This window comes from Thioalkalivibrio sp. ALJ7 (assembly GCF_000376865.1).
GTDB lineage: Bacteria > Pseudomonadota > Gammaproteobacteria > Ectothiorhodospirales > Ectothiorhodospiraceae > Thioalkalivibrio.
Map to the genome: position 1 here is coordinate 113,764 of NZ_AQXQ01000010.1, position 112,015 is coordinate 225,778.

Genomic DNA, 112,015 nt, shown 5'->3' on the forward strand with positions numbered 1-112,015 from the left:
CAAGAACAGCAGTATTAAGGTCTGGTCGTCGGGGTGCTCCAGTGGCCAGGAGGCCTACAGCATCTCCATGGTGGTCTCGGAGTGGGAGGAGTCCCGTCCAAGCCGCAAGGTGCCTGTTTCGATTCTGGGCACTGATCTTTCCGAGAAGATTGTGGAAGACGCTAGGCGCGCCATCTATGACGGTCTGAGCATTGTGCGTGGCTTGAGTGAGAGTCGTCGAGCCCGCTTTTTCGAAACGGTTGCGGACGGGCACAAGGTCATCCCGGAGGTCCAGCGCCGTTGTCGCTTCCAGAAGCTCAACCTGATCGATAGCTATGCGGCGCTAGGCAAGTTCGACCTGGTGTTCTGTCGGAACGTGCTGATCTACTTCTCCGGCGAGACCAAGCGACAGGTTCTTGACGGTATTGCCCGGCAGATGAACCCAGGTGGCTACCTGTTTCTTGGCGCTTCCGAGACGGCAGGCCCCTACACGCAGTCCTTCGAGACGGTGCGGACCGAGTATGGCTCGGTCCTGCGGGTGAAGTCCTGATCGATCTCTGATATCGGGCTGCTGTGCCCAAAAGGCCCGTGCAATGCGGGCTCCGGGTGGGGCCTGAACGGCTGGCCCTCTCCGCCTCCTCCTCGTACCTGACGTTTGTTCCCCTCCGATGGCATAGGCCTTGCATCTGCCTCCATACAAGGGAGCGCAATGGTTGCGTCTCCGTTTCGATGCGAGGGCCGCCAACGGCGGGCAGGACGGAAGCAGATGAGTCTCTCACTGGACAAGGCGATGGGGATTTTGCCGCAGGCGATCAACGTGCGTGCGCAACGCATGGAATTGCTCGCTTCCAACATCGCCAATGCGGACACCCCTAACTACAAGGCGCGGGATATCGACTTTCGCTCGGTGCTGGAGTCCGCGGCCGGGGGCGGCAACGCCTTGCCTATGGCTCGCAGCCAGGCGGCACATCTCGACCCCAATGCCGGCGCCATGAACGGACAGGCCGAGGCGCTATACCGAGTGCCTTCGCAGGCATCCCTGGACGGCAACACCGTGGACCCGCAGATGGAGCGGGCCGCCTTTGCGGAGAACGCCGTGCAGTACCAAAGCAGTCTGGAATTCCTTAATCGCCGGGTCTCTGGCATCCGCGAAGCCCTGCGGGGCGATCGCTAACGTCGACCGGATCGGGAGATCGATGTCGTGAGCAACCTCTTTAGCCTTTTCAATACCTCGGCCTCGGCGTTGTCGGCGCAATCCGTGCGCCTCAACACCGTGGCCTCGAACCTGGCCAACGCCAACACGGCGGCCACGAATCCGGACGAGGCCTACCGCGCCAAGCAGGTGTTGTTTCAAAGCGTGATGGATCAGGCCAACCCGAACGGTTCTGCGACCTCGGTGCGTGTCGCCGGTGTTACCGAATCGCAGGCGGCCCCGCATGCCCACTACGAGCCGCACCACCCGCAGGCGAACGAGGAGGGCTACATCTTCCGCCCGGCGATCAGCGTGGTGGAGGAGATGGCCAACATGATGTCCGCCTCGCGCAACTACGAGGCGAACGTCGAGGTGATGGAAACCTCGCGTCAGCTGCTCCAGCGAACATTGCAGATCGGTCAAGGCTAGAGGAACTCCACATGACACAGATATCCCCTGAACTTCTGGATCGTCTTGGCCTGTCGCGCCCTGACAAGAAGCCGGAAGGCGAGATGGACCGTTTGGGCCAATCGGACTTCCTCAAGCTGATGACCACTCAGCTTGAGAACCAGGATCCGATGGACCCGATGGACAACGGTGACTTTCTTGGCCAGATGGCCCAGTTCTCGACGGTGACCGGTATTGAGCAGTTGTCGAAGTCCTTTGAAAAGCTGGCGCAGTCGCTGGGGCAGAACCAGACGTTGCAGGCGGCTTCGCTGGTGGGTAAGGACGTGCTGGTTCCGGTGGAGTTCGGCGAGCTGGGCCCGGACGGGATGATCAATGGCGCAGTAGACCTCGAGCGCTCAACGGATGAGTTGCAAATCGATGTGTACAGCCCGAACGGCGAGCGCATACGCCGGATGAACCTGGGTGCTGCGGGTAGTGGCCTTCGGGAGTTTAGCTGGGACGGGATGCGCGACGACGGCACGTTCGCCCCACCCGGCGTGTACGAATTCAAGGCCTCGGCTCGTTCCGGCACTCAGACCGAATCCGTGGATACCTTTCTGGATGCTCGGGTGGAAAGCGTCGCGGTAGGTGGCGATTCGGGGCTTGCACTGACCGTGCAGGGCCTTGGCGAAATCAGTTTTTCGGATGTACGGCGGATTGGCGGCTGACGCCGGGCCCGCGACGAGCGAACCCTAACGGAGGAAACACCCTATGCCTTTCAATATCGGATTGAGCGGTCTTAACGCGGCCCAGGCCGACCTGCAGACCACCGGTAATAACGTCTCCAACTCTGGAACTACGGGCTTTAAGCGTTCGCGTGCGGAGTTCGGTGATGTGTTTGCCCAGAGCTTCGGTGGCATCAGCCAGACGGCCATCGGTTCCGGTACGCGCCTGCACGCCGTGACCCAGCAGTTCTCTCAGGGTCGGACCGAGTTCACCGAGAACGGCCTGGATCTGGCGATCCAAGGCGAAGGATTCTTCGTCCTTAACGATCAGGGCACCAGGGCCTATACCCGGGCGGGCGCATTCCAAGTCAGCCGTGATGGGTTCCTGGAGAATAGTCAGGGCCAGCAGCTGCAGGGTTACCCACCGCAGGATGCCAATTCTTCCGATCCGAATTTCAACACCGGTCAGCTGGAGGATATTCGGCTGCAAACGGGGGCGGCGCCTCCGAGGGCGACGACGTCGGTTGAGGCCCTTCTTAACCTGCGATCCGATGCGGAGGAGCCGCCCGTCGCGCCGTTCGACCTGGGTGATCCGGACACGTACAACTTCTCGACGTCGTTGACGGTGTATGACTCCCTGGGCACGTCCCGCGACGCTAGCATCTATTTCGTGAAGGGTGCGAATGAGCTCGAATGGACCGCTCATGTGGCTGTCGACGGTGAGGCCTATGACTCCTTCGACCTGACATTCGATGGCAGTGGCGCGCTCGATACGGTTCTTCCAGATCCCGCAGAGGTGACCGTCCCGGCGGGGACCTTTGGCAATGGTGCGGAAGAGTTGGTCTTCGAGATGGACTTTGCCGGAACGACCCAGTACGGCGGCGATTTTGCCGTCAATGACCTCGGTCAGGACGGCTTTGCTTCCGGGCGCCTGACTGGTGTGGATATCGATGACTCCGGCGTCGTATTTGCCCGCTTCACCAACGGGCAGTCGACCGTCCTGGGGCAGGTCGCGATGGCCAATTTCACCAATCCACAGGGCCTGGAACAGCTTGGGGACAACAATTGGGCTGAAACCTTTGCGGCCGGGGAGCCGGTGTTCGCGGCCCCCGGCACCGGGAACCTCGGGACCATCCAGGCGGGTGCGCTGGAAGCCTCGAATGTGGATATCGCCCAGGAGCTGGTGAAGCTGATCACCGCGCAGCGCAACTTCCAGGCGAATGCGCAGACGATCTCCACGGCCGATCAGGTCACCCAGACGATCATCAACATTCGTTAAGTAGCGGATGAGACGCTGAAGAGGGCTTGAGCATGGATCGGTTCCTGTACATCGCGATGTCCGGTGCGAAAGAGACGATGCACGCACAGGCCATCAACAACCACAATCTGGCGAACGCCAATACCGACGGCTTTCGCCAAGCCCTGGCCACGGCGGACACCGTACCGGTACGTGGTCCCGGATATGCCTCGCGTGACTACACCCAGGTTGGCAATGAAGGCGTGGACTTCAGTAAAGGCAAGATGCAGAGCACCGGACGTGATCTGGACATCGCCATCGAGGGCGAGGGCTTTATCGCGGTGCAGGGTCCGGACGGGGAAGAAGGCTACACCCGTGCCGGCTCCCTGCACGTGGATGCCTTCGGTCTGTTGCGCACTGCACAGGGCCACCAGGTGCTGGGCGATGGCGGTCCGATCGCGATCCCGCCGGCGGAGCAGATCGAGATTGGTACCGACGGGACCATCAGCGTGCGGCCGCTGGGCGTGGGGCCGGAGGCGCTGGCCGCGGTGGAACGCATTCGGTTGGTGAACCCGGACACCGACGCGCTGCAACGAGGTGATGACGGATTGTTTCGTCTCGCGGAAGGCGGGGAGGCCCCGGCGGATGCCGAGGTGCGCCTGGTCTCCGGGATGCTGGAGGGTAGCAACGTCAACACCGTCGAGGCCCTGACCCGAATGATCGAGCTGTCCCGTCACTTCGAGATGCAGGTGAAGATGATGGACAGCGCCAACACGCTGGAACAAAGCAGCAACCGCTTGCTCGGCCTCGGCTAGCAGCGGTCACTTTGCAGGACTGACAGGAGAACACCATGAACCAGGCACTGTGGATCGCCAAGACCGGCCTCGACGCGCAGCACACGCGCATGTCGACGGTCTCGAACAACCTGGCCAACGTCAATACCACCGGCTTCAAGAAGGACCGGGCGGTATTCGAGGACCTGATCTATCAAACCGTGCGCCAGCCCGGCGCCCAGGCCACCCAGGATCAGCAGCTGCCCTCGGGCCTGCAGATCGGGACCGGGGTGCGCGCCGTGTCCACCGAGAAGATGTTCCAGCAGGGCAATCTGCAGCAGACGGACAACTCGCTGGATGTCGCCATTGAAGGTCGCGGGTTCTTTCAGATCCTGCTACCGGACGGGAACGTTGGCTACACCCGTGACGGCAGCTTCCAGCTGAATTCCGATGGCCAGGTCGTGATGTCCAATGGCTATCCGTTGCAGCCGGGCCTGTTCGTGCCGGAGGACACTCAGTCCCTGGCGATTGGCAAGGACGGCACGGTGAGCGCGCAGATTCCGGGTCAGGCCGCGCCGGTGGAGCTGGGCAATATCCAGCTGGCCGATTTCGTGAACCCGGCCGGTCTGCAGGCGGTGGGCGAGAACCTCTTCCGTGAGACTGCGGCGTCGGGTGTGGCGCAGCAATCCCTGCCGGGGCTGAATGGCACCGGCACGGTGGTACAGGGCTCGCTGGAGACCTCGAACGTGAACATCGCCGAGGAACTGGTGAACATGATCGAGACCCAGCGCGCCTACGAGGTCAACTCCAAGGCGATTTCGGCGGCTGACCAGTCGTTGCAGTTCGTCAATCAGACGATTGGGTGATGCCATGACCCGCCTCGGACACTTTCTTCGCCCCGGTCTGGCCGTTGCCGCCACGCTCCTGTTGTCGGCCTGTGCGGCGACGCATACGACCAAGCCGGACGACAACCCGGATTATCAGCCGGTGATGCCGGCGCAGCCAGTGCCGCAGTCGCAGAACAATGGCGGCATCTATCAGGCGGCGCATTCCCAGGGACTGTTCGAGGACTACAAGGCTCGCAACGTGGGGGACATCCTCACGGTGATCCTGGCCGAGAGCACCAATGCCCAGAAGTCGGCGTCTACGTCCACCAGCAAGGATTCGAACCTCGACGTTGGCAATCTCTCCGCCTTCGGGCGCGATGCCACCTTCCAGGGGCGCCCGCTGTTCGGCGCCAGCAATTCCAGCTCGCGGGACTTCGACGGGTCTGGGGATTCCTCGCAGAGCAACCAGCTCGATGGCGAGATCACCGTGACCGTTGCCGAGGTATTGGCGAACGGGAATCTGGTGGTCCAGGGCGAAAAGTGGTTGGGCATCAACCAGGGCGAGGAATATGTGCGCTTTCGCGGCATCGTGCGCCCGGTAGACGTGACGACCAATAACACCGTCCTTTCGACCCAGGTGGCCAATGCACGTGTGTACTACGGCGGCTCCGGTGTCCTGGCGGACAGCAACACGCCCGGCTGGATCACTCGGTTCTTCAACAGCCCGATCTGGCCCTTCTGACCCGGTATGACCGCGGTGAGGTACGACATGGACACGACACCCATGAAACAAAGCGCCCCCGGCAGTCGGATGACACCCTTTGGCGACTGGCTGCGGCTGGGATTGCTGCTCACCGTGACATTGGTAGTCGCGGGGTTGGGAAGCGCCGGTGTCTCCGCCCAGACCGCGATCCAGCAGCAGGCGGCCATGCAGGAACGCAGCTACATGGAGCGGGTCAAGGACGTGGCCAGCGTGTCTGGTGTCCGCGATAACCAGCTAATCGGGTATGGCCTGGTCGTGGGCCTCGATGGCACGGGTGACCAGACCACCCAGACGCCGTTCACGATCCAGAGTCTGAACAATATGCTGGGCCAGTTGGGCTTGACGCCGGATGCGGGCAACCCGCAGCTACGCAATGTTGGGGCGGTCATGGTGACCGCAGAACTGCCTCCGTTTGCCAAGCCCGGCCAGCGGATCGACGTGACCGTTTCGTCCATGGGTAACGCGACCAGCCTGCGCGGCGGGACGCTGCTGATGACGCCTCTGAAGGGCGCGGATGGGCAGACCTACAGCATCGCTCAGGGCAACCTTGTGGTCGGTGGTTTCGGTGCCGAGGGCACGGATGGTTCTCGCATCACGGTCAATGTCCCCAGTGTGGGCCGAATCCCCAATGGCGCGACCGTAGAACGTGAAGTGCCAACGGCCTTCGCCCAAGGCGATCACGTCACGTTGAATTTGAATCGTCCGGATTTCACCACGGCCAATCGGTTGGTGCAGACGGTCAATGACACCTTTGGCCATGGTGTGGCACACGCCCTGGATGGCTCTTCGGTTCAGGTGCGCGCCCCGTCCAACCCTGACCATCGGGTTGGTTTTGTGGCGGAGCTTGAGAATCTGCCCATTGAGCGCGGTACTCCACCTGCCCGTGTGATCGTGAACTCGCGCACGGGCACGGTCGTGATTGGTTCCAGCGTGCAGGTCACACCCGCGGCGGTGTCGCACGGGAGCTTGACAGTCACGATCAGCGAGGCGCCTCAGGTGGTGCAGCCCGCGCCCTTTGGAGAGGGCGAAACGGCCATCCAGCCGGATACCGATATTGCGATCGAGGAGAGTGACAACACCATGTTCCTGTTCGACCCCGGTACCTCCCTGGATGAGATCGTACGTGCCGTCAACAATGTGGGCGCAGCCCCCGGCGATCTGGTGGCAATCCTGGAGGCCTTGCGCGAGGCGGGGGCCCTGCGGGCAGAGTTGGTGGTCATCTAATGATTAGCTCGGGCGTCGACACCCAGATGCAGGCCCGCGCGGCCATGGCCTCCGACCCCAGTGGCCTGCACGACCTGGCCCGGGGTGCCCGTTCAGGCGACCAAAAGGGCCTCGAGGCGGTTGCACGCGAGTTCGAGGCGATGCTGATCGGACAGATGCTCAAGCAGATGCGCGAGGCGTCTCTGGGTGACGGCCTGTTCGACAATGACCAAAGCAATATGTACCTGGAAATGCAGGATCAGGAATTCGCCAAGTCCATGAGCCAGGGGGACGGGATTGGGTTGCGCGAGGTCCTGATGCGCCAGCTTTCCGCCCAGCAGCCGGTCGATGCCGAGACGCTCAACGATCCGGATCGCCAGGCAGCCCTCGAGTTGCCGAGGCGGCGTTCGGAGCTGGATACCTTGCGGGCTTTGCAGGGCGAAGCTGAAACCGAGCTGCGTCCGGTGGGGTCTCAACGACCGGATGCGGTGTCGACAGAGGCAGCGCGCAAGGCGGCGCCGCTATCGACGTCGATCACTTGGCCCCCGCGCGATGCCGCCGACTTCGTGCAAACGCTGGAGCCCCTGGCGCGCGATGCGGCGGAAGAGCTGGGGGTCAACCCGGGCATTCTGTTGGCGCAAAGCGCCTTGGAAACGGGTTGGGGCCAGCACGTGCCGACACGGGCCGATGGGCAGCCGAGTTTCAATCTGTTCGGTATCAAGGCCGACAGTCGCTGGGATGGGGATCGCGTATCGGTGGGGACGCTGGAGTTCCGTGAGGGCGTGGCCCAGCGGGAACAAGCACGCTTCCGCGCCTATTCCGACCCGGCCGAGTCGTTTTCCGACTACGTGGACTTCATCCGCAACAACCCGCGTTACCACCGCGCCCTGCAGGCCGGAGATGACGCGCAGTACATTCGCGAGCTGCAGGACGCCGGTTATGCGACCGACCCCGCCTACGCGGACAAGGTCCTGCGGGTGCGGGATCAGTTGGCAGCCCACCAGGGCGCTGGATCGACTCAAGTCGCGGCCGAGGCGGCCGTTACCCGGAACGAGGGGTAGAGCATGAAGCAGAAATGGCCCAATCCGTTGACTGAGCCGGTCCTCCATGGGGAGGAGCGGCTATGAGCACGTCCGGTATTGGTACTTCGGCGTTGCTGGCTTTCCAGCGCGCGATCGGGACCACCAGCAACAACATCGCGAACTCGGCGACCGAAGGCTACAGCCGTCAGCGCACCGAATTCTCCAATCAGACCCCTCAGTTTCTGGGTGGCAGCTTCCAGGGGCAGGGCGTACAGGTCGATACGATCCGTCGTATCTCCGACGACTTTGTAAATACTCAGCTGCGCAACTCCATTTCCGAGCAGTCGAACGCGGAACTGAAGGCCTCTCTCGCTGGGCGCATCGATGACCTCCTTGGCAGCTCGAGTTCCGGTTTGACCCCTGTGCTGCAGGATTTCTTCGATGCGGCGCAGGACCTGGCGAACGATCCGACTTCCAATGCCGCGCGGACCGTTTTCCTGACTGAAGCGGAGTCGCTCGCGGAGCGATTCGGTTCCATCGACCGGCGCCTGGAGGAGCAGCGCGAGATCATTAACGGTCAGATCCGTACCAACGTCGACGAGATCAATTCCTTGACGGAGGCGGTGGCCGGGCTCAATCGCGAGATCGTATCCAAATCCACTCAAGGGACGCCCAACGATCTTCTGGATCAAAGGGACCGGGTGCTCAACCAGCTGGCCGAGAAGGTCAACGTGCGCGTTACCGAACAGGACGACGGTGCGGTCAACGTGTTCGTGGGTAATGGTCAGGCGCTGGTGCTTGGCGGAAACAATCGTGAACTGGTGGCCGAGTCACTTACTGGGGACCCGCGGGCGCCGGATATTGGGCTCGTCGGCTCGGGGGGTACAGTCAACGTTTCACGTTTCATCGATGGCGGTGAATTGGGTGGATTGCTGGAGACTCGTTCGGGGATTATCGACGACGCGCAGAACACCTTGGGCCAGCTCGCCATCAGTATTGGTAGCGAATACAACCAGCAGAACAACCTCGGGCTGGATCTGAATGATCAACTGGGCGCCGATATCTTTGATGTCGGCAGCCCGGGGGTCCGAGGCTTCCCAGGCAATAGCAGCAACGGGACGCCCGCTGTGGATTTTGGTGATACCCGAGAACTCACGGCGTCGGATTACCGGCTGGATTTCGACGGGACGGACTACCAGCTGACACGTCTGTCCGATGGCGAGACCACGACGCTGGTGCTGGATGGCGATAACGTCGCGGAGCCGGTGGATGGGCTGGTGATTGATATTGATGGTCTCGGCGCGGCGGACGGCGATCAGTGGCTGATTCAGCCAACCCGCAATGGCGCGCGGGACCTTTCGGTGGACATGACGAACCCTTCCGGTATCGCGGCGGCTGCGGCCGTGCGGGCGGATCGTGGAGCTGGCAATAGCGGTGATGCGACGATTGCTTCGGTGCAGGCCGTGGATGCGGATGACCCAGATTTGCTGGCGGACGCGGTGGTCACCTTCGACGGCGCGACGCAGGAATTCTCAGTCGGAGGGGAGACATTTGCCCTTGATCCGGACGGTGTCACCACCATTAGCGTGAATGGCTGGGAGATGGAGATCCGCGGAACCCCGGCGGATGGGGACACATTCGAGGTTGGCAGCAATGCCGGGTACCCGGGCGATAACCGCAACATGCTGGCGATGAACGACTTGTCAGACGAGCGCCTTGTGGGCGGTGATCGCACCTTCGGGGATGGGTACAACAGTCTGCTTGCCAATGTCGGTACACGCACGCGCCAGGCCCAGGTCGCCCAGCAATCAGCCGATGCCCAACTGGAGCAGGCGCGCGCCCAACGCGAGGCGGTGTCCGGGGTTAACCTCGACGAAGAGGCGGCGGACCTGATTCGCTATCAGCAGGCCTATCAGGCGGCGGCACAGGTCATCTCGGTCAGCAACTCGCTGTTTGATTCGCTGCTGGGCGCGGTCCGCCGCTAGCGGCCATCGGAGACACAAGACTATGCGCATCTCGAGCACCCAAATCTTCCAGACTGGGATCGATCAGATCCAGCGTGGTCAGGTGGAATTGAACCGGACCTCGCTACAGATGGGCCGAGGGGAACGCATTTTGAGTCCCTCTGACGACCCGAGTGGCGCGACCCAGGTCAACCAGTTCGAGCGCATCATCCAGGCCACCAAGCAGTTCCAGCGCAATATCGACAATACCCAGCCGCGCCTGCAGCAGGAGGAATCCGCTCTGCAGAGTGGGACGGACCTGCTACAGCGGGCTCGCGAGCTGGTGGTTGCGGGTAACAACGACAGCCAGACCAATGAAACGCGTGAGTACCTTGCCGGTGAATTGCGCCAACTGCGGGATGGTCTGTTCGATATCGCGAACACCAAGGACCCGAACGGAGAGTACCTGTTTGCGGGTACCAAATCGTTGCAGCAGCCCTTCCAGCAGGATGGCTCGGGTGCGGTGCGCTACGAAGGGGCCGATGGTACGGGGAGTATCCGCGAGGTTGCGATCTCGGCCAACCGAAAGATACCAATCGGAGACACCGGCGCCCGGGTGTTCATGGACATTCCGGAGAATGATGGACGTGTTGGTGCCGAAGTGATCAACCGCGAGCCGGGTAGCCGCCTGGTGATCGATCAGACCGGCGTTAATGACTCGGCGAGCCTGACCGCAGACACCTACACCATCACCTTTGAGGATCTGGGCGGTGGCGAGATCGGGTATGTAGTCGAGGATGGGGGTGGTAACACGGTCGCCAATGGTCCGTATGTGCCGGGCGAGGCGATCACATTCCAGGGACGCTCGATTACCCTCAGCGGTACGCCCGAACTCGGGGATGAAGTGGAATCTCGGCCGGCGCAGAACAAAAGCGTCTTCGAAAGCCTGGATGCGATTATTGCTGCCCTGGAAGAGGGGGGCGCCAGCGGAAGCAGTCGCGCTAACCTGGCCACTGCCAGCAACACTGCACTGGCGGATCTTGATGCCGTGTTGGGTAACTTCAGTGACATCCGCGCCGAAGTGGGGTCGCGCCTGAAGAGCTTCGATCAGCAAAAGGACCTGAATGAGGACCGCCTGGTGGATTTGAACAGCGCGGTCTCCGAGATCCGCGACCTGGACTACGCCGAAGCGATCAGCCGGTTCAACCAGCAGCAGGTAGCCCTGCAGGCGGCCCAGCAGACCTATACCCAGGTGAATCGCTTGTCGTTGTTCGATTTCCTCTGATCGGATGATTCCGCGTACGTCCTGGGCGCGCCTTTATGCGACCATGAGGCCGTTTCGATCTACGAGAGTCCGGCATGGCCAAGAAGCAAGAACCCTCCGCGCCCATTCAGTACCGATCCACTGGGCGGCCCCCGCGTTATCTGATTGTGCTGTTGATCCTGGCTGCTTTGTGGGCTGGATTCTGGGGCATTATCCACCTGCAGTCGGGCGAGCCGGAGTCGGTCACCCTGGACGTTCAGGAACAAGCCGAGCTGGAGGCCAAACTCCAGGCGCTGGGCCAGCGCGATGGTGAGCCTCGCCCGGATTCGGCGCCCAGCGATCCCATCATTGATCTCGACGCCGAGGCCGAGCCCCTGGTGCCGGAGCTCTACGAAGAACGGGCCGAGGCGCGCGAGGTGCGCTTCAGCGAGCGCGAGCTGAATGCCATGATTGCGCAGGATCTGGACCTGGCGGGTCGGGTCGCCATCCGGCTGACGCCGGGGCAGGTCAGCACTCGGGTGCGGATCGACGTACCGGCGGACATCCCCTTGCTGGGCGGTCGCGTACTCAATGTGCGCTCGGGCGTGCGCTTCGGAACGGAAGAGGGGCAGGTATACGCCCATCTCGTGGGCGTCAGCGTGGCCGGGATCCCGTTGCCAGATGCCTGGCTGGGCGGCCTGAAGGACGAGGACCTCCTGGCGCTGGAACCGTTTCAGCAACTCCGTGCCGGGGTCGAATCCATCGAGGTCCGCGACGGCGAGTTGGCCCTGCAGCTGGCCCGCTGAAGCGAATGCCCGGATCGGGCACATACGGTTTCCTTCAAAGGGCAGGGATTCTTCGTCTTGCATTACCTCGAAGAGATCGCCACCCCTGAAACCGGCCCCTTCACCCCCGCCAGTCCGCAAGCCGCGCAGCAGTGATTCAGGGCCTCCCGGGGCATTCGTGGCAGGGCCAGGAGATCTCGGCTCTACGCTCCGCTCCGGCCGGGATGACCCGCACGCCCTACCCAAGGTACGCCATCCAGACCCTTCACAAGCCTCCCTGCCTTCCTGTGAATCGCCCTTGACCCAGCCCTGCTTCTGGTCTTTGCGCGCTTCGTGGTGAACCTGCCCTTGACCTCGCTTTCCGCCTCGCTGCTGTCGGGAGGATCGCGCCCTAACGGGGTTCTACGTCAAGGGTTGCGGCGCCTAGCGCTTGGAGCGTTCCTCTGACTCGAAGGCTGAGTGTGGAATGCCCGGCCTCCAGGGCCGGCTGGCTTGCGGACTCGTCCATTGCGCGCATGGCCATCATTGGTTGTGGACGGTCGTAATGGTCGTCCAGGAGTTCTATTTCCTCGGTGCGAAGCTGGCGGGCCCCCAGCGACCGGGCCATTACGCGGGCCTGTGCTTGGAGGTCGGCCATCGCGGTCTCGATCATGTCTTCGCGATGCGCCTGGCGCGCCTCGCGGCTCAAGGAAAAGCGGATCTGGCTGATGGTGAGTTTACCCTGTTGCAGGGCCCCGGCCAGTTCGGTCAATGCCTCGAAGTCGCCGCTGGTCAGTTCCAGGTTCTGCTCCACCTGCCAGGCCTGGATGTGGCTGCGGTCGTCGGGGTCATGAATGGCGCGAGTGGAATAACCGATGGTGCGCGCCTCAATCGCTTCGTAATTTGCGGCTTGCTCCAGGGCGGCTTCCATGTTGCGGTTCACGGTGGCCGCGGCGCTGGCCGCCTCCGGCGCCCGTGCCCCTGCGGTCATCAGTACGGTCATCTCGTCATTCGCTACCTGGCGTTCGGCTTGTCCTGTCAGGGTCAGTTTGGCGGTCTCATCGCTCGCCAGAGCGATTCCCGGCAGTGCCAGAAAGATGCTGGCCAGGACGGCAAGATGCCAGCCGCGGAGGTGGATGGGGCGGGTTCTATGGCGTGATGACATCATGGATCTCCGGAATCACAAGCTGCGTGCGAGCCGGAACCCGGAGAACACGTGGCGCTTGTCTGGGGTGAAGAAGTTTCTCATTGTAGGGCGTTTGAGAAGGGGATCGCTCCACGCGCTGCCTCCACGCAGCACATAGTGTGCTCCGTCAAACCAGGGGGCCGAATATTCGTCATAGGGAAAGGGTCGAAAACAGGGATAGGGTTGAAAGGTGTTAGCACACCATTCCCAGACGTGGCCTGTGTCCCGAAGGATGCCGGAACGGGCCGCATGTTCCCATTCGTGTTCATGCGGGAGGCGGGCATTGGCCCAGCGGGCGTAGGCATTCGCTTCGAACCACGACAGCCCGACAGCCGGGGCTTCTGGCTCCAGTGTGTGGGTCCCGTCCGGCAGGGTCTGGACGCGGGTGCCATCGCGCAGGCGCCACCAGCCGAGAGGGGCGCTGACACCGGTGCGTTCTAGCCAGGCTTCGCCGTCCGGGCCCCAGTGCTCCTCGGGTGCGTAACCACCGGATTCCACGAATGCGATGATTTCGGCGTTCGAAACTGGATGGGAACGAATGGCGTAGGGTTCCAGTGTTACGGGATGCGGCGAGCGCTCGTTATCGAAGGTGATCACGGCATCGGACCCGACGCTGGCCTCGCCGCCCGGAATCCAGGCCCAGTCGGTGGTCGGCCACGTGGTTGTCCTTGGTCGAGTGGGGACGGGGACCGGCGGGGTGGGGCGCGTCAGCTGTGCCCACCAGCGGACCTGTTCCAGGCTCTCCAGATGCATCGCGTGATGCTGGGCCAGAAAACCGACCAGATAGTCCTGTTCCAGCAGGGGGTGTTGGCGAACCTGCGGGTCCTCTCGTAGCAAGCGGCGATGGCGTTCCTGGCACTCCCGTCCCCATGTCAGTAGGCGTTCGGCCGATGGAAGCCGACCGCCGCGGCGCCATTTCGGACTGAGTTCGGGGAAGTAGAGCGTATGCCAGTCATGCTGCTGGCACGGTGCGTTTCCCAAGATGCGTTCTTGCAGCCATACCGCCTCGATGAAGTGGCAATGGGCGTAATGCCAGCCCATCGGGCTGAGGTCCGGGTGGTATTGGTTGCGCCACTCCTGGCGGGGTGTCGCTTCGAGCGCGGCGTTCAGGCGCTGGTGCTGCGTGTGCAGGGCGTCCAGAAGGTCGGGTTCCGGCGTGCTGGATAACGGATGGACGGCATTCATATCCGATGGAGCCCGCTACAACGCCAGGAGTTCCGGAGGCTCATCCGGATCAAGGATCAGGAGGTGTCCAGGGGGCACGGGGCGCCAGCGTTCCCGGTCGGTCAATGGTTCAGAGGCCACGACCACACTGTCGTCGGGGAAGGTTTCATCATCCGTGGTGTAGTAAAGGCTGGGGCAAGGGGCATTGACCGCGTGGCGACTGGCGATGATCCGACGCCCGTCCGAGAGAATGACGTTCAGCAGCGCCGTGTCTGCGCCCAGCCAGGTCTCCACGGTTGAAAAAGCCTCACCCAGCGCACCTTCCAGCGTCGCGTTTTCGTCGTCTGCCAGGTACTGCTGCACTAGCGCGAACAGGTATTCGGAATCGGTAGTGCCCTGGATGCTGGCCTCGACCTCGGTACTCAGAATGTTCTGGATCTGGCGCCGGATGCCGGGTCGAAAGCCGCTGATCAGGCCGTTATGGCTGTAGAGCAGACCTTCGCGGGCAAATGGCTGGGCGTTCACGGTATCGCCGCCGAACCCGGGTGTGGCGCTGCGGATCGCGGCGACCCACAGCGGTTGCGAGAGTTCGCTGGCCAAATCTTCCAGATTGGGGTCTTGCCACAAAGGATCGGCACGACGGTAATTTCGGGCGATGTCCCCCGCGCCGAACCAGCCGAATCCGAAGCCATCGGCGTTCACCCGCGCATACACCAGCTCCTGGGGCGCGATCGCCTGTTCGATCAGGTTGTGTGGTGGGTCCAGGATCAGGCTGCGCAGCGTGATCGGTGGGCCCAGATAAGCGAGATGTCGGCACATTGATCCGGGCTTCCCTGGGGACAGTTGGGACGTCGGTGGTTTCATGCTAGCGTGCCGCAAACCCTCTTGATACGGAAGCCCGCATGTCCGCCGACGCCTGCGCTGTACCCGTTTCCTCCCGTTACAGCCGCCGGGTGGTGGAAGAACGCGACGCCCACGCCGAGTTACTGGCCGATTTTCGCGCGGGGATGCTCGAGCCGCCGCGATCCCTGCCGCCGAAGTACTTCTACGATGCACGGGGTTCGCAGCTGTTCGATGCGATTTGCGACACGCCGGAATACTACCCGACCCGCCTGGAGGCCGAGCTCCTGGAGCGTCATGCCGATGCGATCGTGGAGGCATCGGGCGCCCGGACGCTATTCGAGCTGGGCAGCGGGACCTCGCGCAAGACCGAATACCTGCTGGCCGCCCTGGAGCGGCGCGTGGCGGCGCCCCATTACGTCGCCAATGACGTGTGTGGCGAGATCCTGGACGAGGCGGGCGAGCGGCTCTTGCAGCGCTTCGATCAACTGCGGGTGGACAGTCTGTGCGGCGACTATGCGGCGGCCCTGGGCCACCTGGGCGAGGTCGCCGGCGCGCGTGGCGACGGTCCCCGACTGTTCGCCTTTCTCGGCAGCAGTCTGGGGAATTTCGAGGACCCAGAGGCCGCCGCCCTGCTGACCCGGATCCGCGCGACCATGAATGCGGAGGATCGCCTGTTGCTGGGGCTGGACCGGGTCAAGCCGCGTCCGGTGCTGGAGGCGGCCTACAACGATGCGGCGGGGGTCACCGCGGCGTTTAATCTGAATCTGCTGTCAGTGCTGAATACGGAGCTGGGGGCGGATTTCGACCCCGAGGGTTTCGATCACCGCGCGCCCTTCGTGCAAGAATATTCGCGGATCGAGATGCACCTGGTGGCGCGTCGCGACCAGGTCGTGCAGGTCTCGGAGCCCGAGGCTCGCCTGGAGATCGCGGCAGGCGAGATCATCCGCACCGAGATCTCGCGCAAGTTCAGCCGCGAGGCGGTCGATGGTCTGCTGGCGGCGGCGGGGCTGGAACACGAGGCCGAGTGGTCGGCGCCCGAGGCGTGGTACTCCCTGTTCCTGCTGCGGCCCGGGGCGGCCTGAGCGGCATGCGGGAACCGCGGCTGGTGCTGGTGCGGCATGCCCAGGCCGGTAATCCCGGCGACTGGGACGGGGCCGATCGTGACCGGCCGCTGACCGCAAAGGGGCAGGTCAGCGCGGTGCGCATGGCCCAGGCGCTGGGCGATCTGCTACCGGCTTCCGTGGAGCTCCTGTGCAGCCCCTATCTGCGCGCCCGACAGACGGCGATCCCCCTTTCCCAGGCGCTGGATGTACCGGTGCGACAGAAGAAATGGCTGGCTCCGGGACAACCCGCCGGGCTGGAGGTCGAGGCCCTGGCCCGGAACCAGACGAAGAATGACGGGTTGGTACTGGTGGGCCACGAGCCCGACCTGTCGCTCCTGGCCAGCTGCCTGCTGGGCGCGCCCGGGGGGCGGAGTCTGGTGCATATGGGCAAGGGCGATGCCTGCGGGCTGGCGGGTTCGGTGCCGGGGCCGATGCGCCTTGTCTGGCACCTCCCGCGGCGGGTCCTCGAACGGCTGGCCGATGGGGAGGCGCATTAGGCATGCAGGAGGCTCACCATACGGAGACGGTTGCGGCCGTCGATTTGGGATCCAACAGCTTTCACATGATCGTGGCTCGGCGCCAGGATGGCGAGGTCCTGAAGGTGGACCGGCTCAAGGAGATGGTGCGGCTTGCCAGCGGCCTCGACGATCAGGGACAGCTGGATCCGGAGGTCGCCCAGCGGGCTTTGGACTGCCTGGATCGTTTCGGCCAGCGGCTGCGTCAGCTGCCGCGCGGTCATGTGCGGGTCGTTGGGACCAACACGCTGCGCCAGATGCATGACAGCCGGGCCTTTCTGCGGTCGGCGGAGCAGGCCCTCGGACATCCGGTGGAGATCATCGCCGGGCGCGAGGAGGCACGGCTGATCTACCTCGGCGTGGCCCACACGCTGGCGGATGACAGTGGCCGGCGCCTGGTGATGGATATCGGCGGCGGCAGCACCGAGTTCATTATCGGGGAACGCTTCGAGCCGGTCCTGGCCGAGAGCCTCGAGATGGGGTGTGTGACCTTTACCCGGCGCTTCTTCGCCGACGGCAAGCTGAGTCGCAAGGCGTTCGATGCCGCCCGGCTGCGAGCGGAGCAGGAACTGCAGCCGATTGCCAGCTCCTACCGGGCCGAGGGATGGGATCAGGCACTCGGGGCCTCGGGCACGATCCTCGCGCTGGATCGCATGGTGCAGGAGTCGGGCCTAGACTCGGCGCCGGGCATGGACCGGCAGGCCCTCGAGCGTCTGCGGGACGCACTGATCGAGCAGGGCTCGATCGACGGGCTGGAGTTCCCCGGCCTGGCGGCAGAGCGGGCGCCGGTCATCGCCGGCGGACTGGCGGTCCTGCTGGGCGCGTTCGAGGCGCTGGGCATCGAGCGCCTGCATCCCTCCGACGGGGCGCTGCGCGAGGGAGTGGTGCATGACCTGCTGGGTCGCTTCCGGCACGAGGACGTGCGCGGGCGCACCATTCATCATCTGCGCCGGCGCTTTGCGGTGGACCCGGCCCAGGCCGAGCGTGTACAGGCCACGCTGGCACGCCTAGTGACGTCGGTACGCGCCGCCTGGGGGCTGGACGAGGACGACGCCGCGCGCCTGGACTGGGCCGCCGAGCTGCACGAGATCGGCCTCGCCCTGGCCCACAGCAAGCACCACAAGCACGGCGAATACATCCTCACGTGGGCCGACCTGCCCGGGTTTTCGCAGCCGGAGCAGGCGGAGCTTGCGCTGCTGGTGCGGCTGCACCGGCGGAGCCTGAAACCCAAGCTGCTGGGTGGTGTGCGGGAGGATCGTGCGGGAGCCTTTCGGTATATGGCGGTCCTGTTGCGCCTGGCCGTGCTGTTGCATCGCTCGCGGGCGCCGGATCCGGTGCCGTTGGAGCGTATCGAGGCGACCGCGGAAGGGCTCGCGCTGCGCTTCGCGACGGGGTGGCTGGATGCCCATCCCCTGACACGGGCCGACCTCGACGCCGAGTGTGAGGAGTGGACCCGCCACGCACTGCAACTCGAGTTCGCCTGACGGCGGATACGGAATATCGCTTGGGCTGAGGTGTTTGTCCCCGGACCCGTTCGGGCCGGGCAGGTTTCCAGTAAGCCTCTCTTGCGCAGTAATAAGCGGGGAAGGTTCCGGAGCGCCTTAATCCCGGGAGGATCGACCAGACACGCGTGGCCGTGTGGACGGTACGAGTCGCGCGGCCGGGTCCCTGTCTTCAGTCACGTCCGGGGGTTGTACTCCAGATTCACTGACCCGGCGTTGCGCCCCGAGTCCTGCAAGGAAGGAGGTAGAGGCGCTACTCGCTGTGGGAAACGTCCTGCCCCGGATACCCGGGGTGCCAGGCGCGCGCGCGTTCACTAACTAGCGTTTCCCTGGGGCGGGACCTGTTGGCCGGGCGTCTCGCCAGTCGTGTCGTAGTCCGACAGACCAAGGCGCCTCAGCAGTTTCTGGCATTCGGCGGAGTCCGCCGCCCCATTGGTCAGCAAGAAGGCGGTGCGCATGATGGGGAGATGAATGTGGCCGCTGCCCAGACCGAAGCCGTGGGCGGCCCCAATCATCTGCTTTAAAGGGAGAGAAAGGCGCAGACGCGATTTCAGCGCTACGGCCATTCGAGCGGGCCAGTCCCCCGCAAGCGCCGTATCCAGGGCGGCTGGGTCGAGGGTGCAGCCCTGAAGGACGCAGCGCTGTGCCGTGGCGATGACCGCAAGCTCGCCCAGGCGATGCATCAGTCCGGCGGTAAAGCAAAGGCTGGCGTCCGCCCGCAGGCTGCGACCCAGGGCCGCGGCCTGGTGGGCCATGCGCTCGCTCTGTTCCTGGTAATGCCGGGCGCGGGTCTGGAGGTTGGGGTCCTGAAGTGTGGTGGTGAGATCGAGGGCCATGGCCATTGCCAGATTCAGGGCGGTGGGGATGCCCAGAACCTGCAGGGCGTCGCGTAGCGAGGCATTGGGGGTGTCGGTGCGCCTCAGAGCAGTGCCGTTGGATGCATCGATCAGGCGCGTGACCAGGGATGGAATGTCCTGCCAGGCCTTCTCCAGTTCGGACAGCGAGAGTGTGTCGGCCCGCGCCCTCAATTCCCGCAGTGCGTCAAGATCGATCGGTGTAGGCAGTCTCAGCTCACCGGATTCGGCCTGTTGCAGGGCGTTTTCCAGGGCGGGCGCCTCCGGCTTGCCCTCGGCTTCTTCGCGGGACTCGGCGGTAGTCGCTCCCGTAGCCAGTATCGCTTGCAGACGGTCATGCACCAGTTCCGCCTCAAAGGGCTTGGAAATAAAACCCCGGACGCCGTAGCGAGCGGCGCGCTGGACACTCTTACGGTCCGGGTTCGCGGTGATGATGACGATGGGCGTGACGCGGCCATCGATGGCCGCCCGTCGCAGGAAGTCCAGCCCGTTCCCGTCGGGCAGCGACAGGTCCGACAGCACGAGGTCGTGGTGTGTCTCGCGCCAACGTCGCAGGGCCTCGGTAATGGAGCGCGCGTGGAAGATGTCGGAATCGGGATAAAGGCCGCGAACGAGCGTCTTCAGGAGATCCGCCATGAGATCTTCGTCTTCCAGTATCAGGATCTTCATAGGGGGTCCGGATGCTCGCGCCCACAGGGAGGTTGTGACCTTCAGGTTCGGTTGTCCGAAGGATGGGGTCAAGCGGGGACCGGCGAAGTCCCACGACCGGGTGCCCCGCGCCGGCCATGGGTGTCGCGTCAGCCGACGGTAGACCCCGCCAGCCGGGCCGCCAGGACCTCCTGTGCGGAGTAGGGGGCCTGGTCGTCGGCGGGCCGAATGCGGGTGTAGCTGCCGTCCGGTTGCAGGGACCAGGCGGTGGCGGTGTCGCGCAGATAGTTGAACAGTGATTCTTCGGCCACGCGGTCGCGAAGAGCCGCGTCGCGCACGGGGAAGGCCACCTCGACGCGGCGGAAGAAGTTGCGCGGCATCCAGTCGGCGCTGGACAGAAAGACTTCGGGGTCACCGTCGTTCTCGAAGTAGAACACCCGGGAGTGTTCCAGGAAACGCCCCAGCACCGAGCGAACCTCGATGTGGTCGGAGACCCCGGGCACACCGGGACGCAGGCTGCATATGCCGCGTACGATCAGCTGGATCTGCACCCCGGCCTGGGATGCCTCGTAGAGCGCCTGGATGATCTTTGTTTCGTTGAGCGAGTTCATGCGCGCGACGATGCGCGCGGTCTTGCCGGAGCGGGCATTCTTGGCCTCGCGTTCGATCTTCTCCAGCATTGCGTCGTGCAGGCGGAATGGCGCCTGGATGAGCTGGCGCAGCTTGGTGACCTTACCCAGTCCGGTGAGCTGCAGGAAGATGCGGTGGACGTCCTCGGTCAGCACGGGGTCCGCGGTGAGTAGGCCCAGATCGGTGTACGCCTTGGCCGTCCCGGAGTGGTAGTTGCCGGTGCCCAGGTGGGCGTAACGGGTGATGCGGTCGCCGTCGCGGCGAACGACCAGGGCCAGTTTGGCATGTGTCTTGTAGCCGACCACGCCATAGGTCACGTGGACCCCGGCATCCTGCATGCGGTTGGCCAGTTCGATGTTGTCCGCTTCGTCGAAGCGCGCGCGCAGCTCGATGACGACGGTGACTTCCTTGCCAGCCTGGGCGGCCTCGATCAGGGTTTCCACCAGGGGCGAGCGGGTGCCCGTGCGATAAAGTGTCTGCTTGATCGCGAGGACCCGTGGATCGGCCGCCGCCTGGCGCAGGAATTCCACCACCGGCATGAAGGACTGGTAGGGGTGGTGCAGCAGGAGCTCCTGCTCGCGGATGGCGGCAAAGATGCCACTGCCGGTGGCATCGCCGCGTGGCAGGGCTGGCACCATTGGCGGGAACTTGAGGTCCGGCCGGTCCACCAGCTCGTATACGGCCATCAGCCGGTTCAGATTGACCAGGCCGGTGACCTGGTAGAGGTCCTCCGGGTCCAGGTGGAATTGCTGCAGCAGGAAATCCGCCGCCTCTTGTGGGCAGTTGTCCGCGACCTCCAGGCGTACCCCAGCCCCGTAGTTGCGCTGCGGGAGTTCCCCTTCCAGCGCATTCAGGAGGTCGTCGATTTCTTCTTCCTGTACGAACAGGTCGGAGTTGCGGGTCAGGCGGAACTGGTAGCACCCAGTCACCTTCATGCCCTGAAAGAGCTCGTCCACGTGGGAATGCAGAATGGAGGACAACAGCACGAAGTCGTTGCCCCCATTACTCACTTCCGGCGGCAGGCGCACCAGACGAGGAAGCGAGCGCGGGGCCTGGACGACCGCGCGGCCGGATTCACGTCCGAAGGCATCCTTGCCTTTCAGCGTGACAATGAAGTTCAGGCTCTTGTTCAGGATGCGCGGGAAAGGGTGGGCGGGGTCCAGCCCGATCGGACTCAGCACCGGTTGCAGCTGTTCGCGGAAATACTGGCGCACCCAGTCCTGCTGTGCGGAATCCCAGTGGGTGCGGCGCAAAAAGTGGATATTCTCGGCGGCGAGGGCTGGAATCAGTTCGTCGTTGAGGGTGCGGTATTGCGCCTCCACCAACTCGTGGGCGCGTGGCGCGATCTGCCGAAGCTGCTCGGCGGCCGACAGGCCGTCCGGCCCCGGCGCCTGGACATTCAGCTCGACCTGCTGGCGCAGGGAGCCCACTCGCACCTCGAAGAATTCGTCCAGATTGGTGGAGGAAATGCTGAGATAGCGCAAGCGTTCCAGCAGCGGGAACGCCGGGTCCTGGGCCAGTGCGAGCACCCGCCGGTTGAATTCCAGCAGGGATAGCTCGCGGTTCAGGAAAAGCTCGGGTTCGGTCACGTCGTTATCCAGCATGCGTGACTCGCAGAAGAAGTGGGTCCGCAAGTCTATGACGACATTATGTCAGTTCGATGACTAGGTTTGCCGCAAGGCTGTGGCGAAGGCCCCGGGCCGCGTGCCTGAACTGCGGTGTACGAGGCCCGGCGGCTATAATTGGCGGATCAACCATGCAGAGGGCATCCCCCTGCCGTAAGGAGAAGTCCCTTGCCCGAATTTATCTTGACATTGCACGCCCGCGACGAAGCACAGCCGGAACTGCGCAAGGTCTCGGTGACGGCCGAAGGCGAACTGCCCGAATACGGGCAGGTGTGGGTCTGGGACATCCTCTATGCCCAGCAGTTGTTTGCCCTGGGCGAAGTGCAGGCGTCCCAGGATCTAAAGGAGACCCTGGAGCTGTGGGCGGTGAACATGTCCAGCAAGGTCTTCCAGCCGCACGGTCATATCCTCGCCAAGGGCTATCTGGACCTGTCCGAGGAGCTGGAGGTCGTCAGCGGTGATGCGGTGCCGAGCCCGGCGGACGGTGATCGTCAGGTGGTCGTGTCGGTCGATGGGCAGGCCGGCCAGTTGCCGGATGTCCGTGTTTCCCCGGAAAGCCTGGCGGCCGACGAGCGCCAGGCACTGGTGCTGGGTCTGGGGCAGTACTTCAACTTCGAGAACCCGATGTTCGCCCGTGAACTTCCGATTCACGTGCTGGCCATGCGCAAGTACCACGCGGACATCAATCTGCCGCATACCCAGGCCGCACTGGAGGAGGCACCCTTCTTCGCCATCCAGAAGGCGATGGAGTACTTCCAGGCCGCCAACCAGGGCACGGTCCAGTAGTCCTGCGGTCACTGCGTCTGGCCGTGAGCGCGTGCTACGGTTTCCCGCATGAGGACTGTCTACTCCGCTGCTGACCCGGTGATGGCCGGGTTCATCGAGAACCTGCTGCAGGAGGCCGGGATTCCGGCCTACGTGAACCAGGCGGGGCTGTACAGCGCCGCCGGTGAAGTCCCGCCCACCGAGACCTGGGCGCGGATCATGGTGGTGCACGAAGAGCAGGCCGAAGAGGCTCGCGCCATCATCCTGGAGTATTTCGAGGGCGAGCCGCAGCATGACGGTGAGAATTGGAAGTGCTCGCGCTGTGGTGAGGTGATTGAACCCCAGTTCACCCAGTGCTGGAACTGCGGCCGCGAAAAGCCCAAAAGCTGAACCGCCACGTTTTGAGGCCGCAGGGTCAAGGTCGTCCCGCGCGCCCGTTGCCGCCGTACTGGCTGCGAATCCGCTGGATGTAGTTCTGTGTTTCCGCGAACGGCGGCACGCCTCCATGGCGTTCAACCGCGCCCGGCCCGGCATTGTAGGCGGCCAGGGCGAGATCCAGGTTGCCCTCGAAGCGATCCAGCATAGCCGCCAGGTAGCGCGTGCCGCCGTCGATGTTTTGCGCCGGGTCAAAGCGGTCGCGGACTCCGAGCTCCGCGGCAGTCGCGGGCATGAGTTGCATCAGACCATGGGCCCCGACGCGCGAAACCGCCTGTGGATCGAAGCAGGACTCTACATGAATGACGGCCTGCACCAGCGCGGGGTCTACACCCTGGCGTGCGGCGGCGCTGCGAATGAGATCCGCGAACGCGCCCCCGCCCGTGGCGAGGGCATGCCGCGCGTGCTCGCCGCAGCGGGCGTGAGCGGTGGGGCGGCCATAGGTGGCGATGAGCTCCATGCCGCTGTCCTGCTGGCGCTGATTGGTGATCAGGCGCTCGCCTCCGGGGCCCTGAAACACAAAGACCTGACTGGGGGACCAGTCGCCGCCGCCCGTTGTCCCGGTGACCCTGCCCGAACCGCTCGGTGAGCGGATCGTCTCGTAGCTGCCGTGCTGGGGGCGTTCGTCGGTGAGGACGCGGGCACCCGAGGCGTCGCGATAGGTGAAAAACTCGGCCATGGCGGGGGCGGCCAGGACGATCCCCGCGAGTAGCGCCGTGAAGCGCAGCACGCCGTGTCCGGAATGCTTACCATGTGGCCTTGTTTGCAAGCCCTGTTCCCCCTGGCCCGGATGCCGAGCCGAGTACGGATCCCGATGACCGAGAACCCTGTCACAGTCTGCATTATGGCCCGTGAAAGCGCACGCCTTAAAGTGCGTGTTGAATGCCTGTTGTCGGGGACGGGTGTCGCGATGCCCGTGATCGAAGTATTGGAGTCGGTGGGTTCGACCAATCAGCACCTGTTGCAGGCGTCGGATCAGCGGGAACAGGCACCCCGAGCCTGTCTGGCAATGTCGCAGACGGCGGGTCGCGGCCGGCGCGGCCGCATGTGGCACACGGCGCCAGGAAAGAACCTGGCGCTCTCTCTGGCATGGCCTCTATCCAGGTCGCTTGTGCCTCCGGCCTATCCGGTGGGCGCGGGAACTGGGGTGGTTCGTGCGCTGGAGGAGTTCGGCCTCAGTCATGTCCGGCTGAAATGGCCCAATGACCTGATGGTGGGCGATGCAAAGTTGGGCGGGATTCTAGTGGAGCAACGCTTGGGAAGCGCTTCGGTTCCGGGGCGGCTAGTGGTTGGCATTGGAATTAATCTTGCGTCCGTTGAAACGCTGGATCTGGGGCGACCGGTGATCGACCTGGCGGCGCTCGGGGTCGATGTGGATCTCCTGGAGCTTGCCAGTCACGTGATCGCCCAGCAGTGCCGCCTGCATTCCGTGCTGATGAAGGAAGGCCTTGCCTCGTTAGCGCCGGAATTGGAGCGAATGGATATGCTGCGTGATCAGCCTATTGAGGTGCTCGATTCCGGTGCTCGCGGCAGGGCGCTTGGGATCGACCCGGAAAGCGGATGCCTGAAGGTCCGCTTCGAGGATGGGGTGACCCGTACGTTGCACTCGGGCGAGGTCTCGGTTCGGAGGTGTGAACATGTCTGATATCGCGCTGGTGGATATCGGCAGTACCCGAGTGAAGTGGCAGGTGCGCAGCGTCGAAGGCGGGGTGCTGGGCTCCGGTGCCAACCGTGAGCCCTCGGGTTGTGCGCGTGCCCTGGCGTCCATGGTGCGCGAGGCACCGATTGGCGCGATATGGCTTTCGCGAGTAGGGCCGTGCGAGCGTGAAGAGGCGTTCGCCAAGGCGTTGGCCGCAGTCGGCGTTAATGCCCCTGTGCATGCCGTGACCGTGACCTCAGATGGGCCGAATGGGCTGCACATCGACTACGCTCCGGGACAGCTTGGGGTCGATCGCTACTGCGCCCTGGCCGCTGCAAGGGCACGCTGTACCGCACCTGTGATCCTGGTGGATGCCGGCACGGGGGTCACGGTCGATGTGCTTGACGCGAACGGGTGCCATGCCGGGGGGTATCTGCTGCCGGGGCGCCAGCTCGGCTGGGAGGCGCTTCAGGCGCGTCTGGCCGATCGCATTGCTCCACGCGAGGCCACACAGTGGCCGGACGATCTCGAGACAAGCCCAGGGCTCAATAGCACCGAGGCCCTGGAACGAGGTTGGGGGTTGGGTCTGGCCGCTGCGCTGGACGGACTGGTTGCGCGCCTACGAACCGGGGATAGGGCCGACGCAGCCTGTTGGCTGACCGGGGGGGATGCCTATTGGCTGGCCCCATTGATGCGTGAAGAGGCCCGTATCGTCCCGAACCTGGTATTGGACGGCCTTTGGGAGTTATCTCGCTGGGACGCGACCGCATGCGCTGGCTGATCCTGTTTTTCGTTCTGCTCAACGTGGGCTACCTCACCTGGGCCTGGCATGACGGACGCCTGAACCCTGATCCCTACGGGGATGTTCCGGCCCTGGAACGTAATGGCGGCGAGCTTGAGCTGCTGGATGCCTGGCTGGAAACCCGCGTCAACGGTGATGCCGGGGCGGATCAGTAACGCGGGGAGCACGCCCTGGCCGGCGTGAGGAAGACGTGGGATCAGGCGGCTCCAAGGCGGATGGCGTTCTCGGTGTTCCAGCCGACATAAACGGCACCCTCGAATTCGATGACTGGGCGCTTGATCAACGCCGGGTGTTCCCCCATCAACGCGATCGCCCGTTCCGCGTCCAACCCCGCGCGCTGATCCTCCGGGAGCTGGCGCCAGGTGGTCCCCCTCCGGTTCACCAGGGTCTCCCAGCCCAGCCTGTCGACCCAGCCACGCAGTTGAGCTTCCTCGATCCCGTCTTTGCGAACGTCGACAAACCGATAGGACACGCCGGCCGCATCGAGCGCCCGGCGTGCCTTGCGCACGGTATCGCAGTTGGGAATGCCGTAGAGCGCGAGCTCAGACATCACGCAGCAGGGCGTTCAGGCCGACCTTGGCCTTGGTCTTCTCGTCCACGCGCTTCACGATGACCGCGCAGTACAGCGAGTACTTGCCATCCTTCGAGGGCAGGTTACCTGACACCACCACCGCACCGGCCGGCACACGGCCGTACAGGATCTCGTCGTTCTCGCGGTCGTAGATGCGTGTCGACTGGCCGAGGTACACGCCCATGGAGATCACCGCGCCTTCCTCGACGATCACGCCTTCGACCACCTCGGAACGCGCGCCGATAAAGCAGTTGTCCTCGATGATGGTCGGCGCGGCCTGCAGCGGCTCCAGCACGCCACCGATACCGACGCCGCCGGACAGATGGACGTTCTTGCCGATCTGGGCGCAGGAGCCGACGGTGGCCCAGGTGTCCACCATGGTCCCTTCGTCGACGTAGGCGCCGATGTTCACGTAGGAGGGCATCAGCACCACGTTCGGGGCGATGTAGCTGCCGCGCCGGGCGGTCGCCGGCGGGACCACGCGCACACCACCCTCGCGGAAGTCGCGGCTGGAGGTGTCGGCGTACTTGGACGGCACCTTGTCGTAGTAGTTGGTGAAGCCGCCTTTGATGAACTCGTTCTCGGCGATCCGGAACGAGAGCAGCACGGCCTTCTTCAGCCATTCGTTGACGACCCACTCGCCGCCTTTCTTTTCGGCGACGCGGGCCTGACCGCTGTCCAGCATGTCCATGGCCTCGTTCACCGCGTCACGCACGTTGGTCTCGACGTTGCGCGGGTTGATCTCGGCGCGGCTTTCGAAGGCGGTCTCGATGATGTTCTGGATATCCGACATTAGGTAATCCTTGTAACAAATTGAATGGAAATAGTTATTGGTAGAGCGAAGCGATTCGTTCTGCAGCCTCGATACAGGCTGAGGGTTCGGCGACCAGCGCCATGCGCACGTGTCCGGCCCCGGGATTGTGCCCGGTCTCGGGGTTGCTACGGGAGAGGTAGCGTCCGGCCAGCACCGTGACGCCGGCTTCGGCATACAGGCGACGGGCGAAGGCCTCGTCGTCGCCATCCGGTACCCGCGGCCACAGGTAAAAGCCCGCGCTCGGCGATTCCACGTCCATGACCTCCTGCAGGATTGGCACGACCGCGGCGAATTTTTCGGCGTACAGCGCTCGATTATCGGCGACATGGGTCTCGTCCGCCCAGGCCGCACGGCTGACGGCCTGCGTGGGTGGGGGCAGGGTGCAGCCGTGATAGGTGCGGTACAGCGCGAAGCGGTCGAGCAGGTCGGCATCGCCGGCGACAAACCCCGAGCGCAGGCCCGGCAGGTTGGAGCGTTTTGACAGGCTGTGGAACACGACGCAGCGCTCGAAGCCTGCACGACCCATGCGCGCAGCCGCCCCAAGCAGGCCGGCCGGTGGTTCCGCATCCGGGTGGTAGATCTCGGAGTAGCACTCGTCCGCCGCGATTACGAAGTCGTGCCGGTCGGCGAGGCCGATCAGCTCCTGCATCGCGGATTCGGACATACAGGCCCCGGCCGGGTTGCCGGGGTTGCAGATGTAGACCAGTTGCACCGCATCCCAGGTCGCGGCGTCGACTGCGGAGAAGTCGGGGAGGTAGCCGTTCTCCGGCGCCAGGTCGTAGAAAGCCGGTTCCGCCCCGGCCAGCAGGGCCGCGCCTTCGTAGATCTGATAGAAGGGGTTCGGCATCAGCACCCGTGCCCTGGGCTTCTGTGCGACGACGGCCTGCGCGATCGCGAACAGGGCCTCGCGCGTGCCGCTGACGGGCAGGACCTGCCGGTTGGCGTCCACCCCGTCCAGCTGGAAGCGCCGCTGCAGCCACGCGGCGATGGTCTCCCGCAGGTCGGGTTCGCCGCGGGTGGTGGGGTAGTGGTTGTAGCCCTGGAGCGCGTCGCGCAGTGCCGGTTCGACAAACCCCGGCAGCGCATGGCGCGGCTCGCCGATCGACAGGGCGATCGGCTCCCGGTCAGCGGGTTGTTCCAGGTCCGCGAACAGCCGGCGCAGGCGTTCAAACGGATAGGGCTGTAGCCGGTCCAGGCGCGGGTTCATGGCGGCTCGGGCGTCGTATTCGAGGGAAACGAAAGACCGCGCAGTATACCGGAGCCAAACACCAATGGGAGATCCACTCGCTTCCTGTGCGGCCAGTGTGGATGCACTGGTTTTGCTCTCGCGCTTGCCATGCGGCAGGCTTGGGCGTTTCCGATCGGGAGCGATGCATGGCGTGCAGCCACGACCACACGGCGCAGGGGAAGCGGGGGCTGGGTTCCTACCATAAGGGACTGCATGACCTGGGGAACGGCGCCTGGGCCTATCTGCAACCCGATGGTGGCTGGGGCTGGAGCAATGCCGGGTTGATCCGCGATGGCGAAGAGGCCTTGCTGGTCGACACTCTGTTCGACGAGCGCCTGACGGCCGAGATGCTCGCACAAATGGATGCCGCGACCGGGATCGGCGCGGGGGATATTAATCTCCTGGTCAATACGCACGCCAATGGCGACCACACCTTTGGCAACCGCCTGGTGCACCAGGCCGAGATCATTGCTTCACAGGCGAGTGCCGACGAGATGCCGGAGCTGCCGCCGGCGATGCTGGCCGGCCTGATGGCGCAAAGCGATGCGATGGGCGAGGTCGGGCAATACCTGCAGCGCTCCTTTGGTGCGTTCGATTTCGGTGGGGTGGAGTTGACCCTCCCGACGCGCACCTTCACCGGGCGGCTGGATCTTACGGTGGGCGACAAGGCCGTGGAGCTGATCGAGGTGGGTCCCGCTCACACCCAGGGGGATGTGCTGGTCCATGTGCCAGCTGACCGGGTCGTATACACCGGCGACATCCTGTTCATCGAAGGGACACCCATCATGTGGGCCGGCCCGGTGGGCAACTGGATCGCCGCGATCGACCGGATCCTGGCGATGGATGTCGAGCTGATCGTGCCCGGCCACGGGCCCATCACCGACAAGGCCGGTGCCCGGCGCGTGCGCGACTATCTGGTGTATATCGATGCGCAGGCGCGGGCGCGTTTCGAAGCAGGAATGCCGGCGGAGGAGGCCGCGTTCGATATCGCGCTGGGCGACTACGCCAACTGGGGGGATGCCGAGCGGATCGCGGTCAACGTGGACACGCTGTACCGCGAGTATCGCGGCGACACCGCCCCTCCGGACATCATGCGCCTGCTTACGTTAATGGCGCGTCTCGACGTCGCCCGTCGCCAGTAGCGCGCAACGGGCGCTCATCATCCCTTCGGGCGCGTGTACCAGAACCAGGCCAGGCGGCGCGAGCGCAGGCTCCAGGGCAGTAGCAGGGCCTGCAGCACCACCAGGATGTGCTGGGCGGGGCTGAACCAGTCCGCCTTGCGTCCCGAGGTCATCACGGGTGTCTCCAGTATCTGGAACCGCTGCCCGTGGTGGCGGCCCCAGCGCGCCATCGCGCGCGACAGGAACACCTCCTCGCCCGCATAGACCCGCTCGCTGAACCCCCCGACTGCTTCGAAGGCCTCGCGGGTGCAGAAGACGTAGCAGCCGGCGGCGAGTCCGAGCCGAGCCGACAGGGCGTTCCAGGCCGCCGCGCCCCAGCGGTAGATGCGATGGGTCAGGTGATCGAACGCGACGCGGGCTCCGCCGCCGCAGACCGCGCCGCTGTCCAGGGCGTCGAGTGTCGCGCGGATCAGATCGCCGTCCGGCCAGGTATCGGCATCGACGAACAGCAGGTAATCGCCATTGGCGATCTCGGCCCCGGCGTTGCGGGCTCGGCTGATACGGCGTTCGGGCTCGAATACGACCCTGCAACCCGCTTGTTGCGCGATCTGTGCCGTGGCATCCGTGGAGGCGTTATCGACGACGATGATCTCGCTGGTGTGCCGAATACTGGCCAGTTCCTGCTGGGTCGCGGCCAGCGTGCGAGGTAGCCACTCGGCCTCGTTCCAGGCCGGGATGATGACGGACAGCCGGGGTGCGCTGACCACGTGGGGTCAGTAGGTCGGCATGTGCGGGTCGACGTCGCGGGCCCAGGCGTCGACGCCTCCGCTGAGGTTGATCACTTGGTCAAAACCGGCCCGTTCCAGGAACCAGGCCACCTGTTGGCTACGGACCCCGTGGTGGCAGATCACCACCACTTCCTGTTTCGGGTCGAGCTCTTGATAGGTCGCCGGAATCTCGCCCATAGGCAATAGTCGCGACCCCTCGATCCGGCAGCGCTGGAACTCCCACGGCTCGCGTACGTCGAGCAGCAGCGGTGGGGTGCCGGTCTGGTCAAGGTAGTCGCAAAGTTCGCGGGGCGACATCTGGCGCATGGGGCGGGTTCCGGTCGATAGGAGCCACCACGCTAGTGGTCCGGAGAACCCACCGCAAGAAGGCATGGTGACTGAGGGCTTCCCATTCCCGACCACACTTGCGCCGCTTTGCCCGCCGGGATCGAACCTGATCGCTTGTCCGGAGGTTCGAATCCTTTGTGCCGTTCGGAAACGAAAAAGGGCACCCGAATGTGGGTGCCCTTTCTCTGGAATATGGCGCGCCCGGAAGGATTCGAACCTCCGACCACCTGGTTCGTAGCCAGGTACTCTATCCAGCTGAGCTACGGGCGCATCGTCTGAAGGCGCGCATTATCGCGATTGGCCCCGAGGGATGCAAGCCGTCCCGACCAATTCCTCGTCCTGGCGGTGGATTCGCGGCGTTCAGCCACGCGGGATCGGGTGGTACGGGGTGCTGCGCGCACGATCGTGCTCGTGCATGCGGTACTGCACGAAGTCGTCCTTGTCGTGGAAGTGCAGGAACGGGTTGCCGGCGTCCTGTTCTTCCAGCGTGGACTCGGCCTTCTCCGCGTAGTTGTGGCCGGGGTGGATGCAGGTATGGGCCGGGAGGCCTTCGCGCAGGCCGTTCAGGGTATGGAACATCTGCTCGGGGTCGCCGCCAGCGAGGTCACAGCGGCCACAGCCAAACACGAACAGGGTGTCCCCGGTAATCAGGTCATCGCCCGCGGGCATGTGGAAACAGGCCGAGCCGGGGGTATGGCCGGGGGTGTGCAGGAAGCGGATCTCGGTGTCGCCCAGGCGCATCTCGTCGCCTCCGTGATGCAGTTCCGGGCGTTCGAGGGACTTGCCCCAGAATTCGGCCTCCGGCTTGAGCAGGTGCAGGCGGGCGTTCGGATACTGTTCGAGGATCGCCTCTACCCCGTTGATGTGGTCGTGGTGGCTATGGGTGAGGAGGATGTCGGAGATCTCGACCTCGTTTGCGCGGGCCTGGCGAATGATCGCTTCGGGTTCCCATGCCGGATCGACTACGGCCCCGCGATGGCTGGCGCGGTCTTCGATCAGATACACGAAGTTTTCCATCGGGCCGAGTTCCTGGCGGTGGATGCGATAGGGCAGTGGGGTGCGGTCCATCGGGGTCTCCGTGAGTCGTTGTCGCTTTGGTATGGTCTATCCAATACCCATCCTGTATCGAGAAGGATCACGATGCCAAGTTCCGAGTCTTTGCACGTTGAATCCATGACCGCCGCAGCCGAGGCGGACTGGGAGGCGCGTTATCAGGCGGGCTCCACACGCTGGGATCGGGGTGCGGCCAGCCCATCGCTGGAGCGCTGGCTGGAGGTGACGGCGCTCGCGCCGGGTGCACGGATCGTCGTGCCGGGGTGTGGCTTTGGGCACGAGGTGCCGGCCCTGGCAGCACGGGGTTTTAAGGTCATTGGCCTGGATGTGGCGCCCACCCCTGTGGAGCATTTGCGCCAGCGCCTCGCGGCCGATGGCCTTGCCGCCGAGGTGGTGCAGGCCGATATGCTCACCTGGCAGCCAGAGATGCCCGTCGATGGCGTTTACGAGCAGACGTCGCTGTGCGCCTTACCCCCCGAGCAATGGCCGGCGTACGAGCGCCAGCTGCACGCCTGGTTGCGGTCGGGCGGTGAGCTGTTCGCCTGTTTCATGCAGACCGAGCGCGATGGTGGCCCGCCGTTTCATTGTGCGTTATCCGACATGCAGGCAACTTTTCTAGAGGAACGCTGGGAGTGGCGCGACGACCTCGGGCGCACCGATCACACCAATGGGAAGTTCGAGATACTGCGCCGGCTGATTCGGCGTTGAACCGATGGCGAGGAAGGTCCGTTAACGTGCCTGGCCGATGACCGTTCCACAGGAGGTCTCCATGTCCATTGTGCCGCCCAAGGGATTGCCAGGTATCCGGGCCGTGTTGCTGGATCTTTCCGGCGTACTCTATGTCGGAAACCAGGCCTTGGCGGGCTCGAAGATGGCAGTGCGACGCCTTCAAGAGTCGGGGGTGCCCATTCGCTTGATCACTAACACGACACGCGAACCGCGGTCGGCCATCATCCGAAAACTGCAGCAGATGGGCTTTGATTTCGCAGAGGATCAGCTTGCAACAGCACCCAGCGCGATTCGAAGCCGTCTGGAAGCAGATGGTCGTCGTCCCCTCTTGCTTGTTCATCCCGACCTCGAACCCGAGTTTTTCGACATGACCCCATCGGACCCCGATGTCGTCGTGTTGGGCGACATGGGGAAGGATTTTGATTACGCAGTCCTCAACCGCGCCTTTCGCCTGTTGATGGAAGGCGCGTCCCTGTGGGTGATGGGGACCAACCGCTATTTCCGCGAAGCGGACGGCTTGTCGCTGGACATTGGGCCGTTCGTCCGTGCCTTGGAATACGCCGCCGAGGTGGAGGCCGAGAACTTCGGCAAGCCGGACCCGCGCCTGTTCCACGCCGCCATCGAGGATCTGCACCTGGACCCGAGTGAGGTGTTGATGGTTGGGGATGACGTCGCCGGTGACATCGATGGAGCGCGCATGGCTGGGCTGGCCGCCTGCCTGGTGCGGACGGGGAAGTATCAGCAGGGAGATGAGGACCGTGCCCTCGAGCCCGGTGCGGGTGTGGCGAGTGATCTGAATGAGGTTGTCGAAGCCTTGCTCGACTTGGGGAAGACCCCTTGAGGGCAATGGGTCCGGCCAGAGGCCTTTCTGAATTTCGTGCATGAATACGATGATCCGGCGGCGGATGATCTAGGCTCAGAAGGGGAGTGTCGATCGAGTGGGCAGGGGACTATTCGATGGCTCCCCTTTACGTCAATCAAGAGGAGTACGCGATGAAGGCATGGGTCTTGGTACTGGTGGCGATGCTGCTCCCGTTAACGACAACCGCGAGCGCCTCGGAACCGGAGGGGTTCGAGGGGCTGGACCGCGAGACGTTGCAGCAAATGGTGCGTCACAGCGTAGTGAAGTTTCCTATAGAGGACGGCGTGACCATCGACGAGGCGATCGAGTCGATGCAGCTAAGGGCGAATCTCCGGAATTTCCAGGAGGTGGCGGACCTGCCGCTATCGGAGCAGGTGACTGCGATGGGAGGCGAAGGCAACTACATGCGCATACTGGCGTTTTGTGACGCCTTGATTGCCAATCAGATGGTGAAGCACGACATTATCTTTGCCAGCTTTCTGCCTTGCCGCATCGCCGTGGTGGAGGATGACGACGGCCAGGGCTGGATCGTCACCACCAATATGGACATGATGCTGTATGCCACCGATCTGCCCGAGGACCTCGAGGTGATCGCCCGCGAGGTTCGGGACACGATCTACAGCATTGTCGAGGCGGGCCGTACAGGGGATTTTTGATGGCTGAACGGAAACCGCCCGCGGCTCCTATCGGGGACGCGGGCGGTTTGTCGGAGCGGAAGTGTGTTTCGGCGGGTTAGCCGTTGGCCACCTTGCGCTTGATCATCAACGTTCCATCGGCTCGGGAGCCAGACGATTTCGGGCCAGCTGGGCCCTTCTTGCCAGCCGGGCGCTTGCCAGGGGCCGCGTAGGCCGGTCGCTTGCGGTTTGCCGGGGCCGGTCCGCGCTTGGCCGGGGCGGGCTTGCTGAAGGACTTGGGCTTCGTGCTGGTGGATTCGGATCGGTCGGTGCGCGGCTTGCGCGGAGCGGCCGGACGCGCATCGTCCTGGTTCGCAGCCTCACCCGGGCGGGGCGCCTGACGGGTCAGTCCCAGCTTGCGATTGGCCACATGGATGTTACCCAGGCGCTGAATCGCGGCGTCATCGAGCGAGGCGGGCAGATCGACGTGGCTATGATCGTCGCGCAGGCCAATCCGGCCGATATCGCGACCGTTCAGGCCACCCTCGTTGGCGAGTGCGCCGACAATCGCCCCTGGAGCCACTCCGTTATTGCGGCCGACGGGCATGTAGTAGCGGACCATGTCGGCTTCCGGTTCGCGGTCCTTGCCGCGCGAGGGGCGCTCGCCCCGCGGTTTGCTGTCGCGGCGGCTATTGCCACGCTCGGAGGGGGCAGAGCGGGCGGCTGCCAGCACCGGATCGGCGCCCTGATGGGGGCTTGCATCCAGCGGGCTGCCCGCGGTGGCAAGGGCGATCAGGGCGGTGGCGAGGTCCCGCTCGGAGACTTCGCCATTGGCCAGCAGCCGATCGACCAGCGCCTCATGCGCAGTCGCTTGTTCGGTTCCCAGCAAGGCCTGCACGCGTTCTGCAAAGCGGGTTTCTCGACGCGCTTGCACGGCGGCGCGGTCCGGCACGGCCTGTTCGCGCACCGGTTTGCCAGTGAGGCGTTCGATGTCCTTCAGCATGCGGCGCTTGCGCGGCTCCAGGAACAGGATGGCACGACCCTTTCGGCCGGCGCGGCCGGTACGGCCGATGCGGTGCACATAGACCTCGGCATCGCCGGGGGCATCAAAGTTGAATACGTGGCTAATGCGCGGGACGTCGATGCCGCGGGCCGCCACATCGGTGGCCACTATGACATCCAGGCGGCCGTCGCGAAGATCGCTGACGACGCGTTCGCGTTCGCCTTGTTCCATGTCGCCGTTGAGCGCGGAAGCCGCGATACCCATGGCGCTCAAGGCATCGGCAATCTCGACCGTGGCGGCCTTGGTGCGTGAAAAGACCACTGCGGCGTCCAGATCCGCCTCGGTCTCCATCAGGCGGCCGAGGGCCTCCATTTTGTGGCGCTGGTCGACCAGGCAGTAGCTTTGGTCGATGTCGGTCCCGGCCTCGTTACCGGCACCAATTTTGATCTCTTCCGGATCGCGCATATGGCGATGGGCAATGCGACGGATCGGGGCCGGCATGGTGGCCGAAAACAGGGTGGTTTGGCGCTCTTCCGGCGTCTGTTCCAGGATCCACTCGATCTCTTCGACAAAGCCCATGCGCAGCATCTCGTCGGCTTCGTCGAGGACCACCACGCGCAGGGTTTCAAGGTTCAGGGTGCCGCGCTTGATGTGATCCACGACACGACCCGGTGTGCCGACCACGATCTGCGGGCCCTTGCGCAGGGCCCGCAGCTGCTCGCCCATCGGCTGGCCGCCGTAAACCGGCAGCACGTCGATACCGCCGAAGCCCTTGGCGAACTCACTCAATGCGCCCGCGACCTGGTTGGCCAGTTCGCGGGTGGGCGCGAGGACCAGCGCCTGGGGCGCGCGGTTGCCCGCATCGATCAAGTCGATCAGCGGGAGGCCGAAGGCGCCAGTCTTGCCGGTGCCGGTCTGGGCCTCGCCCAACACGTCACGGCCGTTCAAGAGCGCCGGGATGCAAGCGGCCTGAACCGGGGTAGGAGTAGCGAAGCCCATATTCGACAGGGCACAAACCAGCGACTCGGAAAGCCCGAGCTGGGCGAAGGAGGGGGAATCAGACATTGAATTACTCACACAGGCCGGAAACAAAGGCCCGGCGAAAATCGGATGGCAACTGCCAACCCGACATCATACACGAATCGGGGGCATGGGAAGAGGGAGAACGGTGAATTTCTTACGAGTCTGGACCGGGATCCAGATTTGCGACCGTTAGTAACGATCGAGTTGGGCGTCTATTGGCTTGCTACAGGGGGAATATCTCCGGTTGGTGCGAGCGTTGCAAGGTTTTGGGATGCGGCATTGTCCTAGCCATACAGTCGGGATATAGTTCGCCGAAGAAAAATTGCTGGATGTAGTATGCCGCTTAACCCGACGGATCTGTTCAATCTGCTGGCCGACCAAACTCGGTTGCGGTCCTTATTGTTGATGCAGGCGGAAGGGGAGTTGTGCGTGTGCGAACTCACGCATGCCCTAGAGATGTCTCAACCAAAGGTGTCGCGCCACCTTGCGGCGTTGCGTCAGCACAAGTTGGTACGTACTCGATGCGCCAGTAACTGGATCTACTACCGGCTTTCGCCTGATTTGCCTGCGTGGGCCTCGGAGATTCTGCAAACGGCCGCCCGGTCCGTCATGGCGGCCGAGCCGTTCACTGGTGATCGCAAACGGCTCGCCACGGCGCCTAGCCGAGTGGACTGCCGCGAGACCGCTTGAACGCCAGCAGGAACAGTCGGCCGCTGAATGCAGAACGGTCGGGATGCCTTTTAGGTTGTCCCGGCCGTTTTTCGTTTCGGCCCGCGCTCGGCCAAGTCGACGACTTAGATTGTACGGACCGCTCAGGCGGCTCCGGTGGCGCCTTCACGATCGCGTCTTGCAATATCGCGTAGTGCATGGCGAAGGGCTGGGCGCAGGGGGGCGTTGAGGTGTGCACGGATGCGGGCAGGTGGTACGCCGTGTCGGCGGGCGAACAGGCCAAGGGCATAGGCCAGGTCGTCGCGCGAGAGGGCGGCGTCTCGCTCCGCGGACGGGCCCTTGCAGGAACCGCACTGGTTCACGCGTACATGGAAAGCGGTATTGGCCAGGAATACCCCGAAGCCCATCTGCACAGCGACGAGTTCCGCGATATGAGCCTCATTGCCTTCCAATGCTGGGGGCGGATCCGCGGCGGTAGCCAGAAGGCGCAAGGCGATCTCGCGCGCAAAATGGGCGATCAATGCCTGGGAATGGGGGACCAGAGCAGGATCGTAGGGAATGCCTACGGTTCCGGGTGGCGGGGTGAACGGGTTCTGGCTCGGGCGCGCCTCACCCATGGCCGTCCAGGGAATTGGATCGTCCATCAGATTACCTGGGTGAACCAGGCGGAATGGACTGTCCGAAAGACCCGCATGGTACAGCACGCGATCAAATACGAGCTGCGCCATGGCCTGGTGCGTGTCTGCCTGGCCAGGAAAGTCCTCGGCGGTGGGTACTACCAGATGCGCTTTGCGCAGCATGGGCCCGAAGTGGGGTTCATTTCCGGCCCAGTCGAAGATGGCGTGGATCCAGGCACGGCTTTCCGGGTCAAGGGCGGGGGCGCGCTGGAACAGGCGGGGAATGAGCGAGATCACGTGAGTCACTCGGGACGGGTGAGGGCTCATTGTAGGGGATGCGATCCGGTTGTCGCGATGCCTGAGTGGCGGGATTATGGAACCGGAGGGTGCCTGAACGCAGAAAGGCCCAGGACGCGGAGCCCTGGGCCTTTCTGTGTGGATCAGGGCGCTTAGTTGAAGGCTTCGCCAGGCTTGACGCCCATGGCCTTCAGAATCATGGCCAGGGGGCAGAAGCCGGTGAAAGCGGACTGCAGCAGGTTAAAGCCGACGAACAGGGTCAGAATGAGCCACATCGGGGTGAAGACCCACGCGAGGATGGCGCTGATGATGATGACGGTGCCGGCGAAGGCCATTACGACGCGATCAATACTCATGGGTGGTGCCTCCTGGTGAAGTATTAGTAATATCTAATATGAGGGCTAGCGCCCGCGAACACAAGGGGCACCGGGGCGTGTTTTGTTGACTGCAAGCCGATGTGCCGGCCGAGCTTAGGGAAAGATCTCGCCCGGCTTGAGCCCGAGGGATTTGAGGATCTTCACCAGGGGGCAAAATCCGGTGAAAGAGGCCTGGATCAGGTGCGCCCCAATAACGACAGCGAGCAACAGCCACCAGGTGCTGGCGACCCAGGTCAGCAGGGCGCTGACCAGGACCACAATGCCGGCGAATAGCATGAAGAAGCGGTCGGTGGACATGGGTTATCCCTCCCTTTTGGTCCGAGACATATCCATGTAGATAGCACTTGCACGGGGCCAGGGCAAGCGGGCCCTGTGCCGTATGACGCAGTGCGTGCCGGACCGTCGGAGAGGCGTGTCGGACTAGCGCTCTTCGATGGAGGTGTATTCGCGGGCCGGGTAGCCGGTGTAGAGCTGCCGCGGCCGCCCGATACGCGATTCCGGGTCCTGCATCATCTCGTTCCAGTGCGAGATCCAGCCGACGGTACGCGCGAGTGCGAAGATCACGGTGAACATGTTCAGCGGAATGCCCATCGCGCGCAGGATAATGCCGGAGTAGAAGTCCACGTTGGGATAGAGCTTGCGTTCGATGAAGTACTCGTCCTCCATCGCGATGCGCTCGAGCTCCATGGCCACGTCGAACAAAGGTTGGTTGTCCGCCCCCATATCGCCCATCTCGGCCAGCAGCTCATGGGTCATCTTGCGGATGATTCGGGCGCGCGGGTCGTAGTTCTTGTACACGCGGTGGCCAAAGCCCATCAGGCGGAACGAGTCGTTCTTGTCTTTAGCGCGGGCGACGAAATCCTCCACGCTCTTGTCCGAGTGCACGATCTCCTCGAGCATGCGGATGACTTTCTCGTTCGCGCCACCGTGCAGCGGGCCCCATAGCGACGCGATCCCGGCGGATATCGCGGCGAAGGGGTTGGCCTCGGAAGAGCCGGACAGGCGCACGGTTGAGGTCGAGGCGTTCTGCTCGTGGTCGGCGTGCAGGATCAGGATTAGGTCCAGGGCGCGGACGAACACCGGATTCGGCTGGTAGGGCTCGCTGGGTACGCCGAACATCATTGCAAGGAAATTAGCGGTATAGGACAGGTTGTTGTCCGGATACATGAATGGTTGGCCGTGCGCGTACTTGTACGACCAGGCAGCGATTGTCGGCATCTTGGAGATTAGCCGGTGCGCGGCAATGCGGCGGTGTTCCGGGTTATGGACATCGACGTTGTCGTGATAGAAGGCCGACAGGGCGCCCACCACCCCGACCATGATGGCCATGGGATGAGCGTCGTGGCGGAAGCCGTCGAAGAAGCGGCGCACCGCCTCGTGCAGCATCGAGTGTTCCTTGATGATGCGCGAGAAGTCGTGCAGGTCGTCGGATGAAGGCAGGTCCCCATTCAGCAGCAGGTAGCAGACCTCGAGGTAGGTGCTTCCTTCCGCGAGTTGCTCGATCGGATAGCCGCGATAAAGCAACGTTCCTTCGTCACCGTCGATAAAGGTCACATCGGAACGGCAGCTGGCCGTGGACATGAAGCCGGGGTCGTAGGTGAAGTAGCCCAGTTCCTTGTACAGCGCGCGAATGTCCAGGCAATTCGGGCCGTGGGAGCCCTCCTGGATCGGCAGTTCGATGCTCTTGCCCGTGGTGTTGTCGGTCAGGGTGACGGTTTTGCTCATGAAACGGCCTCGTCGGAAAGGGGACGTCCGGATAGGAAGGAGTCCATGGTAAACCATCGACCGGGATTCGGCAGCGACTCTGGCGGGGCGGGCCGGGTGCTTTGGGGTTACAGCTTCCGGGATGTGTGGCGGGCGCGCTTGTCCGCGTACATGGCGGCGTCGGCGTTGTTCTGGGCCTCAGCGAGGGTGCCGCTGATGGTGCGGCATGCGTACCCGAGGGACGCGGCGACTCCTGCGTCGTGCAGTGCGGTGCGCAAGCGCTCCGCGATCTCGGGCAAATGATCGGCCGGAGTTTCGGGGAGCAGGACGGCGAATTCGTCCCCGCCCAGGCGCGCCACGACATCGACGTCACGTGTGGCACCCTTCAGGGCCTGCCCGGCCGCGGCGATGAGGCGGTCCCCGGCCTCGTGGCCGTACTGGTCGTTGGCGGCCTTGAGGCCGTCGAGATCGAATCCCATGATCCCGGCGGGTAGGTGGTGGTCCTGACAGCGCTGTTCCTCGGCCTGTAGCGCGAGCTGCCAGCCTCTGCGGTTGTAGGTCCCGGTCAGGCTGTCGGTGTAGGCCTCCAGGCGCAGTGCTTCGCGTTCGCGCTCCAGATCATCCAGTTGATGACGCAGCTGAATGAGCGATTCGACTACCGCAACGGCGGATTCGATTTCGCTCGCATGGGCCCCCAGGTTGTCCGGCAGGGGCTCTGGATGCATCGCGCACAGCACGCCGAACATGCCGTGGTCGCGATCGTTGACCGGGAACCCCACATAGCTGCCAATGGCCGGCGGATCGTCATGGGCGGCAAGGGCCTGTCGATAAGCGGGGATTTGCTGCACATCGGGTGCGATATGCGGCGCATCGCCCGCCAGCATGCGGATGCAGAAGGAGTTGCCCCAGTCAAAGGCCGTCCCGGACCCGATGCCGTAGCCGTGATCGTCTGCCCGCACGACGATCTGCTCGTCACCTTCGACCCGGGTGAGCATCCACACGTCCATCGGTACGATGCGGTGCAGCATCTTGAGGGTGTGGTCCACGCCCCGGTTGAAGGGCGAAGGGGCATCGTCGATGGGGTCCTGAGCTCGTGGCATGGCATCCGTCGCGGGTACCGGCGATCGTGGGGTCGTACTCTATTCAGCCGCTGCGGCGCCGGCTTGCCGCAGGTGGCGTTCGGCGCGTATCTGTGCCTGTTCCAGACTTCCGGAGGCCGCCTCGCGCATGGCGTAGCCCACGTTCGCGGGGATTCTTTGTCCAGCCAGGGCGTGCTCCAGGTTTTCGCTGTACTGGGCGAGGGTAGTCGCGGCGCGTCCACTGACCAGAATGCCAAATCGGGCGCCCCCCAGTCGACCGACAAACTCGCCTGGACCGACCTGGGCCTGCAGCGCCAGCACGGAGTGCACCAGTCCTGCGTCCTCTGCCTGGCCGCTCCTCTGCCCGGAAGGGGTTTGTGTGGCGAATGCCACCACGATCACACCAGCGGGCTGACCGCCAAGACGGCAGCGGGTCTCTTCAGCCTCCAGGGCCATCTCCCAGCCGCGGCGGTTCAAGGTGCCGGTGGGTGGGTCGCTGTGGGTGGCCAGGGCCGTCTGCAGGCGCAGACGGTCCAGTTCTTCCGCGTGCTGGTCCAGTCGCAGGACGTGACTAAGGGCCGTAGCGATCGCCTGGATGACCGGCTGGTGCCGAGTGATTTCGGCATCCATGGGTTTTGGGTGCAGCCCGCAGAGGGTGCCGAACAGCTTGCCGTCGGCATCATGTAGCGGAAATCCGACATAACACCCGATGCTCGCCTGTTCATTGATGGTGGCGCTTGAATAGGCCGGGACGGACTGCGCATCCGCCGCGATGTTGGGGCCTTCGCCGGCATGCATGCGGATGCAGTAGGAATGCTGCCAGTTAAAGACGGCACCGGGGCGGATCCGGGGTGCCTTGCCACGCGTGTGCAGGACGATCCAGTCGTCGCCTTCGACGCGTGTGATCATCCAGAGATTCAGCGGAACCAGATGGTGCAGGGCCTCCAGAATGGCATCGACCGCACTGGTGAAGTCATCGGCCAAAGGCGTGGCAAGGGTGGTTGCAGGCATTAGATGCTTCGCGCTACAGCCGGGGCAGGTCGGGGTGTGCGACCTGGCCGTGATGGACGTGCTCGCGGCCGAATTCGGCACAGCGGGCGAGGGTCGGGATCGCTTTTCCGGGGTTGAGCAGCCCCAGTGGATCGAAGGCGCGGCGCAGTCGGTGGAACTGTTCCAGTTCCGGGGCCGGGAACTGGGCGCACATGCCATCCAGTTTTTCTACGCCCACGCCGTGTTCTCCAGTGATTGTGCCGCCCACGGCGACGCACAGTTCGAGGATCTGCTGGCCAAATGCCTCGGCCGTTTCGAGCTGACCCGTCTGGTTGGCGTCGTAGAGGATCAGGGGGTGGAGGTTGCCGTCCCCTGCATGAAAGACATTGCAGACCCCGAGACCGTGTTCCGCCGACAGCTCGTTGATTCGGTGGAGGACGGTTCCCAGTTGATGCCGTGGGATGGTGCCATCCATGCAGTAGTAGTCCGGCGAGATGCGGCCTGCGGCCGGGAAGGCTGCCTTGCGCCCGGCCCAGAACAGGGCACGTTCGGCATCATCGCGGGCGGTGCGGACTTCGGTCGCGCCAAGATCCAGCAGTTTCTGGCGCACCACCATCACGTCCTCAGACACTTCCGCATTGGTGCCGTCCAGCTCGCACAGGAGGATCGCCGCAGCCTCCACCGGGTAGCCCGCGTGGACAAAGTCCTCAGCGGCGCGGATGGCCGCGTTGTCCATCATCTCCAGCCCCGCCGGGATCAGACCCGCAGCGATAATACCGGCCACGGCACCCCCGGCCGTCTCGACGTCATCGAAGCTCGCCATCAGGACCTGCGTGCGTTCTGCACGCGGCAGGAGCCGGACGGTGACTTCGGTGACGATGCCGAGCATGCCCTCGGAACCGATCATGAAGGCGAGGAGGTCCAGACCAGGGGTGTCCAGGGTCTTGCCCCCGAGGCGGACGACTTCGCCGTCGAGGGTGACGATCTCCAGGCCGGTTACGTTGTGCACGGTGAGCCCGTACTTCAGGCAATGCACGCCCCCGGCGTTTTCTGCCACATTGCCGCCGATGGAACAGGCGATTTGCGAGGAGGGATCCGGGGCGTAGTACAGACCCTGCGGCGCCGCGGCCTCGGAGATCGCGAGGTTGCGCACGCCGGGCTGGACGACGGCACAGCGATTGTCGGCGTCGATCTCCAGGATGCGGTTGAAACGCGCCATCGACAGCAACAAGCCGGTCTCGCTCGGCAAGGCCCCACCGGACAGGCCGGTGCCGGCGCCGCGTGGAATGATCGACACACCATGCTCGCGGCAAAGCCGCAGGCACGTCATCAGTTCGTCACGGGTTCGGGGGAGGGCGACGGCCCCAGGGATCTGGCGATAGGCCGACAGCCCGTCGCATTCATAAGCCCTCCGCTCGGCCTCCTCGATGACGAGCGCGTCGTTGGGCAATGCATCGCGCAGCGCATCCACTACCGCCGCGAGTGCCTGGGTGGCAGCCTCCATATGCTTGAGCGGGGACACGGCATTCATAGGGGTGATGGTAGGGGCTCGCTGGGTCCATGCTGGGTGATCGCATAAACTGTACGTCTTTTCCAGGGGCGAGATGCAATGATGAGCGTGGGGATCGGTTCCTAGGGAGACGCTGATTTAATCGCGCGTCCGCGTTGGTGCCCCCTGTTTTCCGAGACAAGGCGCGTCGTGCAGCGGGTAGTGGTTCTACCCGCCCGTTTCTGATGGATTCGGGGCGCAACGCAGGATCGGGGAACAGGGGGCGCCAACCCCGCAAACCATGGAAAGCAGGGGCTCGGCCGCCCGTTGTTGATCAAAAACGGGCGCGCGCACGGCGTTGCGGCTCCTTTGTGCAGAATGACTGCGCGGCAGTCACCGCGCCTTGTTCGCACGCAAAAGCGACTCGAGCGCGGACGCGCGATTAAATCAGCGTCTCCCTAGCTGGTCGTGGCCGTTGGGGGTGCGCTGGGGTCGGCGTTGCGCCTGGGCATGCAGGAATGGATGGTGCCTGGGGGCGGGGCCTTGCCTATATCGCCACGAGCCTCCTGCGTTGTGTGTTGGCGGCGGCGGCCGGGCTCTGCGGGGTCCGCTTTGTGCTGGGCGCCGGACCGGTTGCTTCGTAAAGCCGTTCCTACAGGCCAGGGCCTGGCGTGGACGCCACCGGGCCGCAACCGTAGACTTCCCCGTCGTTCCCTCAAACCGGTATCGGAAACCCGCTATGCTTGATATTCGCAGCCTGCGCCAGGACCTGGACGCGACCGCCACGGCGCTCGCTCGTCGTGGCTATACCCTGGATCGTGACCGCTTTGAGAGCCTGGAAGCGCGGCGCAAAGAGCTCCAGGTGCGCACCCAGGAGCTGCAGGCGGAGCGCAATACCCGGTCCAAGGGGATTGGGCAGGCCAAGGCGCGGGGCGAGGACATCGAGCCGCTGAAGGCCGAAGTTGGACGCCTGGGCGACGAGTTGAAGCAGTGCGAGACCGACCTGCACGAGGTGCAGCAAGACCTGGACGCGTTGCTGATGCAGATCCCCAATCTGCCCCAGGCGGACGTGCCCGACGGGCTGGACGAAACCAGCAACGTGGAGATTCGTCGCGAAGGGACGCCGCGTACCTTCGATTTTGCGCCCCGCGACCATGTGGATCTCGGTCTGCCCGGCGGCTGGCTCGATTTCGAGGCGGCCGTGCGGGTGGCCGGGTCGCGCTTTGTGGTGATGCGAGGGGAGATGGCGCGCCTGCATCGCGCCCTGACCCAGTTCATGCTGGATCTGCACACCACTGAGCACGGGTATCAGGAGACCTACGTCCCGTACCTGGCCAACCCGGAATCCCTGGAGGGGACGGGGCAGCTCCCGAAGTTCGACGCGGATCTGTTTTCGGTGGACTGCGATCAGCGCTATCGCCTGATCCCCACTGCCGAGGTGACCCTGACCAACCTGGTGCGCGAACAAATCCTGGAAGCGGACGGGCTGCCCCTGCGAATGGTGGCGCACACTCCGTGTTTCCGTTCCGAGGCGGGTAGCTACGGTCGCGACGTTCGCGGACTGATCCGCCAGCACCAGTTCGAGAAGGTGGAGCTGGTGCAGATCGTGCGACCTGAAGACTCGGAGGCGGCGCTGGAGGGCTTGCTCGGACACGCGGAGAAGATCCTGCAGGCGCTGGAGCTGCCGTACCGGGTGATGCTGCTGAGTGCCGGGGATATGGGCTTTGCCGCGGCGCGCACCTATGACCTCGAGGTCTGGTTGCCCGCTCAGGAGGCCTATCGCGAGATATCCTCGTGCTCGAATTTTGAATCCTTCCAGGCGCGGCGCATGCAGGCACGCTTCCGCCCGAAGGCCGGAGAGCGGCCGGAATTGGTACACACTATCAACGGCTCCGGCGTGGCGGTCGGCCGCGCCCTGGTTGCGCTGTTGGAGAACCACCAGCAGGCCGATGGCTCGATCCATATTCCGGAGCGGTTGCGCCCTTATCTCGGGGGAACCTCGGTGCTGGAGCCGCCGTCCGAATAGCAGGCCCATCCGGAGTGACCCCGTGAAACCTTCTCTGCCCGGAAATCATCGCTTCGGCGTTCTCGCCACCCTGGTGCTGTTCTTCATGGCGCTGGCGATCCTGCCGACGGCCGCGGCGGACGATCCGGACGAGGACGAACTGCTGGAAGAAGGGCTCGTCTTCGACGACACCCCGCGGCCGATTGGCTTGCATACCCCTGAATGGTTTGAACTGAGTTTTCTCGATCTGCGGGAGGACCTGGAAGACGCCGTGGAGCAGGGCAAGATGGGGCTGGCGGTGTACTTCGGGATGGACGACTGCCCCTATTGCGAGGCGCTGTTCGACAAGAACTTTTCCCAGGATGACATCCGTGACTATCTGTCTTCGCACTTCAATGTGGTGGCAATCGATGCCCTGGGAACACGCGAGGTCACGGATCTTGATGGCGAGACCTGGCTGGAGCGGCGTTATGCCGCCGAGCGGCGCCTGAATTTTACCCCGTCCATTGCCTTTTATGACGCCGAGGGTGAGCGGATTCACCAGATGCGGGGGTATTATCCGCCGTACCGGTTTCGCGCGTTGCTGGAGTATGTGATCGACCGCCACGATAAGGAAAAAAGCTTCCGAGACTATCTGGAGCGGGCCGATCCACCGCCCAAGTTTGATCTGGATGACATCAACGAACGCGACTTCTTTGTGAACCCGCCGTATGCGCTGGATCGCAGCCGGATTCCAGCGGATCGTCCGTTGGTGGTCTTCTTCGAACGCGAGGCCTGCCATGCCTGCGATATCCTGCATTCCGAGCCCTTGCAGGATGACGCCGTGTTAGAGCGCATTGCGATGATGGATGCGGTGCAGCTAAACGCGGACGATCCCGATACGCCCGTGCTGACGCCGGCGGGGGAGCGTACCAATGCGAAAGAATGGGCGGCGGACCTGGACGTTCACTGGGCGCCGACCATGATCTTTTTCGACGAGAAGGGCGAGGAGATCATCCGGATCGACTCCGTGGTCCACCTGAATCGTCTGCGCAACGTGATGGACTATGTGCTGACGCGCGGTTACGAGGAATTCCCGACGTTTGAACTCTGGCGTGCGCAGCAGCCGGCGCGCCCCTGACACTGCAAAGAAAGGCCTACATCGTGCACTTCGAACGTGATTTCGTGATCCGTAACCGGGATGTCCTGGAGGGCATCGTCGCCCGTTCTCATCGCGTGGCGCTGGGCATCTTCGTGCTGACGTTTGCGGGGTATGGTGGTGCGGTCTGGCTGTGGTTCCAGGACAATCTCTGGGGCGCGCTGATCCTGGCGACGGTTAGCTACTTGGTGTTTCGGCAGTTCCGCATGCTCGCACTGGGCATGGCGCGTATGCCCTTGCGGGGCGATCCAGAGGCGGTGGAGGCGCTCCGCGCGATTGATGTCGCGTTGGACCAGGACAAGCCACACCCCGTGCTGGCCGAGGTGGAGGCCCACCTGCGGGCGCTGGAGGATGAACCGCCCAGCGCCGAGGAGCGCCGCACGGCGGCGGACCAAGACGACACAAAGTAGGGACTGCTCGGGGCGGCGCTACCACGCCCACTAATGGGGGTCAGAGTTCGACCGGCACGCCCAGCTTCTGCTCGATCACGCGCACCAGGGTCGCGTGCAGCTCCTCGCCATTACGATCGTCGATCCAGGCGCCTTCCTCGTCGGAATAGCCGAAGTGGGCCGGCCCTTCGGGCGAGGACAGCCAGATCTGCTGGGCCGCCTCCTGACGATTGAGGATCATCTGGGCGCCGTCGTCGAATTCGATCGTCATGACCCCATCGATCAGGTCGATGTCCAGATCGTCCAGGGCGCTCTGGTCGCTCAGTCGGGTCTGGATGTCGTCCAGGGTGTTTTCGGCAAATACGGCAAAAGACGTCTGGCTCATGGAATTCTCGGTACGTTGGTGAAATGCGGACAGGCCGCGCCCCGGTGGGGCGCTGGGTTGGGAGTATAAGTCAGGCGCGCCAGGCGGCGATCGCCAACCCTAGCCAGCCCAGGATGAAGGCAGTCCCGCCCAGTGGCGCGATCGCACCGAGAATGCGCGGCGCCCCAAGTGCCAGGGCGTAGAGGCTGCCGGAAAAGAGCAGGATACCGATCACCATGGCGATGGCGCTGGCGGCGGCCCAGCCATGCGCCAGGTGGCTCCACAGTGCCGCGATCAGCAGCAGGGCCAGAGCATGGATGAAGTGGTATTGCACCCCGGTATGCCAGGTGGCGAGGGCGTGTTCGGATAGACGCTCCTGCAGGGCGTGGGCCCCGAAGGCGCCGAGGATGACCGCCACGCCAGCGAGCAGGGCGGCGATCGTAATGATCGGCCGTATTAGCGGTTCACTTCCGCCCATCAGGCGTCGTCGCCCATCTCGCGGTCGATGTCCTCGCCAGCGACCCAGCCATGTTCGCGGGCGCGATCGATCGCTTCCTGGTGGATGCGTTCGTGGCGCTCACGGAGTTCCGCGGGCAGGTTGCTGATGCGCAGGTCGTACTTGTCCCACTCGGCGTTGACCTGGTCGTGGAGCATCTGGATGCGGGAGACATCCCAGCCCTCGCAGGTCTCGGTTTCGGGCAGGATGCCGAATACCCAGGCATCGCGGATGAAATTGCCGATGGGCGTCATGCCGGCGTACATATCGTTGTACAGGCCGACGTAGGAGCGGTTGGAGCGTTTGGGTGCATTCATGCCGCATAGTGTAGGCGTGCACTCCGCCCAGGCAAAGCGATTTCGCAACGGCCCACAGACCCACCATGAGAGGCGAACCGTGCAGGTCCCGAATGACACCCTGGCGCGGGTGCGAATCCGCGCCCTGATCAAGTTGATGGTTTTCGGCGCAGTCGCCTTGTTGGTGGTCGTGCTGTTGAGCTACGCGCTCTCACGCCCGGGCGATGCTCGCGGCGAGACCTTGCGTGTGGACCTGCGAGACATCGCGCCCGGTGAGGCGAAACGCCTGGTATGGGAGAGCCGGCGGGTGCTGGTGGTGCATCGGGATGCCGCGTGGCAGGAGGCGTTAGCCGACGATGCAGATCTCGCCGACCCCAATGCCCGGAGGGGGCAGCAGCCGGATGGCCTGACGTTGCCCCTGCGTAGTTATCGCCCGGAATGGCTAGTGGTGATCGGCGAAAGCACCGATTTGGGCTGCGAACTGAATCTCGTGCACCCCGAAGAAGCGGAAGGCTGGTCCGGTGGGTTTGAGGATCGCTGCCGGGGGGGGCGGTATGACGGGGCGGGACGCGTCTATGCCGATCAGCCGGCGCGTAGAAACCTTCCAATTCCGGAATATCGCCTGTCCGGTGATGATCAACTCATCCTTGGAGGTTCCTGACGCTCGCAGGCTCAGGGGGCTTGAAACGCGGGATAGAGGTCGAAGCGCACGCTCTTTCCTTTCACGCTGGCCTGAGGCGTGTCCGGCCCGATGGCTGGGGCGTGCAGGGGCCGTTTAACGATCACGCGGCGTTCGACTCCTGCGCGTAGGGTGGCGAGGGTCTGGTCGGCATCCGGGTCGGCCGCATCCGGCATCAGCGCCTGAATCAATTGCATGTCCTTTTTTACGGCCGCTCGCTTGGCCCGTTCCGGGAACATGGGATCAAACACCGCTGCGGTCGCCGGTGGTTCCAGCTGGCTCGGGTTGGCCGGGCCTTCGAACAGGGTGATGCGTTCGATGATGGTTGCCAGCTCGGATGTTCGGCTCGCGCGCGCAAGCGCATCGGCAAGGAGCCGGTACACCACCGGGTGGCGCTCCCAGGCGGTGACGCGGAAGCCATGCGCCGCCAGGAGCAGGGTGTCGCGGCCGATGCCGGCGGAGGCGTCAATGACATGGCTGTCGCGCGGCAGCTTGCCGAATGCGCGGATCAGCCCCTCGCGCTGATGCCCGGCATGGGCGAGCCGATAGCCCTGGCGCCCGGCGGCAAAATCCAGGTGAAGCCGCAAGGGTGGACGGCGATCGGTGCGCAGGAGCGCAAGCCCCTCGGGGCCGAGCTCCAACGTCAGTTCGGCCTCTCCCGAATGCTGATAACCAAGTGCCTCCAGTGTCTCGCGCAGGGCGCGGGCTTCGGCCTCGTGCCCCAGGATCGCTTGTACTGTGAGCGGCATCGGGTGTCAGTAGTGGGGCGGGGGTGGCTCGGCGCCCTCGGGTCCGCCGTTGCGTTCTTCCAGCTCCCGGAGCCGGTCCCGCAGCCATTGCACCTGCTGACGTAGCTCACTGTTGGCCTGTTGTAGCGCCAGCTGAACGCGGGCCTGTTCCTCCTGGGTGTATTCCTGATGGGCCAAACGGACTTCCAGGTCCTCGATCCGTTTTTGCAGGCTTTGCGGGTTCATGCGTGTCACTCCACCACGTTGCGCGGCTTTCCGCTGGCAAAGGCTCGGATATTCGCGGCCAGCTCGTTGATCACCCGCTGACGTGCCGAGTGGGCCGCCCAGGCCGTGTGTGGCGTCAGGACCAGGTTGGGGATGTCGTCGGCCAATAGCGGATGATCAGCGGGAGGTGGCTCGGGCTCGACCACGTCGATGCCGGCACCGCCCAGGTGGCCGCTGCGCAGGTGCAGGGCCAAGGCTTCGGGGTCGACCAGGCCCCCACGGGCCGTGTTCAGAAGCAAACTGCCCGTTCGCATGCGCTGCAGGGCGTCGTTGTTGATTAGATGTCGGGTTTCCGGGGTCAGCGGGCAGTGCAGGCTGATGACGTCACACTGCGCCAGGAGTTCCTCCAGTGGCATACGCTCCTGTGACCCGGAAGTCTGGTGTGCTCGGGTAGGTTCCAGGCTCTCGGCCACGCGAACCTCCATGCCAAAGGCTTCGGCGATGCGGGCGGTCGCCTTTCCGAGGACGCCCCACCCGACGATGCCGATGCGCATGCCAGCCAAGGTGCCAATCGGATGATCCAGGAGGCAGAACTGATCGGATTGGGACCAGCGTCCGGCACGAATATCGGCGCGATAGTCGTCGAGTCGGGTGACCAGTGTGAGCAACAGCGCAAAGACATGCTGAACCACGGAGTCCGTTGCGTAGTCGCGGGCGTTGCTGACAACGATCCCCAGCCGCTGGGCGGCCTCTACGTCGATGTTGTTGGTGCCGGTTGCCGCGGCGCAGATGAGTCGCAGCTTGGGTGCAGCGGCCAGTGCATCCGCATCCAGCTCGACCTTGTTGGTGATGACGACCTCGGCTTCATGGATGCGTTGAGTGAGTTGGCCGGCTTGCGTGCGCTCGTGGAGGGCCCAATGCGGCAGGCAGTCCTGAAGCTCGCTCAGGTCAAGGTCACCACGGTTGACGGTGGCGAGATCGAGAAAGACGCCGTGCTGAGGCTGGTTCATGGTCGGGGTCCAATGAAAAAGGGCCCCGCGCAGCGGGGCCCTGGATCGCGTTCCTGCGATGCCGTACTCGCTGAAACCTAGTTGTCGCCCATGAAGGCGTGGAACAGGTTCAGCAGGTGCAGGAACATCACGTAGAGGTTCGCGTACAGCGAGACGGTCATCACGACGTAGTTGGCCTCCTTGTCGTGGATCATTCGGCTGGTGTCGAACAGGATGGCCGCGGACAGCAGAAGGACGACGCCGGTCGAGATCGCGAGCGACAGGGCTGGGATCGCCAGGAACAGGTTGGCGACAATGGCCAGCAGCGCCACCACCAGGCCGACGACGAGGAAGCCGCCCAGGAAGCTGAAGTCTTTCTTGGTGGCCAGTGCATAGCCGGAGAGCGTGACAAACGCGACGGCGGTCGCGGCGAAGGCGTTCCCGACGATTTGCGGCCCGTTCGGGAGGCCCAGGTACATGCTCAGGATCGGGCCGAGGAAGAAGCCCAGCACGCCCGTGAAGGCGAAGGTGAGCACCAGGCCCAGGACAGAGTTGCGCGCGGCATAGATAGCGAACGGTCCGCCAATCAGGACGCCGAGCATGAAGATCCAGTGCACCGGCGGCGCGTTGACCGCCATGGCGATGAATGCGGTGATCGCGCTGAAGGCCAGGGTGAGCGACAGCAGCATGTAGGTCTGCCGGATCACCTTGTTGGTGGAGATGGTCTCGCTGATAGAACCCGTACTCGACGGATTGCGGCTGGAGCGGACGATCTGGTCTCGGGACACGGGACAACTCCTTCAGTGGGTTCGAAACAGCAATTAGTGTAGCGAGAAGTGCGGATGGTTGCAGCGTTTCCATGGTCCGCTCGTGGCATCGGCCGGACCATGGCATGAATCCGCCTGCGGGCGTTACTTGATGGGCTCGCCAGCCTTTTCCGAAACCGTCTTCACCGCGTGATCGGTGGACTTGAAGATGTTGTCCTTGCCGATGATCTCGTCGAGCCCGGTGCGCTGCATGACCTCCATCACCTGGGCCTTCACACCAGCGAACACCAACGTGATCCCGCGGGCCTTCAAGCGGTGCACCAACTGATGGATGACCTCCTCGCCGGAGGCGTCGATCTCATTAATGCCCTTGCCGACCACAATCAGGTATTTGGCCTGCGGATGGCGGGCCAGAAGGTCCAGCACGGCATCCTCGAAGTAAGGCACGTTGGCGAAGTAGAGGGAGCCATCGAAGCGCATCATGCCGACCTTCTCGTTGGTCTCCAGGCCATAGCGCTGGGCCTCGCGCAGGGTGCCGTCCTCGTAGCGCGCCAGTTCCGAGACACGCGGCTGCATGGTGCGGTACAGGTACAGCACGATCGCCAGGCCGGCACCGATGAGGATGCCGTAGTCCAGGTTGGGTGCCATGGCCAGCGTCGCGACAAAGGTGACAATCGCGGCGGCCCCGTCGTGCTTGTTGGCCACCCAGGCATGCTTGATGGCTTTGAAATTAATGAGCCCGACGACCGCCATCATGATGATGGCCGCCAGCACCGCCTGTGGCAGGTGATAGATCAGAGGCGTCAGGAACAGGAGTGCCAGGCCGATGATCACGGCCGTGATCACAGAGGCCAGCCCGGTTTTCGCACCCGAGTTCAGGTTGACCGCCGATCGCGAGAACGAGCCGCTCACCGGATAGCCCTGGGTGAAGCCCCCTGCGATGTTCGCAAGGCCCTGACCCATCAGCTCCTTGTTGGGGTCCAGGCGTTGCCCGGTACGGGCCGCCATGGCTTTCGCAATCGCAATGGCCTCGGTAAAGCCGACCAGCGCGATGACGAAGGCGGTGGTCAAGAGGGTAGTGACCGTTCCAAAGGTGATTTCCGGTGCCGAGAAGTTCGGCAGACCCTGAGGCACATTGCCGACTACGGCGCCACCCCCATTGAGCTGAACGCCATCTTCGCTGACGCGCTCGACGCGCCAGTTGGCGGAGTCTGCCCGTTGGCGTTCGGCGTCGGTGAGGTGCTCATCCGCGATGAAACGCGCCGGTTCATCGTTCTCGCCCGGTACGCGGCGCAGCCTGATGTCGCGGATCTCGTCACGCTTGTTGGCGAGTTCTGGACGCAACTCGTCGCGTTCCAGGCGCAATTGGTCGGCTTCGTGGCGTAGACGGACTGCCTCGGCGCCGTCCAGCCCCTGTGCCTCCGCTTCCAAGTTCCGGATCTCCTCATCGAGCTCGGCCAGGCGGCTGCTCTCGCGTTCGATGGCCTGGGCTAGCGTGACCACCTCGGCCGGTGCGATCTGGTCCACGGAGGTCTCGGCCTTGCGCTCGTAGCCAATGGCCCAGCTCAGGACAATGGCGACAACGACGGCGACAAGGACGCCGGGAACCTTCGGGGTGAAGCGCTTCATCAGGACCATCAGGGCGATGGCACCCAGGCCGAAGATAAGCGTCGGCCAGTGAACGCTGCCTAGCTCCAGCACCACGCCCCAGAGGCCGAGCAGGAAATGACCGCTGGTGTCGATGGGCACACCCAGCAATTTGTTGACCTGGGACAAACCGATGATGATCGCGGCCGCATTAGTGAAGCCGACGATGACTGGGTGCGAGATAAAGCTGACGAGCGCGCCCAGCTTGAACAGACCCAGTACCAGCTGCACCACGCCGACAATGAATGCGAGTGCGATCGCCAGGGCGACGAACTCGGTCGACCCCTCGGCAGCTAGTGGCACCAGGGCCGACGCCGTAAGCAGCGAGACGACGGCCACCGGGCCGGTGGCGAGCTGGTTGGATGAGCCCCACAGGGCCGCGACCATCACCGGCAGCAGGGACGCATAAAGCCCGTACACCGGCGGCAGACCTGCCAGCTGTGCATAGGCCATCGACTGGGGAATCAGGACCAGAGCGACCGAGATGCCAGCGATGAAATCCGCGTTGAGGGTTTGCTTGGTCGGACGCCAGCTCAGGAAAGGAAACACTCGCAGCAGCATCGAATTCATCGGGTCACTCGCTCGGCCGGTTCGTGATAATGGACGACGGCCGGACCGATATTGCGGCGCCGGGGATGGTGCGTCCGGGCCGGTCGGCTGCCAGGGCCGTCGTCACTGAGATGGCAGCCAGGTCTGAGCCCGAAGCGTGGGACGGGCACAGGCGGAAAGGAGTCCGCAATTATAGAGGCCTATTCCATTTTCTTCTATCTAACTTGTTCAATATGACGCATACCACATGAGCTATGGATGGGTATTAGCAAGTGCGGGGAAGTGTGAGGAGAGGGGGGATTGAATATGGCGGAGAGGGAGGGATTACTGCGGCGCGTAGCGCCTTGCCCTTCGGGTCGTCACACTCCGGTGACGCTCTGGCATCGCTGCGCGCTGCCAGTCGAACCATTGTTGTCGATTCCTCGGGTTCGAATCTGTGGCCGGCTACGTTTCATGTGTCAGGCGGCAGCTCGGACGCGGTTGCTTAATCTGGCGGAGAGGGAGGGATTCGAACCCTCGAGGGGCTTTCACCCCTGCCGGTTTTCAAGACCGGTGCAATCGACCACTCTGCCACCTCTCCGAGGTTGGGCATTGTCTGGCAAGGGGGGCGGCCTGGCAACCGGGGTGGTACTGCGTGGCCTGCCGGCCACGAGAGGGAGGGATTTGGGCCTGCGGTTTTCATTTGGCTTGAAGGGCAGTGCCAGCTGGGTATCAGGCTCATGTGGCGGCCCGTTACCAATTCGCCGGGAGGCTAATAGGCGGCCTTGGAATGCTTGACGCAGGCCCGGTGTGGCCCTAATCTTGTGCGCGTTCTGGGCGGTTAGCTCAGCGGTAGAGCACTGCCTTCACACGGCAGGGGTCACTAGTTCGAACCTAGTACCGCCCACCAGCATTATCAAAGGGTTAGGTCCAGCGGGCCTAGCCCTTTTTTGTTGGGGGTGCGGCTGCCCGCGCACGGTCAAGCAGCAGGTGCTTCTCCGCTTCATTGGCAGAGCGCTCGGCAGCCCGCCGGAACGCCGCTGCCGCGGCCTCGCGTTCGCCGCAGCGTTCCAGGAGGTCCCCGCGTACGGCGTGCAGAGGCACATAGCTGGACAGTGCCCGGGCATCGATGTCGGTGTCGAGCGCCGCCAGTACGTGCGCCGGGTCGTCGAACTGGGCGGCGGCCTGCGCTTGATGGATGCGTGCGGCCGGCGATCCCGTGGTCGTGAACAGCGTTGCGTAGTGAGCGGCGATCTGCGGCCAGTCGGTGGCGGCAAAGCTGGGCGCTGTCGCATGGCAGGCGGCGATGGCAGCCTGCAGGCGAAATGGGCTCGGCCCGGCGTTCTGATCTCGGGCGAGCCTGTTGGCACGGGACAGGGCGATCAGGCCACGGCGGATGCCGCCGCGATCCCACGTGCCGCGATCCTGGTCCTTCAGCAGCACTGGGTTGCCTTGCGCATCCATGCGCGCGGCCAGGCGCGCGCCGTGCAGTTCGATCAGGCCGAGCAGTGCCTGGGTCTCGATATCCTCGGGGATGGCCTGTGCAAGCACGCGGGCCATGCGCAGTGCCTCATGACAGAACTCGCCGTGCGTCCAGGCGTCGCCCTGGCTGGCCACATGGCCTTCGGTAAACAGCCGGTAGATCACTTCGTGCACGGATCCCAGGCGTTCCCGGCATTCGGACGGCGATGGCGTTTCGAACCGGACGTTGGCCTGGGCGAGTTTACGTTTGCCGCGGACGATGCGCTGCGCGATGGTGGTTTCGGAGACCAGAAAGGCGCGGGCGAGGGCGGTGTTGTCGAGTCCGGCGAGGGTGCGCAGAGCGAGTGCGCAGCGGGTGTCGGGGGGGAGGACCGGGTGGCAGGCGATGAACAGCAGGGCGAGCGTGTCGTGACGGACATCGTCGCTCCATTGGGGCGTCGATGCCCCCAGGTGGCTGCATGCGATTTCGTGACCGTAATTGGCGACGAGGGCATCGCCCCGATGTTCGCGGCGCAGGTGGTCGACCGCGCGGTTGCGTGCCGTATGTAGCAGCCACGCGGTCGGGTTTTCCGGGATTCCCTGGGTGGGCCAGTGTCCGAGGGCGGCGATCAGGGCATCTTGTGCCACGTCTTCGGCGAGGGCGTAGTCGCCGCTCCAGCGCGCCAGGGCCGCCACGATGCGGCTCGCATCCAGACGCCAGATGGACTCGATGCGGCGCTGGATATCCCGCATCCCGGGTGCTGGATGTGCACCGGATTGGTCGCGGCCGCTCACCGTTCCACCAGTACCTCGAAGCCGCCCCAGAACATGCGCTGCAGGTCGAACGGTGGGTCCTGGTCCGGCGTTTTGTCCGGGCACGGCAGGCGCGGGTCCGCCATGACGTCGGCATTGACACGATCCCGATGCTCGCGTGATTCGAAGCGGATCCACGAGAACACCACCGTTTCGTTGTCGCGTGCCTGGACGCTGCGCGGGAACGACGTCAACTCGCCCGGCGCGACGTCATCAGCCACGCACTCGATGACTTCCAGTGCGCCGTGCTCGCGCCAGATCTGTGCGGCGAGATCAGCCTGCTGGCGGTAGTCCTCGATCCGGTCTCGTGGAATCGGTATTACATAGCCGTCAACGTAGTTCATGGTCTGGCTCCTTTGGGGGAATCGGACGGGATGTGGACGGGTGCCCGGGCGTGCCGGACCCCGGTCGTGCGGTAGGGGACAGTGTGCTGGTCTGGACTAACGATCATCGTATGCACCCTGCAGGGCAGCGAGATCGACCTTCTTCATCTTGAGGATGCACTGGGTGACCCGGCTGAGCTTGTCCGGATCGGGATCTTTCAGCATGTGGGACAGCTGTTCGGGGACGATATGCCAGGAGATCCCGTATGGATCCTTGAGCCAGCCGCATTGCTCGGCTTCTGGAACGGCCGACAGGGATGCCCAGCGCTGGTCGATCTCCTGCTGGTCGGCGCAGTTCACGACGAACGATATGGCCTCGTTGAAGCCGAAATCGTGCTCCTGCGCGCTGTCCATAGCGGCGAACCATTGGCCTTCCAGCATGAAATCGGTGAACATCACCGTTCCTTCGCGGTCGGGTTCCATGTCGCTGGGGTAGCGGACGAGCTGCCCGCGTTGCGGATGGCGAAACTTCCACAGGTAGAAATCGGATGCCTCTTCCGCCTTGCCGCAGACGTTTCCAACAAACAGCAGCGACGGAATGATTGGCGGGCGTTCTTCCCCTCGCGGATCGGTCAGGATCAACTGCCATGACAGCCCGAACCGGTCCTGAATCCAGCCGTAGCGCTCGCTGAATGGATAGCGGTCCAGTGGCATGAGTACCTGGCCGCCGTGGGCAAGCTTCGCCCAGATCTCGTCGATCCGTGCTCTGGCGTCGGGATCACGCGAGGGGTCGAAATTGACCATGAACGAGATCGACGGGTTGAATCGGAACATTGAGCCCGCGTTGATCGCCATGAACGCATGACCCCATAGAGCGAACGACACGACGTCGCAGTCGCCCCCCGGTGTGTCATGTAGCGTGGTCAGGTGTGTGATGCTCGAGTCGGGAAAGATCGAGCAATAAAAGTCCGCCGCCTCCCGGGCCTCGTTATCGAACAAGAGGTGGGGAACAATGATTTGGGGTGCGTGGCTCATGGCGTCTCGTCTCCTGTTTCGGAGCGCTTGATCGCGAAGGACCCCGTGTGGGGAACCTCGGTGTTCCCCAGGTTGGTGCCCGCGTGCGATGGGGGTGCATTGCGGGGATTGTTCAGGGGCAAGTCGAAGTGGAGCACGTCCTCGCGCTGGCCCAGGCCGGTGTAGAGCGCTATCGCGGCATTGTCGGTGCGATCGGCCTGGACGAATACCACCCAGGCACCCAGCTCGGCGGCGATGGCCTGGGTGTGGCGGATCAGGGCTGTGGCAATGCCGCGTCGGCGGAAGTCGTCGGCCACGGCGAGGTCATAGATGTAGACCTCGCTGCGGGCCTGTTCGATCTTGTCCAGGACATAAGCGACCAGACCGCCGACGACCTGACCTTCCGTTTCGGCGATCAGGGCGATGAACGTTTCTCGAGCCAGCAAGCGCTTGAGGTACTCGTCGGAGGGACGCGCACCCGAGTAGGTGTCCGGTTCCCCAAACACGTCCGCAAACAGATCGAGCAGGGCATGCGCGGCTGTCCGATCCGCCGGACCAAGGCGCCGGATCTTGAGCAAGGACCGCTCTTTCGGCGGGGGTGCCGGGTCAGCCGCCATCAGGAATCTCGGGTTCGACGAGGTAGGCAAGCAGGGTCAGCGATTCCTGCCAGCCGAGAACACAGAGCTCCGGTGGTATGGCCTCCGGCAGACCTTCCTGAAGAATATCCAGTGCGGTGCCGCAGGAGACTGGATCCAGCGTTACGGTGAGCGTCATCTCGCCCCCGAGCGAGGGATCGTCGAAGCGGTCGCTGACGACAATTCGACGACCCGGGTCCAGTTCGCGGTACTCGCCGCTAAAATTGTGGTGAGTCCCCGTGGCAAAGTTGATGAAGCTCATCCGGTAGCCGCCGCCTACGCGAGCATCCATCTCGTGGACGCGCGCGGTAAAGCCGTACGGTGCATTCCATTTGGCAATAGCGTCGGGTTCCAGGAATGCGCGATAGACGCGCTCCGGCGGCGCGCGCAGGACGCGGTGCAGGTGGACGTTGCGGTCAGCGGACATGGCTGATGGCCTCCGATGTTGAACGATAGATGGGAGGGGGCGCGTGATGCCGTCAGCGTTGGTGACAGGGGGCGCATTCGCGTACCTCGACCGTTGCAAAGCGCGCGGCGGGGCAGCGTGTGGCCCATTCCACGGCTTCGTCGCGGTCGGCGCAGTCGATCAGGAAGAATCCGCCGATCATCTCCCGTGACTCGATGAACGGGCCGTCGATAAAACGGGTCTTCCCTTCGTCGGATCGGATGCGCACGCCGTGGCGGTCGGGTCGCAGGGATTCGCTGGCAAGCAACTGGCCACGCGCGTCGAGTTCGGCGCCAAAGGCGAGCATTTCCGCGTAAAGCGCCTGCCCTTCGGCATCGCTGCGGGCATCGCGGTCGCCGTGATCTTCGAGGATGAGCAACAGAAAGTTCATGGTGGGTATCCCCTAACGCATTGAGTGGAGACCGAATCGATTGCCGTCCGGATCGCGTGCGATGACGCAGAAGCCGTAGTCGCCAATCGACTCCTTGGGGCTTTCGATCGAGCCACCGGCGGTCGCGACGCGTTCCGCCTCGATCCCGCAGTCGTCGCAGCCGAAATAGACCATGCAGCCGCCGGAACCGACCGGGTTGTCGGGACCCTGTACCAGCGCGCCAGCACACCCCGGCCGGTCTTCCTCCATCGGAAACATCCAGATCTCCGTGCTGGGGGCGAATACGCTGGTATCGGCTTGTGTGAGCGACATGTCCAGGACGGCTTCGTAGAACGCGCGGGCACGGCCGATATCCTCGGTGGGAATCTCGAACCAGACGACGGGATTGGCGGCCATGGCGGTATCTCCTCTGGCGGGATCGAACAAACGGGCGCGGTGCAGCGGGCCCTTTGAACTGTAGACGAACGGGAATCGGGAAAATCGACAAGGTTGTTTAAACCAGTCGAAAGGATCGGGAGGGGGCTGCGATCGATCGGGACTGACGCCAGTGCGAGCGGCTGTACCGTAGACGGATTACGCGGGGTCAGACGTGCGAAAGGGGCCACTTTAGTACCCTTAGCTTGAATCTGGCGGAGAGGGAGGGATTACTCGGCACGATGTGCCTTGTCCTTCGGGTCGTCACCTGCGGTGACGTTCTGGCATCGCTGCGCGCTGCCGGCCAAACCATCTATTTTCTAACCCTCGGGTTCGAATCCCGGAACGCTGGGGCTGGAAACGCAAAAGGGGCCATTTAGGCCCCCTTGCTGAATTTGGCGGAGAGGGAGGGATTACGGCGACGTTGTCGCCGCCCTACGGGCCGCCTCCGCTGCGCTGCGGCGTTCCGATATCGCGATGCGCCATCGGTCGAACCATCGTTTCTGATTCCTCGGGTTCGAATCCCGAGACCTCAGGGGCCAAGACGTGCGAAAGGGGCCACTTGGACCCCTTTGCTTGAATTTGGCGGAGAGGGAGGGATTCGAACCCTCGGTACTCGCGAGAGTACAACGGTTTTCGAGACCGCCCCGTTCGACCACTCCGGCACCTCTCCGAATTGTTGCACCGTGCGGGGTCGAGCCGCGACGGCGGAGCGAATCCTAGCAGATTCGTGTGCCGGAGCGGTAGCCGGCCCGGCAGGCGCAGGCTCGAGGTCTACTAACCGTTCCTTCAGGCCGTTCCCTCAGGGCATCAAGCGCAGAATTTCCCAGTCGCTGCCGACGCGACGGTACTGGAAGCGATCGTGCAGGCGGCTCGGCCGGCCCTGCCAGAATTCGAATAGCTCCGGTTGCAGGCGATAGCCGATCCAGGCGGCATCGCGCGGGATGGGTCCGTCCGGATGTTGCTCGCTCAGTGTGCGTACGCGCTGCTCCAATGCTTCGCGGTCAGCGACCGGGTGGCTCTGAGTGGAGGCGGCGGCCGCGAGTTGGCTGCCGCGGGGGCGTTGATGGAAGTATTCGTCGGCCAGTTCGCCCGGTAGGGCGGTGACCGGTCCTTCCACGCGAATCTGGCGTTCGGTTTCCGGCCAGTAGAACAACAGCGCGGCCCGAGGGTTTTCGTTCAGGTCCTGGCCTTTGCGGCTGCGGGAGTCGGTGTACCAGGCGAGGCCTTCGGCATCCACATGCTTGAGCAGGACAGTGCGGGCGGAGGGCTGGCCGTCGGCGTCTGCGGTGGCGAGGATCATGGCGGTGGGGTCCGGGTTGCCGGCGTCGCGGGCGGCCTCCAGCCAGTCATTGAGGAGGCTCAGCGGGTTCTCCCGAAGGTCTCGGCGTCGCAGCTCCGCATGCGTGTAGTCGCGGCGGGTATGGCGGTGATCGGCAGTGCTCATGAGGGCCTCGGTGGTGGGGCAGCGATGCACTCATCATACGGTGCGCCGGAGGAATCGGAAATTTGTGGGCTTTTCGGTGTCACACCCCAAGACGATCAATAACAACCGCAAGGAGCACCTCACATGGCCGCACCGATTATCGCTGCAGTGGAACCCAAGGGCGTGGAGCTAAAAAAGGGCGAGGAGTACGCATTCTGCCGCTGCGGACGCTCTCAGGATCAGCCGTTCTGTGATGGGTCGCATCAGGGCACGGGGATCGAACCGCTGATGTTCACCGCAGAAGAGGATGGCGAGGCCTTTCTCTGCCAGTGCAAGCAATCCGGCAACCTGCCGTATTGCGATGGCACCCACGCGCAGCTGGATGCGGACAAAGTCGGCAGGTCTGCAAGCGTGGACCTGGATGCGCCACAGGATACGGAGGATGACTCCAAAGCTCCGGGCCCACGCAATACGGAAACGGAGCCCCATGTGGAGTGGATTCATGCCGTGGCACGTGGGGGTCTGGAAGCGGTCGGGCGCCACGGTACGACGGTGGCGATGGGCGTGCCCCGCGACGATCTTCCAAGCTGGGACGGGATGCAGTTGCTGGCGGCTCAGTTGGCGACACCTCCGTTGGAAGAAGATGCGGAGGTGAACACCCGTCTGGTAATTGGCCCGGAGGCGAAGCGCCCTCTGGAGCTGGATATTCCCTTGCTGGTGTCGGACATGAGCTTCGGTGCGCTGTCGCGGGAGGCGAAGATTGCCCTGGCCCGAGGGGCGGAGCGAGCGGGCACCGGGATCTGCTCTGGCGAGGGCGGCATGCTGGAGGCCGAGCAGCAGGAAAACTCCCGCTATCTATTCGAGTTGGGGCCGGCCCAGTTTGGCTATTCCGATGCGGCGCTGAAGAAGATTCAGGCGTTTCATTTCAAGGCGGGGCAGGCGGCCAAGACCGGTGTAGGCGGTATCCTGCCCGGCAGTAAGGTGAGTGAGGAGATTGCCCAGGTGCGTGGCATCGATGAAGGGCAGGATGCCCATTCACCCGCCGCGAACAAGGAACTGAAGACGCCCGCCGACTTTCGGCGCTTTGCGGACTCGGTTCGTGAGAAGACGGGCGGGGTGCCGGTGGGATTTAAGCTTTCGGCCAATCACATCGAGGCGGACTTGGCCTTTGCCCTCGAGGCTGGGGCGGACTACCTGATTCTCGACGGTCGCGGCGGCGGAACCGGCGCGTCGCCGGCCCTGCTACGCGATCACATCAGCGTGCCGACGATCCCGGCCCTGGCCCGAGCCCGGCGGTTTCTGGATGCGAATGGGGCCTCGGGGCGGGTGACGCTACTCGTGACCGGCGGCCTGCGCACGCCCGCGGACTTCGTGAAGGCCATGGCCCTGGGGGCCGACGGCATTGCGTTGGCGAACTCGGCGATTCAGGCCGTGGGCTGTGTGGGCGCACGCATGTGCCACACCAACCAGTGCCCCAGTGGTGTCGCAACCCAGGACCCGAAGCTGCGGGCGCGGCTGGATCCGCAGGAGGGTGCAGAACGCCTCGGGCGCTTCCTTCAGGGGTCGACGGAATTGATGCGGGTCCTGGCCAGGGCCTGCGGTCATGCGAACCTGGAAGACTTTGGACCGAACGACCTGACGACCTTTGATCGCAATCTCGCCCGACTGGCCGGGATTCAGTATGCCGGCGTGTTGGAAGGCACATGAATGCCTAAATTCGACATGCCTTATGTATAATTCTTGAGCGGACTGTGCCGCGTTGACCGGGGATCCGGGTGTGAACAATCTTGATGTTCGGCAGAGCTATCAGCGCTGCCGCTCTGAAGGGGCCTTTCTGGGCCGCTTTCTTGCCCGGTTTCTGTCCTCCGATAAACGCGTGGATGCGACGCTAGGCCGCTACACGAAGGCCCGTCAGGAGGTGATCCTGGATCAGTCGGTTCGTGCGGTCATCCAGCAAAGTCGCTCTGGGTCCGCGCCCGCCGATGGCATCCATCGTGTGGTCCAGGTGCACAGCCCGCACGGCGACGTACCGATCGACCCGTCGTTGTACCCAATTTGGGTCGAGAGCCTGATCGCAACCATCAAGGAAACGGACCCCGAATGGGTCGCGGCTCTAGAACCAGAATGGCGTGCCGCCATTGCACCTGCGGTAGACGTTCTGATGGAACTGCACATGGCTGGACGGCCGGGCGGCGATCGCGGCGGCGCCTCCAGGGTTTGATCTGGATCAGAGTGGGGCGCTCGGAGCCTCGGTAGCATGGCCCGGTTTTCACAGCGGGGCCTGCCATGAGCTATTCCGATGTCCATCAGAGTTACGGTCGCTGTCGCCGCGCCGGCAACTTTGTGGATCGTTTCTACGAACGTTTCCTGGCCGCGGATGACCGCGTGGCGGCGGCGTTCCAGACCACCAACTGGTCGCAGCAAAAGCGGGCCCTGGGCCAGGCGGTCTCAACCGCGATCAGCTATGCCGAAGGCGAAAGCTTCGTGGCTCCCACCATGGAGAAGATGGCGGAGGTGCACAGCCGCCATGGCCGCGTCCCGGTCGAGCCGGAACTGTACGGGGTGTGGCTGGAGTGCATGGTGGAGACCGCGCGCGAGGTCGACCCCCGCTGGGAGGAGCCGCTGGCCCAGCGTTGGCGGGGTGCTTTAAGCCCCGCGATCGACCTGTTTATCGAGCGCTACTGATTTCAAATGGGGTGCGTAACGCGTGCCTATGTACCCTTTGCAAGGCCTGTTGATCGGCGTGTGTTGTTGATCTCGGGGCGTCCGGGGCGTGTAATGCGCGCATTTCCTGTTGCCGGCGCTCGCCGGAAGAAGCCTGGTCATGTCCGCAGCACCCGATTCCCTGTTTGCCCGCAAGCCCTACTGGGCCAAGCGTTTCGGCACGGCGCCGTTCTTGCCGACCACGCGCGAGGAGATGGATGACCTCGGCTGGGATAGCTGCGACATCGTGCTGGTCACGGGCGATGCCTACGTGGACCATCCCAGCTTCGGCATGGCCATCATCGGGCGTCTGCTGGAGGCTCAGGGCTTCCGCGTCGGGATTCTGGCCCAGCCGGACTGGACCTCTGCCGAGCCATTCCGTGCGCTGGGGCGACCCAACCTGTTCTTCGGCGTCACCGCCGGGAACATGGACTCGATGGTCAACCACTACACCGCCGAGCGGAAAATCCGCTCGAACGATGCCTACACCCCGGGAGATGTCCACGGCAAGCGCCCGGACCGCGCGGTCATCGTCTACGCGCAGCGCGCCCGCGAGGCCTACAAGGATGTACCGGTGGTCGCCGGCGGCATCGAGGCCAGCCTGCGGCGCATCGCGCATTACGACTACTGGCAGGACAAGGTGCGGCGTTCCGTGCTGCTGGATTCGCGGGCCGACATCTTGTTATTCGGTAACGCGGAGCGGGCCCTGGTAGACCTGGCGCATCGCGTGGCGGCAGGTGAGCACCCACGCGATATCACGGATCTTCGTGGTACGGCCCTGTTGCGCGACACCGTTCCCGGTGGTTTTGTCGAGCTGGACTCCAGCGAGGTCGATACCCCCGGCCCGGTCGATGCCAACCCGGACCCCTACGCGATGGTGTCGCCCGAGACCTGTGCCGACGCCGAGGCGCAGGACGCGGCCGCGGAGGCCGGGGCCAAGGTGGTCCGCTTCCACCGCGATATCCCGCGGGGAACGCCCCGGGAGATGACCGTGATTCGCATTCCCGCTTTCGAACAGGTCCGGGGCGATCCCGTGCTGTACGCGCATGCCTCGCGGGTACTGCATCTGGAGACCAACCCGGGCAATGCCCGCGCGATCGTGCAGCGCCACGGCGACAAGGAAGTCTGGCTGAATCCGCCGCCCATCCCGCTCTCCACACCGGAGATGGACGCCGTGTTCGACCTGCCGTACGCACGGGCCCCGCATCCGTCCTATGGCGATGCGCGCATCCCGGCGTGGGAGATGATCCGGTTCTCGGTCAATATCATGCGCGGCTGCTTTGGCGGTTGTACCTTCTGCTCCATTACCGAGCACGAGGGACGGATCATCCAGAGCCGTTCCGAGGACAGCGTGCTGCGCGAGATCGAGGAGATCCGCGACAAGGTCGACGGCTTTACCGGCGTGATCTCGGATCTGGGTGGACCGACGGCCAACATGTACCGCCTGGCCTGCAAGGACCCAAAGATCGAGCACAGCTGCCGGAGACTGTCCTGCGTGTATCCGGGGATCTGCAGCAACCTGGATACGGATCATGCGCCGCTGATCCGTCTTTACCGCAAGGCGCGGGCTTTACCGGGGATCAAGAAGATCCTGATCGCCTCGGGCCTGCGCTATGACCTGGCGATCGAGTCACCGGAATACGTGAAGGAACTGGTGACCCACCATGTCGGTGGTTACCTGAAGATTGCGCCGGAACATACAGAATCTGGGCCACTTTCCAGGATGATGAAGCCGGGCATGGGCACCTATGACCGGTTCAAGGCCATGTTCGAGAAATACTCGAAGGCGGCCGGAAAAGAGCAGTACCTGATCCCGTATTTCATTGCGGCCCACCCGGGCACGACCGACAAGGACATGCTGGAGCTGGCGCTGTGGCTCAAGCGGAACGATTTCCGCGCCGACCAGGTGCAGGCGTTCCTGCCGAGCCCGATGGCGCTGGCGACCGCGATGTGGCACTCCGGGCGGGATCCGCTACGCGGCATTCGGCGCAAGGTCAGCGAGCGGGTACCCGTGGCGCGAGCGGTGCGTGCACGGCGTTTGCACAAGGCCTTTCTGCGCTACCACGATCCGAATAACTGGCCACTCCTGCGGGATGCGCTGCAACGCATGGGCCGCGCGGACTTGATCGGCAACGGCAAGCACCACCTGGTGCCGACCTGGCAACCGGCTGGAACCGGGCAGGGCGCGGCGCGTCCGGCGGCGGGCGGGCGTATCACGCGTGGCGGCAAGGCCCTGAAAAAGCGTGGCCAGACCTTCCAGACGCAGCACAACGGTGTCGAGGCCGCGGCGCGTCCAGGAGGCAAGCCAGCGTCCTCTGGCAAGTCCGCCGCGCCGGCGGCCGGCCGCACAGCCGGCAAGCCTCGTGCGGCCAGTGGCAAGCGGCGCAAGGGTCGCCCGGCCGGGAAACGGCCGCGCGTCTGAGGTCGAATCGGTTCAGGCCGAGCCGTCGGGTACCAGGGCGAACTCTTCCAGGCTGATGTTCTCGCCCGTGGTGGTGCGGTCCCCCGGGTCCAGGAAGTACAGGTAGGGACCCACTACTTCGTCCGGGGCGGGCAGGAGTTCGGCATTCTCGCCAGGGTAATGTCCGGCGCGGAAGCGGGTACGAACCGGACCGGTATCCACACCGTTGACATGCAGGAAGCGGGGCTCGTTGCGGTGTTCATTGGACAGGATGTCGATCAGCGCATCCTGCGCGGCCTTGGCCATGCCGAAGGCGCCCCAGAAGGCCTTGCGCGCATTCTGGGTCGAGATCACGATGCTGCCGATGGGGCTTTCTTCCAGTAGCGGAAGGACGGCCTGCATCAGGAAGAACGGGCCGTGCAGGTTGCTGTTGATGACCTTGAACCAGAGTTCCGGGTCGTAGTTTTTCATTGGCATCAGCGTGCCGGCCCATCCGGCGTTCAATACCACGCCATCCAGCCGCCCCAGGGACTCGCGGATATTCTCGGCCAGGTCACCATAGTCCTTGACCGTGGCGCCTTCGAGATTCAGCGGGTAGATCGCCGGCTGCGGATGGCCGGCCTGTTCGATGACGTCGTAGACCTGTTCCAGCCCCTTGATGTCCTTGTCCAGAAGGACCACGGTCGCGCCAGCCGCTGCGCTGGCTTCGGCGACTGCGCGGCCAATACCGTCGGCGGCACCCGTGACGAGAATGACACGTTGGTCGAATGCGCCGGGTTCGGGTCGGTAATCCATCAGGCGGGGGATATTGAGGTCGGTCAAGGATGTTCCTCCAGGAGCAGGTGTGCCGATTCTAGTCCAGATTGTACGGCCGCTTCGAGGGTGGACGGCAGGGAATGGGTCAGGTAATCGCCTGCCAGAAAGCAGCCTTGCCACGGCGTTTGGGGTGGGGGCCGTTGTGGGTCGAGCTCGGTTCGCGCATTGATCGTGGCGCGGCGCTCGCAAACCGTATGGCCCGTTTCGGGGGTGCCCAATTCGGGGAATGTCGCCGCCAACGAGCGGGAGACGGTGCGCCATCGTTCCTCGGCCGTCAACGGTTCCAGGTCGTCGGCGGCCGAGATCACGACCGCCAGCCAGTGCGGCGCGCCTGCCACGTGTCGCGGGATCAGCCATTGCCCGTGCTGGTCGAGTAAACCCTGCAGAGGGGGGCGGCCGCGCAAGGGTTGGGCGTAGCGCAGGTAGACCGTGCAAATACTGCAGGCGCCCATTGCTGCGAGGCCCTGGTGCGTAGTGTCCCAGGCGGAATGTCGAGGGAGAAGCTTGGCGGTGGCAACGGGGGATGTGGCGAGGATGACGCCCGCCGCCGGGAGGGTCTCGCCGCGCCGGTCAACCAGCTCAAACGCGCCCGTGGCGCAACCATGCTTGTGTTCCAGGCCTGTGATGCGGCGTCCCAGATCAACGCGGGCGCCACGTTCGCGGAGTTCGTGGAGGGCGGGCTCCGGGAAGAGTTCGCCCAGTGGGCGGGCCGGGATTAGCAGCTGGGCATTCTTGGGCCCGTGATTGAGCGCGAGGCGCAATACGTTCTGGAAGATGCGCGCGGAGGCTTCCCGCGTCGGCGTGTTCATGATCGCGAGGCAGAGGGGGTCCCACAGGGACTTGATCAGCGTGTCAGGTTGATGCCATCCACGCAGCCATTCCAGAACGGGCCGATCCTGGCTCAGAGGGCGGTGCAACATGCCGGAGGCGCCGATCAGGGCCCATAGGCGGGTGCTCAGCGCTTTATCGGAGAGGGCCCGGTATAGCGCCATGGCCAGTGCAGGGAGGCGCGGCGAATTCGGTTCCAGTACCAATGCGGGCGTTCCCGAGGCGCCGGTAGAGGAAAACATCCTTAGGCCAAAAGGGACGGCATGAAAGCAGGTGTCCGGGTCGAGGCCGACGCCGCGGATCTGTGCCAGGGTTTCCTGGCAGGCCCCAACGAGGATGTGCTGGCCGTTGTCGAGTTCGGTCCCGTGGAGCGTGAGGCTGCGGGCCCGGCCACCCGGCGTCTCCCCGGCTTCGATGAGGTGCACAGATCGGCCTGCGCGCGCAAGGGTCAGGGCTGCCGTCAGGCCGGCCCATCCCGCGCCTACAATCACGACGGGCGCCGCGCTAGGGCGGGTGGGCATGTTATTCCGCCGCGCGGCGGCGCTGTTCACGCTTGAGACGCCGAGCCGTGCGCCAGGCGATCCACAGCTTGCGGATGGGCGTAAGGCGAACGCGGTGTTCCAGCACGCGATAGCCGTCGTCCTCGATCTCGTCAAGCAGGGTGCGGTAAATGGCGGCCATGATCAGTCCGGGACGTTGCGCGTAACGGTCGGCGTCGGGGAGGTGTTCCTCGGCCCGGTCGTAGTAGCGCCGTGCGCGTTCGGCTTGTTGCGCGAACAGGGCTCGGTGGCGATCGTCGGTAATGTTGACCTGAAACTCTTCCGGTTTGATCCCGTGCTTGTGCAGTTCGTCCATCGGGATGTACACGCGACCGCGCATCGCGTCTTCGTGCACATCCCGCAGGATGTTGGTGAGCTGCAAGGCCATCCCGAGGTCGTGGGCGTACTTCAGGGTATGCCGGTCGGAGTAGCCAAAGATGTGGGCGGACAGAATGCCCACGACACTCGCCGCGCGATAGCAATACAGCGATAGCGTGGTGAAATCCGGATAGCTGTCGTAGTCGAGATCCATCTGCATGCCATCGATGATCTCGTCGAAGTATTCGCGGCCCAGATCAAACGCGGCGACATGCGGTTGCAGCGCCTGGCTGATGGGGTGGCGTGGCTCACCTTCAAACAGGCGCGCGATCTCTTCGCGCCACCACTGCAGCTTCGTGCGCGCGATGCTCTCTTCGCTGACCTCGTCGACGATGTCGTCTACCTCCCGACAGAACGCGTACAGCGCGGTAATCGCACGGCGCCGGTCGGGTTCCAGAAAGCGGAAGGCGTAGTAGAAGCTGGAGCCGCTTTGCGCGGCCTTCTCCTCGCAATATTCGTCGGGGGACATGCGCTCTCGCGTGGCGGGTTTCACACAGGGAGAGGAAGGCTAGCACAAGCGGTGTGGCCGGCGGGAGCCGGCGCGGAACGCGGGATTGTTGACCTGCATCAAGGGGGCCGGTGCGGGGCCGTTCTAGCCTGTGCAACGAGGCTGCCAATGTGCGGCGCAAAGGGCGTAGGAGCTTCACGATGGAACAAGGCCTGGTATTTGATCCCGAGATCCTGAGTCGCTACGACGTGAGCGGCCCGCGCTATACGTCCTACCCGACGGCGCCGCAGTTCCACGAGCGCTTCGATGACCGCGCCTATGCCGAGGCGGCCCAGGCGACAAACGCCTCGGGATCCACCCGGCCGCTATCGCTCTACCTCCATGTGCCATTTTGCGACACGGTCTGCTTCTACTGTGCCTGCAACAAGGTGATCACGGGAAATTACCAACGGGCGCAGCGTTATCTGCAGTATCTGGAACGCGAGGCCGAACTTCAGGGCGAGTTGTTCTCCACCGACCGCAAGGTGGGACAACTACACCTTGGGGGTGGCACGCCAACCTATCTTGGGGACGAGGATCTGCGTCTCGTGATGGCCACACTGGGGCGCCACTTTCAGCTCGATACTAGTGATGACCGCGAATTCTCCATCGAGATCGACCCGCGCGCCATCCGGCCGGGGACCATACCGCTACTGGGCGAGCTGGGCTTCAATCGCATCAGCCTCGGGGTCCAGGATTTCGATCCCAACGTGCAGCGCGCGGTCAATCGCATCCAGCCCTTCGAGGTGACCGCCCGGGTGGTGGAACAGGCACGGGCCAATGGCTTCTCCTCTACCAATTTCGACCTGATCTACGGGCTTCCGCTACAGACCGTGGAGACCTACAGCGCCACCCTGGAGCGTGCCCTGGAGCTACGCCCGGAGCGTCTGGCGATCTACAACTACGCGCACCTGCCGGAGTTGTTCAAGACCCAGCGTCAGATCCGCGATGCCGACCTGCCGGATGCCGCCGAGAAGCTGGCGATACTGGAAACCACCATTCGGCGACTGACCGATGCCGGCTACGTGTACATCGGCATGGATCACTTTGCCCTCCCCGATGACGAGCTGGCGCAGGCGCAACGGGCCGGAACCTTGCAGCGTAATTTTCAGGGCTATTCGACGCGGGCCGAGTACGACCTGGTCGCGCTGGGCCCAACAGCCATCGGCAAGGTGGGGAACACCTATAGCCAGAACTTGCGGGACCTGGAGGCCTACTACGGTAGGCTGGATGCAGGACGCCCGCCGGTGTTTCGTGGCATCGAACTGAGCGCGGACGACCGTTTGCGCCGAGACGTGATTAGCGAGCTGATGTGCCACTCGCGCATCGACTACGCCTCCATCGAGGCGCGCCACGGAATTGTGTTTACCGAGGTGTTCGCGGATGCCCTGGAGCGCTTGAGTGGCATGGAGGCGGACGGGCTGGTGCGGATTGGGTCGGATCGCCTGGATGTACTGCCACGCGGGCGACTGCTCCTGCGCAATGTTGCGATGAGCTTCGATGCCTACCTCGACGCGGAGGCCGCGCAGCGCTATAGCAAGGTGGTTTAGAGGGCCACGCTGATGGCGTCAGTGTCTCTATCGGCGGCGGGGACGCAGGCTGTGACGCAGGATGATCCAGGCGTCCCGGGTGCGCAGGCGGGGGCGGGCGAAGACATCCTCCTGCTGTCGCAGGCGCCAGAGCACCCGGGCGCCTCCGTTGATGATGGCGCGGATCTCCAGCCCCATCCGCCCGCGCAGCATGCCGCCTAGCGGTGCTCCGGCGCGTAGCAGCCGGTCGGCCCGGGCGTACTGGAACTGCATCAGATTACGTAGTTGGAAGGTGGTCTGACCCGCCTCCAGCATCGCCTCGGTTACGCCGTACTGATCCAGCTCATCCTGCGGCAGGTAGATCCGGTTGTTTTCCTGCAGGTCCTGCTGCAGATCCTGATAAAAGTTGATCAGCTGCAACGCGGAGCAGACCGCATCGGAATAGCCGAGCATCTCTTCGGTGGGGTTCCCGTCCAGGTGCAGCATCAGGCGCCCCACCGGGTTCGCCGAACGCCGGCAGTAGTCCATCACCTCGCCGAAGGTCGCGTATCGGGTCTGCTCCAGGTCCTGCACAAAGGCATCGATCAGGTCGGAAAACGGGGCGGCCGGCAGATCGAAGCGCGAACAGGCGTCGGCCAGCGCAATCCATTCCGGCTCGTGTTCGGCGGCCGGGTCTTCTAGGATCTGGACGCGTTCCTGCATCGCCAGCAGTGCCGCCCGACGCTCCTCGATTGGGCGCGGGTCCTCGTCGGCGAGGTCGTCGGCATCCCGGGCGAAGCAGTAGATTGCGGCGACCGGACCACGCAGCCGGGCCGGCAACAGCCAGGAGGCCACCGGAAAGTTCTCGTAGTGTGCGCTGGCGCGTTGGCGACAGTGACGGTAGGCCGCCTTGATCCGCGGTGACATCGGCGTTCAGGCCCGCTTTTCAGAGTACGGCGGGCGCACGAATTCGGATTCAGCTGGCAAGGCCAGCCTCCGGACGAAGGGCCGTGCGGTACCAGGCCCAGAAGTCCCCGGGGTGATCCAGTGCGCCGTCGGCACCCCAGTGTTCCGGTTCCTGCTGGGCGTCGATATAGCCCCAGTTGGCGATGAGCGTGGGCATCCCGGCGGCGCGTCCGGCGGCGATGTCACGCTCGGCGTCACCCCAGTAGCAATGCTGCGCCGGTGCCAGGCCGGTCTGCCGCGCGGCCAGCCACATCGGTTCTGGCGCCGGCTTGCGCTGTGGCAGCGTATCGCCACTGACCACGGCGGCCAGGCGCGAACGCAGGCCAAGGGCGTCCAGGAGCGGATCGGTGAGCCAGCCGGGCTTGTTGGTAACGACGCCAAGGGACCAGCCGCGCGCCTCGCAGGCCTCCAGCAGCTCGGAGAGACCCGGGAATAATGCGGTGGCGAGGCACAGGTCGCGGGCGTAGATCTCCAGGTAGCGCGCCTTCAGATGCTCGGCGAAGGCCGGCTCGGCATCCGGGAATCCGAGCGCGACCAGGGCCTGCGAGCCGTGGGACACATGGTTGCGCACGGCGTCGAAGGGGAGCGGCGCGCGGTCATATTCGGCCATCAGCGTCACCAGGGCGGCGTGCATATCGGGCGCGGTATCGAGCAACGTCCCGTCGAGATCGAACAGGACCGATCCCAGTTCTTGTCTCATTTGCCGTCTTCGGCTTCGGGCCGGCGCGCGGCCATCAGGTAGTTGACGTCGGTTCGGGCCACCAGGCGATAGCGGCCGCTCAAGGGGGAATAAGTCAGGCCGGTCATCGCGGTCACCTCGAAGCCGTGGCGGCGCAGGGCCGCGCCGAGTTCCGAGGGCCGGATAAAACGCCCGTACTCGTGGGTTCCGGTGGGCAGCATGTTCAGTACGTATTCCGCACCGACGATGGCCTCCGCAAAGGCCCTTGGTGTGCGGTTGATGGTCGACAGGAACAGCCAGCCTCCCGGGCGGACAAGCTGTACCAGGGCATCGATCACCGCATCCGGGTCGGGCACATGCTCGAGCATCTCCAGACAGGTGACCACGTCGTAGTCGCCCGCATGGCGTTCCGCGTGCGCCTCGGCGGTGGTGTGAAGATAGTGGATCTCGAGCCCGGCTTCGCTCGCGTGTTCGCGAGCGACTTCCAGGTGTTCGGCTCCGGCGTCCAGGGCCGTCACGTGCGCGCCACGGATCGCCATGGCTTCGGACAGGATGCCGGCACCGCACCCGACATCGAGGACCTTTTTGCCGGCCAGGTCGGCTTGCCCATCAATCCACTCCAGGCGCAGCGGGTTGATTGCATGCAGGGTGGCGAAGGGACCATTCGGATCCCACCAGTCGCGTGCCCGATGGGTGAACTTGTGGATCTCCGCCGCATCAACGTTGTCGCGAGTGTGATTCCGGGATGCGGAGTCTGGCTGGGCGTGGGATTCGGGGCTCATGGGCTTCTCGATCAGGCGGTGGGGTCCTGCTGGGTCGCCAGCACGCGAGTACGCCAGTATTCCGCCTCGTTGTGGAGTTCTTGCCGGTTCAGCGTAAGCAGTTCACGGTCGCGGAGCAATGGCCGGCCTGCAACAAAGACATCGCGCACGGCGTCACGCGTCGCGGCATAGACGATCTGGGCGCTGGGGTCGTGCGCCGGTTGAAGTTCCAGCGCCTGAAGGTCCACGGCGACCACGTCGGCCTGCTTGCCGACTTCCAGGGAGCCGACCCGGTCTTCGAGACCCAGGGCACGGGCACTGCCCAGGGTGGCCATCTCCAGTGCGCCGGTGGCGGGCAGGGCGGAGGCGTCGCCACTGACCCCTTTGGCCAGCAGGGCCGCCGTGCGCATCTCACCGATCATGTCGAGGTCGTTATTCGACGCTGTGCCGTCGGTGCCCAGGGCCACGTTGATGCCGGCCTGCTGCAGGCGGGCGACGGGGCAGAATCCCGAGGCCAGCTTGAGGTTCGATTCGGGGCAGTGGGCGATGGAAACTGGTCGGTCGCGCATCAATGCGAGATCGGTATCGTCTACCTGGGTCATGTGTACAGCGATAAAGGGCTGATCCAGCAGACCCAGCCGTGCGAGACGGGCCAGTGGCCGTTCGCCGTGGTCGCGCAGGGCATCGGTGATCTCGCTTGCCGTCTCGTGTACGTGCATGTGGATGGGGGCGTCCAGTTCGCGGGCCCGGGCTGCTACACGCTCCAGGCTGGCATCGCCCACGGTGTACGGCGCGTGGGGCGCTACGTTGAAGGTGATGCGCTCGTGCGCACCCCAGGCCGATACGACATCGGCACCGCGCTGGAAGTATTCGTCCGCCGTACTGGCCCAGGGTGTGGGGAAATCAAACACGGTGAGCCCCAGCGAGGCGCGGATACCCGTCTCGTCGACGACCCGGGCGCCGTCCTCCACAAACAGGTACATGTCGCTAAAGCAGGTGGTGCCACCCCGCAGCATCTCGGCCACCGATAGTCGGGTCCCCGCCCGGACGAACTCGGGCGAGAGAAGTTTGCCCTCGGCGGGCCAGATATAACCCTTGAGCCACTCCATCAATGGGCGGTCACTACCGACGCCGCGCAGCAGGCTCATCCCGGAATGGGTATGAGCGTTAACCAGACCCGGGATCAGGGCGTGCCCCTCGCGGTGCTGGTGTTCGGCTTGTGGATAGCTGGCGAGGGCATCGGCGCGTGGCAGGATGGCCTCAATGCGTCCTTCGCTGATGACCAGAGCATAGTCACGCAGGATGGTGTCGCGCGGGATGACAGGCAGGATCTGGGTGGCGCTGAGGATCAGCGTCGGCTTTTCGGGCATGGCTATGGATCGCGGGAGTATGGGCCGCGAATGGTACCCGAAAGGAGCGTCGTTGCGGCGCCCCTTTCGGGGTTCGGGGCTACATGCGGTTAATGGCCAGGCGTCCAGGGCCGGTGAGGGCCAGGGCGATCGCGGCGAACAGGAACATGCCCTGCAGTTCCAGGGCCCAACCGCCGTGCGCAGTGACCTGAACGATCTCGTCGGCGTGGGCAAGGAATATTGCGAAGACCATGTTGATCGCGATGATCACCGCGCCAATGCGCGAATACAGTCCGATAATGACCAGGATCGGTGCCAGGATCTCGCCGATGTAGACGCCATAGGCAAGGATTGCGGGCAGCCCTGCATTGACCACCATGCCCTCGATTCCACTAATCCCGCCGGTCACCTTGGCGATACCGTGCATCAGGATCATGATCCCCAGTGCCAGGCGCAGTACCAGCTTCCCGCTGTCGTCGAGTGTGTTGTCCATGGTGTAACTCTCCTTTTCGTCATAGCGGGCAATTGCCCGAGGCTCGTACCGATTGGCACTGACTGCTTTGTAGCCTAAATTTTGGGGAAAGGGGCGCGGCCGGCGTTCCGTGCGCTAGCGCGCCTTATCCTTGCGATGTGTTAATCCGCCTGACGACCCAGCCGCAGCGCGCGGGCAGTTTCCGCCACGTGGCGCCCCTGGCTGCTGGCCATGCCCAGTTCATTCTCGGTGGGCTGGCGCGATCCGTCTCCGGCGGCGAGGGTGGTAGCGCCGTAGGGTGTGCCGCCGCTGATTTCGCTCATGTCGAGCAGGCGCTTTTCGGTGTAGGGCAGTCCCACGATGGTCATGCCGTAGTGCATCAGATTCACGATGGTCGAGATCAGGGTCGTTTCCTGGCCGCCGTGCTGGGAGGCGGTGGAGCCGAAGACGCTGCCGACCTTGCCGACCAACTTGTCGCCGAACCACAGGGCGCCGGTTTGATCGAGGAAGTTCGCCATCTGCGCGGACATGCGGCCAAAACGGGTCGGTGTGCCGATGATGATGGCGTCGTAGTCGGCCAGTTCTTCCGGCTTCGCGACGGGGGCGGCCTGGTCGAGTTTGGCCCCCGCACTGCGGGCCACCTCTTCCGGCATCAGTTCGGGTACGCGCTTGATGGTGACTTCAGTGTCGGCCACCTCGCGGGCACCACGGGCGACGGCCTCGGCCATCTGCTCGATGTGGCCCCAGGTGGAGTAATACAGGATCAGAACCTTGGTGCTCATTGGAGTCTCGCCTCTGCGTGGGAGTGGAACGTAATGAATCTAATGTAGGTTCTATTAATCCGAATTAAAAGGCGGTAAAAACGCGCAAACCATTCGGAAAATACGAATCTATGGGCGGTGGGCAACCCCGGTGGGGTGTTGTCCATTGGACAGGCTGTCGCTGACCCGGGATTCCAGCTGCGCCAGGGTTCCCGGGTACCCGAACAGGAAGCCCTGGAAGTGGCGGCAGCCAAGCCCGAACAGAAAGGCGCGTTGTTGTTCGTTCTCGACGCCTTCGGCAATCACGTTGAGGTCAAGCGTGCGGGCGAGATTGACCACCATCTGGGCGATGGCGGCGTCGTTCGCGTCATCGAGTACATCACGCACAAAGGATTGGTCGATCTTCAACTGTGCCAGGGGCAGGCGCTTGAGATAGGCCAGGGATGAGTACCCCGTCCCGAAGTCGTCGAGGGAGAATTCGATCCCGAGGGTGCGAAGCTTCTCAATGTGAGCGATAACGGTCTCAACATCTTCCAGCAGCATGCTTTCGGTGAGTTCCAGCTTGAGACGATTGCCCGGCGCGCCGGTGCGTTCCAGGGTGTCGGCCAGTTCGCGCACGAAGCTTCGATGCCGGAACTGGCGTGCGCTGACGTTCACCGACAGGGTGAGATCACGGAACTGCGGCTGTTCGCGCCACTTCGCGAGCAGCGCACAGGCATCACCGATGATCTTGCGACCAATGGGCACAATCAGGCCTGTCTGTTCCGCGACGGGGATGAATTCTGCTGGCGATACGGCGCCGCGGGTTGGGTGGTTCCAGCGCAACAGCACCTCGGCCCCAACGACAAGGCCGGCCGCGTCCACCTGGGGCTGGTATTCGACCGTAAACGCATCCAGTTCCAGCGCGTGGCGGAGCTCGCTTTCGAGCTCAAAGCGAGCCTCCACGGCACGGTGTAACTCAGGGTCGTAAAAGCGGATGGTGTTGCGCCCGGCGTTTTTCGCCCGGTACATGGCCAGGTCCGCTTGCTTGAGGACCTCTTCCACTCCCAGGTTGCGTCCACTGAAAAGCGTGGCGCCGATGCTGGGCGTGATGTGGCGTTTCTGACCGGCGAGCCGGAAAGGCTTGCGCAGGAGGTCGATCAGTTTGCGCCCAACTGCTTCGGTTTGGGTGGCGGCGCGAGCGGGGTCCGGGTGGAGGTCATTAAGGATGATGACGAACTCATCCCCGCCCAGCCGGGCCAGGGTATCGGCCTCGCGTACGGATTCCATCATGCGTTCCGCAACTTGGCGCAGCAGGTCATCGCCGACCGCATGACCCAGGGTGTCGTTGATGTCCTTGAAGTTGTCGAGGTCGATGAACAGCAAGGCGCCATGCAGGCGCGAGCGTTCGGAATTAGCAAGGGCCTGACCGAGTCGGTCATGCAGCAGGGTTCGATTGGGTAGTTGGGTCAGACTGTCAAAGAACGCCAGGCGCCGGATTTCGTCCTCGGCCACCTTGCGGTCGGTGATGTCGGTCATGGTGCCGAAGGTCGCGGTCACGTGACCGCGGTCGTCGAAACGTGCGCTGGCGTACACGTTGACCCAACGGACCTCACCGCCCTGGGTGTGCAGGCGGATCTCTTCCGACTGGGCGCGGTCGCATCCAGCCAATAGGGTCGCGCAGAAGGCGCGGGCGTCTTCCTGGTCGTCCGGTATAACGAAATCGCATATCGGGCGCCCCAGCGTCTCGTCCACGGTGAAGCCGGTTAGGGCCTCCCAGGCTGGATTGAGCAGCGTCCAGCGCCCATCGGCATCGGTGCGGAAGATGACTTCGGAGATGTGGTCCACGACATCGCGGTAGCGATTTTCACTTTCAGCGAGGGCATCGGTCGTGCGCCGGTGGGTGGTGATATCCAGCGTGAGGCCGCGCAGGCTTTGGCGGCCGCCCGCGTCTTGTGCGTGCGAGAGAATGTCGCGGAGCCAAATCCACTGGCCGCCACGATGTGCGAAGCGATAGTCGACGGTGCGGGCCCGTTCGTGGCTTTGCCGTGCCGCGGCCTGGACTCGAGGTAAGTCGGCGGGATGGATATGTCGGGCTCGAAGTTCCCCGCGGCCCAGGTTGCGCGCGGGGAATCCCAGCAGGTGACGCGTATCCCCGGCCACAAACTCCCACTCGTGCGTATCGGGATTGGCCTCCCACAGGATTGCATTGGCCCCGCCCAGCATCGATTCCAGCCGCGCGACCGAGCGGTTTAGCTGCTGGTTCTGCTCTTGCAGGGTGGATTGAGTGTTATGGAGGTGGGCCGCCATTTCGTTGAACGTAATGGCGAGGTCACCGAACTCGTCGTGGGATCGAACCTGAACCCGATGGTCGAGCTGACCACGCTCTAGCGCCTTGCCCGCCAGGTTGAGTAGGCGCAAGCGACGCGTGATGACCAGGCTGAACAAGACCGCGGCCAGCGTCGATAAACCCAGCACCAATAGGGCCAGGGTGATATTGCGTTCAAGCAGATTCCCGGACAACAGGTCGATGGCCTCGGTCGAGTAGCCAACCGCAAAGCTCCCTAGTGGTTGCCCTGCCAAATCAATCTCTCGTGCAACCTCAATCAGGCCATCGCTGCTGCGAACCCCCGCGGCCGGTGCCGGCAAGGTCGTCGTGGCGATGCCCACGGAGCCCATGACCCGTTCGTTAGCATCGAGCACGACGGCATAGAGGAGGTTGGAATCGGTATCCAACAAGTCGAGTAGATCCTGCAACATCGCGGGGTCCGAATAGGCCAGGCCCGGTGTCAAAGCACTGGCCAGAAAACGGCTTTGCTGTTCGGCGCTGCGTTGCAATACCTCTTGCTGATTGTCCTTTACTTGGGTGATGCCGCTGAACAGAAGAACGCCCACCATGACCACCTGGATGGTCACCGTGCCGATAATGATCTGCCAAGCAAAATTCAGCCGCACGGATGCCTCGGGGGCGCATAAACCACTGCGATTGGGAAGGGCCTGACTGGCCCGGTTTGCGCGTTTACGGAGCGATTCATGACTTCGTCCGTAGGTGGGTGTCCGACTTTGGTGACGTCTTTCGCATGATACGCGCTCGTGGCCAAGTCCGCTCTGGCTGTTGGCGAGTTGCTGTAAGGAGAGTGGGGTCGTTCACCAATGGGGCCCGCCTTTGGACCCGCGGGTGCAGTGGTGGAGCCTGTAGTCGTTCTCAACTCAACGCAGCGTCGCGGCGAGCCTTCAAGCGCGCGGTCGGTGCGAAGAGCCAAGGGGGTCGGACGGCCCGGTACTTTAGTCAGCGGAAGGGTGGTGTCAAGTGGCCCCCGCTTTAAGCAGACGATCTGGAAGGCCTCAAACGGTGTCTCGGTGCTGTCGGTCGCGGAGGCAAACTAGGGACTTTGGCATCACGTGAACAATATGAGCGCGTTGATCCTGTTTCAGACCGATTTAGTCTGTTGCGATTTAATGCTCATGGGCGGCAGGTGGTGGGGAGATAAGGGAGTCTGCCAGCATGCCGCGAAAAGGCGCGTAGTCCGATGCGTGTGCGGCTTCAAACCCACTGTGTCCGATCTCTCGAAGCATGCGGCGCCCGTTTGGCTGTCCGGCAAGCGCTTCGAGTTGGCGGCCGAGCACAGCCGCGTCCGGGATTCGATTCGCGCGAGCGAGCAGGGTGATCCCTGGGAACGGTTCCGATTGGCCGATGATCCGCTTGAGAGACCCGTCTGCCAGCGAAATCATGCGCGGTACTCCCTCTGCGATCTCATTGCGGGCAACCAGTGTCTGCCCATCAATGACTATCACAGCGGCGTCCGCCAGTCCGCGCTGCATGGCGGTGACAGCGGCTCCATGGTGAGGGTAGTGCTGAAAGGTAGGCAGTGGAATTTCGGGGGAGAGTGATTGCTGAGCGAGGTTCTTAATCAACACGCTACCCAGGCTTTCTTGGGCGGGTGCCGCGATATGGGCCCCGGACAGGTCCTGCAGGTTGCGCAGTGGTGAGTCCAGGCTGACGAGAACTACCGCTGCAAGGCGATCACTGGAGCTGGTTACGAGTTGGTACCCGCCTGCGTCCAGTAGGTCCGGCACCGCATGGGGGGCGGTGAGGAGCAGGTCGTACCGCCCCTCATGTGAGCGCGTGAAAAAGTCGGAAAACGTACGCGCGGATTCGATGCGCACCGGGGTATCTAGGGTGTCGGCAAGCCAGTCTCGCAGTGGCGCATAACGTTCGAAGAGGCTCGTTGGGCTGGCGAATGGCTGGATGCCCAGGGCGAGTGATTCCGGCTCTGCGTGGGCGGATGATGTGGCCCCGAGAGCCGATACGGCCAGGATTGCGATGAATGCGGCCAGCCGCCGTCGGATGGAGCGAAGAGCGTGGTCTGCGGAACGGGACGGTCCCACGGAACGTGGATGCCTGGCTGGAAGAGCGCCGATCGATGCGCGCGCGGTCGGGCGGCCCCTTTTTCCGGTTGCATCGGCGTGGGCCTCAATGGCTGAACGGACCCGATGGGGCACCAGCGTGAGCACGTCCATCAATTGGCGTCTCCTTAAGGCGCTCTTGGTACCCATCGGTATAGCGTTTTTTGATGGCTTCGTCGATGCGTCAATAATCTGTCGAAACCGTATGAAGCTTGGGGGTCGTAGTGTAGGGGTGACGGCTTCTCGTCAATCTGGGACTGGGTTACCCCGCAAAAGGTTCTCCCGCCAGGTGCAATAGAAGGGTGGCGTTTTTCTTGCATGGCCTCTGGCCTGATCGCAATTCGCCAGACCCAGTGGATGGCCGAGGAGAGGAAATGAATATTCTTGAACGCCTAGCCGAGGCATTGCTTGCCACGCTCGGCGAATTGAGCCCGATGACCGTGATCGGGGGCTTTTCGCTGCTGCTCTTCGGCCTTTTTGTCGCAGCCCTCGCTGCCTTGGCATTGCGTCGAGCCACAGCGCTGCAGGCGGCCGCCCCGGGGTTGTTGACCACTTTGGGCATTCTGGGGACGTTCTTGGGCGTTTCGATTGGCTTGATTGATTTTGATGCCGCCCGCGTCGAGGCCAGCATCCCGGCATTGCTAGAGGGCCTCAAGCTGGCGTTTGTTACCAGTATTGTGGGGATTCTTTTGGCGTCCGTGCTGCGCCTTCTCCAAGTCCTGATGTCGGGTTCGGCGGCGGTGCCTGGCTCGGGCGAGGGGCAGGTAGAGGGAAGTGGGGAAGCAACGCTCGCGTTGATGCGTGACCAACAGGCCTCGGCTCGCGACCTGGTTACGGCCGTGCAAGCGATGGATCAGCGTTTGGATGCCCGGCTAGAGCGTCAGCACCGGGACCTGAATCAGACGTTGAGCGCGATGGCCGAACGCATGACCGAGATGAGCAGTGGACACTTGGTCGAGGCGCTGGAAAGGGTAATCCATGACTTCAACAGCCGCCTGGGCGAACAGTTTGGGGAGAATTTCCGCCGGCTGGATGATTCGGTGGCACGACTCGTCGAGTGGCAGGAGCAGTACCGTCAGCAGATGGATAGTTTGCATCGGGCCTTTGATCAGGCCCGGTCCGGCGTGGAGCAGACCGAACAGACCCTTGAACGCATGACCGGTCAGGCCTTGCAGATTACGCGTCACGTGGAAGATCAGGAGTCGACCCTCTCCAGTTTGCGCCGGGAGACGGTGGAGCTTGAGGCCTTGCTGAGCAGTATTGCCGCCTTGAGGGATCGCGCGACCGAGGCGTTCCCGGCCATGGATGCGCGGCTGGAGGCGATGCTCGAGAGTATCGAGAACGCCGTGCATGCCGGGCATGCTGCGGAGAACCGTTGGCAGCGAGGGACGGAAACCGCGTTGGCCCCCGCCGGCGGTACGAACTGATGCTTTCGTGGATTGCGCGCCTGCGATCGCGTCACGGCGGCGCGCCCGGTAAAGAAGCCGATCACGGATCGCACTGGCTGGCAGTGGCGGACCTGATGGCCGCCTTGATGATGATCTTTCTGTTCCTGGCCCTGTTGCACATGGTCCAGGTCGAGCGCGAAAGCGCGGCCCATACCGAGGTTCGGAACGAGGCGGCGGCCCTGCGTGCGGCGATCTATTCGGTGCTGGAGGAGGAGTTTCGTGAGGATCTGCCGCGTTGGAATGCGGAGCTGGATCGCGACACGCTGACCTTGCGATTCCGTGAGCCTGAGGTGCTTTTTGAACGCAGCTCGGCCCAGATTCGGCCGCGATTCGAGGCGATTCTTGACGACTTTATCCCGCGCTATGCGGAACAACTGCGGCCATTCGCTGGCGTCATCCGTGAGGTCCGAATTGAGGGTCATACCTCCAGTGAATGGGCCGGGAGCGATAACGAGATCGAGGCCTATTTTGGCAATATGGATCTTAGTCAGCGGCGGACCCGTGCGGTCCTGGAGTACGCCTACCGGCTGGAACCCCTGCAGGAGGCGGACTGGTTTCGCGAACGTGTTGCAGCGGTTGGGCTCTCTTCGTCGCGCAAGGTTTTGGATGCTCGAGGTGCCGAGGATCGAGCCGCCTCGCGCCGGGTGGAGTTCAGTGTTCTGACCGACTTCGAGGCCCGCCTGCTGGGTGACGCCTCTGTGCCGGAGCCGGAACCGCTGGAGGCCCGTTCCCGCTGATTATCCTTCAGATCGCCGCGATCAGGGCCTTGCGCAGGGTCGCCTGCTCGTCGGGGCTTAGGGATTGCCGGCCGGGGCGGCTGAGCAGAAAGCTGTCCTCGACCTGTTCGCCTGCGGTGGCGATGCGGGCTGTGCGCACGTCGATCTCCTGTGCGGCAAGGATATGCCCGATCGTTGAGAGCAGGCCGGGTCGGTCCAGTGCGCGCAGGCGCATGCGGGTCGCCTGGCCCGACGAAGCGGGCTCGAACTCAATGCGTGTATCCACATCGAAGTGCTTCAGGCGACGCGGTAGCTGGCGCGAAACTGGGGTGTCTGGAATACCTTCGCGGTGGAGCGCCTGCTCCAGGTTCTGGCGGATTTCTTCGCAACGGTATCCGGCGTCGACGGTTTGGCCGCCCCCACTTTCCAGCACCAGAAATGTGTCCAGCGTCCGCCCACCCGCGGTGGTGATGATGCGGGCGTCGACGATGTCGAGGCCCAGCTGGGTCAGAGAACTGGTGATGCGCGCGAAGATCTGCGGATGGTCCTCGGCGTACACGAAGATTTCGGTGCTGCCCCGAGAGGTTCTGGGGCGAACGAGGACGAGGGGAAGTTCCTCGGTGGCCAGAGGTAGCAGGGCCTGCCCGTGCCAGGCGATTTCGTCCGGGGAGTGACGCAGAAAGTACTCGTCGTCCAGTTCATCCCACAAGGCCCGGGCCTGCTCGGGCTGGAACCCCTGATGCTCAAGCAGGGCCAGAGCCTCGGTCCGGGTCTGGCAGATCTGCTCGTCCATGTCCGGAGGCGTATCCAGGCCTCGCTCCAGCACGTTGCGGGTCGCGTGGTAGAGCGTCTGGAGCAGGGAGTCCTTCCAGCTGTTCCATAGCTCTGGATTGGTGCCACGGATGTCGGCAATGGTGAGCAGGTAGAGCAGGTCGAGGCGCTCGCGCACCTGCACCTCGTGCGCGAACTGCAGGACCACGTCGGGATCGGAGATATCCTTGCGCTGAGCGGTCAGGGACATCAGCAGGTGCGAACGCACCAGCCAGGCGACGATCGCCGCGTCTTCGTCGGACAGGTCATGCTGTTGACAGAAGTGCAGTGCGTCGTGAGCACCCAGCTCCGAGTGATCGCCACCACGGCCTTTCGCGATGTCGTGAAACAGGGCGGCGAGGACCAGGCGTTCGGGTCGCTCCAGCTGGGTGTGGATCTCGCTGGCGAGGGGTTGTTCGTGGGCGAATTCGGGCAAGGCCAGGCGGCGGGCATTGCGCACCACGTTCAGGGTGTGCTCGTCGACTGTATAGGCATGAAACAGGTCGTACTGCATGCGGCCGATGATGCGACCGAACGCCGGAAGGTAATTGCCCAGAACCCCGTAACGGTTCATCCGGCGTAGTTGGCTGGTGATGCCGCGTGGCGCGCGCAGGATGTCCATGAACAGCTTGCGGCAGACGGGATTGCGGCGGAAATGACCGTCGATCAAATGGCGGTGGGCTCGAATCAGGCGAATCGTAGAGGCTCGAATGCCCTGGATTTCCGCGTGTTCCTGCAGCAGGCGAAAGACCTCCAGCAGCGCCGGTGGATAGATCATGAAGACCTGGTCATGCGCGGCTTCAAGGTATCCGCCCCGGATTTGAAAGCGCTGATGGATGCGGATCGGTTCCTGAAGCGATTGGGGGTCGTCGAGAATGGCCTCGTTGAAGTGCTGCAACAGGAGCTCGTTCAGGCGCTCCAGGTCGTTGATCGTGCGGAAGTAGCGCTGCATGAACTGCTCGACCGCACGGTTCTGGTTCTGATCCACGAAGCCGAACGTGTTCGCTAGCTGGCGTTGCAGGTCGAATAGCAGGCGATCTTCACGCCGGCCAGCCAGCATGTGCAGGGCAAAACGGACCCGCCACAGGAAATTCTGGCCCTCCATCATCTCGCGGAACTCGCCTTCGCGCAGGAAGCCGAGGGAGACCAGCTCCTCGATCCGTTCGGCCGCGTAGTGGCGTTTGGTGACCCAGCCGATCATCTGAATGTCGCGCAGCCCGCCGGGGCCTTCCTTGACGTTGGGTTCCAGGCGGTAGGCGGTCTCGCCAAACCGGCGGTGCCGCGCCTGCTGTTCCGCCAGCTTGGCGGCGTAGAAGCTGCGCGAATCCCAAACACGATCCGGTCCGATCGCAGTGCGAAAATCATTGAACAGGCCGAGGTGTCCGGAGAGGTAACGCGCCTCGATCAGGTTGGTGGCAACCGTGATGTCGTCGCGAGCTTCGCGCGTGCAGTCCTCAAGGCTGCGCACGCTGTGGCCGACCTCGATACCAATATCCCAAAGAAAGGTCACAAACTCGCTGATGCGGTCCAGCCGGGTACGGTCGTTCTCGCCCTCCATGAGGATCTGGATATCGATATCCGAGGCCGGATGGAGTTCTCCTCGGCCATACCCCCCTACGGCGATCAAGCAGAGTTGATCGTCGTCGGCCAGACCTTTCTGCGCCCAGATCAGCTTGAGCAGTTCGTCGATGCGCCGCGCATGACCATGGATCAGGTCGGTGATGGGCATGCCGTCGCGAAAGCCCTGGTACTGCTGTTCCAGGATGGCGCGGCGGCGATCACGAAACAGCGCGATGTTACCGGGGTTGCGGCTCAGGCGCTGATAGTCGTCACCCCATTCCGAGGTGAAGGCGGGGACGTCGAGTTCGCCGGGTGTGCTGCCCGCTGGATTCATGGGATCTCCGTGGAATGGGCGGGCTTTTGGCGGGAACGCCTGAAATCAGGCGGCGATCTCCTGCGGTGGGGTTTCGTCCTTGCGCAGGGTCAGGATCTCGTAGCCATCGGCGGTTACCAGAATCGTGTGTTCCCACTGGGCGGACGGGCTGTGGTCCTTGGTGACGGCAGTCCAGCCGTCCGCAAGCACCCGAGTGTGGCGCCGGCCCGCATTGACCATGGGTTCGATGGTAAAGCACATGCCTTCCTCGAGTGCCATCCCCGTGCCGGGTTTGCCGTAATGCAGGACTTGCGGGTCTTCGTGGAAGCCGCGCCCGATGCCGTGACCGCAGAACTCCCGCACTACGGAACAGCGCTGGCCTTCGGCATATTGCTGTATGGCATGCCCAATGTCGCCAAGCGTGGCGCCGGGGCGCACCTGTTGAATGCCGAGGTACATGCTGGTGCGGGCCACGTCGATTACGCGCTGGGCCTGGATGCCAGCCTTGCCGATGGCAAACATGCGGCTGGTGTCGCCATGGAAGCCATTCTTGATCACGGTGATGTCGATATTGAGAATGTCGCCATTCTTAAGCTTTCGATCACCCGGGATGCCGTGGCAGACCTGATGATTGACCGAGGTGCAGATGGATTTGGGGAACCCGCGGTAGTTCAGCGGGGCCGGGATCGCATCCTGGGTGTTCACGATGTAGTCGTGGCAGATCCGGTCCAGTTCTCCGGTGGTGACGCCCGCTTGCACGTGGGGCTCGATCATTTCCAGGACTTCGGCGGCCAGACGGCCGGCTACGCGCATGTGTTCGATCTCTTCGGGGGTCTTGATGGAAACGGACATTTGGGCTCCCGCCGCGGCGCCCTGAGGGGCTCGGCGTTTGGTTCGAGTAAGCGTCCTATGCTATAAAGCGCGCGCCTCGCTGGCAATTCGGCGGGGCCGGAAGACCGCTTTTGGGGCGGTTCTTGCGAAACCTTAATCCACACACGTATCGGCACGGTCTGTCGGGTGCCCGCTCGCGAAGAAGATTCGGTTCGGGTTTCAGATCGGGATGCGTGGAGGCTCAACCCGTTACAGGAGAAACCTCATGTCCCTCGTGACTATGCGACAGATGCTGGAGGCCGGTGTGCACTTCGGCCACCAGACGCGTTACTGGCATCCCAAGATGGCCCCGTACATCTTTGGTGAGCGCAACAAGATTCATATCATCAACCTCGAGAAGTCTCTGCCGATGTTCAACGATGCGTTGAACTTCCTCGGCAAGATCGCCGCCGACGGTGGCCACATCCTGTTTGTCGGCACCAAGCGCTCCGCACGCGACGTGGTCGGTGAAGAGGCGCGTCGCTGCGGTATGCCGCACGTGAGCCACCGCTGGCTCGGCGGCATGCTGACCAACTTCAATACGGTCAAGCAGTCGATCAAGCGCCTGAAGGATCTCGAGACGATGGACGCGGACGGCAGCTTCCAGGTCCTGAACAAGCGCGAGGCCCTGAGCCGTCGCCGTGAAAAGGAAAAGCTGGACCGGACCCTGGGCGGCATCAAGGACATGAACCGCATGCCTGACGCCATGTTCGTGATCGATGTCGGCTACGAGAAGATTGCCGTGGCGGAAGCGAAGAAGCGCGGCATCCCGGTGGTGGCCGTGGTCGACTCGAATCACTCCCCGGAAGGCGTGGACTACGTGATCCCCGGCAACGATGACGCGATGCGCGCGATTCAGCTCTATGTGGCTGCCATCGCCGACACCATCATCGAAGCCAAGGGCGCGGTGGCCACGGGTGGCGTGAACGAGGAAGCGTTCGCCGAGCCGGCCGCCGCCGCGGAAGGTTCGGACACCGCCTCGCCCGCGAACCCCGCTTGATAACAGGGGCCGGCTATCCCCTGGGTAGCCGGTCCAAGCACGACTTCAGGAGTATGTAACGATGCAGATTACTGCTGCACAAGTGAAAGAACTGCGCGAGCGCACTGGCGCCGGCATGATGGAATGCAAGAAGGCCCTGACCGAAACCGGTGGTGACCTCGAAGCCGCAGTCGAAGCGATGCGCAAGTCGGGCATGGCCAAGGCGGACAAGAAGGCAGGTCGCGTGGCGGCTGAAGGTCGCATCGAAATTGCCAACGAGGGTTCGCAGGCGGTGATCGTGGAGATCAACTGCGAAACGGATTTCGTGGGGAATGACGATAACTTCCGCGCCTTCACCGGTACCTGCGCCAACGTCGCGCTGAAGACCGCTGCGGACTCGGTCGAAAGCTTGATGTCCGAGACCGTCGACGGCCAGACCCTGGAAGAGCAGCGCACTCAGCTGATCGCCAAGGTCGGCGAGAACGTCCAGGTACGCCGTTTCGAGCGCATGAAGGCCGAAGGCGCGCTGGGCTTCTACCAGCATGGCGTGCGAATTGGCGTTGTGGTCGCCCTGAACGGTGGAGATGAGGCCCTGGCGAAGGATGTCGCGATGCACATCGCTGCGAGCCATCCGGTGTGCGTCGACGAAACCGAAGTGCCGACGGAGTTGCTGGACAAGGAACGCGCGATCTTCAAGGCTCAGGCCGAGGAATCTGGCAAGCCGGAAAACATCATTGAAAAGATGATCGAAGGCCGGATTCGCAAATACCTCGGTGAAATCACTCTGGTCGGTCAGCCCTTCGTGAAAGACCCGGATCAAACCGTTGGTCAGTTGCTGGAAGGCAAGGGTGCCTCCGTTGCCGGTTTCATCCGCTACGAGGTGGGCGAGGGCATCGAGAAGAAGACCGAGAACTTCGCAGAAGAGGTAATGGCGCAGGCGCGCGGCGCCTGAGCCAGCAGGACTCCGGAGCGGCCGCTTGAAGCGGCCGCTTTTGGATGAACGGGCCAGAAAAACTGGCAAGCGAGATCATAACGAGCCCCGAGATAAGGAACCCCATGAGTCAGGACAGCCAGCCGGCGTATCGGCGCATCCTTTTGAAGTTGAGCGGGGAGGCCCTGATGGGCCAGCAATCCTACGGGGTTGACCCGGATGTCCTGGCACAGGTGGCCGAAGAAGTCTCGGAGCTCTCCCGCATGGGCGTGGAGGTCGGCATCGTGATTGGTGGCGGCAACATCTTTCGCGGTGCAGGGTTGGCCCAGGGTGGAATGGACCGGGTGACCGGTGACCACATGGGCATGCTGGCGACCGTGATCAATTCCCTGGCGCTCCAGGACGCGATCGAGCGGGCCGGACGGTTTTCGCGCGTGATGTCCGCGATTCGGATCAACCAAGTTTGCGAGGACTATATCCGTCGGCGGGCGGTGCGCCATCTGGAAAAGGGCCGCATCGTGGTTTTTGCAGCCGGCACGGGGAATCCATTCTTTACTACGGACTCCGCTGCAAGCCTGCGGGCGATCGAGATTAATGCCGATATCATGATCAAGGCGACCAAGGTCGACGGGGTCTATGATGCCGATCCGATGACGCGCAAGGACGCCCGGCGTTACGAGCGGCTGACGTTCGACGAGGCGCTGGAGCAGCGGCTAGGGGTGATGGATACCACGGCGTTGGTGATGTGCCGTGACAATGGCTTGCCGCTTCGTGTAATGAACATGTTTTCAAAGGGCGATCTGCACCGGCTCGTGATGGGCGAACCGGTCGGCACCCTGGTTGAGGGATCCCGTAATGAGTGACGCCACCATCAAGGATGCGCGCGAGCGCATGGACAAAAGCCTGGAAGCGCTGCGTAACGAACTGTCGAAGATCCGGACGGGACGTGCGCACCCCACGCTGCTCGAACATGTGCACGTGGATTACTACGGCATGGAGGTCCCGATCAACCAGGTCGCGAATATCAATGCCGAGGACCCGCGTACGTTGACGGTAGTCCCCTATGAAAAGGACATGGTCGGCAAGGTCGAGAAGGCGATCATGACGTCTGACCTGGGGCTCAATCCGGCGAGCATGGGGACCGTGATCCGGGTACCTCTGCCGGCGTTGACCGAAGAACGCCGGAAGGATCTGGTGAAGGTCGTGAGGGCCGAGGCCGAGCACGCACGAGTGGCCGTGCGCAACATTCGGCGCGATGCCAACAATGCATTCAAACAGCTGGTCAAGGACAAGGAAATGTCCGAGGACGACGAACACAAGGCCCAGGATCAGATTCAAAAGCTGACCGACGATCACATCGCCAAGGTGGACGCGATGCTGGCGGACAAGGAAGCCGAGTTGATGGAAGTCTGACCGGCCCTGGCGATGCCGGTTACCAGCACACCCACCGGGGCGCTTCCCGCGCACGTAGCCATTATCATGGATGGCAACGGTCGTTGGGCCGAGGCGCGCGGTCTGTCGCGGTCCGAAGGGCACCGAGCCGGCCTTGAGGCGACACGCCAGTCCGTTCGATTCTTCGCGGAACAAGGCGTCCGGGCTCTGACGCTCTTCGCCTTTAGCAGCGAGAACTGGGGCCGCCCGCAGGACGAGATCGACGCCCTGTTCGATCTGTTCGTCTCGGCAATCGAGGCCGAACTCCCGGAATTGGTCGAACGTGGTATCGCGTTGACCTTCATTGGCGATCGCGCCAGCTTCCCCACAGCCTTGCAGGCCCGGATGTCCGAAGCGGAGCAGGCCTCTGCGGGCAACGAGCAGATGCGGCTGGTCGTCGCACTGGGCTATGGAGGCCGCTGGGACATCCTGCAAGCGGCCCGACGCTGGGCGGCGGAGGGCGATGAGGGACGCGATTCCGAGGCAGAGTTTGCCAGTTACTTGAGTACGGCCGGTATGCCCGACGTGGATCTTCTAATCCGTACGGGAGGTGAGCGGCGCATCAGCAATTTTCTTCTCTGGCAGGCGGCGTATGCGGAACTGCTGTTCCTTGAGGCGTTTTGGCCCGAGGTGACGTCGACTGAGCTGGAGCAAGGGCTGGCCTGGTACACAAGCCGCCAGCGACGGTTTGGGCGCTTATCGACGGCCTCGACGGGCACTGCGAACAATGAGGCGCCGCATGCTTAAGCAACGCATTCTGACGGCTTCAGTACTGGGCCTTCCGGCTTTGGCGCTGGTGGCCTGGGGGCCGAACTGGGTCGTGCTGTTGCTGGTGTCGCTGATTCTGGGTTTGGCGACGTGGGAGTGGGCTGGATTGGCAGGGCTCCGGGGCGCAAGTGCCAGGGGATTGCTGGTGGCGGGCGTCGTCATACCGGTGTTGGCACTTGGGGCGAGCCCGATCGGGGCATTGCACTATCTGATTCTCGGGCTGGTTCTACTCTGGTGGTTGGTCGTCCTTCTGATACTCCCGTTCTATCGGGAGCGCGAGGTGGACGAAAAGGCGAACCGTGGCCACCTGTTCGCGCTCGCGGCGATCGTGGCATTGGTGCCAGCCGGGATGAGTTTGGTCTGGTTGCATGCGTTGGTACCCCTGCTGGTGGTCTATCTTGTGGTGCTTGTAGGCCTCGCGGATACCGGCGCTTATTTCGCCGGTAAGACCTTCGGGCGCAACCCACTTGCACCGCATATCAGTCCAGGCAAAACGCGCGAGGGCCTGTTCGGTGGACTCGTCACCGTGCTGGCGTTCGCGATTGTGGGGGCGGCGATCTGGGGCCTTGAGCCCATGGATGCGTTGGTGTTCCTGCTGCTTTCCGTGTTGATCGGGCTGGTCTCGGTGGTGGGGGATTTGTTCGAGAGCATCCTCAAGCGTGAAGCCGGAGAGAAGGACAGCGGTTCCTTGCTGCCCGGCCACGGGGGTATTCTGGATCGGTTCGACAGCATGGTCGCAGCCGCACCGGTCTTCCTGGCGGGTCTGCTGTGGCTAGCGCTCATTCCGGCGCCCCCGGCGGCGGCCTGAGCGCTGACAGGTGCCCATGACGACGCAGCTCACCATTCTTGGTTCCACCGGCAGCATTGGGCTCAGTACGCTCGATGTGGTCGCGCGCCAGCCAGATCGCTATTGCATCCATGCCCTGACCGCCCATCGCAACGTGGAGCGTATGCGTGAGCAATGCCTTCGCCATCAGCCTGCGGTAGCGGTCATGGTGGACGTCGAGGCGGGCGAGGCCTTGCGCACAGCACTGGCGGCTGCGGGCTGCAACACCGAGGTTCGTACGGGGGTGGAGGCACTTGCGGAAGTGGCCCGTGAGCCTCGGGTGGACGCCGTCATGGCCGCGATCGTCGGTGCAGCCGGATTGTTGCCGACGTTGGCCGCAGCAGAGGCGGGCAAGCGCGTTCTGCTGGCGAATAAGGAGGCGCTGGTGATGTCCGGGGCCTTGCTGATGGACGCCGTGCGCCGCTCCGGTGCCTGCCTGTTGCCGATCGACTCCGAACATAACGCCATTTTCCAGTGTCTTCCCAATGGCTATGTATGCGCGGAGTCGGTAACGCCCCATGGGGCGCGTCGGATTTGGCTCACGGCTTCGGGAGGGCCGTTCCGTGACCGGCCACTGGACAGTTTTGCGGGCATTACGCCGGACGAGGCCTGTGCTCATCCCAACTGGGATATGGGCCGCAAGATCTCCGTGGATTCGGCGACGATGATGAACAAGGGACTGGAGGTGATCGAGGCCTGCTGGCTGTTTGCCGTGGAGCCCTCAATGATCCAGGTCGTGCTGCATCCGCAGAGCATCGTGCACTCCATGGTGGCCTACGACGATGGCTCGGTGCTTGCGCAGCTTGGTAACCCTGACATGCGTACCCCCATCGCGCATGCGCTGGCTTGGCCGGAGCGCATGGAGTCTGGCGTGCAGCCACTGGATGTGCTGGCGATGGGCAAGCTCGAATTCTATGAGCCCGAGGCGGCTCGGTTCCCCGCGCTGGGTCTGGCCTATAAGGCCCTGGAGCGAGGGGGAACCGCCACCGCTGTTCTGAACGCGGCCAACGAGGTTGCGGTTGAGGCCTTTCTTCAGGAAGGGCTGGCCTTCAGCGAAATCACAACGGTGATCGCCGCCACGCTGGATGCAATCGAGGCGGAGCCGGTGGACTCATTGGAACGGGTCCTGAGCGCGGACCAAAGGGCGCGCGAGGTGGCGTCTGAGTGGGTCGCGAAGACCCGGAACGTAGTCTCATGACGTTCCTGACGAGCGTACTGGCCTTTCTTGTGGCCATCGGCATTCTGGTCACGGTGCACGAGTACGGGCATTACCTGGCTGCTCGGATGATGGGTGTAAAGGTGCTGCGCTTTTCGGTTGGTTTCGGCCGGCCGTTGTTCACGCGTCACTTCGGGCGTGATCGAACGGAATTCGTGATCGCTGCGGTGCCGCTAGGCGGTTACGTCAAGATGCTGGACGAGCGCGAAGGAGCCGTTCCGCCAGCGGATGTGACGCGGGCGTTCAACCAGAAAAGCCTGAGCGCGCGCACTTTTGTCGTGTCGGCGGGCCCTGCCGCGAACTTCCTGCTGGCGATCGTGCTGTATGCAGTGATGTTCATGGTCGGAGTGGGTGGGGTTAAGCCGGTGCTGGGCGAGATTGCGCCGGACACGCCCGCTGCCGCAGCCGGCCTCGAGCGGGGTCAGGAGATCCTGCGCGTGGGTGATCGCGCAGTGGTGGACTGGGAACAGGCGAATCTACGGCTGCTCGATCACGCAGTACGCGGCGAACGAGTGACGCTGTTGCTGCGCGAAGAGGATGGGCGCGAGGTCGAGCGCGACTTGGATCTTGGCGACCGCCAGGGGCTGCTGGGAGAGGGCCAGTTTCTCGAAAGGGTGGGATTGCGTCCTTATCGCCCGATGCTGGAGCCCCGTATCGGCTCGGTAGAGGGGGGAAGCCCTGCCGCAGCTGCGGGGCTCGAGGTGGGGGATCGGGTTCTGGCGGTGGACGGTGAGCCGGTGGGGGACTGGAATCGCTGGGTCGAGGTGGTCCGGGCGCATCCCGAGTCGGACTTACAGGTAACGGTTGAGCGGGATGGTCGCACGCTAGAGCTGCGTATGAGTCCTGAGTCGGTGGACGCGGACGGCACCACAATCGGGCGCATTGGGGCGGGGGTGGACACCGATCAGTCCGCGGCACGCGATATGGCCGTGCTGGTCCGGCAGGGTCCGATTTCGGCTTTCGTTTCAGGAATCGAGCGCACCTGGGATGTAACGACGCTGACCCTGGGGATCCTTTGGCGCATGGTTACCGGCGACGCTTCGGTTAAAAATATCAGCGGACCAGTTACCATAGCCGAATTCGCGGGCGTCTCGGCGGTTATCGGGATCTCGGCGTTTCTGGGTTTTCTCGGGCTGGTCAGTGTCTCGCTCGGGATCATCAACCTGCTTCCCATCCCGATACTGGATGGCGGGCACTTGCTGTATTACGCCGCTGAGGCGGTGAAGGGGAGTCCGGTGTCGGAGCGGACCCAGATGATTGGCCAGCAGGTGGGTTTGCTGGCGATTGCGGGGTTGATGACACTGGCCCTGTACAATGATTTGACACGACTGTTCGGATAGGCGGAGGCGCCTGGAAGCGCACCCTGGGTGCCTTCGGTCAAGCCACCGAGCGGCCTTTTTTTGGCGGAGAGCATGGCGCGAAACAGCTTGAGAGCAATGGTCCTGGTCAGTTTGTTGGGCCTGGCGGGTACGGCCTGGAGCCAGGCCTACGAGATCGAGGACATCGAAATCGAGGGGCTGGAGCGGATTACCGCCGGTACCGCTCTCAGTTACCTGCCGGTTCAGGTGGGCGATACCTTCGACGATAGTCGCAGCCCGGAAGTGATCCGTGAATTGTTCCAGACCGGCTTCTTCGACGACGTCGAGATTGCGCGGCGCGGAGATGTCCTGGTGGTGATGGTCTCCGAACGACCCGCGATCAACGAGATCAACTTCTCCGGTAACCGCGACATCCCCGATGACGGGTTGCGCGAGGCGCTCGACTCGGCAGGCTTGCGCTCGGGCCGGGTATTCAACAGGACGATGCTGGATCGGATCGAAAGCGAACTCCGACAGCAGTATTTCGCTCGGGGTCGCTATAACGTTCAGATCGATGTGGAGATCGTCGACCTGCCGCGTAACCGCGTGGATATCGAGATCGACATTGCCGAAGGGCCGGTGGCGAAGATCCGACAGGTCAACGTAGTGGGTAACGAGACCTTTACTACGCGCGAACTGACACGTCGTTTTGAGTCTGGTGTCCCGCGTTGGTGGGCCTTCTTTAGCCGCCGTGACAACTATTCGCGCGAAAAGCTCTCCGGCGACCTGGAACAGCTACGGTCGCATTATCTTGATCAGGGTTTCCTCGAGTTCGATATCGATTCCACTCAGGTGACATTGACCCCGGATCGCCGGGATCTGTTCATCACCATCAATGTGGACGAAGGCGAGCGTTACACCGTGACGGGTGTAGATCTGGCCGGGGATTTCGTGATTCCCCGAGATGAGCTGGAAAGCCTGATCGAAGTGGACATCGACGCCCCATTCTCCCGCAGCCAAGTTACAGAGTCCGCGGAGCGGATCAGCGAACGCCTGACCCGGGAGGGCTTTGCGTTTGCCAACGTGAACCCCGTGCCGGACGTCGACGAGGACGCCCGAGAGGTCCAGATCACGTTCTTCGTCGATCCGGGACCCCGAGTCTATGTCCGCAATATCCGGATAACCGGTAACCGAAATACCGAAGAACGGGTCTATCGCCGCGAGCTACGGCAGATGGAAAGTGCCTGGTACAACGGCGCGCTGGTGGATCGCTCGCGGGTTCGGATTCAGCGGCTTCCGTTCGTTCAGAGCGTGAATGTAGAAACCGAGCGGGTTGCCGGCACCGATGACGAGGTGGACCTGAACATCACGGTCACCGAACAGCAATCAGGGGCCTTGTCGCTGGGGGCGGGTTTCTCGCAGAACCAGGGACTTTTGCTGACGGCAGGTCTGACCCAAGACAACTTCCTGGGTACCGGTAACCGGTTTTCCGCGGACGTCAGCACGAGCCGTGTGAACCAGATTTTCCGTATGAGTGTCACCAACCCGCACTACACGCCATCCGGCGCCAGCCGCGGCTTCTCCGTGTTTTACCGCAAGATTGACGCGGAGGAAGCCAACATCTCGCGGTACTCCTCCAACCGGTATGGCTTCGACGTCACCTACGGGATCCCGTTGTCGGAGTTCGATCGGCTTCAGGTTCGACCGGGATTCGAGCATATCGATATCCAGACGGTGGAATCGGGCAGTGGACGTATCCGGACACCGGACGAAATCATTGATGAGCTGGACGAGTTCGGGTCTTCCGCGAATCTCTACAAGATCGAGACCAGCTACGTCCACGATACGCGGGACAGCACGACCTTTGCGTCTGAAGGGCGTCGCCACCGCGTCGGATTGGAGGTGGCGCTGCCGGGTAGTGACCGCGAGTTCTACAAACTGACCTATTCGGGCCAGGAGATTTTCCGACTGTCCGATCGCTATTCGTTCAGCATGTCGGCGGGTCTTGCCTATGGCGATGGTTACGGTGGGGACGAGCTGCCGTTCTATGAGCGGCTGTTTGCGGGCGGCATCCGGTCCGTTCGTGGGTACGAAGACAACCGACTGGGTGACCAGCGTCCCTTGCGGGATGGGGACCCTGCGACTCGAGACTCCAATGACGACCCCTACGGAGGTCGATTCCGGACGACCTTGTCCGCCGAATTGTTCTACCCGCTGCCGTTTGCCGCCGACAATGACGCAGTGCGGATGAGTACCTTCGTGGACGCGGGTAACGTGTTCGACGAGGTTTCGGACTTCGATACCAGCGAACTGCGGGCGTCGGCGGGTTTTGCGGTGACCTGGTTCTCGCCGGTCGGGCCGTTGAGCTTCAGCGTGGCCGAGCCGTTCAATAATCAGCCGGGCGACGATTTGCAGCGCTTCCAGTTCCTGCTGGGTGCGAGCTTCTGACCGTGACGAGTGCAAGCGATGCGAGGGCATCGGGAGGGCGCATGAGATCCTGGATGACGGCAGTGGCGGCGGTGGCCTTGGTTGCGACGGGCTGGTTGGCCGTTCCGGCAGTGGCCGGGGCTCAGAACGTGGCCTTCGTCACCATGAATCGGATTCTCGAGGATTCGCCGCAGGCCGAGGAGGCCATGCGCGAGCTGGAAAGGGAGTTTTCGCCGCGAGATTCGGAGTTGGTGGCCGAGCGCGAGGAGTTACAGCGTTTGCGCGACCGCCTGGAGCGTGACGGGGATTTGATGAACCCCTCCGAACGGGCGGATCTGGAGCGTGAGTTTTCCCAGCGCTCGCGGGAATTCAGGCGCGCCCAGGAAAGTTTCAGTGAGGATTTGAACGTCCGACGCAATGAGGAACTGGCAAAGCTTCAGCGGCGGATCAATGATGCCATTGTTGACCTTGCGCGCGAGCGCGACATCGATCTGATCCTGACCGAGCGGAATGTGCTGTACGCCAGTGATCGAATCGACATCACGGACGATATCCTTGCCGCAATGCAGCGCGACTGAAAGCGGGTATTCCGCACGTGAGCTGGCAGAGATGCTTGGCGCCCATCTCGCCGGGGATGAGGGGCGCCGCGTGACGGGCCTTGCGCCCCTGTCGAGCGCCAGACCAGAGGATCTCAGTTTTGTGGTTCATGCCGAGCGCCATGCCGAGGCGCTACAGGCGAGTGCGGCTGGCGTCGTGCTGGTGCCAGCAGGTGCGAATCTGCCCTCGAGGCCGGGCCGTACTCTGCTTGAGATCGAGGATGTCTATCTGGGATATGCCCGGGCGAGCCAGTATCTCGGTGCTGGGCGTCGAGTGTGTGACCCGGGAATTCATCCCAGCGCGACCGTGGATGCGTCAGCCGCGATCGCGCCGGATGCTCACGTCGGCGTGGGTGCAGTGATTAGCGCCGGGGCAGTGGTGGGCGCGGGAGCGGTGATCGGGGCGCATTGCTGCGTGGGCCGGGGCAGCCAGGTGGGTGCCGGCAGCTTTCTGCACCCGCGAGTGACGCTTCTTGATGAGGTGAGCGTCGGAGAACGCTGCATCCTGCACAGTGGTTGCGTGATAGGGGCGGATGGTTTCGGGTTTGCACCAGCGGGGGAATTGGGCTGGGAGAAAATCGAACAGCTCGGTGGTGTCGTAATTGGCGCAGATGTGGAAATTGGTGCGAACACCACTATCGACCGAGGCGCCTTGCACGATACGCGAATTGGCACGGGTGTGAAGATCGACAACCTCGTTCATGTTGCCCATAACGTCGAGATTGGCGACCATACGGCCATTGCTGGCTGCGTCGGAATTGCCGGCAGTGCCCGAATTGGAGCGCATTGCGCAATTGGTGGCGGGGTTGGCATCCTCGGGCATCTTTCCATCGCGGATCACGTGACCCTCCATGCAATGACCCTGGTTACGCGTTCGATCGAACGTCCTGGTGAGTACGCATCCGGTGTGCCACACCAGGAGGCACGATTGTGGAACCGGATGTTGGCGCGTCTACGACGGATGGCGCACTAACTAACCCGGACCCGGCGGGCGTAAGCCGGGTCTGGACCGAACGTCGTACTGGATCTCCGCTCGGCGGCCCGGCTGCGGCATAACAAGTCTCAGAGAAAGGACATCTGCGTGGATGACTTCAACGTCCAGGAGATCATGCGCTACCTGCCGCATCGGTACCCGTTCCTTATGGTGGATCGGGTGCTTGAGTGGGAGGCGGGCACCTATCTGACGGGGATCAAGAACGTCAGTATCAACGAACCCTATTTTCAGGGGCATTTTCCCATCAAGCCGGTGATGCCCGGCGTGCTGATTCTCGAGGCCCTGGCTCAGGCGACAGGCCTGCTCGCCTTCAAGACCGAAGAGGCCCGGAACGAGAATCAGGACAAACAGCAGCTCTACCTGTTCGTCGGGATCGACGAGGCGCGTTTTCGTCGCCCGGTCGTCCCCGGTGACCAACTGCATCTTCGGGTTGACCTGAAACGGACCGTTCGCGGTATCTGGCGGTTCGACGCCATCGCCCGGGTGGGTGAGGATGTTTGTGCGACGGCGCAACTGATGTGCTCTGGCCAGGAAATCAAGCCGTGATCGATCCGCGGGCCGATATTCACCCGAGTGCCGAGATTGATCGTTCGGTCGAGGTCGGTCCATTTTCGGTGATTGGGGCCAACGTTCAGATTGGCGCGGGCACAAAGATTGGCTCGCACGTGGTCATCAAGGGGCCGACCGAGATCGGTCGAGAAAATCGCATCTTCCAGTTCTCGTCGATCGGCGAGGAGCCTCAGGATACGAGCTACCGTGGCGAGCCCACGCGTCTGGTGATTGGCGATCGCAACGTCATTCGAGAGTCGGTGACACTGCACCGCGGTACCGAGAAGGGGCTGGGCGAGACCGTGATCGGCCACGACAACCTGATCATGGCGTATGTGCATATTGCGCACGACTGCACGATCGGCAGTGGCATTATCTTCTCCAACGCGACCTCGCTGGCGGGTCACGTCGAGATTCAGGATAACGCAACGCTTGGCGGCTTTACCCTGGTGCATCAGTTCTGTCGAGTGGGCACCTATGCCTTTACCAGCATGGGGGCCGCGCTCAATCGGGATTTGCCGCCGTATTGCCTGGCGAGCGGCAACTATGCCCGGCTGATTGGGATCAACAAGGTGGGACTCAAGCGCAACGGCTTCTCCAACGAGGCCATTCAGGCGCTGCACCGGGTCTTCATCCAGGGCATGCGCGGCCGCGCCGGACGCGAGAGTCACCTGGATACGATGTTCGACGAGACCGAGGTCCCCGAGGTCCGCAACCTGATCGGATTTGTGCGCGGCAGCCGCCGCGGCATCCTCCGCGGCGGCCGCCCCCACTGACGTAGCACCCCAAGGCGCTCTTTCGTTTCACCACATAGGACTCGGAGAGCACGGAGGGTCAAGATGAAGGGCGATTGACAGGAAGGCAGGAAGGGGCTATCGAGAGAGGGCCCCGGAAGGCTCGGATGCATCTGGGTGATCTTGGTCGTCATTGTGAGCGTAGCGCGACAATCGTTAAGGGAACCGGGGGCGTTCTCGCAGATCGCCGCGTCGCTTCGCGACTCGCGATGACGGATTTTTCGGCGTTGTCGGTCCCCTGGGGGGTATACGCCGGTGATGGCGAATTGGCATTGTGATTGCCGCAAGCGCCCACCTGAAAGAGCCGTTTCCTTAAGGCATATGAACCTGAATGTCTTCGTCTCTTCCATTCTTCCTGTGAATCGCCCTAGCCCTTCTCCGTGTCCTCTGTGGTGCAATCAAGGCAGCGGTGCGGCGAGCTATGGGGTCTTCTGGTGGTCGGGCGTCAGGAGGTGGCCGTGGTGGAGGAGTTCGAGCACCATCTCGGCGACGCGGCGGTCGGCGCCGCCGTCTCCCAGGCGTTCGCGGACTCGCGTGAGCCGTTCGCGCATGGCCTCCAGGGCCTCCGGTTGATCCAAAAGCCGTTCGGCATCGGTGGCCAATCGCTTCGCGCTGGCATCGCTCTGCAGGTATTCCGGTACCAGGCGGTCTCCCCCCACGATGTTCACGAGGGCGATGTTTTTGAGCCGCACCAGGCGCGAGAAGACCGCGTGGCTGAGCGCGCCCATGCGGTAGAACACCAGCATGGGGGCGCGCAGCAAGCCGGCCTCGAGCGTGGCCGTACCGGATGCGATGAGCAGCAGGTCGGCACCGGCCATGAGCGAATGGGTAGCATCGTCGCCGTTCACAGAATGCAGCGGGAGGTCGTGAGATTCGGCCAGGGCCGCGAGTCGCTCGGTAGTCACGCCGGGCGCGAGAGATACCACGAAGGCGACGTCGGGGTGCGAGATCCGCAGGCGGCGGGCCGTCGCGACCAGCAACGGCCAGTGGCGCTTGAGTTCGCCACTGCGGCTGCCCGGTAATAGGCCGACCAGGCGTGTTTGGGGTGCGAGACCAAGCCGTTCCCGAATTGGGGGGTCGGTGGGCTTGACGCGGTCAACAAGTGGGTTGCCGACGTAGCGTACCGGGATATTCTCGGTCTCGTAGAGTTCGGTCTCGAACGGAAACAGGACGGCCATGGCGTCCACGCTGCGCTTGATGCGTTTGATCCGACCCGCGCGCCAGGCCCACAGCTGCGGACTGACATAGAACAGGACGCGAATGCCGAGCCGCTGGGCCTTGGCCGCCAGGCGCAAGTTGAACTCCACGTAGTCCACCAGCACCAGGAGGTCCGGGCGGGTGGCCTCCAGATGAGCGCACATGCGCCGGAACAGCCCGCGCAGACGCGGGTAGTTGACCAGGACGTCGACCAGCCCAACCACGGCGAGCTCCTCGACATCGATGAGGGTTTCGACCCCGGCGGCCCGCATCTGTGTGCCGCCCATGCCGGTGTAACGAAGCCCGGGTTCCAGGTCGGAGAGTTCGTGGACGAGCCCGGCCCCAAGTGCGTCACCGGAGCTCTCCCCCGCGCAGATCACCACATGCTGCGTCATTGCTGGAGGAGGGCCCTCGCGGGCGCAGGGCGACGTGGCCTCATGCGAGGGCGTCGCGGATCTTCGCGCAGATCATGTCGATGGTCGCGTCCTCGAGTTCCGGGAAGACCGGGAGCGACAGACAGCGCTCCGCCACGGATTCCGTTACGGGCAGTGTTTCCGGCCGGTTCGGAAGATCGGCGAAGGCCTTTTGTTGATGCAGGGGCACCGGGTAGTAGATCGCGCATGCCACATCCGCGGTCTTCAGGGCCTCCATGATGGCGTCGCGGTGGTCGGTGAGCAGGGTGTACTGGTGGTACACGTGCGTTCCGATACCGTCTTCGAAGGGGACCTCGACCGGCAGGCCGGCCAGGCCATCGCGATACCGGGCGGCGACGCGGCGGCGTTCCGCGTTGTAGGTGTTGATGTGCGGCAGTTTTACCCGAAGGATCGCGGCCTGCATCTCGTCCAGACGGCTGTTGTAGCCAATCTCGTCGTGATAATAGCGCACGCTGGAGCCGTGATTCCGCAGCCGACGCAGCGTCTCCGCGGAGGACGGGCAGCTTGTGGTCACCAGTCCACCATCGCCAAAGGCGCCCAGGTTCTTGCTGGGGAAGAACGAGAAGCAGCCGAAGGCCGTGCCGGCGCCCGTCTGTACGCCGTCAATGGATGCACCGAAGGACTGGGCGCAGTCCTCGACGATCATCACCTTGCACTGCTCGGCGATGGCCTGCAGGCGTGGCATATCGGCCGGCTGGCCGAACAGGTGCACGGGCAGGATTGCGCGGGTGCGCTCGGTGATCGCCGCTTCGACCTGATCCGGGTCGATATTAAAGGTGCGCGGGTCGATGTCCACGAAGACAGGATCGGCGCCGACGTAGCGGATGGCCTCGGCCGTTGCAATGAAGGTGAACGGCGTAGTGATGACTTCGTCACCGGGGCCAATCCCTGCCGCGGCCAGTGCCAGATGCAGGGCATCGGTGCCGGAGGCGCAGGTGATCGCATGCTCGACGCCGAGGTACTTGGCAAGTTCCTCCTCAAGGGTCTGCACATTGGGACCCAGGATGAAGCGGGCACCGGCCAGCACTTCCTGAAGCGCGGCATCGATTTCGGGGCGCAGGGTCTGGTATTGGCGCTGCAGGTCGACCATCGGGATCACGGCTTGACTCCTTCGATGTGGCTGTGCGGGCCATCGGCCCGGCTCATGATATTGAGGTTGTCGTACACCAGATCGGTGATGCGGCTGGCCGTTTCCAGGGCGCGCTGGCCATCGCGGCCGCTGACCACGACCGGACCCTGACCGCGCACGGCCGCGACAAATGCCTGAATTTCTGCCAGCAGGGCGTCGGCCTCGTCGAAGACGCTTTCGTCCCGGTGGATGGCCGGAGCGCCGGTCTCCGGGTCGGGTTCGCCAATGTGGTTCAGCGAAAGGATACGGTTCTGGAAGTCCACCGAGGCATAGGCATGCGACTGAAAGATGCGCATTCGCCGTTCGGACTTGGTGCTGACGCGGCTGGAGGTCACATTGGCCACACAGCCATTGGCGAACTCAAGGCGGGCATTGGCGATATCGATGTCGCCGGTCAGCACGCGTGCCCCGGAGGCGCGGATCTCGTTCAGCGGGGCGTCGACCAGCGACAGGATGATGTCGATATCGTGGATCATTAGATCGAGCACCACCGAGACGTCTGTCGCCCTTGGTTTGTAGGGCGCCAGGCGATGCGATTCGATGAAGCGGGGATGCAGCGGGCTCTCTGTCAGCCGCCGGAGCGCGGCATTGAATCGCTCCAGGTGCCCCACCTGCAGTACCAGGTTGTGCTGTTCGGCAATGCGATTCAGCGCTTCGGCCTGATCCAGCGTGGCCGTAATCGGTTTCTCGACCAGCACGTGGCAGCGGGCCTCGAGGAAGTCCCGGGCGATGTCGTAATGCAGGGTGGTGGGTGCCGCGATGGATACGGCATCTACCTGCCCAATCAGTGCGCGATGATCCGTCTCTGCCCGGCAGCCATGTTCGGCCGCTATGCGTTCGGCGGTTTCTGGATCGGCATCGACGACCGCGACGAGCTCGGTGTCCGGGAGTGCGGCGTATTTGGCGGCATGCCATTTACCAAGGTGACCGACGCCGATGGCGGCGCAACGAAGCGGAGATTGGGACATGAGTAGGCTCGGATCCGGAAGGGGGTGTGCTAGGATTTTTGGCGCTATTGTAACGGATCCCCGGCGCGGCGCATGGTCACGTTCGGGCGATTGCCCGCAGTTCACCGTCGTGGAGACTCCATGTCCGATACAGAGGCAGCGCAGCGCTATATCGCCGGCGTGGACGAGGTAGGTCGTGGGCCCTTGGCCGGACCGGTCGTGGCGGCAGCGGTCATCCTTCCGGTGGGCTATACCGGCGCCGGTTTGGCGGACTCCAAGAAGCTAAGCCCCAAACGCAGGGAATCCCTGGACCTGCAGATTCGAGCAGACGCTTTGGCATGGTCACTGGGACGCGTTGAGGCGGCCGAGATCGACGCGCTGAATATTCACCGTGCAACCTTGCTGGCCATGCAGCGTGCGGTTGCGGGGCTTTCGGTGGCGCCGAGGCATCTTCTGGTCGATGGACGCTTCACGCCCGAGGGGCCCTGGACGGCGGAGGCGATTGTCGGTGGAGATGGCTCGGTACCCGCGATCAGCGCCGCCTCCATCATTGCCAAGGTGGCGCGTGATCGCTGGCTGAAGGACTTGCATGACGAATACCCCGGCTATGGTTTCGACCGCCATTCCGGGTACCCGACACCGGCGCATCGGGAGGCTCTGGAGCGCCTGGGACCCTGCCCGCAGCATCGTCAAAGCTTCGCACCGGTGGCGCGGGCATTGCGGATGTGCGACCGGGAGTTCGGTGCATGAGCGCGGTGGAACACGGCTTCGTCCACCTTCGGGTGCACTCGGAGTATTCCCTGATCGATGGGCTGGTGCGGCTGAAACCGCTGGTCCATGCGGTGGCGGAGGCGGGCATGCCGGCGGTCGCGGTGACCGACCACTGCAACCTGTTCGGACTGGTGAAGTTTTATCGGGCGGCGATCGGGCAGGGGGTGCAGCCGATTATTGGCGCCGATGTGCTGATCCGCGACGCCCGTGCGGACGGCAGCCTGGCACGCATGACCCTGCTGGCGCAGGACGACCCGGGCTATCGCAACCTCACCCGCCTGATCTCGCGCGCCTGGCAGGAAGGCCAGGAGAAGGGTATCCCGCGCGTGGATTGCGCCTGGCTGGACACGGCGGCGGACGGCCTGATCGCGCTATCGGGTGGCATCGATGGTTTGTTCGTGAATGGCTCGGGGGCCTCCCGCGCGCTGCTGGCGGAGGATCTGGAACCCTGGATGCAGCGCTTCCCCGGCCGCTTCTACCTGGAACTGGTCCGCAGTGATCGGCCGGGGGAGGAGGCCTGGATCGAACAGGCTCTGGCGGCGGCCGAGGTCTTTGATCTTCCTGTGGTAGCCACCAACGACGTGCGTTTCCTGCGCCGTGAGGACTTCGAGGCCCATGAGGCGCGTGTCTGTATCCATGACGGGGTCACGCTGGACGATCCCCGCCGCCCGCGCCGGTACTCGGAGGCGCAGTACCTGCGCACCCCCGCCGAGATGGCCGAGTTGTTCGCGGACATTCCCGAGGCGTTGGCCAACAGCGTCGCAATCGCGCGGCGCTGCAGTGTCAGCCTGACCCTGGGCGAATCCGTGTTGCCGGATTTCCCGGTGCCCGAGGGCTCCACGGTCGAAGACCACCTGCGGGAGACCTCCGCACAGGGTCTGAATGCGCGGCTGGAGCGTTTCTGTTTCGCCCCAACAGAAGAGTACGAAGCACGCCTGAAGCGCGAGCTGGACGTGATCTGCCAGATGGGCTTTCCCGGCTACTTCCTGATCGTGGCGGACTTTATCCAGTGGGCCAAGGACAACGCGATTCCGGTAGGGCCGGGCCGCGGTTCGGGAGCAGGCTCGCTCGTCGCATATGCACTCGGTATTACCGACCTCGATCCATTGCGTTACGAGCTTCTTTTCGAGCGGTTTCTTAATCCGGAACGTGTCTCCATGCCCGACTTCGATGTCGATTTCTGCATGGAAAAGCGCGATGACGTCATCGACTATGTGGCGGAGCGCTACGGGCGTGACAAGGTCTCGCAGATCATCACCCACGGCACCATGGCGGCCAAGGCGGTGGTACGCGATGTCGGGCGCGTGCTGGGGCATGGCTATGGATTTGTGGACCGAATTGCCAAGCTGATTCCGTTCGAGCTCGGCATGACGCTGCAGAGGGCGTTGACCGAGAGCGAGGACCTGAAGGTCCAGTACGATCAGGACGATGAAGTCCGCGCGATCATCGACCTGGCGCAGAAATTGGAAGGCCTGACTCGAAACGCGGGCAAGCACGCGGGTGGGGTGGTCATTGCGCCGTCGGCGCTGACCGACTTCTCGCCGCTGTACTGCGAAGACGATGGAGGCTCGCTGGTCACGCACTTCGACAAGGACGATGTTGAGGCGGTCGGCCTGGTCAAGTTCGACTTCCTCGGCCTGCGCACGCTCACCATCATCGACTGGGCGGTCGAGAACGTCCGCAAGATGGATGCCGAGGAGCGGGTAGACCTGGACGCGATCCCGCTGGATGACCCGGACACCTTCCGCCTGCTGAAGGATTACCAGACCACCGCGGTGTTCCAGCTGGAATCCGGCGGGATGAAGGATCTGATCAAGCGTCTGCAGCCCGACAGCTTCGAGGAGATCATCGCGCTGGTGGCGCTCTACCGGCCGGGGCCGCTGCAGTCGGGCATGGTGGACGACTTCATCGACCGCAAGCACGGTCGTGCCCAGGTCGAGTACCCGCATCCGGATCTGGAACCGATCCTGAAGCCGACCTACGGCGTCATCCTGTACCAGGAGCAGGTGATGCAGATTGCCCAGGTGCTGGGCAACTACACCCTGGGCGGCGCGGACCTGCTGCGGCGTGCGATGGGCAAGAAAAAGCCCGAGGAGATGGCCAAGCAGCGCGAGATCTTCCTCGAGGGTGCGCTCGGGCGCGGGGTCGACGAAGGGGTCGCGACCTATATCTTCGATCTGATGGAGAAGTTCGCGGGCTACGGCTTCAACAAGTCGCACTCGGCGGCGTATGCCCTGGTCGCCTACCAGACAGCCTGGCTCAAGGCGCATTATCCGGCGCCGTTCATGGCGGCGGTGCTGTCCGCCGATATGGACAACACCGACAAGGTGGTGGGGTTGATCGAGGAATGTCGCAACATGGGGCTGGAAGTCCTGCCGCCGGACGTGAACCAGTCCGATTACCGATTTACCTGTCGCGACGCGCAGACCGTCGTCTACGGCCTGGGGGCGATCAAGGGGGTCGGCGAGTCGGCGATCGACACCCTGCTGAAGGCGCGGGCCGAAGGCGGCGCATTCCACGGCTTGGTTGATCTGTGCCAGCGGGTGGAGCTTGGCAAGCTGAACAAGCGTGTGCTCGAGACCCTGGTACGCGCCGGTGCCCTGGATGAAATCGGAGCCAATCGGGCTACGCTCCTCAACGATATCCCGATGGCCGTGGCCGCGGCCGAACAAACCGAGCGCAATGCCAGCCTGGGTGTGGTCGACCTGTTCGGGGACCCCGCCGCTGCAGTGATCCCGGAGAGCGAGACGCTCCCGGAAATGGAAGATGACGATCGTCTGCGCGGTGAGAAGGACACGCTGGGGTTGTACCTGACCGGGCACCCGGTGGAGCGCTATCGGGCGGAACTTCTGCGGCTGACGGGTACGACGCTCCAGGCGTTGGAGTCGAAGCTCGAGGAGCGCCCGGACGAATCGCCGAAGCAGAAGTGGCGAGGCAAACAGGAGACGGTGCGGATTGCGGGTCTGATCGTGGGTGTCCGAGTGCGGAACACGCAGAGTGGACGCATGGGTATTGTGACTCTGGATGATCGCAGCGGACGGGCGGAGGTGGTCCTGTTCAATGATGATTTCACTGCCTACAAGGATCGTCTGGAGCCCGACTCCCTTTTGGTCGCGGAAGGTACGGTGACACTGGATGATTACGCCGGTGGGGTCCGGATGCGTGCGCGGGTGGTGTACAACCTCGACGAGGCGCGCGCCCAGTGGGCACGGGCGCTGCACCTGTGTTTGGAGGGGGTCGTGCCGGAGCAAGTGGCGCATCTGCGTGGACTGATGGAGGCGCACCGCGAGGGCCCTTGTCGGGTGCACCTGTGCTATCGCCGCGATGGCCTGGAGGCGGATCTGAACCTGCCCGAGAACTGGACCATTCGGCCCGATGAACGGCTTCTCCGTGGCATTCAGCAATCCCTTGGGCCCGACTGTCTGGCACAGGTGCTCTACGGGCGGTGACGCGGGAAAGGCTCGTTCGGTTGGCCGCGGCTAGCAGCGAAGTGCGGACCAATTGGGTACAATTCCGCTCCTGAACTTCCATCCTTCCGACGCGGGACCCTGCATGAATCCGGACTTTCTCGACTTCGAACAGCCTATTGCCGAACTGGAGGCGAAGATCCGCGATCTTCGCTATGTCGGTGACGATGCCGAGGTCAATATCCAGGAAGAGATCCATCGCCTGGAAGACAAGTGCCGGTCCCTTACGGAAAGTATTTTCGCCAAGCTGACGCCCTGGCAGGTCTCCCAGATGTCACGGCATCCGCGGCGACCGTACACCCTCGACTATATCCCGGCGCTGTTCGATGAATTCGAGGAGTTGCACGGGGATCGCGCCTTCGGTGACGACCCGGCGATCGTCGGTGGGGTGGCCCGCCTTGATGGCCGTCCAGTGATGCTGATTGGGCACCAGAAGGGCCGTCAGACCCGAGACAAGGTCTACCGTAATTTCGGCATGCCGCGGCCCGAAGGGTATCGCAAGGCCTTGCGGCTGATGGAGATGGCGGAGCGGTTTCGGATGCCGGTGCTCACCTTCATCGATACCCCTGGTGCCTACCCGGGCGTGGGGGCCGAGGAGCGCGGCCAGAGCGAGGCCATCGCCCGCAACCTGCGCGTGATGGCGCGTCTGGACACGCCGATCATCGCTACGGTGATCGGAGAGGGCGGTTCCGGCGGTGCCCTGGCGATCGGGGTCGGCGATGCGACGTTGATGCTGCAGTACTCGACCTATTCGGTGATCTCGCCCGAGGGTTGTGCCTCGATCCTGTGGAAGAGCGCGGAAAAGGCCTCCGAGGCGGCCGAAGCCCTGGGCATCACCTCGGAGCGCCTGAGGGAGCTGGGTTTGGTGGACCGGATCATCTCGGAGCCGCTGGGCGGTGCCCATCGCAACCCCGAGGCGATGTCGTCCAGCCTGCGGGCCGCCTTGCTGGAGACGCTGGATAGTCTCGAAGGTCTGGACCCGGGCAAACGTCTTGAGCGGCGTTATCGGCGTCTGATGGATTACGGTGCCTTCCAGGAAACGCCTTCCTGATCCGCGGGCCGCGCGTGCGGAGTCCGCGGTCGAAGCCCTAAGGGGGTTTCTCCAAGATCATCCGGTGGTCCGGACGGTGCGGGTGGCCTTCAGTGGCGGCCTGGATTCCACGGTGTTGTTGCACGTGGCCGCAAGCCTGCGCGTATCCGGGCTGGAAGCCATGCACGTTGACCACGGTCTGCGTCCGGACTCGTCGCGTCAGGCCAAGCACTGTGGTGATGTTACGGCGTCCCTGGGCTGCCCTTTCCTGTTGCGAACCGTCACGGTGGGGACGGGACACGGGCAGGGTGTCGAGGCGGCCGCCCGCGAGGCGCGCTATGCGGCCTTGCGTGAGGGACTTGGGCAGGGCGATCTGATCCTCTCCGCCCAGCATGCCGACGACCAGGCCGAGACCTTTCTGCTCGCAGCCCTGCGGGGGAGCGGCCCAGAGGGGCTCCAGGCCATGCGAGCGGTTCGGCGCGAGGGCGACACCTGGCTCGGGCGGCCATGGCTGGGGCTTGCTCGTATTGAATTGAAGGCCTATGCGGACCACCACGGGCTCGCGTGGTATGACGACCCCACGAACGCCGACTCCCGTTTTGATCGCAACTTCCTTCGGCAAAAGGTGATGCCCGCGTTGCGCGAGCGCTTCGATGTGCCGGGTAGCCTGGCTCGCAGCGCGCACTGGCAGCAGGAAGCGATGGATCAGCGCGATCAGTTCTTCGCGGGGCAGCTCGCGGTCGCGCAGGCATCCGTCGATCATTCGCTGGATCTGCGCATGCTGCGGCGTCTGAACGAGCCGGAGCAGCGTGGCCTGTTGCGTTACTGGCTGCGCCAACGCGGGATCCGACCGCCCGGACACCACCGCTTAAGCGAGTTTCTGCGCCAGACCCTGGAAGGGGCGCTCGATGCCACACCCGCGTTGGAGTGGGACGAAGGGTGGATGCGCCGCTATCGTGACGCCATTTTCGCGGGTTCGTCGAGCGATTCGGAAGGGGCGCTTACGATTGCAGACCGGCCCTGGCCCGCGGACCAGGAGGTCATGACACTCGAGGACGGACGCCGATTGATGCGCGCAGACCTCCCCGCCATGGGCGTGGATCCGGGGACAGCCCTTATCGTTAGCTATCGCTCGGGGGGAGAGCTCGTTGCGACCGAATGTGGCCATCGTTCGCTGAAAAAGCTGATGCAAGAGCGTGGCATCCCACCATGGGAACGTCACCGGGTTCCGCTTTTGCGTCAATTGGATGGCATTGTCGTGGCGGTCTATTGGCCGCAATCGGCTAACGCCCGTAGTTGACTGCGCCACACGAATCGGACGATTCTTTGGCCATCTATATGGGTTTTCGGGTGAGCGGCACGTGACTGGGTCTTTGACACAACGTGGACGACGCACGGGTATGGGTTTTCTGGCGGCCACGATGCTGCTGGCCACTCCGTTGTCGGCCGGTTCGCTGAGCCTGACGACCGAGAGCTATCCGCCCTTCAATTTCGTGACTGAATCCGGTGAACTGGACGGCATTTCTGTTCGGGTCATGCATGTGTTGCTGGATGCGGCTGATGCCGACGCCGAAATCCGCCTCCTGCCCTGGAGTCGCGCCTATGCCCAGGCCCAGTCCGAAGCCGGTACCTGCGTGTTTTCCACTACTCGTACCGAGGAGCGGGAAGACCTGTTTACCTGGGTTGGACCGTTGGTGGATAACCAGTGGCATGCGTTCGTACTGGAAGACTCCGAGGTAGAGGCCGATTCACTGGAGGGTCTCGAGCGCTACCGGGTTGGCGGATATCGTGACGATGCGGTGGCGCTCTATGTCGAGGCACAGGGCATCCCTGTTGATACGGCGCCCAACGACCGCCTCAATGCGCGCAAATTGGCGGCGAACCGGATCGACGTCTGGGTCAGCGGGGAATACCTGGCCCCCTGGTATGCCCAGCAGGAAGGGATCGGGGAACTCCGCTCCCTGTTTGCGTTCAACGATACCGTGATGTCGCTGGCTTGCCACCCGGACACGGATCGCGAGGTCCTCGATCGCATGCAGGAGGAATTGGACGCCATGCGCGAGGACGGCCGCTATGAGGCGATCCTGCAGGAGGTGCTCGCACGAAACGGAGAGTCTGATGAGTGATACAGCCGAAGCCCGGGCCGATTCGACGCCCCTGATTGCCGAGGAGGTCCTAGACTTTCAGCAGAACATGACGCGGCGCGGCATTATCTTCTCTTTTACCGGCTACATCTCCGAAGGCATTCTGAAAGCGCTCGGCGACGCCCTGCGGCAGAAAATCCGCCTGGAGTCGACCGACACCAAGACCGTCAACCGCGTGTTTTCGGTGTTCGTCGAACAGGTGCAGAACATCATCCGCTATTCGGCGGAACGGATTGAACATGATGCGGAGCCGCCGATCGAGCTGAGCTCCGGGATGATCACCGTAGGTTCGGATCAGGGCCGCTTTTTCGTGATCTGTGGCAATGTCATCGGCCGCAAGGACGCCGATACTCTGGCCGTACGGCTGCGTGAACTGGCAGGTATGGACAGTGCCGAGTTGCGGCGTTTCTACAAGGAAAAGCTGCGCGAACCCCCGGACGAAGGTAGCAAGGGCGGGAGCATCGGCCTGATCGAGATTGCCCGGCGGGCGAGCGAGCCGATCCAGTTCGATTTCCAGCATATTTCCGATGCGCAATCCTATTTTGTCCTGAAGGCCTATATCTGATGGCAGTCGTCGAAAGCATTGAACACGAGGCCACTGACCGGACCCCGGCGGTGCAGTTCGACTTTGGTGCCGGTACGTACCGGCTTTCCGGAGAGTCCTATCCGGAGGATGCGGCGAATTTCTATGGCCCTTTGACCCAGGGATTGCGGCAAGCGATAGAAGACCGAGTCAGCGACGAGGTGGAATTCACGGTCGAGATGATCTATTTCAACAGCTCTACCGCAAAGGCCTTGATGAACATGTTCCAGATTCTGGAGGATGCCGCTCAGTCGGGGGTGCAGGTGCGCATCAACTGGTGCTATCACGAGGATGACGAGACCATGGAAGAGTTCGGTGAGGACTTTTCCGAAGATTTCGAACACGCCGACTATCGGATGTGCCCCTCGTCATGACCGCCCCTTCGCGTGAGGATCCGATGAAGTCCCCGAACCTGACCCGAGAGGGCCAGGATGCGGAGGGCCTGGCCGACTTTTCATTGTTTGAACAGGAAAAGGCGATCATGCATCGGTCCGAGCAGATGCTCGAGGCCCTGGATGCGGTTGCGGATGGCGTGAAGGTGCTGGCCAAGGCCTACTCCGAGGGATACCGCGCACAACGCCGCATGATGCGCATGAGCGATCGGATGCAGGCAGACCTTCAGGATGCGAATCGCCAGTTGCGTGAACAGGCGGACCATCTCGCTCAATTGAATAACGCATTGTCGGATGAAGTCCGCGAGCGTGAACGCCTCACAGCCGAGCTGGAACGCTTGGCCCTTGAAGATGCCCTGACCGGCCTTTTCTCGCGCCGGCGCGTGATCGACTGTGTCGAGGGCATGGCGGAGAGCGTCGGCGACCAGGCGCATTCTCTGGCCGTCATGATGCTGGATCTCGACGACTTCAAGACACTCAACGACACCCATGGCCACGCGGCGGGTGATTTCGCGCTGGAGAGTTTCGCCGACATCTTGCGCGGCGAACTCGGGGCGGAACAGTACGCGGGGCGTATGGGGGGCGAAGAATTCCTGGTGGTAGCCGCGGATCTGGATGTGGAAGGGGCGCGAGCACTGGCTGAACGGATTCGCAGCGCAGTCGAGAATGCATCCCTGCACTGGAAGGGCGAGCCGCTTTCACTGGCGGTGTCGATCGGTCTCGTGGTCACCACGACCCCGTGGCCGGATGCCGGGGAGTTGGTGGCACTTTCCGATGATCTCCTCTACCGCGCCAAAAACGAAGGACGCAACCGTGTCATCGTGCAAACGCACGGCGAACACGGCTGATGAGGGGCGGCGCGCGCCGACATCGAAGCCTTGTCGCCAAGCTGGCCGTCGCCACACTGTTGGTGGCCCTGGCCTTGAGCCTTCTCTCCAGTGCGTACGTAATCGCCTCGGACTGGAATGCCTTTCGTGCCGAGACCACGGAGCAGATCGACCGGCTGCAACGTCTGGTTGAACCCCCGGCGGCCGAGGCTGCCTTTCAGCTTAGCGCGGACCAAGCGGACTCGCTGGTGCAGGGACTGCTCGTCTTCCAGGAAATTCGCCGCGTCGAGATCCTCGATGATTTCGGGAACACCCTGGCGTCGGATTCTCGTGAGCGCGAGCGCGCGGCCGGGGAATGGACGCAGTGGCTGTTTGGCGATCTGCAGACCCACGAACGCGAGCTTCGTCACCCGGATACCCGCGGCAATATCCAGGGGGTAGGGCAGCTGCAGGTCGAGCTGGACCCCGCCGTGCTGGGCCAGATCTTTGTTGGCCGGCTTCAGACGGGCGTGGTAACCAGTGTTACGCAGGCGATCATCGTGTCGCTGGTCGTCGTGCTGCTGTTCTACGTGCTGATGTTGCGGCCGATGCTGCGGATTTCCCGTGCGGTGGCGGAAACCAACCCGGACCAGCCGGCACAGTGGCCGATGCCCCGACTCGGGCATCACGAAAATGACGAGCTCGGCGCGTTAGGGCGTTCGCTGGACCGACTGTTGCGTGCGTTTCAGGAGGGGCTCGATGCCCGTGATGGCGCGCGGGGTGAACTCAAGGCCCTGAATGCGGATCTTGAGCGCCGCGTCGAGGAACGCACGCGCCAGCTGGAAGAGGAGAAGGCGGAGACCGAGCGCGCCCTGGCGCAGGTCGACGAGGCGAACCGCGAGCTCGAACGCAGTAACCGACTGGTGGTGGAAAGCATCCGCTATGCCCGACGCATCCAGACGGCGATGTTACCGGACAAGCACGCCCTTGATGGTTACATGGACGAGGTCCAGATCTACTGGGAGCCCTTGCATCTGGTGGGTGGTGACTACTTCTGGGTGGAGGCGATCGAGGGCCAGAGCATCCTCGTGGTCGCGGACTGCACCGGCCACGGTGTGCCGGGGGCCTTCATTACCCTGGTGGTGGCCTCGGCCCTGGATCGAATCCTGCATGAACACCGACTGCTGGAACCTTCTGCGATCCTGCGCGAGATGGACCGTCTGGTGCGTTCGCGCCTGCGCCAGGACGGCTACGACTC

At 63.6% G+C, this 112,015-nt stretch carries 111 protein-coding genes, 4 tRNA genes and 1 other RNA gene (2 of these 116 running past the window's edge); 60 read left to right on the forward strand and 56 right to left on the reverse strand.

Translation table 11 applies throughout. The features are described from left to right. From D002_RS0105635 to D002_RS0105695, 13 genes are all read left to right on the forward strand, one after another. A protein-coding gene (locus tag D002_RS0105635) for a protein-glutamate O-methyltransferase CheR (RefSeq protein WP_018140939.1) crosses the window boundary here: on the forward strand, positions 1-529 show its 3' portion. It extends 287 nt beyond the left edge of the window; 529 of the gene's 816 nt are visible here — the last part of the coding sequence; its start codon lies beyond the left edge, outside the window; its stop codon occupies positions 527-529. Between the two features lie 216 nt (positions 530-745). Beyond that, positions 746-1,153 carry a flagellar basal body rod protein FlgB gene (gene flgB, locus D002_RS0105640; protein WP_018140940.1) on the forward strand — a complete coding sequence of 136 codons (408 nt, stop codon included), beginning with the start codon at positions 746-748 and terminating at the stop codon, positions 1,151-1,153. 27 nt (positions 1,154-1,180) lie between these two features. Continuing rightward, positions 1,181-1,600 carry a flagellar basal body rod protein FlgC gene (flgC, locus tag D002_RS0105645; protein WP_018140941.1) on the forward strand — a complete coding sequence of 140 codons (420 nt, stop codon included), beginning with the start codon at positions 1,181-1,183 and terminating at the stop codon, positions 1,598-1,600. A gap of 11 nt (positions 1,601-1,611) precedes the next feature. Then, positions 1,612-2,286: a flagellar hook assembly protein FlgD gene (locus D002_RS0105650; RefSeq protein ID WP_018140942.1), complete on the forward strand. Its 675-nt coding sequence runs from the start codon at positions 1,612-1,614 to the stop codon at positions 2,284-2,286. A gap of 43 nt (positions 2,287-2,329) precedes the next feature. Then, complete coding sequence (flgE, locus tag D002_RS0105655) at positions 2,330-3,562, forward strand: flagellar hook protein FlgE (protein WP_018140943.1); 1,233 nt, start codon at positions 2,330-2,332, stop codon at positions 3,560-3,562. A 32-nt stretch (positions 3,563-3,594) separates the two neighbouring features. Further along, positions 3,595-4,335 carry a flagellar basal-body rod protein FlgF gene (gene flgF, locus D002_RS0105660; RefSeq protein ID WP_018140944.1) on the forward strand — a complete coding sequence of 247 codons (741 nt, stop codon included), beginning with the start codon at positions 3,595-3,597 and terminating at the stop codon, positions 4,333-4,335. Between the two features lie 35 nt (positions 4,336-4,370). After that, entirely contained in the window at positions 4,371-5,159 is a 789-nt protein-coding gene (gene flgG, locus D002_RS0105665; RefSeq protein WP_018140945.1) for a flagellar basal-body rod protein FlgG, read from the forward strand. Positions 5,160-5,163: 4 nt separating this feature from the next. After that, positions 5,164-5,862, forward strand: coding sequence for a flagellar basal body L-ring protein FlgH (gene flgH, locus D002_RS0105670; protein WP_018140946.1), 699 nt, complete (start codon positions 5,164-5,166; stop codon positions 5,860-5,862). A 69-nt stretch (positions 5,863-5,931) separates the two neighbouring features. Further along, entirely contained in the window at positions 5,932-7,107 is a 1,176-nt protein-coding gene (locus tag D002_RS0105675; RefSeq protein ID WP_018140947.1) for a flagellar basal body P-ring protein FlgI, read from the forward strand. Beyond that, positions 7,107-8,147, forward strand: a complete 1,041-nt coding sequence (flgJ, locus tag D002_RS0105680; RefSeq protein WP_018140948.1) for a flagellar assembly peptidoglycan hydrolase FlgJ — start codon at positions 7,107-7,109, stop codon at positions 8,145-8,147. The genes D002_RS0105675 and flgJ overlap by 1 nt, the downstream gene beginning before the upstream one ends. A gap of 62 nt (positions 8,148-8,209) precedes the next feature. Continuing rightward, a complete protein-coding gene (gene flgK / locus D002_RS0105685) occupies positions 8,210-10,093 on the forward strand; it encodes a flagellar hook-associated protein FlgK (RefSeq protein ID WP_018140949.1) in 1,884 nt (627 codons plus the stop codon). A 22-nt stretch (positions 10,094-10,115) separates the two neighbouring features. Continuing rightward, the gene (flgL, locus tag D002_RS0105690; protein WP_018140950.1) at positions 10,116-11,336 is read left to right on the forward strand and encodes a flagellar hook-associated protein FlgL; all 1,221 of its coding nucleotides are present in this window, start codon (positions 10,116-10,118) and stop codon (positions 11,334-11,336) included. Positions 11,337-11,410: 74 nt separating this feature from the next. Further along, entirely contained in the window at positions 11,411-12,100 is a 690-nt protein-coding gene (locus D002_RS0105695; RefSeq protein ID WP_018140951.1) for a hypothetical protein, read from the forward strand. 370 nt (positions 12,101-12,470) lie between these two features. Here the strand turns inward: D002_RS0105695 and D002_RS0105700 are convergent, their stop codons facing one another. Genes D002_RS0105700 through egtC form a run of 3 tightly spaced genes read right to left on the reverse strand, consistent with a single transcriptional unit; the run spans position 12,471 to position 15,227 of the window. Beyond that, the gene (locus tag D002_RS0105700; protein WP_018140952.1) at positions 12,471-13,223 is read right to left on the reverse strand and encodes an SIMPL domain-containing protein; all 753 of its coding nucleotides are present in this window, start codon (positions 13,221-13,223) and stop codon (positions 12,471-12,473) included. A gap of 15 nt (positions 13,224-13,238) precedes the next feature. Then, positions 13,239-14,429 carry an SUMF1/EgtB/PvdO family nonheme iron enzyme gene (locus D002_RS0105705; RefSeq protein WP_018140953.1) on the reverse strand — a complete coding sequence of 397 codons (1,191 nt, stop codon included), beginning with the start codon at positions 14,427-14,429 and terminating at the stop codon, positions 13,239-13,241. 15 nt (positions 14,430-14,444) lie between these two features. Next, positions 14,445-15,227: an ergothioneine biosynthesis protein EgtC gene (egtC, locus tag D002_RS0105710; RefSeq protein ID WP_018140954.1), complete on the reverse strand. Its 783-nt coding sequence runs from the start codon at positions 15,225-15,227 to the stop codon at positions 14,445-14,447. Positions 15,228-15,310: 83 nt separating this feature from the next. On the opposite strand from egtC, the gene egtD reads away from it, so the two are divergent. The 3 genes from egtD to ppx are packed head-to-tail and all read left to right on the forward strand — an operon-like array spanning position 15,311 to position 18,353. Then, the gene (gene egtD / locus D002_RS0105715) at positions 15,311-16,333 is read left to right on the forward strand and encodes an L-histidine N(alpha)-methyltransferase (protein WP_018140955.1); all 1,023 of its coding nucleotides are present in this window, start codon (positions 15,311-15,313) and stop codon (positions 16,331-16,333) included. Between the two features lie 5 nt (positions 16,334-16,338). After that, on the forward strand, positions 16,339-16,851 hold the full coding sequence (locus D002_RS0105720; RefSeq protein ID WP_018140956.1) for a histidine phosphatase family protein: 513 nt from the start codon (positions 16,339-16,341) through the stop codon (positions 16,849-16,851). 2 nt (positions 16,852-16,853) lie between these two features. Beyond that, on the forward strand, positions 16,854-18,353 hold the full coding sequence (ppx, locus tag D002_RS0105725) for an exopolyphosphatase (RefSeq protein ID WP_018140957.1): 1,500 nt from the start codon (positions 16,854-16,856) through the stop codon (positions 18,351-18,353). Between the two features lie 332 nt (positions 18,354-18,685). On the opposite strand, the gene D002_RS0105730 is transcribed toward ppx, so the two are convergent. Together D002_RS0105730 and ppk1 are read right to left on the reverse strand one after the other, a co-directional pair. Continuing rightward, complete coding sequence (locus tag D002_RS0105730) at positions 18,686-19,894, reverse strand: response regulator (RefSeq protein WP_018140958.1); 1,209 nt, start codon at positions 19,892-19,894, stop codon at positions 18,686-18,688. Between the two features lie 128 nt (positions 19,895-20,022). Continuing rightward, positions 20,023-22,107, reverse strand: a complete 2,085-nt coding sequence (gene ppk1 / locus D002_RS0105735; protein WP_018140959.1) for a polyphosphate kinase 1 — start codon at positions 22,105-22,107, stop codon at positions 20,023-20,025. A 189-nt stretch (positions 22,108-22,296) separates the two neighbouring features. On the opposite strand from ppk1, the gene D002_RS0105740 reads away from it, so the two are divergent. Beyond that, complete coding sequence (locus tag D002_RS0105740) at positions 22,297-22,914, forward strand: hypothetical protein (RefSeq protein ID WP_018140960.1); 618 nt, start codon at positions 22,297-22,299, stop codon at positions 22,912-22,914. Between the two features lie 48 nt (positions 22,915-22,962). Further along, positions 22,963-23,283, forward strand: coding sequence for a DUF2007 domain-containing protein (locus D002_RS0105745; RefSeq protein ID WP_081610824.1), 321 nt, complete (start codon positions 22,963-22,965; stop codon positions 23,281-23,283). Between the two features lie 25 nt (positions 23,284-23,308). Here D002_RS0105745 and D002_RS0105750 read toward each other — a convergent pair whose 3' ends face one another. Continuing rightward, positions 23,309-24,058 carry a lytic transglycosylase domain-containing protein gene (locus tag D002_RS0105750; RefSeq protein WP_018140962.1) on the reverse strand — a complete coding sequence of 250 codons (750 nt, stop codon included), beginning with the start codon at positions 24,056-24,058 and terminating at the stop codon, positions 23,309-23,311. Positions 24,059-24,172: 114 nt separating this feature from the next. Between D002_RS0105750 and D002_RS0105755 the strand changes: the two genes are divergently transcribed. From D002_RS0105755 to D002_RS0105765, 3 genes are read left to right on the forward strand one after another with little or no spacing between them, the layout of a single operon-like run. Continuing rightward, positions 24,173-24,973: a biotin--[acetyl-CoA-carboxylase] ligase gene (locus D002_RS0105755; protein WP_026181555.1), complete on the forward strand. Its 801-nt coding sequence runs from the start codon at positions 24,173-24,175 to the stop codon at positions 24,971-24,973. Beyond that, positions 24,966-25,748, forward strand: coding sequence for a type III pantothenate kinase (locus D002_RS0105760; RefSeq protein WP_018140964.1), 783 nt, complete (start codon positions 24,966-24,968; stop codon positions 25,746-25,748). The genes D002_RS0105755 and D002_RS0105760 overlap by 8 nt, the downstream gene beginning before the upstream one ends. Then, complete coding sequence (locus D002_RS0105765) at positions 25,736-25,924, forward strand: hypothetical protein (RefSeq protein ID WP_018140965.1); 189 nt, start codon at positions 25,736-25,738, stop codon at positions 25,922-25,924. The genes D002_RS0105760 and D002_RS0105765 overlap by 13 nt, the downstream gene beginning before the upstream one ends. 41 nt (positions 25,925-25,965) lie before the next feature. Here D002_RS0105765 and D002_RS0105770 read toward each other — a convergent pair whose 3' ends face one another. From D002_RS0105770 to dapC, 3 genes are read right to left on the reverse strand one after another with little or no spacing between them, the layout of a single operon-like run. Then, entirely contained in the window at positions 25,966-26,319 is a 354-nt protein-coding gene (locus D002_RS0105770; protein WP_018140966.1) for an ArsC family reductase, read from the reverse strand. Next, complete coding sequence (dapD, locus tag D002_RS0105775; RefSeq protein ID WP_018140967.1) at positions 26,312-27,133, reverse strand: 2,3,4,5-tetrahydropyridine-2,6-dicarboxylate N-succinyltransferase; 822 nt, start codon at positions 27,131-27,133, stop codon at positions 26,312-26,314. Before dapD ends, D002_RS0105770 begins: the two co-directional genes overlap by 8 nt. A gap of 34 nt (positions 27,134-27,167) precedes the next feature. Next, complete coding sequence (gene dapC / locus D002_RS0105780) at positions 27,168-28,361, reverse strand: succinyldiaminopimelate transaminase (RefSeq protein ID WP_018140968.1); 1,194 nt, start codon at positions 28,359-28,361, stop codon at positions 27,168-27,170. A 239-nt stretch (positions 28,362-28,600) separates the two neighbouring features. On the opposite strand from dapC, the gene D002_RS0105785 reads away from it, so the two are divergent. Beyond that, positions 28,601-29,524: an MBL fold metallo-hydrolase gene (locus tag D002_RS0105785; protein WP_026181556.1), complete on the forward strand. Its 924-nt coding sequence runs from the start codon at positions 28,601-28,603 to the stop codon at positions 29,522-29,524. Between the two features lie 17 nt (positions 29,525-29,541). Here the strand turns inward: D002_RS0105785 and D002_RS0105790 are convergent, their stop codons facing one another. The 4 genes from D002_RS0105790 to D002_RS0105805 all read right to left on the reverse strand — a co-directional run bounded on the left by D002_RS0105790 (position 29,542) and on the right by D002_RS0105805 (position 31,686). Then, complete coding sequence (locus tag D002_RS0105790) at positions 29,542-30,270, reverse strand: glycosyltransferase (RefSeq protein WP_018140970.1); 729 nt, start codon at positions 30,268-30,270, stop codon at positions 29,542-29,544. 6 nt (positions 30,271-30,276) lie between these two features. Further along, positions 30,277-30,597, reverse strand: a complete 321-nt coding sequence (locus D002_RS0105795; protein ID WP_018140971.1) for a rhodanese-like domain-containing protein — start codon at positions 30,595-30,597, stop codon at positions 30,277-30,279. A gap of 214 nt (positions 30,598-30,811) precedes the next feature. Then, positions 30,812-30,888: transfer RNA gene (locus tag D002_RS0105800), tRNA-Arg, on the reverse strand. A gap of 90 nt (positions 30,889-30,978) precedes the next feature. Further along, the gene (locus D002_RS0105805) at positions 30,979-31,686 is read right to left on the reverse strand and encodes an MBL fold metallo-hydrolase (RefSeq protein ID WP_018140972.1); all 708 of its coding nucleotides are present in this window, start codon (positions 31,684-31,686) and stop codon (positions 30,979-30,981) included. Between the two features lie 72 nt (positions 31,687-31,758). Here D002_RS0105805 and D002_RS0105810 point away from each other — a divergent pair, with 72 nt between their 5' ends. The 3 genes from D002_RS0105810 (at position 31,759) to D002_RS0105820 (ending at position 33,918) form a co-directional block, all read left to right on the forward strand. After that, on the forward strand, positions 31,759-32,379 hold the full coding sequence (locus D002_RS0105810) for a methyltransferase domain-containing protein (protein ID WP_026181557.1): 621 nt from the start codon (positions 31,759-31,761) through the stop codon (positions 32,377-32,379). Between the two features lie 61 nt (positions 32,380-32,440). Continuing rightward, positions 32,441-33,241 carry a TIGR01458 family HAD-type hydrolase gene (locus D002_RS0105815; protein ID WP_018140974.1) on the forward strand — a complete coding sequence of 267 codons (801 nt, stop codon included), beginning with the start codon at positions 32,441-32,443 and terminating at the stop codon, positions 33,239-33,241. Positions 33,242-33,393: 152 nt separating this feature from the next. Then, positions 33,394-33,918: a DUF302 domain-containing protein gene (locus tag D002_RS0105820; RefSeq protein ID WP_026181558.1), complete on the forward strand. Its 525-nt coding sequence runs from the start codon at positions 33,394-33,396 to the stop codon at positions 33,916-33,918. 76 nt (positions 33,919-33,994) lie between these two features. On the opposite strand, the gene D002_RS0105825 is transcribed toward D002_RS0105820, so the two are convergent. Further along, positions 33,995-35,944 carry a DEAD/DEAH box helicase gene (locus tag D002_RS0105825; protein WP_018140976.1) on the reverse strand — a complete coding sequence of 650 codons (1,950 nt, stop codon included), beginning with the start codon at positions 35,942-35,944 and terminating at the stop codon, positions 33,995-33,997. Between the two features lie 294 nt (positions 35,945-36,238). On the opposite strand from D002_RS0105825, the gene D002_RS0105830 reads away from it, so the two are divergent. Then, a complete protein-coding gene (locus tag D002_RS0105830; protein WP_018140977.1) occupies positions 36,239-36,592 on the forward strand; it encodes a metalloregulator ArsR/SmtB family transcription factor in 354 nt (117 codons plus the stop codon). 122 nt (positions 36,593-36,714) lie between these two features. Here the strand turns inward: D002_RS0105830 and D002_RS0105835 are convergent, their stop codons facing one another. The 7 genes from D002_RS0105835 to D002_RS0105865 form a co-directional block, all read right to left on the reverse strand. Continuing rightward, on the reverse strand, positions 36,715-37,485 hold the full coding sequence (locus D002_RS0105835; RefSeq protein ID WP_018140978.1) for a hypothetical protein: 771 nt from the start codon (positions 37,483-37,485) through the stop codon (positions 36,715-36,717). Positions 37,486-37,637: 152 nt separating this feature from the next. Continuing rightward, positions 37,638-37,841, reverse strand: coding sequence for a DUF2892 domain-containing protein (locus D002_RS0105840; protein ID WP_018140979.1), 204 nt, complete (start codon positions 37,839-37,841; stop codon positions 37,638-37,640). A 114-nt stretch (positions 37,842-37,955) separates the two neighbouring features. Next, positions 37,956-38,159 (reverse strand): DUF2892 domain-containing protein, encoded by a 204-nt coding sequence (locus D002_RS0105845; protein ID WP_018140980.1) that lies wholly within the window; start codon positions 38,157-38,159, stop codon positions 37,956-37,958. A 123-nt stretch (positions 38,160-38,282) separates the two neighbouring features. Further along, on the reverse strand, positions 38,283-39,587 hold the full coding sequence (locus tag D002_RS0105850) for a citrate synthase (protein WP_018140981.1): 1,305 nt from the start codon (positions 39,585-39,587) through the stop codon (positions 38,283-38,285). A gap of 107 nt (positions 39,588-39,694) precedes the next feature. Continuing rightward, the gene (locus D002_RS0105855; protein ID WP_018140982.1) at positions 39,695-40,666 is read right to left on the reverse strand and encodes a sensor domain-containing diguanylate cyclase; all 972 of its coding nucleotides are present in this window, start codon (positions 40,664-40,666) and stop codon (positions 39,695-39,697) included. A 39-nt stretch (positions 40,667-40,705) separates the two neighbouring features. After that, on the reverse strand, positions 40,706-41,656 hold the full coding sequence (locus D002_RS0105860) for a GGDEF domain-containing protein (protein ID WP_018140983.1): 951 nt from the start codon (positions 41,654-41,656) through the stop codon (positions 40,706-40,708). A 13-nt stretch (positions 41,657-41,669) separates the two neighbouring features. Continuing rightward, the gene (locus tag D002_RS0105865) at positions 41,670-43,166 is read right to left on the reverse strand and encodes an FAD-linked oxidase C-terminal domain-containing protein (RefSeq protein ID WP_018140984.1); all 1,497 of its coding nucleotides are present in this window, start codon (positions 43,164-43,166) and stop codon (positions 41,670-41,672) included. A gap of 697 nt (positions 43,167-43,863) precedes the next feature. On the opposite strand from D002_RS0105865, the gene serS reads away from it, so the two are divergent. The 3 genes from serS (at position 43,864) to D002_RS0105880 (ending at position 46,677) form a co-directional block, all read left to right on the forward strand. Continuing rightward, positions 43,864-45,150, forward strand: a complete 1,287-nt coding sequence (gene serS, locus D002_RS0105870; RefSeq protein WP_018140985.1) for a serine--tRNA ligase — start codon at positions 43,864-43,866, stop codon at positions 45,148-45,150. Between the two features lie 85 nt (positions 45,151-45,235). Then, the gene (locus tag D002_RS0105875) at positions 45,236-46,249 is read left to right on the forward strand and encodes a thioredoxin fold domain-containing protein (protein ID WP_196800108.1); all 1,014 of its coding nucleotides are present in this window, start codon (positions 45,236-45,238) and stop codon (positions 46,247-46,249) included. Between the two features lie 23 nt (positions 46,250-46,272). After that, a complete protein-coding gene (locus D002_RS0105880; protein WP_018140987.1) occupies positions 46,273-46,677 on the forward strand; it encodes a hypothetical protein in 405 nt (134 codons plus the stop codon). Positions 46,678-46,717: 40 nt separating this feature from the next. Here the strand turns inward: D002_RS0105880 and cyaY are convergent, their stop codons facing one another. The 3 genes from cyaY to D002_RS0105895 all read right to left on the reverse strand — a co-directional run bounded on the left by cyaY (position 46,718) and on the right by D002_RS0105895 (position 47,833). Continuing rightward, positions 46,718-47,041: an iron donor protein CyaY gene (cyaY, locus tag D002_RS0105885; RefSeq protein WP_018140988.1), complete on the reverse strand. Its 324-nt coding sequence runs from the start codon at positions 47,039-47,041 to the stop codon at positions 46,718-46,720. A gap of 70 nt (positions 47,042-47,111) precedes the next feature. Continuing rightward, the gene (locus D002_RS0105890; protein WP_018140989.1) at positions 47,112-47,498 is read right to left on the reverse strand and encodes a DUF423 domain-containing protein; all 387 of its coding nucleotides are present in this window, start codon (positions 47,496-47,498) and stop codon (positions 47,112-47,114) included. Further along, positions 47,498-47,833 (reverse strand): hypothetical protein, encoded by a 336-nt coding sequence (locus D002_RS0105895; RefSeq protein WP_018140990.1) that lies wholly within the window; start codon positions 47,831-47,833, stop codon positions 47,498-47,500. The genes D002_RS0105890 and D002_RS0105895 overlap by 1 nt, the downstream gene beginning before the upstream one ends. A 136-nt stretch (positions 47,834-47,969) precedes the next feature. Here D002_RS0105895 and D002_RS0105900 point away from each other — a divergent pair, with 136 nt between their 5' ends. Beyond that, on the forward strand, positions 47,970-48,473 hold the full coding sequence (locus tag D002_RS0105900) for a ubiquinol-cytochrome C reductase, iron-sulfur subunit (RefSeq protein ID WP_369772007.1): 504 nt from the start codon (positions 47,970-47,972) through the stop codon (positions 48,471-48,473). A gap of 11 nt (positions 48,474-48,484) precedes the next feature. Here D002_RS0105900 and D002_RS0105905 read toward each other — a convergent pair whose 3' ends face one another. The 6 genes from D002_RS0105905 to D002_RS0105930 all read right to left on the reverse strand — a co-directional run bounded on the left by D002_RS0105905 (position 48,485) and on the right by D002_RS0105930 (position 53,976). Next, a complete protein-coding gene (locus tag D002_RS0105905) occupies positions 48,485-49,240 on the reverse strand; it encodes a class I SAM-dependent methyltransferase (protein WP_018140992.1) in 756 nt (251 codons plus the stop codon). 6 nt (positions 49,241-49,246) lie between these two features. Beyond that, a complete protein-coding gene (locus tag D002_RS0105910; protein WP_018140993.1) occupies positions 49,247-49,465 on the reverse strand; it encodes a SlyX family protein in 219 nt (72 codons plus the stop codon). A gap of 5 nt (positions 49,466-49,470) precedes the next feature. After that, complete coding sequence (locus tag D002_RS0105915; protein WP_018140994.1) at positions 49,471-50,454, reverse strand: D-2-hydroxyacid dehydrogenase; 984 nt, start codon at positions 50,452-50,454, stop codon at positions 49,471-49,473. Between the two features lie 77 nt (positions 50,455-50,531). After that, on the reverse strand, positions 50,532-51,221 hold the full coding sequence (locus tag D002_RS0105920) for a Bax inhibitor-1/YccA family protein (protein ID WP_018140995.1): 690 nt from the start codon (positions 51,219-51,221) through the stop codon (positions 50,532-50,534). Positions 51,222-51,344: 123 nt separating this feature from the next. Next, the gene (locus D002_RS0105925) at positions 51,345-53,417 is read right to left on the reverse strand and encodes a SulP family inorganic anion transporter (protein ID WP_018140996.1); all 2,073 of its coding nucleotides are present in this window, start codon (positions 53,415-53,417) and stop codon (positions 51,345-51,347) included. Positions 53,418-53,886: 469 nt separating this feature from the next. After that, positions 53,887-53,976, reverse strand: a tRNA-Ser gene (locus tag D002_RS0105930). Positions 53,977-54,210: 234 nt separating this feature from the next. Between D002_RS0105930 and D002_RS0105935 the strand changes: the two genes are divergently transcribed. Beyond that, positions 54,211-54,285: transfer RNA gene (locus D002_RS0105935), tRNA-Val, on the forward strand. Positions 54,286-54,314: 29 nt separating this feature from the next. Here the strand turns inward: D002_RS0105935 and D002_RS0105940 are convergent. From D002_RS0105940 to pdxH, 10 genes are all read right to left on the reverse strand, one after another. Continuing rightward, positions 54,315-55,589, reverse strand: coding sequence for an RNA polymerase sigma factor (locus D002_RS0105940; RefSeq protein WP_018140997.1), 1,275 nt, complete (start codon positions 55,587-55,589; stop codon positions 54,315-54,317). A gap of 38 nt (positions 55,590-55,627) precedes the next feature. Then, positions 55,628-55,993 (reverse strand): DUF1428 domain-containing protein, encoded by a 366-nt coding sequence (locus tag D002_RS0105945; protein ID WP_018140998.1) that lies wholly within the window; start codon positions 55,991-55,993, stop codon positions 55,628-55,630. Positions 55,994-56,089: 96 nt separating this feature from the next. Continuing rightward, entirely contained in the window at positions 56,090-57,007 is a 918-nt protein-coding gene (locus D002_RS0105950) for a VOC family protein (protein ID WP_018140999.1), read from the reverse strand. Continuing rightward, complete coding sequence (locus tag D002_RS0105955) at positions 57,004-57,603, reverse strand: AAC(3)-I family aminoglycoside N-acetyltransferase (RefSeq protein WP_018141000.1); 600 nt, start codon at positions 57,601-57,603, stop codon at positions 57,004-57,006. Before D002_RS0105955 ends, D002_RS0105950 begins: the two co-directional genes overlap by 4 nt. Next, positions 57,593-58,048 carry an SRPBCC family protein gene (locus D002_RS0105960; RefSeq protein WP_018141001.1) on the reverse strand — a complete coding sequence of 152 codons (456 nt, stop codon included), beginning with the start codon at positions 58,046-58,048 and terminating at the stop codon, positions 57,593-57,595. Before D002_RS0105960 ends, D002_RS0105955 begins: the two co-directional genes overlap by 11 nt. 52 nt (positions 58,049-58,100) lie before the next feature. After that, entirely contained in the window at positions 58,101-58,457 is a 357-nt protein-coding gene (locus tag D002_RS0105965) for a YciI family protein (RefSeq protein ID WP_017926263.1), read from the reverse strand. Positions 58,458-58,469: 12 nt separating this feature from the next. Then, positions 58,470-58,853, reverse strand: coding sequence for a VOC family protein (locus tag D002_RS0105970; RefSeq protein WP_018141002.1), 384 nt, complete (start codon positions 58,851-58,853; stop codon positions 58,470-58,472). A gap of 231 nt (positions 58,854-59,084) precedes the next feature. Further along, positions 59,085-59,216, reverse strand: a non-coding RNA gene (locus D002_RS13425) — RtT sRNA. A gap of 238 nt (positions 59,217-59,454) precedes the next feature. Further along, positions 59,455-59,544, reverse strand: a tRNA-Ser gene (locus D002_RS0105975). 129 nt (positions 59,545-59,673) lie between these two features. Beyond that, positions 59,674-60,318, reverse strand: coding sequence for a pyridoxamine 5'-phosphate oxidase (gene pdxH, locus D002_RS0105980; protein WP_018141003.1), 645 nt, complete (start codon positions 60,316-60,318; stop codon positions 59,674-59,676). Between the two features lie 123 nt (positions 60,319-60,441). Here pdxH and D002_RS0105985 point away from each other — a divergent pair, with 123 nt between their 5' ends. The 4 genes from D002_RS0105985 (at position 60,442) to D002_RS0106000 (ending at position 65,422) form a co-directional block, all read left to right on the forward strand. Beyond that, positions 60,442-62,004, forward strand: coding sequence for a glutamate synthase-related protein (locus D002_RS0105985; protein WP_018141004.1), 1,563 nt, complete (start codon positions 60,442-60,444; stop codon positions 62,002-62,004). A 70-nt stretch (positions 62,005-62,074) separates the two neighbouring features. Beyond that, positions 62,075-62,518 carry a hypothetical protein gene (locus D002_RS0105990; protein ID WP_018141005.1) on the forward strand — a complete coding sequence of 148 codons (444 nt, stop codon included), beginning with the start codon at positions 62,075-62,077 and terminating at the stop codon, positions 62,516-62,518. A gap of 65 nt (positions 62,519-62,583) precedes the next feature. Beyond that, a complete protein-coding gene (locus D002_RS0105995) occupies positions 62,584-62,982 on the forward strand; it encodes a globin (protein ID WP_018141006.1) in 399 nt (132 codons plus the stop codon). A gap of 139 nt (positions 62,983-63,121) precedes the next feature. Further along, positions 63,122-65,422, forward strand: a complete 2,301-nt coding sequence (locus D002_RS0106000; protein WP_018141007.1) for a YgiQ family radical SAM protein — start codon at positions 63,122-63,124, stop codon at positions 65,420-65,422. A 12-nt stretch (positions 65,423-65,434) separates the two neighbouring features. Here the strand turns inward: D002_RS0106000 and D002_RS0106005 are convergent, their stop codons facing one another. From D002_RS0106005 to hpnD, 3 genes are read right to left on the reverse strand one after another with little or no spacing between them, the layout of a single operon-like run. Further along, the gene (locus D002_RS0106005; RefSeq protein ID WP_018141008.1) at positions 65,435-66,223 is read right to left on the reverse strand and encodes an SDR family NAD(P)-dependent oxidoreductase; all 789 of its coding nucleotides are present in this window, start codon (positions 66,221-66,223) and stop codon (positions 65,435-65,437) included. After that, entirely contained in the window at positions 66,220-67,566 is a 1,347-nt protein-coding gene (gene hpnE, locus D002_RS0106010; RefSeq protein WP_026181559.1) for a hydroxysqualene dehydroxylase HpnE, read from the reverse strand. Before hpnE ends, D002_RS0106005 begins: the two co-directional genes overlap by 4 nt. 1 nt (position 67,567) lies before the next feature. After that, complete coding sequence (hpnD, locus tag D002_RS0106015) at positions 67,568-68,431, reverse strand: presqualene diphosphate synthase HpnD (protein ID WP_018141010.1); 864 nt, start codon at positions 68,429-68,431, stop codon at positions 67,568-67,570. Between the two features lie 179 nt (positions 68,432-68,610). Between hpnD and hemN the strand changes: the two genes are divergently transcribed. Further along, on the forward strand, positions 68,611-69,999 hold the full coding sequence (gene hemN / locus D002_RS0106020; RefSeq protein ID WP_018141011.1) for an oxygen-independent coproporphyrinogen III oxidase: 1,389 nt from the start codon (positions 68,611-68,613) through the stop codon (positions 69,997-69,999). Between the two features lie 27 nt (positions 70,000-70,026). On the opposite strand, the gene hpnC is transcribed toward hemN, so the two are convergent. The 8 genes from hpnC to D002_RS0106060 form a co-directional block, all read right to left on the reverse strand. Further along, positions 70,027-70,884 (reverse strand): squalene synthase HpnC, encoded by an 858-nt coding sequence (gene hpnC / locus D002_RS0106025; protein ID WP_018141012.1) that lies wholly within the window; start codon positions 70,882-70,884, stop codon positions 70,027-70,029. Between the two features lie 49 nt (positions 70,885-70,933). After that, positions 70,934-71,623: an HAD family hydrolase gene (locus D002_RS0106030; RefSeq protein WP_018141013.1), complete on the reverse strand. Its 690-nt coding sequence runs from the start codon at positions 71,621-71,623 to the stop codon at positions 70,934-70,936. After that, entirely contained in the window at positions 71,620-72,384 is a 765-nt protein-coding gene (gene ubiG / locus D002_RS0106035; protein WP_018141014.1) for a bifunctional 2-polyprenyl-6-hydroxyphenol methylase/3-demethylubiquinol 3-O-methyltransferase UbiG, read from the reverse strand. The genes D002_RS0106030 and ubiG overlap by 4 nt, the downstream gene beginning before the upstream one ends. Before the next feature lie 11 nt (positions 72,385-72,395). After that, complete coding sequence (locus D002_RS0106040; RefSeq protein WP_018141015.1) at positions 72,396-73,733, reverse strand: TRZ/ATZ family hydrolase; 1,338 nt, start codon at positions 73,731-73,733, stop codon at positions 72,396-72,398. A gap of 79 nt (positions 73,734-73,812) precedes the next feature. Next, the gene (locus tag D002_RS0106045; RefSeq protein ID WP_018141016.1) at positions 73,813-74,205 is read right to left on the reverse strand and encodes a DoxX family protein; all 393 of its coding nucleotides are present in this window, start codon (positions 74,203-74,205) and stop codon (positions 73,813-73,815) included. Positions 74,206-74,345: 140 nt separating this feature from the next. Continuing rightward, positions 74,346-74,966: an NAD(P)H:quinone oxidoreductase gene (gene wrbA, locus D002_RS0106050; protein ID WP_018141017.1), complete on the reverse strand. Its 621-nt coding sequence runs from the start codon at positions 74,964-74,966 to the stop codon at positions 74,346-74,348. 108 nt (positions 74,967-75,074) lie between these two features. Continuing rightward, positions 75,075-77,879, reverse strand: coding sequence for an EAL domain-containing protein (locus tag D002_RS0106055; RefSeq protein WP_018141018.1), 2,805 nt, complete (start codon positions 77,877-77,879; stop codon positions 75,075-75,077). Between the two features lie 501 nt (positions 77,880-78,380). Then, positions 78,381-79,445 carry a phosphate/phosphite/phosphonate ABC transporter substrate-binding protein gene (locus tag D002_RS0106060; RefSeq protein WP_018141019.1) on the reverse strand — a complete coding sequence of 355 codons (1,065 nt, stop codon included), beginning with the start codon at positions 79,443-79,445 and terminating at the stop codon, positions 78,381-78,383. A gap of 260 nt (positions 79,446-79,705) precedes the next feature. Between D002_RS0106060 and D002_RS0106065 the strand changes: the two genes are divergently transcribed. Next, complete coding sequence (locus D002_RS0106065; protein WP_018141020.1) at positions 79,706-80,758, forward strand: hypothetical protein; 1,053 nt, start codon at positions 79,706-79,708, stop codon at positions 80,756-80,758. Continuing rightward, a complete protein-coding gene (locus D002_RS0106070) occupies positions 80,758-81,516 on the forward strand; it encodes an OmpA family protein (RefSeq protein WP_018141021.1) in 759 nt (252 codons plus the stop codon). The genes D002_RS0106065 and D002_RS0106070 overlap by 1 nt, the downstream gene beginning before the upstream one ends. 7 nt (positions 81,517-81,523) lie before the next feature. Here the strand turns inward: D002_RS0106070 and glnD are convergent, their stop codons facing one another. Together glnD and map are read right to left on the reverse strand one after the other, a co-directional pair. After that, positions 81,524-84,199, reverse strand: a complete 2,676-nt coding sequence (gene glnD, locus D002_RS0106075; protein ID WP_018141022.1) for a [protein-PII] uridylyltransferase — start codon at positions 84,197-84,199, stop codon at positions 81,524-81,526. A gap of 45 nt (positions 84,200-84,244) precedes the next feature. Further along, the gene (gene map, locus D002_RS0106080; protein WP_018141023.1) at positions 84,245-85,030 is read right to left on the reverse strand and encodes a type I methionyl aminopeptidase; all 786 of its coding nucleotides are present in this window, start codon (positions 85,028-85,030) and stop codon (positions 84,245-84,247) included. A 244-nt stretch (positions 85,031-85,274) separates the two neighbouring features. On the opposite strand from map, the gene rpsB reads away from it, so the two are divergent. The 13 genes from rpsB (at position 85,275) to lpxA (ending at position 97,839) form a co-directional block, all read left to right on the forward strand. Continuing rightward, on the forward strand, positions 85,275-86,048 hold the full coding sequence (gene rpsB / locus D002_RS0106085; protein WP_018141024.1) for a 30S ribosomal protein S2: 774 nt from the start codon (positions 85,275-85,277) through the stop codon (positions 86,046-86,048). Positions 86,049-86,109: 61 nt separating this feature from the next. Then, positions 86,110-86,979 (forward strand): translation elongation factor Ts, encoded by an 870-nt coding sequence (tsf, locus tag D002_RS0106090; protein WP_018141025.1) that lies wholly within the window; start codon positions 86,110-86,112, stop codon positions 86,977-86,979. Positions 86,980-87,083: 104 nt separating this feature from the next. Next, a complete protein-coding gene (pyrH, locus tag D002_RS0106095; protein WP_018141026.1) occupies positions 87,084-87,821 on the forward strand; it encodes a UMP kinase in 738 nt (245 codons plus the stop codon). Beyond that, on the forward strand, positions 87,814-88,371 hold the full coding sequence (gene frr, locus D002_RS0106100; protein WP_018141027.1) for a ribosome recycling factor: 558 nt from the start codon (positions 87,814-87,816) through the stop codon (positions 88,369-88,371). Before pyrH ends, frr begins: the two co-directional genes overlap by 8 nt. A 12-nt stretch (positions 88,372-88,383) precedes the next feature. After that, positions 88,384-89,136 carry a polyprenyl diphosphate synthase gene (gene uppS, locus D002_RS0106105; protein ID WP_018141028.1) on the forward strand — a complete coding sequence of 251 codons (753 nt, stop codon included), beginning with the start codon at positions 88,384-88,386 and terminating at the stop codon, positions 89,134-89,136. Further along, complete coding sequence (locus D002_RS0106110; RefSeq protein WP_018141029.1) at positions 89,129-89,965, forward strand: phosphatidate cytidylyltransferase; 837 nt, start codon at positions 89,129-89,131, stop codon at positions 89,963-89,965. Before uppS ends, D002_RS0106110 begins: the two co-directional genes overlap by 8 nt. 16 nt (positions 89,966-89,981) lie before the next feature. Beyond that, entirely contained in the window at positions 89,982-91,181 is a 1,200-nt protein-coding gene (gene ispC / locus D002_RS0106115) for a 1-deoxy-D-xylulose-5-phosphate reductoisomerase (RefSeq protein WP_018141030.1), read from the forward strand. Next, the gene (gene rseP / locus D002_RS0106120) at positions 91,178-92,539 is read left to right on the forward strand and encodes an RIP metalloprotease RseP (RefSeq protein ID WP_018141031.1); all 1,362 of its coding nucleotides are present in this window, start codon (positions 91,178-91,180) and stop codon (positions 92,537-92,539) included. The genes ispC and rseP overlap by 4 nt, the downstream gene beginning before the upstream one ends. Before the next feature lie 72 nt (positions 92,540-92,611). Continuing rightward, a complete protein-coding gene (bamA, locus tag D002_RS0106125) occupies positions 92,612-94,945 on the forward strand; it encodes an outer membrane protein assembly factor BamA (protein ID WP_369772006.1) in 2,334 nt (777 codons plus the stop codon). 53 nt (positions 94,946-94,998) lie between these two features. Further along, entirely contained in the window at positions 94,999-95,502 is a 504-nt protein-coding gene (locus D002_RS0106130) for an OmpH family outer membrane protein (RefSeq protein WP_018141033.1), read from the forward strand. After that, positions 95,480-96,493, forward strand: a complete 1,014-nt coding sequence (lpxD, locus tag D002_RS13430) for a UDP-3-O-(3-hydroxymyristoyl)glucosamine N-acyltransferase (RefSeq protein WP_081610827.1) — start codon at positions 95,480-95,482, stop codon at positions 96,491-96,493. The genes D002_RS0106130 and lpxD overlap by 23 nt, the downstream gene beginning before the upstream one ends. Positions 96,494-96,601: 108 nt before the next feature. Next, the gene (fabZ, locus tag D002_RS0106140) at positions 96,602-97,060 is read left to right on the forward strand and encodes a 3-hydroxyacyl-ACP dehydratase FabZ (RefSeq protein WP_018141035.1); all 459 of its coding nucleotides are present in this window, start codon (positions 96,602-96,604) and stop codon (positions 97,058-97,060) included. Then, positions 97,057-97,839 (forward strand): acyl-ACP--UDP-N-acetylglucosamine O-acyltransferase, encoded by a 783-nt coding sequence (lpxA, locus tag D002_RS0106145; protein WP_018141036.1) that lies wholly within the window; start codon positions 97,057-97,059, stop codon positions 97,837-97,839. Before fabZ ends, lpxA begins: the two co-directional genes overlap by 4 nt. A gap of 437 nt (positions 97,840-98,276) precedes the next feature. On the opposite strand, the gene lpxB is transcribed toward lpxA, so the two are convergent. Genes lpxB through D002_RS0106160 form a run of 3 tightly spaced genes read right to left on the reverse strand, consistent with a single transcriptional unit; the run spans position 98,277 to position 101,585 of the window. After that, positions 98,277-99,449: a lipid-A-disaccharide synthase gene (lpxB, locus tag D002_RS0106150; RefSeq protein WP_018141037.1), complete on the reverse strand. Its 1,173-nt coding sequence runs from the start codon at positions 99,447-99,449 to the stop codon at positions 98,277-98,279. 40 nt (positions 99,450-99,489) lie between these two features. Beyond that, a complete protein-coding gene (locus tag D002_RS0106155) occupies positions 99,490-100,587 on the reverse strand; it encodes a DegT/DnrJ/EryC1/StrS aminotransferase family protein (RefSeq protein ID WP_018141038.1) in 1,098 nt (365 codons plus the stop codon). After that, positions 100,584-101,585, reverse strand: coding sequence for a Gfo/Idh/MocA family protein (locus D002_RS0106160; protein WP_018141039.1), 1,002 nt, complete (start codon positions 101,583-101,585; stop codon positions 100,584-100,586). The genes D002_RS0106155 and D002_RS0106160 overlap by 4 nt, the downstream gene beginning before the upstream one ends. Positions 101,586-101,705: 120 nt before the next feature. Between D002_RS0106160 and rnhB the strand changes: the two genes are divergently transcribed. The 9 genes from rnhB to D002_RS0106205 all read left to right on the forward strand — a co-directional run. After that, entirely contained in the window at positions 101,706-102,314 is a 609-nt protein-coding gene (gene rnhB, locus D002_RS0106165) for a ribonuclease HII (protein ID WP_018141040.1), read from the forward strand. Continuing rightward, on the forward strand, positions 102,311-105,784 hold the full coding sequence (gene dnaE, locus D002_RS0106170; protein WP_018141041.1) for a DNA polymerase III subunit alpha: 3,474 nt from the start codon (positions 102,311-102,313) through the stop codon (positions 105,782-105,784). Before rnhB ends, dnaE begins: the two co-directional genes overlap by 4 nt. Before the next feature lie 103 nt (positions 105,785-105,887). Then, positions 105,888-106,853, forward strand: a complete 966-nt coding sequence (locus D002_RS0106175) for an acetyl-CoA carboxylase carboxyltransferase subunit alpha (RefSeq protein WP_018141042.1) — start codon at positions 105,888-105,890, stop codon at positions 106,851-106,853. 76 nt (positions 106,854-106,929) lie between these two features. After that, positions 106,930-108,132 carry a tRNA lysidine(34) synthetase TilS gene (gene tilS, locus D002_RS0106180; protein WP_026181562.1) on the forward strand — a complete coding sequence of 401 codons (1,203 nt, stop codon included), beginning with the start codon at positions 106,930-106,932 and terminating at the stop codon, positions 108,130-108,132. Positions 108,133-108,232: 100 nt separating this feature from the next. After that, entirely contained in the window at positions 108,233-108,958 is a 726-nt protein-coding gene (locus D002_RS0106185; RefSeq protein WP_018141044.1) for an ABC transporter substrate-binding protein, read from the forward strand. Then, complete coding sequence (locus D002_RS0106190) at positions 108,951-109,541, forward strand: SiaB family protein kinase (RefSeq protein WP_018141045.1); 591 nt, start codon at positions 108,951-108,953, stop codon at positions 109,539-109,541. Before D002_RS0106185 ends, D002_RS0106190 begins: the two co-directional genes overlap by 8 nt. Further along, a complete protein-coding gene (locus tag D002_RS0106195) occupies positions 109,541-109,933 on the forward strand; it encodes a DUF1987 domain-containing protein (protein WP_018141046.1) in 393 nt (130 codons plus the stop codon). The genes D002_RS0106190 and D002_RS0106195 overlap by 1 nt, the downstream gene beginning before the upstream one ends. A gap of 23 nt (positions 109,934-109,956) precedes the next feature. Beyond that, positions 109,957-110,799: a GGDEF domain-containing protein gene (locus D002_RS0106200; RefSeq protein ID WP_051068446.1), complete on the forward strand. Its 843-nt coding sequence runs from the start codon at positions 109,957-109,959 to the stop codon at positions 110,797-110,799. Next, positions 110,799-112,015, forward strand: partial view of a PP2C family protein-serine/threonine phosphatase gene (locus D002_RS0106205; protein ID WP_018141048.1) — the 5' portion only. It continues 460 nt past the right edge of the window; the window shows 1,217 of its 1,677 coding nt (coding positions 1-1,217); the start codon lies at positions 110,799-110,801; its stop codon lies off the right edge, out of view. The genes D002_RS0106200 and D002_RS0106205 overlap by 1 nt, the downstream gene beginning before the upstream one ends.

Bases quoted from the DNA above. Each gene is read 5' to 3' on its own strand.
- flgJ (WP_018140948.1), top strand. From the start codon at position 7,107: ATGATTAGCTCGGGCGTCGACACCCAGATGCAGGCCCGCGCGGCCATG.
- D002_RS0105945 (WP_018140998.1), bottom strand. From the start codon at position 55,993: ATGAACTACGTTGACGGCTATGTAATACCGATTCCACGAGACCGGATC.
- D002_RS0105720 (WP_018140956.1), top strand. From the start codon at position 16,339: ATGCGGGAACCGCGGCTGGTGCTGGTGCGGCATGCCCAGGCCGGTAAT.
- D002_RS0105825 (WP_018140976.1), bottom strand. From the start codon at position 35,944: ATGTCTGATTCCCCCTCCTTCGCCCAGCTCGGGCTTTCCGAGTCGCTG.
- D002_RS0105830 (WP_018140977.1), top strand. From the start codon at position 36,239: ATGCCGCTTAACCCGACGGATCTGTTCAATCTGCTGGCCGACCAAACT.
- flgK (WP_018140949.1), top strand. From the start codon at position 8,210: ATGAGCACGTCCGGTATTGGTACTTCGGCGTTGCTGGCTTTCCAGCGC.
- dapD (WP_018140967.1), bottom strand. From the start codon at position 27,133: ATGTCGGATATCCAGAACATCATCGAGACCGCCTTCGAAAGCCGCGCC.
- D002_RS0106000 (WP_018141007.1), top strand. From the start codon at position 63,122: ATGTCCGCAGCACCCGATTCCCTGTTTGCCCGCAAGCCCTACTGGGCC.
- D002_RS0105855 (WP_018140982.1), bottom strand. From the start codon at position 40,666: ATGCCACGAGCTCAGGACCCCATCGACGATGCCCCTTCGCCCTTCAAC.
- glnD (WP_018141022.1), bottom strand. From the start codon at position 84,199: ATGAATCCAGCGGGCAGCACACCCGGCGAACTCGACGTCCCCGCCTTC.
- ppx (WP_018140957.1), top strand. From the start codon at position 16,854: ATGCAGGAGGCTCACCATACGGAGACGGTTGCGGCCGTCGATTTGGGA.
- D002_RS0105915 (WP_018140994.1), bottom strand. From the start codon at position 50,454: ATGAACCAGCCTCAGCACGGCGTCTTTCTCGATCTCGCCACCGTCAAC.
- uppS (WP_018141028.1), top strand. From the start codon at position 88,384: ATGCCGGTTACCAGCACACCCACCGGGGCGCTTCCCGCGCACGTAGCC.
- D002_RS0105905 (WP_018140992.1), bottom strand. From the start codon at position 49,240: ATGCCGCTCACAGTACAAGCGATCCTGGGGCACGAGGCCGAAGCCCGC.
- dnaE (WP_018141041.1), top strand. From the start codon at position 102,311: ATGAGCGCGGTGGAACACGGCTTCGTCCACCTTCGGGTGCACTCGGAG.
- D002_RS0106110 (WP_018141029.1), top strand. From the start codon at position 89,129: ATGCTTAAGCAACGCATTCTGACGGCTTCAGTACTGGGCCTTCCGGCT.
- D002_RS0105965 (WP_017926263.1), bottom strand. From the start codon at position 58,457: ATGAACTTTCTGTTGCTCATCCTCGAAGATCACGGCGACCGCGATGCC.
- pdxH (WP_018141003.1), bottom strand. From the start codon at position 60,318: ATGAGCACTGCCGATCACCGCCATACCCGCCGCGACTACACGCATGCG.
- D002_RS0105675 (WP_018140947.1), top strand. From the start codon at position 5,932: ATGACACCCTTTGGCGACTGGCTGCGGCTGGGATTGCTGCTCACCGTG.
- D002_RS0105860 (WP_018140983.1), bottom strand. From the start codon at position 41,656: ATGCCTGCAACCACCCTTGCCACGCCTTTGGCCGATGACTTCACCAGT.
- flgB (WP_018140940.1), top strand. From the start codon at position 746: ATGAGTCTCTCACTGGACAAGGCGATGGGGATTTTGCCGCAGGCGATC.
- D002_RS0105770 (WP_018140966.1), bottom strand. From the start codon at position 26,319: ATGTCTGAGCTCGCGCTCTACGGCATTCCCAACTGCGATACCGTGCGC.
- ppk1 (WP_018140959.1), bottom strand. From the start codon at position 22,107: ATGCTGGATAACGACGTGACCGAACCCGAGCTTTTCCTGAACCGCGAG.
- D002_RS0105705 (WP_018140953.1), bottom strand. From the start codon at position 14,429: ATGAATGCCGTCCATCCGTTATCCAGCACGCCGGAACCCGACCTTCTG.
- hemN (WP_018141011.1), top strand. From the start codon at position 68,611: ATGGAACAAGGCCTGGTATTTGATCCCGAGATCCTGAGTCGCTACGAC.
- D002_RS0105970 (WP_018141002.1), bottom strand. From the start codon at position 58,853: ATGGCCGCCAATCCCGTCGTCTGGTTCGAGATTCCCACCGAGGATATC.
- serS (WP_018140985.1), top strand. From the start codon at position 43,864: ATGCTTGATATTCGCAGCCTGCGCCAGGACCTGGACGCGACCGCCACG.
- D002_RS0106065 (WP_018141020.1), top strand. From the start codon at position 79,706: ATGAATATTCTTGAACGCCTAGCCGAGGCATTGCTTGCCACGCTCGGC.
- egtC (WP_018140954.1), bottom strand. From the start codon at position 15,227: ATGTGCCGACATCTCGCTTATCTGGGCCCACCGATCACGCTGCGCAGC.
- flgL (WP_018140950.1), top strand. From the start codon at position 10,116: ATGCGCATCTCGAGCACCCAAATCTTCCAGACTGGGATCGATCAGATC.
- D002_RS0105840 (WP_018140979.1), bottom strand. From the start codon at position 37,841: ATGAGTATTGATCGCGTCGTAATGGCCTTCGCCGGCACCGTCATCATC.
- D002_RS0105845 (WP_018140980.1), bottom strand. From the start codon at position 38,159: ATGTCCACCGACCGCTTCTTCATGCTATTCGCCGGCATTGTGGTCCTG.
- rpsB (WP_018141024.1), top strand. From the start codon at position 85,275: ATGTCCCTCGTGACTATGCGACAGATGCTGGAGGCCGGTGTGCACTTC.
- pyrH (WP_018141026.1), top strand. From the start codon at position 87,084: ATGAGTCAGGACAGCCAGCCGGCGTATCGGCGCATCCTTTTGAAGTTG.
- flgG (WP_018140945.1), top strand. From the start codon at position 4,371: ATGAACCAGGCACTGTGGATCGCCAAGACCGGCCTCGACGCGCAGCAC.
- D002_RS0105810 (WP_026181557.1), top strand. From the start codon at position 31,759: ATGCCAAGTTCCGAGTCTTTGCACGTTGAATCCATGACCGCCGCAGCC.
- D002_RS0106195 (WP_018141046.1), top strand. From the start codon at position 109,541: ATGGCAGTCGTCGAAAGCATTGAACACGAGGCCACTGACCGGACCCCG.
- D002_RS0105895 (WP_018140990.1), bottom strand. From the start codon at position 47,833: ATGAATGCACCCAAACGCTCCAACCGCTCCTACGTCGGCCTGTACAAC.
- D002_RS0106060 (WP_018141019.1), bottom strand. From the start codon at position 79,445: ATGGACGTGCTCACGCTGGTGCCCCATCGGGTCCGTTCAGCCATTGAG.
- frr (WP_018141027.1), top strand. From the start codon at position 87,814: ATGAGTGACGCCACCATCAAGGATGCGCGCGAGCGCATGGACAAAAGC.
- D002_RS0106045 (WP_018141016.1), bottom strand. From the start codon at position 74,205: ATGGACAACACACTCGACGACAGCGGGAAGCTGGTACTGCGCCTGGCA.
- D002_RS0106030 (WP_018141013.1), bottom strand. From the start codon at position 71,623: ATGAGACAAGAACTGGGATCGGTCCTGTTCGATCTCGACGGGACGTTG.
- ispC (WP_018141030.1), top strand. From the start codon at position 89,982: ATGACGACGCAGCTCACCATTCTTGGTTCCACCGGCAGCATTGGGCTC.
- lpxB (WP_018141037.1), bottom strand. From the start codon at position 99,449: ATGACGCAGCATGTGGTGATCTGCGCGGGGGAGAGCTCCGGTGACGCA.
- D002_RS0105985 (WP_018141004.1), top strand. From the start codon at position 60,442: ATGGCCGCACCGATTATCGCTGCAGTGGAACCCAAGGGCGTGGAGCTA.
- tsf (WP_018141025.1), top strand. From the start codon at position 86,110: ATGCAGATTACTGCTGCACAAGTGAAAGAACTGCGCGAGCGCACTGGC.
- D002_RS0106175 (WP_018141042.1), top strand. From the start codon at position 105,888: ATGAATCCGGACTTTCTCGACTTCGAACAGCCTATTGCCGAACTGGAG.
- D002_RS0106130 (WP_018141033.1), top strand. From the start codon at position 94,999: ATGACGGCAGTGGCGGCGGTGGCCTTGGTTGCGACGGGCTGGTTGGCC.
- hpnE (WP_026181559.1), bottom strand. From the start codon at position 67,566: ATGCCCACCCGCCCTAGCGCGGCGCCCGTCGTGATTGTAGGCGCGGGA.
- D002_RS0105650 (WP_018140942.1), top strand. From the start codon at position 1,612: ATGACACAGATATCCCCTGAACTTCTGGATCGTCTTGGCCTGTCGCGC.
- D002_RS0106200 (WP_051068446.1), top strand. From the start codon at position 109,957: ATGAAGTCCCCGAACCTGACCCGAGAGGGCCAGGATGCGGAGGGCCTG.
- D002_RS0105875 (WP_196800108.1), top strand. From the start codon at position 45,236: ATGGCGCTGGCGATCCTGCCGACGGCCGCGGCGGACGATCCGGACGAG.
- ubiG (WP_018141014.1), bottom strand. From the start codon at position 72,384: ATGAGCCCCGAATCCCACGCCCAGCCAGACTCCGCATCCCGGAATCAC.
- D002_RS0105700 (WP_018140952.1), bottom strand. From the start codon at position 13,223: ATGTCATCACGCCATAGAACCCGCCCCATCCACCTCCGCGGCTGGCAT.
- D002_RS0105890 (WP_018140989.1), bottom strand. From the start codon at position 47,498: ATGGGCGGAAGTGAACCGCTAATACGGCCGATCATTACGATCGCCGCC.
- D002_RS0105955 (WP_018141000.1), bottom strand. From the start codon at position 57,603: ATGGCGGCTGACCCGGCACCCCCGCCGAAAGAGCGGTCCTTGCTCAAG.
- cyaY (WP_018140988.1), bottom strand. From the start codon at position 47,041: ATGAGCCAGACGTCTTTTGCCGTATTTGCCGAAAACACCCTGGACGAC.
- egtD (WP_018140955.1), top strand. From the start codon at position 15,311: ATGTCCGCCGACGCCTGCGCTGTACCCGTTTCCTCCCGTTACAGCCGC.
- D002_RS0105950 (WP_018140999.1), bottom strand. From the start codon at position 57,007: ATGAGCCACGCACCCCAAATCATTGTTCCCCACCTCTTGTTCGATAAC.
- D002_RS0105865 (WP_018140984.1), bottom strand. From the start codon at position 43,166: ATGAATGCCGTGTCCCCGCTCAAGCATATGGAGGCTGCCACCCAGGCA.
- flgF (WP_018140944.1), top strand. From the start codon at position 3,595: ATGGATCGGTTCCTGTACATCGCGATGTCCGGTGCGAAAGAGACGATG.
- map (WP_018141023.1), bottom strand. From the start codon at position 85,030: ATGTCCGTTTCCATCAAGACCCCCGAAGAGATCGAACACATGCGCGTA.
- D002_RS0105755 (WP_026181555.1), top strand. From the start codon at position 24,173: ATGGCCCGTGAAAGCGCACGCCTTAAAGTGCGTGTTGAATGCCTGTTG.
- D002_RS0105925 (WP_018140996.1), bottom strand. From the start codon at position 53,417: ATGAATTCGATGCTGCTGCGAGTGTTTCCTTTCCTGAGCTGGCGTCCG.
- D002_RS0105995 (WP_018141006.1), top strand. From the start codon at position 62,584: ATGAGCTATTCCGATGTCCATCAGAGTTACGGTCGCTGTCGCCGCGCC.
- D002_RS0105815 (WP_018140974.1), top strand. From the start codon at position 32,441: ATGTCCATTGTGCCGCCCAAGGGATTGCCAGGTATCCGGGCCGTGTTG.
- hpnD (WP_018141010.1), bottom strand. From the start codon at position 68,431: ATGTCCCCCGACGAATATTGCGAGGAGAAGGCCGCGCAAAGCGGCTCC.
- D002_RS0106070 (WP_018141021.1), top strand. From the start codon at position 80,758: ATGCTTTCGTGGATTGCGCGCCTGCGATCGCGTCACGGCGGCGCGCCC.
- D002_RS0106160 (WP_018141039.1), bottom strand. From the start codon at position 101,585: ATGTCCCAATCTCCGCTTCGTTGCGCCGCCATCGGCGTCGGTCACCTT.
- rseP (WP_018141031.1), top strand. From the start codon at position 91,178: ATGACGTTCCTGACGAGCGTACTGGCCTTTCTTGTGGCCATCGGCATT.
- D002_RS0105910 (WP_018140993.1), bottom strand. From the start codon at position 49,465: ATGAACCCGCAAAGCCTGCAAAAACGGATCGAGGACCTGGAAGTCCGT.
- D002_RS0105730 (WP_018140958.1), bottom strand. From the start codon at position 19,894: ATGAAGATCCTGATACTGGAAGACGAAGATCTCATGGCGGATCTCCTG.
- D002_RS0106190 (WP_018141045.1), top strand. From the start codon at position 108,951: ATGAGTGATACAGCCGAAGCCCGGGCCGATTCGACGCCCCTGATTGCC.
- D002_RS0105900 (WP_369772007.1), top strand. From the start codon at position 47,970: ATGGTTTTCGGCGCAGTCGCCTTGTTGGTGGTCGTGCTGTTGAGCTAC.
- D002_RS0105795 (WP_018140971.1), bottom strand. From the start codon at position 30,597: ATGCGCCAGATGTCGCCCCGCGAACTTTGCGACTACCTTGACCAGACC.
- flgE (WP_018140943.1), top strand. From the start codon at position 2,330: ATGCCTTTCAATATCGGATTGAGCGGTCTTAACGCGGCCCAGGCCGAC.
- D002_RS0105805 (WP_018140972.1), bottom strand. From the start codon at position 31,686: ATGGACCGCACCCCACTGCCCTATCGCATCCACCGCCAGGAACTCGGC.
- D002_RS0105850 (WP_018140981.1), bottom strand. From the start codon at position 39,587: ATGAGCAAAACCGTCACCCTGACCGACAACACCACGGGCAAGAGCATC.
- D002_RS0105745 (WP_081610824.1), top strand. From the start codon at position 22,963: ATGAGGACTGTCTACTCCGCTGCTGACCCGGTGATGGCCGGGTTCATC.
- hpnC (WP_018141012.1), bottom strand. From the start codon at position 70,884: ATGTCACCGCGGATCAAGGCGGCCTACCGTCACTGTCGCCAACGCGCC.
- rnhB (WP_018141040.1), top strand. From the start codon at position 101,706: ATGTCCGATACAGAGGCAGCGCAGCGCTATATCGCCGGCGTGGACGAG.
- wrbA (WP_018141017.1), bottom strand. From the start codon at position 74,966: ATGAGCACCAAGGTTCTGATCCTGTATTACTCCACCTGGGGCCACATC.
- D002_RS0105760 (WP_018140964.1), top strand. From the start codon at position 24,966: ATGTCTGATATCGCGCTGGTGGATATCGGCAGTACCCGAGTGAAGTGG.
- dapC (WP_018140968.1), bottom strand. From the start codon at position 28,361: ATGAACCCGCGCCTGGACCGGCTACAGCCCTATCCGTTTGAACGCCTG.
- D002_RS0106040 (WP_018141015.1), bottom strand. From the start codon at position 73,733: ATGCCCGAAAAGCCGACGCTGATCCTCAGCGCCACCCAGATCCTGCCT.
- D002_RS0105695 (WP_018140951.1), top strand. From the start codon at position 11,411: ATGGCCAAGAAGCAAGAACCCTCCGCGCCCATTCAGTACCGATCCACT.
- D002_RS0106185 (WP_018141044.1), top strand. From the start codon at position 108,233: ATGGGTTTTCTGGCGGCCACGATGCTGCTGGCCACTCCGTTGTCGGCC.
- D002_RS0105940 (WP_018140997.1), bottom strand. From the start codon at position 55,589: ATGCGGGATATCCAGCGCCGCATCGAGTCCATCTGGCGTCTGGATGCG.
- D002_RS0105820 (WP_026181558.1), top strand. From the start codon at position 33,394: ATGAAGGCATGGGTCTTGGTACTGGTGGCGATGCTGCTCCCGTTAACG.
- D002_RS0105960 (WP_018141001.1), bottom strand. From the start codon at position 58,048: ATGTCCGCTGACCGCAACGTCCACCTGCACCGCGTCCTGCGCGCGCCG.
- D002_RS0105765 (WP_018140965.1), top strand. From the start codon at position 25,736: ATGCGCTGGCTGATCCTGTTTTTCGTTCTGCTCAACGTGGGCTACCTC.
- flgH (WP_018140946.1), top strand. From the start codon at position 5,164: ATGACCCGCCTCGGACACTTTCTTCGCCCCGGTCTGGCCGTTGCCGCC.
- bamA (WP_369772006.1), top strand. From the start codon at position 92,612: ATGGCGCGAAACAGCTTGAGAGCAATGGTCCTGGTCAGTTTGTTGGGC.